Raw genomic sequence first — 115,343 nt, forward strand, 5'->3', positions numbered from 1 at the left:
CCCGAAGATTTACGTCTTTTCTTCGCCCTTTGTATGTTCATGATTGGCTGCATGCTCTATTTAGCCATTATCACCATGATCTTCTATCGACTGACTTTTCTGAAGCTCAACCCCGAGACCTTGAGCCCACCCTACTGGATTAATATGGGCGCTGTCGCAATTACAACGCTGGCCGGCTCCACCTTGATTTTACGCGGGCAAGAAGGCAGCCTTTTGGTCGATTTTTTGCCATTTATGCGAGGCTTTACGCTGTTTTTCTGGTCGATTGCCAGTTGGTGGATTCCATTACTTATCGGTTTGAGTTTTTGGCGCCACTTTATTCAACGACATAAACTAAAATATGAGCCACAGCTTTGGAGCTTAGTATTCCCACTGGCCATGTATACCACTGGCACCATTCGCTTAGCGGACGCCCTTAATACACCGTTTTTAATGACAATACCGGTATTTACTGTCTGGCTCGCGCTGGCAGCTTGGGTTATGACCAGCTTCGGTATGTGGCGACATCTTGCTAGGCTTGCGAAAGCAACTAGGAATACATAAGGTTTTGCTTAACAGTCTATCGGGTATTACAGTCAGCCGCTTCAGCGGTCATACACTATTCTTCTTGATTGTTTAATCCGGTTTATGTTCAAGCGACTGCCGGGCCTCAGCTATTACGGTTTTGGTTTTCATCTGCAGTGGGCGGTGTCGATTTACACACAGATATAGTGTTTCGCTGACCGAGTACTCGAGCCTATGAACGTTGATGTGATCAGGCTTCGCAAAAGCCGCAACAGCATGTGCAGGTAATACGGTAAAACCTAATCCCATACTGACCGGTTCTAGAATCAAACTGATCTGGTTTGAGAACCCTTTTTTGGGAAACATATTACTGTGATGGAACTCAGGGTAATTAGCGCTAAGCAACAAGCTTGCATGATGTTCTCCATCGGGATGATTAATAAACCCGAGGGTCATCAGAGTGTCCCAATCTGGCTCTTTGATAGTGGCGGGTGTTACGAGCAATAAAGGCTCTTGAGCAAGGGGTGTGCAACTGACATCGGCCAAGTTAGGTTTAGACGTCATTAATCCGATGTCGACCTTAGAGTCGACTATCGCGCGCTCCACATCCTGATTCGGCCCAAATCGGTAATCAATAATGAGCTTTGGATGTTCGCATTGTAAGGCCAACAAATGCGGATAGAGTTTTAGCCCGACACTGCCGGGAGACATAACACTGACATCGCCTTCAAAGGGCGGATCTTCCCCAACTTTAGATTCAAGGTTTGATAACGCTAAAAGGAGGCCCTGAGCTTCATCGTATAGCTTTACCCCGGCGCCTGAAAGCGAGAATTGTTTTCCGTGCCGCACCAGCAGCTCGGTTCCAAGTTGTTCTTCAAGCTTTCGTATATGCTGACTAACGCCCGACTGTGTTATGTGCAGTCGTTCGGCTGTTCGAGTGAAATGACCCACGTCAACTAGTGTACAAAAAGTGCGTAACCAAAGCGTATTAATCATAATATTTCGTAATCATATCAATTCAAAATCATAATTTTACATTATTTATTCAGCTAAGTAACCTGTTCTCAGTTTCATTAAAGAGGAAAGGTTATGAACAATGTATACCCAAGGAATTTTTCGCACATCGGCATCTCTGTCACCGATCTTGAGCAGGCGGTTAAGTTTTACACCGACGTGATGGGTTGGTATTTGATTATGGAACCCACCGAGATTCAGGAGGATGATAGCGCCATCGGAACAATGTGCAGCGATGTATTTGGTGCTGGCTGGGAAAGCTTTCGCATAGCACACTTATCAACGGGAGACCGAATTGGTGTCGAGTTGTTTCAGTTTAAAAACCAGACCAACCCAGAAGATAACTTTGAGTATTGGAAAACAGGTATATTTCACTTCTGTGTACAAGACCCGAACGTTGAGGAGCTTGCAGAACGGATTGTGGAAGCCGGTGGTAAACGGCGCATGGAAAAGCCTCGCTACTATTATCCGGGAGAGAAGCCTTACCGCATGATTTATATGGAAGACCCTTTTGGCAACATTGTAGAAATTTATAGCCATAGCTACGAATTAATCTACAGCGAAGGCGCCTACCAATAGTTAACAAGATAATTCAGGGGGTACTCTGCTTAGGCCCCCTGAATTTAGATTATTTATTGAGTGCTATTTTCTCTGAATTCATTAGATGCTCGAATGGCTGGGGCTTGTGCAAAAGAATGCCTGTAAGCCTTGTTCCTGCTGGTATAGAAAGAAAAAAGGGGATGTCGTGAGACATCCCCTTTTTAGGTATTGGTGGAGCTGGCGGGAGTTGAACCCGCGTCCGTAATACCTACATCCTCGGTCCTACATGCTTAGTCTATCTTTTAATTAATCACCAAGTCGCCGACAGACAGGCTACTTAAGGTGACGATCCCGATTGGTTTTAACGCTTTGGCTACGGGCGAAGCCTCCACGCGAGTCTGCTTTGGGGTGAACCGAGTGATCCTAGTCTCACAGACAAAGCGCTAGGGCTCGGGCGTAGCGGGTTATTAAGCCGCTAGTGCGTAGTTGTCGTCGTTTGCAACTATTAGTTTGAGGCTTTTTACGAGGCCAGCCTCACCTCGGCATGCACCTTGGGTTTCGTGTATCCCGTCGAATCCAAATCAGCCCCAGGTTTTCTTTCAAAAGCGTCCCTACTATACACTAGACACCAGTAAGACGCCATAAGTTCCTGCGCTAACTGGCGATTCATTGTGCCATCAAGCACTCATGTCTAGAACTTTCTCAACCAGTTTGCGAATGCCTTGTTCGGCATCGACCAGGTTCTCTGCGAGCATATACGCTGGCGTCGTCACCAAGCGATTGCTTTCGTCAACCACAATGTCTTGAACCGAGCATTCAACGTGCGTGCCACCCATCTGTTCAATGGCTGATGCCACATCTTTATCATTTCCAACGGTCACGCGCACGCCTTTGTCATACACATGCGGTAAGAGCACCGGTGCGATGCACATGTAGCCAGCCGGCTTACCTGCGGCAACAAATGCTTTGCCGACCGCCAAAACTTGTTCGTTTACGGTCATATCGGCGCCATTGACGGCAAAGTCACAAAGGTTCTTCGCCACGCCAAAACCACCTGGAAGAATCAACGCGTCGAACTCAGCTGCGTCGAGCTCACTCAATGGCTTCACCTCGCCTCGCGCAATCCGAGCCGACTCGGCCAGAACATTACGAGATTCACTCGCTGCCTCACCGGTTAAATGGTTCACCACGTGCATTTGTTTGATATCGGGAGCGAAGCATTGGTAGCTCGCTCCTTGCTTGTTGATGTGCAAAAGCGTGAGTACCGCTTCATTGACTTCAGCGCCATCAAAAACACCTGAACCTGAGAGTACTACTGCGACTTTTTTCATGCTGAATTTTTCCTTTTCTTGCTCGCTTGTCCTTTAATCTATGGGCGGCTGGCAAGGGTTTCAACCGGCGTGTTTCGGATTAAAAACAACTTCCCATAAGTGACCGTCGGGGTCCTTAAAGACGCCGCCATAACCACCCCAGAACAAGTCGCGAGCAGGTTTTACCACTGCTTCTTGCGGCAGTGAAAGCATAATTGCATCCACCTCATCGCGCCGTTCAACATTATGCGCTAGCATCAGCGCCGTCGGATCAGGTGTACCTTTAACCACATCACAGTCAGCGGCTATGCTAGTGCGTGGCCATAAGGCAAAGGTTAGGCCGCCCGCCATTTTAAAGAAAGCCACCGCGCCGTGCTCAAATTCCTTACCGATAATGCCCTCTGTGGTTAAGCCCAATACATCACGATAAAACGCAACGGAGCGCTCTAAATCATCAACGCCAAGGGTAATATAACTAATCCGCGGTTGCATGCGATTGCTCCTTTTGCGGTGCGCGCTCTCGCACCTTAATGTCTTTAATCAATGTCACGAGAACAAAACTCAACAGCATCAATAAGAACCATGAACTTAACTTCGCTAGAGGCACCATTTCCCAGCCGTCGCGTTGATTCGGATAGATCCAAATATTTGCAAAGGTGGCAATGTTTTCGGCAAACCAAATAAACATAGCAACAAGAAACCAACCAAGCAGCAAAGGCATGCTGCGGTGTTTCGAGATCACTCTAAAATAAATGGTCGTGCGATAGAACATGAGCAACGTCACAGCCAACAAAATCCAGCGAATGTCCCACGTAAAATGATGACTGAAAAAGTTAATGTACACCATTGTTACGAGCACCACCGAGGCCCACTTCGGCGGGTAATAGCGGTACTGAAAGTCAAAGAGTCGCCATACCCGGGCTAAATAGCTGCCAACCGCACTGTACATGAAGCCGGTAAACAAAGGCACATTGCCGATGCCGAATAAGTAAGCTTCGGGATAGACCCACGCGCCAATCGCATCAGAGGTCTTAAACAGCTCCATCACTGTTGCCACCACGTGAAAGATGATAATCACCAAAGCTTCACGCAGGGTTTCGAGCCTAAAACCAAGAAGAAAGAGTTGGAATGCGATCGCCGCTAAAAAAATAAAGTCGTAGCGATGGAGGCCTTCAATAGGATACCAGTAACGAGTAATGAGCATGACGGCGAGTAGGAACCCGCCGAACATGCATGCGTTGGCTTGTTTTAAGCCGAAACGCCAAAATTCAATAACAAAGGTTTTCACATGTCAGTCTTTATTTTCGGCGCGCCAGCGCATTTCGTTCTCAATATTGGCAATAGGTTGCAGCATAGCGAAATCTAATGCGTCTGGCTTATCGCCCTCTTTCACTTTATTAACAAATTGAGGGTCGGCTAAGGCCGCCTTGCCCAGTGCCAAAAGTGACTCTGGATAGTGCGCAGCGACTTTGGCGTAATTGGTGTCATCAATGCCGCCATTCACAATCAACGGAATACCCGCGTCTCTTACCACTTCTGCCAGTGAACGTACACCGCCTTTCAAGGCGGGGGTGTTGACCTCGGTATCAGTGGTATGAATATAGTCGATACCGGCATCGGCCAGCGCTTGTACCAACCAATTAAAGCTTTCTTCACCTTCCGGCCATTGATAGTCTTGATCGGTAATTGTAATTTGTGACAGCCGCATACCTAGTACGAACCCGTTGGGTACCATTTCGCGAGCCGCTTTCACTATCTCAAGCACAAACTGTGCGCGGCGCTGCATATCGCCGCCCCACTTGTCTTCACGGGTGTTAAAGTGTGTGCTCAGAATTTCGTTGAGCAAATAGCCATTCGCGCCATGTAACTCCACGCCATCAAACCCGGCTTCGACCGCACCGCGAATACCATGTAAAAAGCCATTGAGCACTCGTTCGAAATCGCTTTCGTCCATCGCTTTCACGTCGTGCCAAGATTCCTGCGTACCATAGAGACCAAGCGGCGCACCTTTCGGTTGCTGCTCAGTAACACCCAAGGGTTGCTGGTCAAAACTGTTGTATTGCACTTGCGCACCTGCGTGCATTAACTGCGCGATAATTTTAGCGCCGCTGTCGTGCACTGCACGAATAATCGGCAACCATGACTCGACCTGCAGGGCATCGGCGAGGCCTGGCTGATTTTCATAGCCTTGACTGGCAGCTTGATCGGGGTAAATACCCTCGGTAATCAGCAATGCAAACCCACCTTCAGCATAACGTTTGTAATGTTCAACCATTCGTGCGTTGGCACGTCCATTTGCTTCAGCGCTGACACGTGTCATTGGCGCTAGGGCGAAGCGATTGTGTAATTTCATGCCGGCAAATTCAGTACTAGAAAACTCTGAATTAAACATAGATTCCCCAAATTGTGAGAAGTGTCTCAGCTTTACGACGCTCTGTGAATGAAAGATCGTTTTGCTCCAGTTCAGCTTAAGGACTTACAGCTTTTGTTCAAGTCAAACGTGATAACACCAAAACTGCCTTCTGTTTGCGACGACCAAAACCAAATGCGCGACGAAAGGTTGCTAATGGGATAGGCAGATACTGTCTGCCCGCAGCTGATTGCCAGGGCAATGCGTCTTGATCAGGGTCGTTAATGTAGACATAGTTTTCGTCCACCGCGCAAATCACCACCCAATGTGGCGCTTTACTCGCATCAAATACGTAAGTGCTGATCAGTGCCACCACAATCTGCTCTGCCGCTAAGTCTGCGCGCAGTTGAGTCAAGCTATAATCGCCGACATAAGTCGTGACATCAGCTGCTTGCAATGCGGCAATATCGGCTTCTTGAATACGCGCCATTATTTGTTTTTTGTCATCACTGCGCACAGAGTCCATGAACAACGGCCCGTCGTGACTGACATGTAATACCACTTGTAGGCCCCGACGTAGTGCTGCTCGAGCAAGTCCATGAGGGCCACAACCGCCATGGCCCGAGGTCATAAAGATAGTTGTCGCCTCGCGCCAAATTTCTAACTCTTCATGCTCCGGATCGCTCGATGGGCATTCGAAATAGGCCATGGCCATCAGTAAGCTTGCCGGGCCACAGGTGAACTCCGTGGTTTGTGTGCGGTAAGGCACTAAGCGTTGCCCTTTTGCCGCCACTTCGTCAGCATCGAAACGTGGTAACAGTTTCTGCAGCACCACCGCATCACTGGCGTCCTCATAGTATTCAGGGCGAATTTCCATATCGTGGTAATTCGCACCGTGATACATGGCTAACGCCGCGTGATTGTCGGTTTTTACCTCTAAGCGCAAGAACAGGCAATGCTGCTCATCAGCCGCGTTTTCTGCGGCACGTAGCAGTTGGGTGCCCACCCCGCGTTGACGAAATTCCGGTAGCACTGCTAACGAATAGAGTCGCGCCAGCTGGGTCGCTTGACGATAAAGAACGATGCAGTAGCCAAGCACCTGTGCACCATGTAGCGCGACATAAAAGTCGCCTATACTCTGGTCAATGAAGCGTTTGAAGCTACGATGGCTGATACGATCGGTCGCGAAGCTTGTAAGTTCTATGAGATCGAGTTGGGCGAGATGTTCTCGTTTAGCGCGAACCAAGTCTAACGGCATCACCATGGTAGTAGCGTCCTAGCGCTGATGTGGGCAAAATCCATACGTATTATATCGCAGTATGTCGATGAAAGTGGTAAACTGTCGCGCAAATTTTTAGTACCAGCTGAGGACCCCTCTCGTGAGCGATCAAAAACCTTCTTTGAGTTACAAAGACGCCGGCGTTGATATTGATGCAGGCAATGCCCTAGTTGACCGTATTAAAGGTGTCACCAAACGTACGAAGCGGCCAGAAGTGATGGGCTCGATAGGTGGTTTTGGCGCTTTGTGTGAGCTTCCGAGCAACTATAAACAGCCGGTATTGGTCTCAGGTACCGATGGTGTCGGTACTAAGTTACGTTTAGCCATTGATCTTGGCAAGCACGATACTGTCGGTATTGATTTGGTCGCCATGTGTGTCAACGACCTGATTGTGCAAGGTGCCGAGCCGCTGTTCTTCCTCGATTACTATGCCACCGGCAAGCTCGACGTTGACGTTGCTGCGGATGTGGTCACCGGTATCGGTGAAGGCTGTGTGTTAGCAGGCTGCGCGTTAACCGGCGGCGAAACCGCGGAAATGCCGGGCATGTATCAGCAAGGTGATTACGATATTGCTGGCTTCTGTGTCGGTGTCGTCGAGAAAGCCAATATCATCGACGGTAGCAAAGTCGCACCGGGCGATGCATTGGTAGCGCTTGCGTCCAGCGGCCCTCACTCAAACGGTTATTCATTGATTCGGAAGATCATCGAAGTAAGTGGTGCCGACGTGGCAACAGAAGAGCTTGACGGTAAGCTACTGGCAGACCATTTACTCGCACCGACAACAATTTATGTGAAGCCGGTGCTTAAAGTACTTGAAAACTATAGTGTTCACGCAATTTCACACATCACAGGCGGTGGTTTCTGGGAAAATATTCCGCGCGTACTGCCTGCTGATGCCAAAGCGGTAATCGATGACAGTAGTTGGGAGTGGCCAGCTATCTTCAATTGGTTGCAACACCAAGGGAATGTCACAACTAAAGAAATGTATCGCACCTTTAACTGTGGCGTTGGCTTAATTTTGGCCTTGCCAAATTCTCAAGCAGAAGCCGTGGTCGAGTTACTTCGCGAACAAGGTGAAGACGCTTGGGTCATAGGTAAAGTGGCTGCCCGTGAAGCGCAAGAAGCACAGGTTGAAATCGTCTAATGAAGCGAATTGTAGTCCTTATCAGTGGTTCAGGAACCAACATGCAAGCCATCGTGGAGGCATGTCAGGCTGAACGTATCAATGGTGAAGTGGTTGCGGTAATAAGCAACAAAGCTGACGTTGGTGGCTTAGACAAAGCAGCACAGGCCGATATACCAACAGCCGTGCTGTCACACCGCGACTTCGACAGCCGTGAAGACTACGATGCCGAACTGCGCAAGCTTATCGATAGCTTTGCGCCCGATATTGTCTTACTCGCTGGCTTTATGCGTATTTTGACCGGTGACTTTACGCAGCATTACGAAGGCAGAATGCTCAACATTCACCCTTCTTTATTGCCGAAATATCGCGGTGTTAACACGCATCAACGTGCGTTAGATAACGGTGATACCGAGCATGGTGTGTCGGTTCATTTTGTCACCGAAGAGCTCGATGGTGGGCCGGTGGTGCTGCAAGCAGTCGTACCTGTATTTCCTGAAGACAGCGCGAGTGATCTGCAGCAGCGTGTGCACAGCCAGGAACACCGCATCTATCCTTTAGTCGTGCAGTGGCTTTGTACCGAGCGGCTGAAACTTACAGCCAAAGGTGCCGTATTAGACGGTAGTCTACTTGGGCCGCAAGGATACGCCACCGACTAATCGAGGGTTTCTAGCAATAACGTGGCAACCTCATCACCCTCTTTACGTTGCTGCATTTTTACCAGCACATAATCAAGCTCTGGTGCAAACCAATAGTCCGTTTCGCGAGAGCTTGATTTACGTACCCGCTCTACCTTCAGTGCGGTAATGTCACCATAGGGCAAGTTAAGTACTTCCGCCTCGCCACGACGAAATGTTTGCTGATCATTCTCGCCCTTATCGTCAACGATTTGATAACTAAACTCTTGTGCATCGCTGTGTTGTAAATCAAACCGCAGCTGTTCAAGCATACTGGCTTCGTCCATCATTGCCTCGTGCCAAGTAATGGGTAACGGCGTGCCTGAGTCGCGTTCAACAACCTGCTTCTGCTGATAGTCAAAGCTGACCGAGATCCCCTTGTTTCGCCCCGTTCCACTGCGCTTGAAGCGAAACTGCTGGGGCGTCACTTGTTCATCCACGAAACGAAAACTTGAATCGTAGCGGCGTACATCTGAGAGGAACAGAAAAGAAATCTCTGTTTCATTTTCCAACACGTAACTTCCGTCGTCTTGCTGACGTAGCTTGCGAAAGGCTTCGCCGTAGTTCGAACCACCTCGTTCAACTTCATAGCGGGCATCGTAAGTAGTTAATTTATTTGCTAACACCGGCGAACTAGTCGCTACTATTAGAGTGGCTGCTAGGCAATGAAATACTGCTTTCATTACGGCTCCTATGGTTCTTTATTTGTTTCTAAATCGGACAAAAAAATGATCGCTTCCGGTACTCTGACCTTATACCACTTAAAAAGTGCAATTACGCTTGAAAGTCACGGCTAAATTGTCTACTCTCAAGGGATAACTTTACTGGTCAGACCTCTAACCACAACGACGGAGTATCATTATGAGTGTCGCCTTATGGATCATTGCTACCTTACTCGTACTAGGTGGCCTATTGTATTACCGTACATCGCTGCTAGTTACCAGCCTTGGTTTAGTTGCCATGTTTGCCATCGGTAGTCTTGTCGACGTTGTTGGCCCTGTGCTTTGGGTGCTTCTAGCGCTTGTTCTCTTGCCGTTGAATATCACAGCATTTCGACGTGGCGTGTTGAGTAAGTCGTTACTCAACATGTACCGCAACGTGATGCCTGAAATTTCTGAAACTGAGAAAGATGCGATCGACGCGGGTACCACATGGTGGGAAGGCGAACTGTTTCGCGGCGCTCCAAATTGGGAAAACCTGCATAGCATTCAAAAAGCTGAGTTAAGCGCTGAAGAGCAAGCTTTCCTTGACGGCCCATGCGAAGAAGTTTGCAAAATGCTTGACGATTGGGAAGCTTCTCACGGGCTTGCCGATATGCCAGAAAACGTTTGGCAGTTCCTGAAGGATAATAAGTTCTTCGCCATGATCATCAAAAAGAAATATGGCGGTCTTGAATTCTCAGCCTATGCGCAATCTCGCGTGCTGCAGAAATTATCAGGGGTCAGCACCATTTTGGCCAGCACCGTCGGTGTTCCTAACTCGTTAGGTCCAGGCGAATTGCTGCAGCACTATGGTACTGAAGAACAAAAAGACTATTACTTACCACGTTTGGCGACCGGTGAAGAAGTGCCATGTTTTGCCCTAACCAGTCCAGAGGCAGGCTCAGATGCGGGCTCCATCCCTGATACTGGTGTGGTTTGCAAAGGTGAGTGGGAAGGCAAAGAAGTAGTCGGTATTCGACTTAACTTCAATAAGCGCTACATTACGTTAGCGCCTATCGCAACCGTACTTGGCTTAGCCTTTAAGATGTACGATCCCGATCACTTGTTGGGCGATAAAGAATCTCTAGGTATTACCGCAGCACTGATCCCACGCGACACTAAAGGTGTTGAAATTGGCCGTCGTCACTTCCCGTTAAACGTGCCGTTCCAAAACGGTCCGATTCGTGGTGAAGACGTATTTGTGCCGCTCGATTTCATTATTGGCGGTGCCGAAATGGCCGGTAAAGGCTGGCGTATGCTGGTCGAGTGCTTGTCTGTAGGCCGTGCGATTACGCTACCTTCAAACAGTGCCGGTGGCGTTAAGTCCATCGCATTGGCCACGGGTGCCTACGCTTACATTCGTCGCCAGTTCAAGTTACCTGTCGGCAAGATGGAAGGCGTGCAAGAAGCCATGGCGCGTATCGGCGGTAATGCTTACCTAATGGACGCAGTCACCACCCTATCGACCAAGGGTATCGATCTTGGCGAAAAGCCGTCGGTGATTTCAGCCATTTCAAAATACCACATGACCGAGAAGCTTCGTGCCTGCATGGACGACGCCATGGACATCCACGGTGGTAAAGGCATCTGTTTGGGGCCAAACAACTATTTAGGTCGCGGTTACCAAGGCGTTCCCGTTGCTATTACCGTTGAAGGTGCAAACATTCTAACGCGTAGCTTGATGATATACGGTCAAGGTGCGATCCGCTGCCATCCGTTTGTATTGGAAGAAATGTTAGCGTCAGCTGAACATAACGCTGAAGGCCTGAAGCGCTTCGATAAAGCTATTTTTGGGCACATCGGTTTTGCCATGAGCAATGCGGTACGTTCAATTGCCTTAGGCTTCGGCGGACACCACTTTAGTAGTGCACCGTTTAAAGACAGTACCAAGCAATACTACAAGCAGATGAACCGCTTCAGCGCTAACTTAGCTTTGTTATCAGACGTAGCCATGGGCGTGTTGGGTGGCTCATTGAAGCGTAAGCAGCGTATCTCGGCACGTTTAGGTGACATGCTTAGCTATTTGTATATCGGCTCTGCTACTCTGAAGCGCTTTGCTGACGAAGGCCGCCAGCATGACGATCTACCGTTGTTGCATTGGGCAATGCAAGATACCTTGTACAAGCTGCAAGAAGCGCAACTTGAGTTATTAGATAACTTTGGCTTTGTCGGTAAAACCATGCGCGTGATGATGTATCCGTTTGGTCGCTTTGTGAAGCGTCCTTCAGACCGTCTCGATAGCAAGGTTGCAAAAATCTTACTGAAACCAAACGCCAGTCGCGAACGTTTAGGCCGTGGCCAGTTCTTAGCTGTTGAAGGTCAGTATGGTTACCTTGAGCAGGCGCTCCGTGACATCATCGAAGCCGAGCCACTGCACGACCGCGTTCAACGCGCTGCAAACGAGCGTATGGCTTTTGTATTCCTTGATAAAGTTGCCGCAAAAGGCAAAGAGATGGGAGTGCTAAGTGATGAAGAGGTTGCTTTACTAGAACGAGCCGAAGAAGGTCGTCTACGCGTTATCAACGTTGACGATTTTGAGCACGAAGAGCTCATGGCCGGTAAAGCGGCGCATAACTGGGCGTTAGAAAACCTCGGTAAAAAATCAAGTGCTGCATAGCAGTGCTACATAGTAGTGCTACATAGTAGTGCAATGAACTACTTTTCATAAAAAACGGCGCCATTTGGCGCCGTTTTAGTTTAACCTATTTCCCTACTTGTCGTTCACACTGGTAAAGCGTAAGTAAGGCTTCACCGTTTTAAACCCTTGTGGGAATTTCTTCTCGGCCTCTTCCATTGAAACAGTTGGCGGTATAATCACATCCCCTCCTAACTCCCAGTCGGCCGGGCAGGCAACGCCATGTTTATCTGTGGTTTGCAAGGCATCAATGACCCGCAGAATTTCGGCAAAATTACGTCCGACGCTCATTGGATAAGTCATGGTTAAGCGAATTTTTTGGTTCGGATCGATAATAAAAACCGATCGCACTGCCGCTGTTTCACTTTCACCTGGATGAATCATTTCATAAAGCTCAGCCACTTTAGTGTCTTTATCAGCAACGATTGGGAAACCAACCTTGGTGTTTTGCGTTTCGTTAATATCGTTAATCCAGCCATTGTGCTCTTCGACACTATCGGTCGATAGCCCAAGAGGCTTCACGTTTCGTGCAGCGAACTGCTCCGCAAGCTGCGCTGTACGCCCCATTTCGGTGGTACATACCGGCGTATAGTCCGCTGGGTGGCTAAAAAAGAAAACCCAAGACCCTTGCGCCCAATCATGAAAGTTTATATTGCCGCTAGTGGTTTCAATCTCAAAGTTTGGTGCGGTATCACCTATACGTAGTCCCATTTTATTACCCCTTCTAGGTTCATTCATTCAAATCTGTTCGCTGGAATCTTAAAGTAACGATGTCCATCGGCTTCTGGTTCAGGCAACTTTCCAGCTCGCAAGTTCACTTGCAACGCATGCAACATGCGATCGGGTAACGACAATGTTTCATCTCGTTCTTGCCGTAATTTCCGATATTCGGCCTCACTTACATCACCAGCTAAGTGAATGTTGTTTTGCTTATGTTCGGCAACGGTTGCTTCCCACTGCGGTTCGCGACCGTCTTTGCCATAGTCGTGACCAATAAACAGACGCGTGGCGTCAGGTAAACTCAAAATACGTTGTAACGTGTTCCATAGATCTATGCTTGAACCGCCAGGAAAGTCAGCACGAGAAGTGCCACTGTCTGGATACATCAACGTATCATGTACAAATGCCGCATCACCAACAAGGTAAGTAATAGAGCCAAGGGTGTGGCCTGGCGATAACCATACATCGACCTGTAACTCGCCGATAGTAAACTGGTCGCCCTCTTCAAAAAGATAGTCGAAATCTGCGGTTGGCTTGAACGTATTTGGCAAGTGATAGTAATCACTCCATAACTCGGCAATTTCGTTCACCTTTGCACCAATCGCATTTGGGGCATTGGTTTGCTCTTTCAAATACCAGGATGCCATCAAATGATCAGCATGAGGATGCGTATCAAGCACCCAAGTGATGCGTAGGTCATGCTCTTTTGCTAATGCTAATAGTTGATCAGCACTGCCAAAGTGGGTCGACGCTGAGCGTGGATCAAAGTTCTGAACCCCGTCGATAATTGCAGCTTCACGGGTTTTGGGGTCCGCAACAAGGTATTGTACTGAGCCGGTATCGGCTTCGTAAACACCCCACACATCGGGGGACCCTGCTCCGTTCGAGGGGCTATGACGAATACAATTTTTCATACAACCTCCTTATTTCGCGCTTAGCTAAAATAACGAATTCACTGGTAACGATCAAGTCAGTTGCGCGGACTCATGAGCCTACGTTTATTTTCATGTACAATCACCGCATTCCAAATTAAAGCTATGAAACCAGGAGCAGCATGGCATGACTCAGGCCAATTCTTCGCCGCAAAAGCGTGGCGCCTTTACTCGATTTCTCGACACTGTCGAATGGTTAGGTAATTTACTCCCTCATCCGATTACATTGTTTGCCTTATTTGCACTTGCCGTGGTCATTGCCAGTGGTATCGCGAGCTATTTTGGGGTTAGTGCGCAGGACCCGCGTCCAGGCGGTGGTGTCATCGAGGTGGTAAGCTTACTCAACGCTGAAGGCTTACAACGTATTGTTACCGGCCTGGTTACGAATTTTACCGGCTTTACCCCACTCGGTACGGTGTTGGTAGCTTTGCTAGGGGTTGGCATTGCTGAGCGTTCAGGCTTGCTTTCTGCGGCCATGCGCGGCCTAGTTATGAATGCTCACCCTCGAGTGGTGACACTTGCTGTGGTACTTGCCGGCGTCATTTCCAACACTGCATCAGAGCTTGGCTATGTGGTATTAGTACCGCTGTCGGCAATGATATTTCACTCTCTGGGTCGTCATCCGTTAGCCGGGCTCGCGGCAGCTTTTTCTGGGGTTTCTGCTGGTTACAGCGCCAATCTATTGATTGGTACCGTTGATCCGCTTTTAGCTGGTATCACCACCAAAGCGGCCAACCTCATTGATCCCAATTACTACGTTGGCCCCGAAGCCAACTGGTACTTCATGATGATCTCAACCTTTCTGATCGCCGCCATGGGTACTTTTGTGACCGAAAAAATCGTTGAGCCCAAGCTTGGGAAATACGATACCAATGAAGCGAGCATTGACCTCAGTGAGCAGAAAATTGAGGCACTAAGTCCCATTGAAAAGCGTGGCTTAAAAGGTGCTGGCCTCAGCTTTTTGCTACTCGGCGCCATTCTTGCAATCACCATTGTGCCGGAATGGGGTATTCTTCGGCATCCAGAAACTGGAGCAGTTGCTGGCTCTCCTTTCTTACGCGGTATTGTTGCCTTTATTTTTATTACTTTCGCCATACCCGGGTACGTGTACGGCCGTATCACCAACGTCATGCGCAGCGACCGCGATGTCATTGATGCAATGTCTGAATCGATGAGCACACTCGGTATGTATATTGTTTTGGTCTTTTTTGCTGCTCAGTTCGTGGCGTTTTTCGGCTGGACAAACTTCGGTAGTATCTTTGCCATCAAGGGCGCGCAATTTTTACAGGAAGTCGGCTTAACCGGACCTTCAGTATTTATTTTGTTTATTCTAATGTGTGCGTTTGTCAACTTGATGCTGGGTTCAGCGTCCGCCCAATGGGCAATCACAGCACCTATTTTCGTACCTATGTTGATGCTCATTGGCTATGCACCGGAAGTCATTCAGGCGGCCTATCGCATTGGCGATTCGGTCACCAATATCATTACGCCGATGATGAGTTACTTTGGTTTAATTCTTGCGGTTGCCGCACGTTACAAGAAGGACATTGGTATTGGTACGCTCGTGGCCACCATGCTGCCATATAGCATCATGTTCTTACTAGGCTGGAGCATCCTCTTCTTTGTTTGGGTTTTCGCCTTAGGCATGCCAGTGGGTGTCGAAGCACCCACCTATTACACCCCTTAGGCTTCAGTTACTGATTCCGCGGTACGAAGTAATTTGTAGAGGAGCGTTGCGGTGAGTCCGCACGCTCCAATCACAAAGAGCATGCCTAGTGGATGACTATGACCCACAATATTTACCAACGCTGAAACAATCCCAGCAATCAAAAACTGCAAGCTACCAGTAACCGCCGAAGCAGAGCCCGCACGCTGTTGCTGTTCAGCTAATGCGCCCGCCATGGCGTTGGGGAAAACCATGCCTAAGGTACTCACATAAGCAAACACAATCGCCAGCACCATCCAAAAGTTGGCATTTATCGCGGCAAAAACAACCGTTGTTAAAGAAATAAGTGCGAGCACCGGCAGTGACTTGTTAAGAATTTTGCGCGCGTCGCGGCGTCGCAACAGCCACGCGTTCAACTGCGCCATACCAATAATGCCCACAGCATTCATGCCAAACAACCAGCTATAATGCGTTGGATCGAGACCAAAATGCTCGATAAAAACTAACGGTGAACCGGTAATATAAGCAAACATACCTGATTGAGCGATGCCCCCCGCTAATGAGTAACGCAGGAAGCCTCGATCTTTCAACACGTCCCAATAAATTGGCAAACTACGGCGCATACGCACCGCATTATCAAAGCCTCGTGTCTCTGGCAGACGCACGTGCACAATCGCCATACATGCGGCCGCTAGTGCAGCTACAATTATAAATATTGCTTGCCAACCGAACGCCTGCGTTACGTATGCACCCGCCAGTGGCGCCAAAATAGGTGCGATACCCATGATCAAGATTAGAAACGAAAAAACTTGAGCTGATGCCTGCGGGCTATAGAGATCGCGAACCATTGCTCGTGCAATCACTAAACCAGCACAAGAGCCCACGGCTTGAAAAAAACGTAATACAATTAGGCTTTCAAGATTGGGTGCATAGGCACAGGCAATCGAGGTTACGATATAAATAACCAAACCAAAGTACAGTGGCGGCTTGCGGCCCCACTTATCTGACGCTGTGCCATAGAGCAGTTGGCCAATAAAAAGCCCGAGGAAAAACGAGGTCAGCGATAACTCGACACGATTAGATACCGTACTATAAGTCTCGGCAATATCGCCAAACGCTGGCAAGTACATATCGATGGATAAAGGCCCAAACATGGTCAAAAGGGCCAGCACCACGACTGTTAAATCAAACCTAGCTTTATCTGAGACAGGTAGTTGGGTCATTCGTCGACTGCTTGATAGCTTTGCGTGCTATGTTCTGTTGGCCGTTGAATATGTTTTACTTTGCGAGCCCAATCAACGAACGATTGTGCATAGTTGACATAGGTATCATTCACTCGCCCATCGGCTTTAAGATCCGCTAATAAGCGCCAGCCATCTGAGCCATTAGCCAAGAAGCTATTCGTGATCATCGTATAGCGCTGATCGGCCATTAAGGCTTGCCAGCCATTTTCAGTATACACCTGCAAGTCACTGACCCGCATGCCGTCAGGCTGGCTCAAGTCGATATCAAATCGAATGCCTGCACCGTGCGGATAAGCGCCATCAGAGCCTGAATCGGAAAGTGCATAAGTAAGCGCCTGTTCAAGCATACGCTTCACCTCAGCACCGCTAATTTCGACTTCCACTAAGGTATTCGCAAAGGGTAGTAACCGGTACGCGTCGGCGACCGTCAATGGCCCGGCGTTGAGCTCGGTGCGAACCCCACCACCATTTTGTAAGGCAAAATCGGCCTGTGGCGCACTCGCTAGAAATGCCTGAGCCACCACTGCGTGGGCGTCAGACTGTCGACCTAGACCACACGACTGAATCGTTGTTGGCCCCATTCGTTTCATGCAAAGTCGCTGCTCAACAGTGGCAATTCTAGCTTTGGTCAAATCATCGAGGCTGGCTTCGAAGCTTTTCAGCAACTGTTGCGCCTGAGTATTCTCTGCGGTTGCACTAAACTGTGTTAAAGCGGTGACGTCTGATGATGTGTCGTCAGCCACTAACAGGTGGGGCTGCCCGCCACAGTTGGCCACTTCGTCGCCATCAAAACGAACTTTTAGCTCACCCACCACTTGGCTGTATTGCCACGCATGAGCCACACACACAGGCTTGCCATCTAAGTTTGTAACTTGGGTTGGATAGGGGCCATCAGAAGCTAAGCCGTAGTCATCAAAATCACCGAGCAAGGTGTGAGAATCACCGCCAATGATAAAGTCGATACTTGGCAACTGGCTCGCAATGCGCAAGTCATTTTTATATTGGATATGCGTCAACAGCCCAATTTTTTCAATACCTTGGCGTTGCAGTTCCGCAATATAAATTTTCGCAGTTTCGAGCTCGTCGGCAAACTCAGTGGTCGCATCAGGCTGCGACGAATTCTTTGTTTTTACTGCAATATCTAGACCAATAACACCCACTTTATGGCCATTTAACTGGAACACAGCGTAAGGCTTAAAGCTGTCCCATCGTGTTTTGGCTGTTAGCGGTGAAACGCCTACCTCAGGCTGAACATTCGCCGCTAAAACTTCCGTACGACAGTCAGGGGTTAAGGCCAATGCATCAAGAAAGTATTTAAGCCCTTCGTCGCCATTATCAAACTCATGATTTCCTAGGGCAAACGCATCAAAACAAACTTCGTTCATCAATGCGGCATCCGCTTCACCGTTAAACAAGGTATAAAACAGTGTTCCAGTAATTGCGTCTCCTGCATGCAGCGCTAGGACATTCTCGTTTGATTGACGAATCGACTGAATACGGCTGACTACCCGAGCGAACCCACCGGTTTCAATTTCGTAGGTATGGCCGTTCACTTGCACGCGGGTTTGCGGGTGAGCCAATAGGTTCGAATGATGGTCATTAATATGAGCAACGGTGAGCTCAAACTCTGCTGCCGGCTCTGGTGACTGAGTACAACCGAAGAGCGTTAGCAAACTTGCTAACGCGCCGGCACCTAAAAAGCTCCGTTGCCAATGCTTCATTTATTTCACCAATCCTATTTCGCGTAGGCGTTCCATCAGGTAATCGTCAGACGAGATGGCGTCCCAACGTTTTGGGTTTTGGTCACTGATACAGCTAGCCAATGGATCGATCACTACATCTGGGTTGAAGTGAAGGAAAAATGGAATCGAATAGCGCGACTTATGGCTATAGGGTGCTGGCGGGTTGACCACCCTATGCGTGGTGGACGGCAACACACCGTTGGTCATGCGTTGCAACATGTCTCCGACATTACAAATAATTGCACCTTCAATGATGCTCACTGGAATCCAGCTGCCATCTTTCGCTAACACTTCTAGGCCTGGCTCGCGTGAGCCAACAAGTAGCGTAAGCACATTAATATCTTCATGTGCACCGGCCCGCACTGATGGCGTTCCTTCATCGATAATGGGCGGGTAGTGTAATGGCCGTAGAATGGAGTTGCCTAAATTCACTTTATCGTTAAAGAAGTCTCGTGGCTGCTTCAGGTACACCGCCAGCGCTTCCAGAACTTGTAAACCGAGAGCATCTAACGCACGATACAAAGTGAGCAGTTTATCTTTAAATTCTGGCAATTCAGCGGGCCAAATATTAGGCGTCAACTGCGCAAATGGAGGCTCACCTTCGACCTCACGACCAACATGCCAGAACTCTTTTAAATCAACGTGTTTTGCATCCTTTGCGATTTCAGTGCCAAAGGGCGTATAGCCACGCGCTCCCCCACCGCCAGGTATATGGTATTGCTTTTTCACCTCTTCAGGGAGGGCAAACAAGTCTCGACAGGAATCAAGTGCCTCTTCGATAAGCTGCTGATCAACACCATGCTTGGTTAACGCCACAAAGCCATTGGCTTCATAACCTTCACCTACGTGCTGTGCAAATGCCTGAAAGTCTTGGTTATACAGGCTCATATCAATATGTGGAATGGATTTCATCGGTGCCCTTTAAAAACGGTGGAGAACAGCTGTTCATTTTAGTTTTTTTAACGCTTAAAAACAACGTAAAGCCGCTCAAGCACCAAGGTAAATCTTCCGTAAACTAGCTTTTAAAGCGAGTCATTAACTCTCAAACTAACCGTCACATTGTAATTAAACGAGGTGATTGACTATGAAAACCTTAAGCAAAGTAATGTCTCTTAGTTTGGTTCTGACCGGTATGATCGCGGTCACGCCAGCTATCGCCCAATCACAAGACAACACCCCATTTGAAGCACCGAAAACGCGACCAGCGTTTAACTTCCTTAGCGTCGGTGTCGCCGACCATGATGACAGTGGCGACAGCTTAGTGGTTGAAGGTAGCTATGAATTCAACTCGCCTTGGTTTATCAGTGGCTATTTGCGCGATGGCGACGACGGTCCGTTTGGCAATGGCCGCGATGCACAAGGTCTGAAGTTTGGCCGCTATGTTTGGCTTAATCACAATTTAGTCGCCGATTTCTCAGGGCGCTTCGGCCATGTTGACTTTGGTCAAGCGGATAGCGCTTATTGGGGAGTTGAGGGTAACCTTCGTACCCGTATCGACCGCTTTGAACTCTATGCTGGATTAGGCTGGGTCGATTACACTGATGCCGGTAGTGACAACCAATACCAACTCGGCGGGCGGTTTTATATCACCCCTGAATTCGCCGTTGGTGCACGCTATCAAGATAGTGAATTTGGTGACGGACTTCGACTCGAAGCTAGTTATCACTTCTAAGAAATTACGGTATGCTGTGACATAGACGACCAACTTGGAGTTTTTATGTCACAGCTACCGGCCTTCCTTACCCTTTATCGCGAACTTATCGCCATCCCTAGCGTGTCATGCCTTGACTCACATTGGGATACCAGCAATAAGCCCGTTATCGATAAATTAGCTGGATGGCTTACCACCCTTGGCTTCTCCGTCACCATCAACGAATTAACTCGACAGCAAGGTAAGTACAACTTGCTGGCAAAGTTTGTGCCACCAACCAGCGACGGCAATGGTGGTTTGCTGCTGGCAGGACACACCGATACGGTGCCCTGGGATGAAGGTCGCTGGACTCGCGACCCTTTCCAGCTGACCGAGGCCGACGGCAAACTATACGGGCTTGGTAGTGCCGACATGAAAGGTTTTTTCGCCTTCGTATTAGAAGCCCTACGCGGGCTTGACCTCAATAGCTTTAACAAACCACTTTATATTCTCGCAACCGCCGACGAAGAAACAACCATGGCAGGCGCACGTGAGCTGTCGGCGTTTGAAGGCCTGAGTCCAGACTTTGCGATTATCGGTGAACCAACGTCCATGACCCCGGTAACCATGCACAAAGGTCATTTAACTGAAGGTATTCGGGTAACAGGCAAGAGTGGCCATAGCTCGAATCCGACCGGTGGTTTAAACGCCATCGAAGTGATGCACGATGTGATCACCGGTTTACGCGAGCTACAAGGTGAGTTCCAACAAAAATTCCACGATGCTAATTTCGCGGTTCCCTACCCGACACTTAACTTCGGTAATATACACGGCGGCGACGCCGCGAATCGAATCTGTGCCTGTTGCGAGATGCATATTGATCTACGACCACTGCCAGGCATGTCGATGGATGAACTTTATGGGCTTATCGATAGCAAACTTCAGCCGCTGCAACAGCAATTCCCTGGAGCGGTGTGTTTAGAACACCTTCATGAAGCAATTCCCGGCTATCGCTGTGCGCCTGATGCGGCTATTGTTCAATTGGTGCAACAGGTTACCGGGAATCACGCTCAGCCAGCAAATTACTGTACCGAGGCTCCCTTCGTGCAAGACCTCGGCTGCCAAACTATCGTTATGGGTCCTGGCTCTATTGCCCAAGCACATCAACCTGATGAGTTTATCCGAATCGATGAGATTACACCCGCACAGCAACAGTTACGAACTATCGTCACACAAGTGTGCCAAGCAAATAACTAGTCGACTAAGCCCAGTACGCGTGCCACCGGCTTAAAGCTCCGTCGGTGGATCGGGCATATGCCGTGCTGCTGTATCGCTGCTAGGTGAGCCGGCGTCGGATATGCTTTATGTTTGGCAAAGTCGTACTGGGGATAATGCTCATGCCACGCTAGCATTTGTCGGTCGCGCTCTACCTTCGCCAAAATCGACGCGGCACTGATACATGGATGTATTGCATCGCCACCCACCACGGCTTCAGCCGGGACCTTAAGCTCTGGCAGCTTATTACCATCAACAAGTACTTTTTCCAACGCTACAGGCAACGCTTCAATGGCTCGTTTCATAGCTAAAAGTGATGCTTGCAAGATATTAATTGCATCAATTTCGTCTGCATCGCATTGTGCAATAGACCAGTACAGTGCCTTTTCTTTGATTTCCTGACTCAACGCCGCACGTTTTTTTTCAGATAATTTTTTCGAGTCATTCAACCCCGCAATGGGCTGGTTCGGATCTAGAACGACGGCCGCCGCAACCACTGGGCCCGCGATAGGACCGCGCCCTGCTTCATCTGTTCCACAAATCATAGTGTCTCTTGTGCTTCTACGTTGATGGGGTATGATACTTTTGTCTGACAAATAATAACAATAGTTCAAGAGGCTTCCCATGTCTGAATCATCCTCGTTACTCAACCGTATGCTCGACAAAGTCGAAAAAGTGGGTAACAAACTTCCTGATCCTGCGGTCATGTTTTTCGGTTTATTAGTCATCGTATGGGTCTTCAGTTTTCTACTCTCAGGTGTGCAATTTGACGCTGTTCATCCCCTTACAGGTGAAGATGTTGAAGTAAACAACCTGCTGAGTGGCGCTGCCATGGCCGACTTCTTGGCCAATATGGTCAATACCTTCATGAGTTTTGCACCACTAGGGGTAGTACTCGTGGCCATGTTGGGGGTCGGCGTGGCAGAGCGTAGCGGCTTTATCAACGTTGCTATCAAGTTAATGCTCAACGTAACGCCGAAGCTAATGCTAACCCCAGTACTTATTCTGATTGCGATTGTCAGCCATACGGCGGTCGATGCTGGCTATGTATTGGTGATTCCATTAGGCGGGGTCATTTTCTACGCGGCCGGACGCCATCCGTTGGCCGGTATTGCCGCGGCCTTTGCTGGTGTCTCAGGTGGCTTTAGCGCAAACTTTGTGCCTTCGGCAATCGACCCATTGATTCAAGGATTTACCGAATCATCGGCGCAAATTCTGGACCCTTCAATTCAGTTAAACCCGCTCAATAACTACTACTTCACGGCGATGTCGTCAGTGATTGTCGTCTTGGTTGGCTGGTATTTAACCGACCGCGTCATTGAGCCTCGCCTTAGCAACACCCCTATCGACGGCGATCAAGAAGACATGCCCGCCTTAGATGATGTGACACCTCGTGATCGCAAAGCCTTTTATTTAGGCGTGTTAACTATGGTTTTAGGGCTGGTTGCCTTGTTTTTTGCCGCAAATGCGGAAAACACTCCGCTGGCAGACTCAACCGGTGAGTTAGCCTCGTTTAGTGCGCCACTGATGCAAATGATTGTGCCTCTCATATTCTTGCTATTTATTTTGCCCGGCATCGTACATGGTTATGTTTCTGGTAATTTTGCTAGCTCACAAGATGTCATTGGTGCCATGACTAAATCCATGGAAGACATGGCTTACTATATGGTCATGGCATTTTTCTGCGCCTTATTTATCAAAGCCTTCGGCGACTCCAATTTAGGTATCCTATTGTCAGTTAAAGGCGCGACTTTCCTAAGTTCATTGCAGCTCTCCGGTGGCGTCACTATGGTAGGTATTATTCTACTCGTGGCATTTATAAACCTTTTTGTCGGCTCTGCCTCGGCAAAGTGGGCTCTTATCTCACCTATCTTTGTGCCGATGCTGATGCAACTAGGCTACTCGCCCGACTTAACCCAAGCAGCTTACCGAGTCGGTGACTCAACCAGTAATATTATTACGCCATTACTACCCTACTTCCCACTTGTTGTGCTGTATTGCCAACGCTATGTGAAAGGCACGGGTATCGGCTCACTCGTTGCCTTAATGCTGCCATTTACCGTGAGTCTTCTGGTGTTATGGTCAGCGTTCCTAGTGATCTACTGGATGCTTGGTATCCCACTAGGTATTCAAGCCAACTATATGTACCCAGCAGGTTAAACTGATGAATTATTTCCAAGGTAAATCCGTATGGCTTACCGGTGCTTCTTCAGGCATCGGTCTGGCCATGGCGCAACAACTCGCGGAAGCGGGTGCCCATCTCATTTTAACCTCACGCCGTGCGGATACATTGGAGCAGGTAAGGCTTTCCTTGCAGCATCCGGAGCGCCATCAAGTACTAGCGTTAGACTTAAGCCAACCGGAAACGGCTGTCACGCATGCGCAGAGCGAGTTAGGTGACCAAGTTATCGATCTCTTAATAAACAATGCCGGTGTTTCGCAACGGTCGCGTATCCTTGATACCGATTTAAGCGTGTACCGCCAGCTTATGGAAATTGACTACTTCGGGGTCGTGGCACTCACCAAGTTCGTTCTACCGCGCATGATTGAGCGCCATAACGGGCACATCGTAACCGTTTCGTCAGTTGCTGGTAAGGTTGGTACTAAGCTTCGCAGCGGTTACAACGGTGCGAAATTCGGTGTTATTGGTTTTATGGACTCATTACGTGCTGAAACAGCTGAGCATGGCATCGCTGTGACCTCGATCTTACCTGGTTTTATCAACACTCAAGTCGCTCACAATTCACTCACTGGAGACGGTTCTGCGCTTGGCAAGCCTGATCCCGATAACGCTGGTGGAATTAGTGCGGAAGAATGTGCACGGCTCTCACTGAAGGCAATCGCCGCGCAAAAAGCAGAGGTTGTGGTGGGCTCTGGCGTGTCGAAACTAGCACCGTTCCTGCAACGCTTTGCCCCTGGTATAGTGCGACGTATGGTCGCCAAGCGCTAATTTCCTTGAAGGTTGAAGTCCAACTGGACTTCAACATTTTTCCGCTCGGTTACTTCGCCATTGTCATCATAAGCGGGCACGTAAAGCCACGCTGATACAGATTCACGAGCCGCTGCAGCGAAGGCGTCATTGGTCGCTGAATCCACTCGAATATTTTTGGTGCGACCGTCCGTACCAATATCATAAATCAACTGAACCGTACCACTGCGACCGGCTGTTGCCTCTTCGGCAGGAAACTCTGGCGAGACTCGGTACAAGGCTTCCTCCACCATCTGCCCGCTTAATTGATGATTCATTTCACCCACGCGCCGTAACGCCACATCAACCTTTGCGGTTTGGTTGAGACGCTGGTAAAAGTTGATTAATCGATAATATGCAGCCAATTGCAGCTGTAAGGTCGCGGCATTATCACGTGCATCAACCGCGACAACATATTCAAGCTTGTTGACTGCTGCAGCGAAATCCTCCGCGCCGGCATTTTCCATTGCTGCGTAAAACGCGGTTTTGACCGTCGTGGCGTGGTCTGCTCCGTAGAGCTCTTCACTCTCGTTATAAAGCGAGGTCCATAGTTCAGGACGACGTTGATTAAGCCGCATCAACTGTTCCGCCATAGCTATTTTGATTGCCACAACAAATTGCGGATTCTTCGTACGATGGGCGCTAAACACTTGTGCAAACTGCATTTCATAATTCGAAATCTGTTTCTCATTAGGCGCCGGCATGGTTTCTAGGGCTAACAGTAACGGATCTAACAGCTCGATCGCTTGTGGCCCATATTCACCCTGATAAACACGCACCACTAGTGCCGCTAAAGCATGAGATTGTTGACTGATACGTTGCTTAGGTTCTAACAAAAACAAATGATTAAGGGCTAAGTTTGCGGTATTAATATGCTCGGCACCGAAATGGTCTCGACCACTCATATAGGCGGTAAATGCCAACTGTTGTAATCTTAGCTTCGGGGTACTTTCATCGGCCTTTGCTTGTTGGAAGGCTTGATAAGCCTGCTCGAACTGCTGTTGTTCACTGGCTTGTATCAGCAAAGGGGTCGCATTTACCGACCCACTTAATCCGGTTAGGCCAAAGAGCGAACCTATAACCAATGGGCATAGACGGCGACGAAAACTCAAAGCGCTAAAGCAGTTAGGCATTATTATTAATCCATTAAATTTGTCGTTATAGTGCCTTCGATACTACCTCAAAGGGCTCTTTATAAGCAAAAAAACCCGCCAAAACGGCGGGCTTTAATCTTGCCAAGGGCATCGCTTCAAGCTAAACCATGTGCACCAGCATTGACGTAGGATCTTCTAAGAATTCCTGCCAACGTTTATTGAAACGCGCAATGGTGCCACCATCAATGATTCGATGATCGCCAGACCAACTTACGGTCATCATTTTGCGTGCCACTACATTGCCGTCGGCATCGAAGCGCGGCAATTCTTGCACCTTACCAAGCGCGACAATTGCTGCTTCTGGCTTATTAATAATTGGCGTGGCTACCGTACCGCCAATGACCCCAATATTCGAGATGGAAATAGTTCCACCTTTCATATCCTCTTGGGCCACGCGACCTTCTCGAGCAGACTGAGTAAGGCGGGTTACTTCGTTGGCAACATCAATCAGGCTCTTATTTTGTACCTGTTTAACATTAGGCACTAACAGACCGATCTTAGTATCTACTGCCATACCAATATTATGGTCGTCAAAATAAGTGATCTCTGTGCAATCGTCGTTCACTTGCGCATTCATCACCGGGAACTCTTTCAAGGCTAACGACAGCGCCTTGATAAAGAATGGCATCATGGTAATGCGCACACCTTCGTCTTTGTAACGCTCTTTTAGCTGCTTCTGTAAGGCCATCACTGCGGTCAAATCAAACTCATCGGCGTACGTGAAATGCGGAATTGTTTGTACCGAGTTGGTCATTGCCTTAGCCATCGCGGCTTTCACACCACGAATCGCTTCAGTGCGCTTACCGCCACTGCTGACGGTTGGCTGACTGGACGCCGAAGCGCTTGGCGCGGCAGATTGTGCCTCAGCTTTGCTCGACGTTCCCGCAATAAATTGCTCAATATCTTCCTTCATGACGCGGCCTTTCGCGCCAGAGCCAGTCACTTGGCTAATATCGACGTCTAACTCACGGGCACGACGGCGTACGGCTGGACTAGCAATCGCCTTACCTTGACGTGCAGCTTTTGGCGCCGCAGCCGAGCCTGGCTGCGCAGCGCTATTGGCACTAGTTTCATCCGCCGCTGCCGGTTGTGCCGCGCTGGTTGCTGATGACGTTTGCGGCGCATTATCGGTCGCATTGTCAGTAGCGCTACGCACCGCGAACAAAGGCTCGTGAACTTGCGCGATATCACCCTGCTTATAATAAAGTTTTTCCACAACACCATGATCTTTCGCCGGAATTTGTACCAGCGCTTTGTCAGTCATTACGTCAACAACTGGCTGATCTTCTTCAATGGTGTCGCCTTCTTGAACTTGCCATTCAACAATTTCACATTCAACGATGCCTTCGCCAATATCAGGCAAGATAAAATCAGTGACTGAGGTGTCTCCAGTCGCTGGCTTACTGTCGCTCACCGTTGCCGGCTCTGCCGCAGGTTCCGCTGCAGGCTCGCTGGCGGCATTGGTGTCCGCTTCATCATCGTTGCCTTGAATAGCAAACAAAGGTTCATGAACTTTGGCAATATCGCCTTGTTGATAATAAAGCTTCGCCACCACGCCATCGTCTTTCGCCGGAATTTGTACCAAGGCTTTGTCGGTCATTACATCAACCACGGGCTGATCTTCTTTGATGCTATCGCCTTCTTGGACCAACCATTCGACGATTTCACACTCAACGATACCCTCGCCGATATCCGGTAAGATAAAATCTTTACTCATAGGTCTCGGCCCTCTTAATAGGTCATCGAAGCTTTAATTGCTTCGTACACTTTCAGGTGGTCAACAAAATATTCTTTTTCATGACACAGTGGGTAAGGTGTATCCAAACCACAAACCCGTGCAATCGGCGACTCAAGATACAAGAAACATTTATCTTGAATGGTTGCCGCTACTTCACTGGCGAAGCCGCTCGTCAATGGTGCTTCTTGAGTTACCACCATACGACCGGTTTTCATCACCGACTCAGCCACAGTTTCAGCGTCCCACGGTAACAGGCTAACAAGGTCAATAACTTCACAGTCAATGCCCTCTTCTGCGGCCTTATCGGCAGCTTTCTCAGCCATTTCAACTTGTGCACCCCAAGCAACGATGGTGACATCTTTACCTTCGCGCACAACATCAGCCTTACCAAGCTCTAGGGTGTACTCTTCTTCAGGCACTTCACCGGTAGAGGCACGATACAAACGCTTAGGTTCCATAAACAGAACTGGGTTTGGATCAAAGATTGCGCTCAGTAATAAACCTTTCGCCATATAAGGGTTACGTGGCATCACAATTTTTAAGCCAGGCGTATGAGCGAAGTAAGCTTCTGGAGACTGCGAATGGTAATGCCCACCTGCAATACCGCCACCATAAGGTGTACGAATCGTTAAGCCACCAACATCAAACTCGTTCCCTGAGCGATACCGGAATTTAGCCGACTCGTTAACGATTTGGTCAAATGCTGGAAAGATATAATCACCGAACTGGATCTCAGCAATCGCATAACTGCCTTGCGATGCTAAACCATTGGCAAAACCTAATATTCCCTGCTCAACCAGTGGTGTATTAAAGTTACGGTGACGACCGTATTTTTCAGTTAAGCCTGACGTGGCACGAAATACGCCACCAAACGAGCCGGTGTCTTCACCAAAGCTATAAACTTTTTGGCTCTTCGCCATCGCGATATCAAGCGCATTATTGATGGCTTGTAGTAAATTCATCTTCGCCATTACTTTTCTCCCCCATCAATACGTGACGCTGTTTTCGGGTACGCTTCTGGGTACTTACGAATATGCGCTTTTAGTTCTTCAAGCTGCTCTTTAAGCTGCTGCGGAGGAGTGTCATAAACATCATTGATCAATTCATCAATATGCGGTGCTGGTACTTTCTCGGCTTTCTTCAATGCCGCAAGTACCGCCGCTTTTTTCTCTGCGAAGATCTCGTCTGCATCGGCTTCTGTTAACCATTTCTTGTTGATCAAGTAGGTTTGGAAGCGTGCTAACGGATCTTTCGCGCGCCAAGCATCTTCTTCTTCGCGGGTACGGTAACCCGTCGGGTCGTCAGAAGTTGAATGCCCCGCCATGCGATAAGACATGCCTTCAATCAACACTGGCTCATTTTCTTCAACGGCCAGTTTTCGTGCTAATTGGGTCGCTTGATAAACCGCTAAAATGTCATTCCCGTCGACGCGAATGGTTTTCATGCCATAGGCTACCCCGCGCGGCGCGATGCCGTCGCCGGCGTACTGTTCGCCTTGTGATGGTGTCGAAATCGCATAGCCGTTGTTACGGCAGAAGAATATCGCTGGAACTTTATAGACCGCAGCCATATTCAATGCGGCATGAAAGTCGCCTTCTGAAGCGGCACCTTCACCAAAATAGCAAATGGTACACTTCCCATTGCCATCCATTTTCTGACCATAGGCATAACCTGACGCTTGCGGAATTTGCGTCGCAAGAGGTGACGCAATAGTCATAAAGTTCAAGTCGGCAGAGCCATAGTGAACCGGCATCTGACGGCCTTTGCCAAGATCGCGCTCGTTCGAGAACAGCTGATCCATAAACTGTTCAACAGTAAAGCCGCGATAAGCCAAAGCGCCCTGTTCACGGTATTGCCCCATGATCATATCGCCACTATCGAGTGCCGCGGCCGAGCCAATGCTTGCCGCCTCTTCACCTAACGATGAAAGATAGAAGCTGATTCGACCTTGGCGCTGTGCAGCGATCATGCGCTCATCCAAAATACGGATAAATTGCATGGTATCGAACATCTTTAATGCTAATTCTTGGTCAAGTTCAGGAGCCGTTGCATTTTTTTGCAAGGTACCGTCTTCTTTGAGGATCTGAAGCATTGGAATCGTTAACGCAGAACCGTCTAAAAAGTTCGGTTCGGTCACGATTTCAAGCTGGTGTTGTTTATCCTTTGCCATAACTTTCTCGTTCTCGGAAAAATTGCGCTCACTTTACCTTTACGTCAACTGACATGCAAATGAGCAAGGTTACTAATAATTAAAAATCAGACCAGTTGCAGGCCTGTGATAGGTACATCAATCACCGTCAATAATGCCCGTTGGTCCAAGGCAACTTTTGCGTTTGGAAAAATGATGCGCTCGCCGGCCTGCTCTACTCGGTACTCTGTGTCGCCATCGGTTGCAAGCAAGTCGCCTTCTGCAAACGCGGTAAAGTTGGCGACATCGTCAGGAAAGTGTAAAACGAATTTTTCGTTTGTACGGTTTATTGTACGGCAGACATCGAAGATTTTTGTTCGATCCGGATCAAAGTTCGGTAGTGCTAGATCATGTTCGCAAATAAGTCGCGTAAACATGGTCTCTGCCGCAGCGAAATCGTGTCGATTGTTTTCCCCAAACGGGCGTACCTTGCCAAGCTCAACCGTAAAAGCATCGGCCTGATGAGTACGTACGCTGTAATAGCTAAAGGTGGTCGTAGGTGCTTGATTCAACAAAATTGTGGTGACACCACATTCAGCCAAGAAAGTAAGTTGTTCTTTCTTATACGGACCGCCATGGGTGAAAGGGTACACGGCGAACTTCTCATACTTAGAGTCGCGAATGGCGGTGTGAAGGTCGTAATGCAAGCGACGCCGCTCGCCATTTGGCGCACTATTGAAGAATTCCGTTACATAGCCTTCAATGGCTGCCGCACGATGATGCTCAGGGCTGTCACCTTGACGATGCGCACCACTAAACAGACGGTTCATGTTCATTTCAACAAAGCGTTTGTTTATTGCAATGGCTGCTGGGTTGGCGATTAAAAATAACGTCCGCTGAACCGGTTTGATTTGTCCTTGCATGATGCCATGAATCATATCCCGAACAATTTCGATAGGAGCTGTTTCATCGCCATGCACCGCACAAGAATACACGACGTCTTTATCGCCGGGGCTCGTTGGCTCAACGGTGACCACGCCATAGTCATTAAAAATGATCTGCCCGCCCGCATAATCGAGACGCTTATTGAGCAACTGCTGGTCAGCTGACAGCTGCTGTCCGGTCGCTCCGGCGAGGGTCCATTGCAACACATCTACTTCATTCAGTTTCACTTTTCGACTCCTGTTGTTTAATACGCCCTGGCTCTAAACCTTTGGTTGCCAGTAACGCCCGCAACACCCGCGAGCGGTATTCACGACGATACAGTACCGACACCACTACTAAGGTTGAAATGACAAATAGCAGCGGATGCAGAAACCAGCAAAGATAGGCAAGAGCGAAATAATAGGCGCGTAAACCGTTATTATACTCATGGCCGGCTTGGTCAAAAACCTTAGCGGCTTGATGTGCAAAAATCTCGCGTTGCTCGTCCGTAAAGTCAGTACTACGGTACTGAGGTGCAGCACCTAACAACACCGAAACAAAACCAAATTGCCGTATCGCCCAGGTGAACTTAAAGAAGGCAAAAACGAAGATAAGCGACAACCCGGCCAGCTTAAACTGCACCTTATCCGGCGCGGTATTCGCAGTAAACGGCAATGACTCGAGTACGCTAACAACTTGCTCTGCAGAGGCTAATAATGTGAGCACACCCGCCAGCACCAACACCGTGGATGAGGCAAAGAAGGTCACCACCCGCTCGACATTACCTAACAGCGCCGCATCGGCAATCTGATGTTCCTTGCGGGTTAATGTGGTCATCCAGTCGATGCGTAGTTGACGCAAAATATAGGAAAGACTGTAGGACGTACGTGCACGAATTCGGGCAAACTGGATGTAAGACATCCAAACCGAAACGAAAAATGCCAGAGTAACAATATCGAGTGTGGTTAAACTCATTCAATTGACCTTGCGCTGACAGAATAGAGCGAAGTCGCATGATGCTTCACGCTTCATGCGACTTCGTTAATCGTAGTTAGGCTGTTAGTTTACCACTAGTTAAAAGATTTGTCCGACTCGGTTTTAGGTGCCGGCGGCTCTGTTAGCCCATACCAAGACAACATGGTTTTCATGCCCCGTTTGGTATCTTCTAAAATCAGGTACAAACAAGGAATCAGCAACAATGTAATCACGGTCGCAAACAAGATACCGAAGGCCAAGGAAATCGCCATCGGGATAACCATTTTTGCTTGTAAGCTTTTTTCCAGCACAATCGGTAGCAAACCAAAGAAGGTGGTTAAACTCGTTAAAATAATCGCACGAAAACGAGCCGAACCAGCATCTTGTACCGCGGTACGAAGCTTCACTCCACTCTTGCGAGCTTGGTTTACATAGTCAACCATCACCAAGGAGTCGTTCACGACCACCCCAGCCAGTGCGATAATACCAAACAAACTAAGGATGGAAATCGGCATGCCGATCATCCAGTGGCCTATCACCGCGCCAATCATACCAAATGGAATAACCGACATAATGATTAACGGCTGGCTGTACGACTTCAGCGGTATTGCCATAAGCGCGTAAATAGCGAACAGCGCCAATACAAAACCAATGGCTAATGAACTTGTCGCTTCGGCTTCGTCCTGTGAAGCTCCTTCGAGCTTAAAGCTCACCGATGGATACTTGTCCAAAATAGCTTGAATGTGATCTTGGCGAACTTGCCGCACCACTTCGAACGGTTCGACGCGATCTTTATCGACTCGCGCGCGCACGTTAACACTACGTTCACGGTTGATACGACGGATGGTGTTGTAGCCCTCGGCAAAGCGGATCTCAGCCAGTTCCGTAAATGGAATTAAGTCGCCGTTGGCAGTTCGTAGCTTCATGTCTTCTAAGTTACCAACCGATTGCCGCTCTTCAAGCGGATAACGCACCATCACCCGTACTTCTTCGTCACCACGCTGAATCCGTTGCGCCTCTGCACCATAAAACGCATAACGCACTTGGTTCGCAAGCTCACTTAAAGTGATTCCCATAGCTGTAGCGAGCGGTTTTAACTCCAATATAATTTCTTCGTTACCATCGCCGAAGGTGTCTTCGATATCAAACACACCGTCAAACTCACCCAGTACTTCTTTGATTTCTTTCGCCGCAGCGGCCAGTTGATCCAGGTCGTCACCAGCTAACTGGAACTCAACGTCCGATCCACCACCACCGCCAATACTACCTTGGAAGTTAATTGACTTAACACCGGCGATTTCCGGGGTTGCCTCACGCCAACGATTGATAATTGCGAAACCGTCAATGTTACGATCTTCGCCTTTTGCCAGCTCACTCATGACCATGCCGTTGGTGGTGCCATTTAACCAAGTGTTGGTATGCCGAACGACGCCCTCGCCCTGCTCTTGTTTCACTTCTTCATCCACTTGCATCAGCGATGCAGTTAACTCCTCAAGAGCTCGAATGGTCGCCTCTTCTGACGAACCAGGCTGCATTTCGAGACTAGTTTGAATAAAGTCGCTCGGAATATTCGGGAAAAATACCCAACGCACAACCCCGCCACTAATTAAACCTATCATCACAATGAACATCGCGATAAAGGTTGCGAATGTGGTGTACCGATAATGTAAGCATTTTTTCAAAAATGGACGGTAATAACGCGTTACAAACACCTGCAAACTTGAGGAAATTTTATTACGTGTTCGCTGGAAAGCGTTTTGCTTAGTGGTATTCGACTTACTGAATTTCATCGCCGCAATGTGCGCTGGCAAAATGAGTTTTGACTCAACCAGCGAGAAGGCTAAACAAAGTATGACGACCCAAGCGATCGACTCCCAGATAGCTCCCATTCCGCCATCAACCATCAGCATCGGGATAAATGCCACCATGGTCGTCAATACGCCAAAGGTGGCCGGTATGGCTACTTTTTTCGCACCGCGAACCACGTTATCAGTGCTTTTTCCATGTTTCTCAATTTCGGAATAGGCACTTTCGCCGATCACTATGGCATCGTCCACCACTATCCCTAGTACCAATATGAAGCCGAACAGGCTAATCATATTGATCGAGATGTCGAACATAGGTAGCGGCATTAACGCAATGGTACCAAGGAAGCAGATAGGAATTCCCATCATGACCCAAAACGCTAGACGCAGTTGTAAAAACAGCGATAGCATGAGGAACACCAGCAGACCACCAGTGACCATATTGTCGGTCATCAGATCAAGTCGGCCCTGCAAGTAATACGATGAATCCCCCCAGTAGGCTACTTTCACTTCCGGCGGTAACTCTTTGGACCGTCGATCGATGTAATTTTTCACCACTTCAGCAACCGCGAGATCGTTTTGGTCACCTACCGAGTCGACGCGCACAAAAGTTGCTGGCTTGTCGTCAAAGCGTGTAAAGCGTCGACGTTCAATAAACTCATCTTTAACGGTCGCAATATCACCTAAGGTTAAGCGGGTACCGTCAGGCCGATTAATCAGCACAATGCGTTCGTATTCATCACCGAAATAAGCCTGGTTATTTGCCCGTAACAAAATATCGCCGTTCGGTGTGCGAATAGAGCCACCCGCAACATCAATCGAGGTTCCGCGCACGGCATTCACAACTTGCTGGAAAGTGAGGTTATAGCGCTGAAGGTCTTGCTCTGAAATTTCTACTGAAATTTCATAATCGCGCGCACCAACCACTTCCACTTTGGTCACCCCACCGATCGACTTCAAATCGTCGCGGATCGACTTTGCGAGTTCCTTTTGGTTACGTTCCGTCATATCACCGTAGACGCTTACCCAAAGCACTTGTCGTTGTGGTCGGATTCGGTAGATATTCGGACTTTCAATTTGCTGCGGGAAGTTAGGGATGGCATCGATAAGCATTTTCACTTCATCCATGACCACCTGTGTGTCGTAGCCACTCTCAACTTCCACTGAGACCGAACCACCTCCTTCACTTGCGGTTGAAACGATGCGTTCGACACCGTTTACATCTTCCAGAGCATCTTCAATGAGAATCAATACGCCCTGCTCTACTTCTTGCGGGGCGGCACCAGGAAATGGCACCTGAATGCTAATGTTGTTGAGCTCAATTTCAGGAAACATCTGCTTGCGTACTTGGAACACCATAAAGATACCGGTGATAATAATCAGCAGCATCAGTAAGTTTGCAGCAACAGTATTATTTGCCCACCAGGCAATGAGGCCACGTTCTTGATTCGAGTTTGGATCTTGATTTGGCGTTTGCATTGTCAGGTTCCCTTACTCGTCAGCTGAATTATCGGCAGACTGACTGCCAACATTTGTTGCATCATCCGTGCTTTCAGGACCTTCCATTTGCTGCGGTAAAGGGTCGCCTGGTAAACGTACTTTCATACTAGGTAAAGCATTGGCTAACTGCGTTAACACCACCTTATCGCCAGCTTCAAGTCCGCCATCGATAATGACATGATTTTCTTCGGTGCGAAGCACTTCAACATGACGACGTTGCAGTCGACGTTCATCGTCAACCAACCAAAGGTTACCATCTGTGGTAAGCGCGTAACGTGGCATACGGAAGACGTTGTCGACAAAGATCCCTTCAATTTCTAACGCAACAAAGCGTCCGAATCGCAGCACCTTTTCATGTTGCTTGGCAGCTCTGTTATACGGGTCTTGAACCTCAACCACACCATAGATAACTCGGCTGTCGGTGTTCAAAACACCTTCGCTACGAACTAAGCGGCCCTGCCATTCATAGGTTTGCCCAGCTACTTGCGAAGTAAGTCGAACTTGGGGAAAGTCTGATTTCTGCTCAGCTTCAGGAAGGTTAAGATACGCAAGGTCGCGGTCGCTCAACGGTACTCGTATTTCAGCCGTCTTGGTTCCCATGATCTCAGCGATTTGACTCGCGCTATTAATATATTGGCCTAAATCAACATTCTTGTTTTGTAACACGCCAGCAAAAGGCGCTCGCACGGTGGTACGGTCGAGATCGCGCTCGGCTTTCGCTACCGCGGCTTGAGCCGACTGCATCGCTGCTACAGCACTAGCCACTTGGGGCTTGCGTAAACCTAGCTCTGGAATTTCACCTAGTTGTAATGATTCCCACTCTTCGCGCGCAACTTCAGCGCGAGCACTTTCTTCCGCTAGCGCAGCCTTTGCCTGAGCAAGATTCGCTTTCGCGCTTTGCAATGCAACTTCATAGTCGCGACTATCGATTTTGAGAACCATATCACCCTCTTCAAAAAAGCCGCCGTTTTGGAAGTTCGGCGCGATTTCGGTGATTTGGCCACTAACTTGAGCAATAAGAAAGGTCGTATGTTTAGGCATTACATTGCCTTGCCCGCTAACCACGAGGTTTAGATTTTCAGGCATCGCCTCTTGCACTTCAACTAACACCGCGGGACGCTCATTTGAGCGCATCGGTAATTGAGGTCGCATCATTCCCAAACCGATAACGATGACAATTGCGAAAATAATAATAAGAGGAGGTAGCAGCGCACGCTTTTTAAATGCCATGTAGATAGTTCCAGTTAAACATGAAGACGGCTATAGTATGCGCTATGTTTTGATTATATTTAAGCCAGATTATGTTGCGAGTTGTAACAACAGAAACATTAGCCATTCAATAAGAAGCTTTCACCTGCCTCAACAGCCCTGGGGCCTCCCGCAATAAGCAGTACATCGCCCTGTTGTAACTTAAAATCACCCGCAACTTCACTATGTTCCTGACCGTCGCGGCGCACCGATTTCACCTGTAAGCCGAGGTCATCCAAACCCAGTTGTGCTAACTCTTTACCACACGCATAGGCGTTGTCGGTCAGCTGTACAGCATGCAGAAATTGTAAGCGATCAATTTTTTCGGGATCCATGTCCGTGGTTTCACCGGGATAAAAGCCATGCATGTCGCCGTAATGAGAACGCCGCGCTTGGTCTAAGCGTGCGAGTATTTTTCGAATCGGCACGCCGGTTCGGCTCAATATCTGCGATACCAGCATCAAACTTGCCTCTAAAGTATCCGGCACCACTTGGGTAGCTCCGGCTTGCATCATTGCTTCGAGCCTTAAATCATCGCGCGAACGCACAATCACTTCGGCGTGGTCGTTCATTTCACGCACCGACTTGAGTACTTCAAGTGCTTTCAGGTCATCGGCAAAAGTGATGATAATGAGTTCGACTTGGTCCGCATGAACGGTCTTGAGGATATCGCGGCGAGCACCGTCGCCGAAGAAAACGTTGGCGCCACCCGCGGTCGCTTCTTGCACGCGCTTGCTGTCATGGTCAATCGCCAGGTGCTCAATGTTTTCATTGGTTAAAAACCGGCTGACAGTTTGCCCAACTCGGCCAAACCCTAGCACCAGCACACGTTTTGGTTTAGAGGTGTCCGGTTGCACAATTTCGGTTTTCAGCTCTAGGGTATTCGCTCTTAATAATGGTTTTACAAGCTGGTGGCTACGTTGAATAACAACTGGCGTCACCGCCATTCCCAGCACACCGACACCGACTAATAACGAGGCAATATCTGTTGGCAATAATGCATAGGAAAACGCGAGTGAGACCAGTACAAAACCAAACTCTCCCATTTGAAACAACATCAAGCCTGCGCTCCAAGCATCTTCTTCACGCTCTTTCATTAACCCTGCGACTAACCGCACAACCAGCATTTTTAATAAGCCAATAACGAGCACGGCGAGGATAATCCAGTGCAAGTGCCGCAAAAATATCGACAAATCTAGCTGCATACCAACGGTAATGAAAAAGAGGCCCATTAGAATATCGCGAAACGGCCGTATATCCGCTTCGAGTTGATGCTTGTACTTGCTTTCGCCGAGCATCATGCCGGCTAAGAAGGCTCCTAGGGCCATCGAAAGGCCAAACAAATGGGTAAGACCGCCTGCCACTAGAGCGACGAGAAGCGTAGCCAGAACAAAAAGCTCATCGGTTCTTAAGCGCGCGATTTCACGAAACACATGGGGCAGAACCCATTTACCGATGGTCATCAGCAATATGACGACGCCCGCTCCTTTCACCAGTGCAATACCTAAACTTTCCCAGATACTGGTGTCGGCTGAGGCACTCGCTAGTAACGGAATAACGATCAACATCGGCACTACGGCAATGTCTTGGAACAGTAACACCGCAACCGTTGCTTGGCCTTTACGAGTGGTTAATTGTGATGACTCACCTAATTGCTTGATCACTACCGCGGTCGAGCTTAACGCGAGGGTACCACCGATGACCATGGCCGCATTCCAATCACCGAGCCAAAGGTAGGCTAGCCCGGCAAAAAGCACCGAACAAATCACCACTTGCCCGGCACCAAGCCCAAACACTAAGCGCCGCATGGCAATCATTTTAGGAAGAGAGAACTCGAGCCCAAGGGAAAAAAGTAACAGAACCACACCAAGTTCAGCGATAAAATGATATTCATCAGGGTCTTCGACCCACGCAGCGACATCCGGACCGGCAATAAGTCCAGTCACTAGGTAAGCTAAAATGGCCGGCAGCTTAACTCGTCGAAAGCTCCAAACGAGACCAACCGCTATCGCTAAAAGTGCAAGTACATCAAGAAACGTTCCATTCACTTGGATTTCCTTTGCAGGTATAGACCAAAACAAATTAAGCTTAAGCCTATAAGGGTCGTCACTTCAATCACTTCTCCAAGAAGAAAGTAAATTAATACCAAACTTACGAACGGACTCAAGAAAATAAGCATCGATAGTTGCGATGTTTTCTCTGCAGTGCGCATCGCCGTTAACCACAGTAGGAAGGTGACTCCCATTTCAAACATTCCGACATAGGCTGCGGCAGCCCAGGCGCGCCATTCGAACCAAGGCACCGGAGTCGGGTCGAGTCCCACAGCGACCGCCAGGAAAGCGGTACCGAATGCAAAACACCAAAACATCGCTGGAATTGGCGCATCTCTATTTCTCGTATTAATTAACCAATACCCGGCCCACAACACTGTACTTAACAACGCCAAACCAATACCAACCCAGTTCGTCTGTTGGAAGTCCCACTGTCCGCCGGTGGCAATGAAAACGACGCCGCCATAAGCAATTAACATGGCACAAAGCTCACGTAGCGTTAAGCGTTGCTTTAAGATCGGCACCGCCAATAGCGCCATAGTGATGGCCCATGTGTAGTTAATCGCTTGTGCCTGTTGCGCCGGCAATTGATCGTAGGCGGCAAATAATACCCAGTAATAGGTGAATGGATTAATTGCGCCTTGAATACTGTAAAACAGCCAACGCTTGCGTCCCAGCTTCAAGGTTTCTAACAAGCGACCTTGCCATGTCAGTAAGCCAAGGAAAACGAGCATGCTAGTGAGCGTCGCAAATAACAGTAGATGCAATGGCGACAAGTATTCCAAGGCGATTTTAAAGGCGGTGGCAACCGTTGACCAAAGCCCAACAGCGGCAATGCCAAAAACCAACGCGCGGCGTTGATTTTTCTCAACCGGAGGTACAGCTACGGACATTTTTTAACTCCAAGAGAACGACTTAATCGGCGTTTCGTGAACCCAAAATAAGGTGGCGTGAAGATGTTCGCTTCACGGTATGGCGACCCCAGGATACTTCTGGTTGTCGGTCATTTTTGGTATGAATCATTTGCCTTCGAATTTGTTCTAATTGCGCATAGGAAGGCATGCTTGCGTTTTGTTGCTGCAACCAAGTACGCAGCAGTGCTCGCTGACTGGCCGGCGAGTGGCTTGCCAACGGCTCAACCTTAAGTTCACCCGCGGCGTTTTGATACGTCATGAGTTGCTCGCTGAGCAGTTCTTCAAGCACCTGTTGTTGCTCTGCGCACAATTGTGCACTTCGCAATACCGCGTCACCAAAATGTGGCCAGCGCTGCTCTAACTCAGGTACTATTTTATGCCGTAAAAAATTACGCTCAATGCGAGTGTCATAGTTGGTATCGTCTTCAATCCAGAACAGCTGGTGCTGCTTGGCATAAGCATAAATTTCTGCTTTGCTAACCCCTAACAAGGGCCGCACGATGGTTTGCCGAGGTTGCAGTTGGCGTTGACTTTCGCTTTGCTGCGCCATTGCCGCCAAGCCCTTCGGCCCCGCACCGCGTTTCAACTGCAATAAAAAGGTCTCAATTTGATCGTTACGATGCTGACCAACGAGTAGTATTGCGTTGTCCGTTGCGATTTCGCCAAGCCGTTGATAACGCGCCTCTCTACCCGCGGCCTCCTTGCTTGTTCGACGCCCCTGTGGCACCGCTAATACCTCACAGTACATTGGAAATTGTCGCTGCTGACAGTCGTCGACTAAGCCTTCCGCCCAATGTCCCGAGTCGGGGTGAAACTGGTGATCTAGATGAATCGCAAGGTAGTTAAACTGCGGATGGTCTTGGCGCCAACGGTCAAGCAGATCGAGCACGGTTTGAGAATCAGCGCCGCCGCCTAAGCAAGCAACAAGCTGTTGCTCAGGCCGCAGCTCAACATTTTCTAGGGCCGTGCAAAAGTCTGGGTAGAGGTCGCGATAACTAACGTCCACGTTGATCTAGCAATAACCGAATGACATCAATTTTTGATAACGTTGCTCGAGTAACGCAGTACGATCAAGGTCTTTCAAACTATTAAGATCGTCCAGTAAACGTTGCTTGAGTCGCTGTGCCATCACTTCAACATCGCGATGCGCACCACCTAGCGGCTCTTCGACGATGGCATCAATCAAACCTAATTCAAGACTACGTTGGGCAGTCACGCCCATAGCTTCGGCGGCAGTGGATGCTTTGTCAGCACTTTTCCAAAGAATCGACGCACAACCCTCAGGCGAAATCACCGAGTAGGTCGAGTACTGCAACATGTTGACCCGATCGCCCACACCAATAGCCAAGGCACCACCAGAGCCACCTTCACCAATAACTGTACAAACAATAGGAACATTTAAACGCGCCATAACCTTAAGGTTGCGGGCGATGGCTTCGGACTGTCCACGTTCTTCGGCACCAATGCCCGGATAAGCGCCGGGCGTATCAATAAAGGTGATAATGGGCATCTTGAACCGTTCGGCCATTTCCATCAAACGCATCGCTTTACGATACCCTTCAGGTTTTGGCATACCAAAGTTACGACGAATCTTTTCTTTGGTTTCACGACCTTTCTGATGACCAATTATGACCACTGGCTGACCGTCTAAACGTGCAGTACCACCGACGATCGCACGGTCATCGGCAAACGCACGATCGCCGGCAAGTTCGTCGAAATCAGTGAAAATAGCTGAGATGTAGTCAAGAGTGTAAGGGCGCATCGGATGGCGCGCCATCTGCGCAACTTGCCAAGCACCAAGATCACCAAAGATTTTCTCGATCAGTTGCTCACGCTTTTCTTGTAACTTAGCAATCTCTTCTTCAATCGAAATATCAAAATCACCCTTGGCACCAACGGCTTTCAGCTCGTCGATTTGTGCTTGCAGCTCTGCAATGGGTTTTTCGAGCTCTAAAAATTGCAAATTCATTTGGACTCCCTTAGACAACATCGCCTTAGTACGTGTTGCAAATCAAAATTCTAGCGCGAGATGTTGGGCACCGATTTGTTGCTCTAGCTCATAAAGCAGATCATCTTCAGGCGTTACATACCAGTCTGTCGCCGCCTGGTAGCTGGCACTCACATCAGGGCGTTGATAATCAAATAGTAGTGGACATGTGCCACCACGATACGCTTCTAAGGTCTTTACTAGACGCTTGAAGCCGGCACCCTCGAGGTGCTCTGGACGCAGTCGCAGCCGCAACCCTTTCGCATACTGCTCACGCATACCGGTAATTGTCATCACTTCTCGAGCGGTCATTGTATTGCCCCCCGAGTAATCATCAAAGCTGACCTCTCCTTTTATGACCAAAATTCTGTCTTTGGCTAAAAGTTCTTCATATCTTTCGTAATCTTGGGCGAAAAAGCGTACATCAAAACGGGCTGATTTGTCATCCATGGTGACGATGGCCCATCGAGCCCCCTTTTTGTTCACCATAACGCGCATATCAATCACCAAACCGGCAATCGTGGTCATCTGATCTCGACCCGTTGGCCGCACGTCAGCTAAATTACATGGCACATAGTTACGCAGCTCTTTACGATAACGGTTGATAGGGTGACCTGTTAAGTATAGTCCAAGGGTTTCCCGTTCGCCGTCAAGCCAAATAGCCTCAGGCCACTCAGCCACTTGCTCGAACTCGTGCTCAATGGTATCCGTGTCGGCGGCGGTTGTTAACACACCGAATAAGTCAGACTGACCAATGGCTTCAGCACGTGCGTGCTGCTCGGCTTGGCGCATGGCTTTTTGTAAGGTTGCCATCAACGACGCACGGTGCGGACCAAGCGAATCCATGGCGCCAGCACGAATGAGCTTTTCAATAACCCGTCGATTTAATCGCTTTAGATCGACACGACAGCAAAAATCAAATAGATCAGTAAATGCCCCACCTTCACTACGAGCACTTAGAATTGCCTCAATAGGCGCCTCGCCGACCCCTTTGATCGCACCGATACCATAGACGACATCGCCTTGCCCATCGACGGTGAATTTATACTGACCGACGTTGACGTCTGGCGGGAGTAGTTTCAAACCTAACTGGTCGCACTCATCAACAAGGGTGACAATTTTATCGGTATTGTCCATATCAGCCGACATAACCGCCGCCATAAACTCTGCGGGGTAGTGGGTTTTCATCCACAATGTTTGGTACGACACCAGTGCATAGGCCGCCGAGTGTGATTTGTTGAACCCATAACCGGCAAACTTCTCTACCAAGTCGAAGATTTTCATGGCTAAGTCTGGGTCGATACCCGTTTGCTTTGCACCATCAGCGAAAACCGCCCGCTGCTTGGCCATTTCTTCTGGTTTTTTCTTACCCATTGCACGGCGCAACAAGTCAGCGCCGCCCAGTGAATAGCCTGCCAATACCTGAGCAATTTGCATCACCTGCTCTTGGTAGAGAATAACGCCATAGGTGGGCTCAAGAATGGGTTTCAACCATTCGTGTTGGTAGCTCTTATCAGGGTAGGAGATCGGCTCACGCCCATGCTTTCGATCAATAAAGTTATCGACCATCCCCGATTGCAGAGGGCCTGGCCGGAACAATGCAACCAAGGCAATAATATCTTCGAAGCTGTCTGGTAAAAGCTTTTTAATTAGCTGCTTCATGCCACTCGATTCAAGCTGGAACACCGCGGTGGTCTGCGCTTTTTTCAGCAACTTAAAGCAGGCTGGATCCGCAAGTGGAATCTTTTCGATATTGATCGCCGATTCGCCGCGTGTCTCGCGCTTAGCATTCACCATGTCGAGCGCCCACTGAATAATAGTGAGCGTGCGTAAACCCAAGAAATCGAACTTAACGAGACCCGCAGCTTCGACATCATTTTTATCAAACTGCGTGACCGGCTGCTTACCTTCTTCATCACAATAAAGCGGCGAAAAGTCAGTGATTTTCTCGGGCGCAATGACCACCCCGCCCGCATGCTTACCGGCATTACGGGTAACGCCTTCTAATATACGTGCCATGTCAATAAGGTCACGTACGTCTTCGTCTTGCTCGTAAACCTCAACCAGTCTCGGTTCAACCTCAAACGCTTTGGCCAAGGTCATACCTGGATCACCTGGAACTAACTTAGTGATTTTATCGACAAAGCCGTAAGGGTGACCTAACACGCGACCCACATCTCGTATCGACGCTTTTGCAGCCATGGTGCCAAAAGTAATGATTTGCGATACCGCTTCACGACCATAAAGCTCGGCCACGTGATCAATAACTTCATCACGGCGATCCATACAGAAGTCGATGTCAAAGTCGGGCATCGACACCCGCTCGGGGTTAAGAAATCGTTCGAAAAGTAAATCTAACTCGAGCGGGTCTAGATCAGTGATTTTTAATGCGTAGGCAACTAAAGAGCCCGCACCAGAACCTCGCCCCGGCCCCACCGGAATACCGTTATCCTTCGACCATTGAATAAATTCCATAACGATCAAGAAGTAACCTGGGAAGCCCATTTGGTTAATCACTTGAAGTTCAATGGCAAGGCGTTCGTCATACTCCTTGCGCTTTTCAGCACGCTCTTGGGGATCCGCAAATAACTGCGCTAACCGCTCTTCCAGACCCTCTTCAGATTTTTTCACCAAGAAATCGCCGGGTGTCATGCCTCCGGTCGGAAACTCTGGCAATACATATTCATCAAGGGTTATTGTGACATTGCAACGCTTGGCAATTTCAACCGTATTGGCCAAAGCCTCGGGGATATCGGCAAACAACTCAGCCATTTCTTCTGGGCTTTTTAAATATTGCTCTGCACTGTACTTTTTCGGCCGACGTTTATCGTCAAGCGTGTAACTATCGGCGACCGCGACGCGCACTTCATGCGCGTGAAAGTTCTCTTGCTTTAGGAACACGACTTCGTTGGTAGCGACCACCGGCACATTTTCTGCCGCAGCTAAGGCCACCGCGGCATGAAGATAATCGTCTTCTTGCGGCCGCCCGGTACGAAGTAATTCTAGATAAAAACGATCAGGAAAATGCTGCTGATAAAACGCCAGCAATTGCCGCGCTTCTGCCTCACGGTTTTGCAGTAACTTTCGCCCGACATCACCTTCACGGCCACCACTCAACAATAATAAACCTTCCGCATGCTCTGCTAACCATTCTTTATTCACACAAGGCCGGCCTGCGCGATGTCCCGCTAAATAACCTCGGCTGATGAGTTGCGTGAGTTGCTGGTAGCCATCATTTGTCATGGCTAACGCAGTCAAACGAAACGGCATTTCTTGGCTATCGCTTGCCCAGCCTTCAGGAAGCACCCACAGGTCACAGCCAACAATCGGCTTCAAGCCTTTTGCATGAGTGGTGCGATAAAACCTTACTAACCCACACATATTCATTTGATCGGTGACCGCAATGGCGGGCATGCCTTTAGCAGCGGTGGTTTCACAAATCGGACCCACTTTCGCCAAGCCATCGATCATGGAGAAATCGCTATGAACACGTAAGTGAATAAACTGTGGTGCTGAATTCTGGACTGATTCTGTCATGCGTCTGCTGTCATTATCCCATGGTATTCCAATCAGCATCTATTGTGCCGTAAGCGTGGCGTTATGTCATGCCTGATTGTGGGCGAGCATAAAATACTGCCCGTGTATTCAAGCGCTCGTTTTTACGTCGAACGCAAGCTTAGTTGAGACCGACGCAGTGGTTCTTTACGTGACCCATTTAAGTTAGTGTGCTTAAAATAAAACTAACAACTAACCATTGATTGGAGTTTTGTATGCTTAAGTCAGCGTGTTTCTACCCACTTGCCGCGCTACCATTGCTCATGGCAAGCAACCTAAGCCTTGCCGCTGAGGAAACTGATACCACGCTAGCAGCCTATGCCGCTGGCTACGTCGCTGGCTTTACCTGCAGTGCGACATTTAATGGTAACAAAGATGCAGCAGCGATACGCGAGTATGAATTAGGTGGCATCTATCCACTCATTGCCGAACGTGTCGCACAACTTGAAGCTGAGGTGAATTCTGAACAACGATGGGTACGGGTGAACTACGATAACGGTAAGCGTTCACGCTATTCGGTTTGGCGACCAAAGCTCGGCTGCGTCGACTTACCCGTCGGTGCCTCGCTTGATAACTTTCCCCACGTGGCCAACCCTTTTGCTGGAGACAAGGCCGCGCAGCAAGACCATGGTGGACCTTGGCAGGAGCAGCCAACGCCACTCAAACCAAGTCAGCAAAGCGCTCTCGCTAACGTTGTCGATCGCGCTTTTAGTAAACATTATGGTCGTGGTGCTCGTACCTCAGCAGTACTCATTGCAACCCCTGAACACCTACTAGCCGAACGTTACTTAGAAGGCATGACGCCCGCAACAGCACAACGCACTTGGTCTGTTGCCAAAAGTATTGGGGCAAGTGTGATCGGTGCTGCTGTACAACAGTTGCTGATTGAAGTCGACGAACCGGCAGCATTAGAGAACTGGTCTCACCCTGCTGACCCACGTGCTGCCATAAGCCTCGAAAATCTGTTACATATGGCGTCAGGCCTCGACAGCAACGCTGCGGGAAATCGTACCGACCGAGTCTATATGGGCGGCGGTTTGGTCAGTGACACAGCAACCGAAAGCGCACTTGAAGTGGCGCCAGGAACCCGCTGGAAGTATGCCAATAACGATACTTTACTAGCGCTACGTACATTGCGGGAACGCTTTGCAACACTTGATGCGTACTTGCGCTTTCCCTTTGAGTCCCTACTCGACAAGCTTGGAATGCAGCACACCTATTTGGAAACCGATTGGCAAGGCGACTTTATTCTATCGTCACAGGTATGGACTACCGCACGTGATTTGGCTCGGCTCGGCGTACTGCACCTGAATAATGGTCGTTGGCAGGGCGAGCAACTCTTACCAACCAATTGGCTCAACTACATTAGCACACCAGCAGCAGCCCAACCGCCAGAGGGCGCTCCTGGCTACGGTGCCCAATGGTGGCTTTACAATGAACGTTTTCCTGAGCTGCCCAATGACACCATCGCTGCTCGCGGCAACCGTGGTCAATTTTTAGTTATTATCCCTAGCCGTAACTTAGTTATCGTTCGTCGCGGCTATGATCTAGCGGGTGAGCCCGGTTTTAATGAGCATGACTTCACGCGCGATATACTCAAAGCGCTCGACAGTGCTTCTCAACTTTAATCACAAGGACGTCAAAATGACACAAGACTCAGCTTTAAAGGAACTTAAACATGACATGCTTAAATCCTTCCAACGCAAGCAGCGCGATACTTGGTCGACCGGTTTGTCTCTACGTGTACACCGTGCGTTAAGCTGGCTCTATAGAGCCGAACAAGAGCGTGACCAAGATGATCTCGATGCCGAGTTTCTGTTTCTCTGGATTGGCTTCAACGCAGCTTATGCAAGTGAATACACCCATGAGTCTCGAGTCTCGCAACGTGACGCTTACGCCGCTTTTTTCGAGCGCATCGTTGACTACGACGAACACCAGCACTTGTACAATCTGATCTGGCAGCACTATCCTAATAAAATTCGTACCCTAATGAATAATCCATACGTCTACCAACCATTTTGGGACAGTGCCTCTGGCCGAATTGAAGCCGATGCTTGGAAAGAGTCATTCGAATCCGCCAAGCGAGCAGCTCATCGTGCGTTGGCCGAGCGAGATGTGGTCACGAGTTTAAGTATCATCATGGATCGTCTTTACACATTGCGAAACCAACTCGTGCATGGCGGTGCCACCTGGAATGGTCAACTCAACCGTGAACAACTACGTGATGCCACTGGTCTTCTTGGTCACTTACTGCCGTTAATTATTCAACTGATGATGTTCCATGGCAGTGAGCATTGGGGGGATGCCGCTTATTTCACCGAGGAACAACGATGAGAAAACCACTCGTTATTTTTATTCATGGCTTTGGCTCAAATGGCTTTGGTAGTAAAGCTCAAGCGACGCGAGACTACTGCCACGCCCATGATATCCGCTTTATCGCACCCTCATTGTCACACATACCGGCGCTTGCGCTGCAGACTTTAGAGGAATTGATCGAGCAACTACAACTCGCTGCCAATAGTTACCAAGTGTGCCTAATGGGGTCGTCACTAGGTGGCTTTTATGCACAAACGATGGCCCTCAAGTACCGGTTGCCGCTGGTGTTAATCAATCCGTCGATGCATGCGGGAGCGTCGCTAAAACGTGCCCTTGGAACCGCTATTAACTATTTCGACGAGAGCCCTTACGAGTGGCGCGAAAGTTATGTTGCAACACTCCAGGCGATCGAGCCTAGCTACCCATTAGACCTTGATAACAGTCGATGCTGGTTAATGGTACAAACCGGCGATGAGTTACTCGACTATAGGGAAGCCGTTGCTGCCCTGCCGAACGCCAAACACACTATCGAGCAGGGTGGCGACCATGGCTTTCAAGGCTTTGGCAATCATCTCAGCGCTATTATGGCGTTCTTTCAGGCAGCCACGAATAGATAATCGCCCATAAAAAAACCGCGAGCTGTTCACTCGCGGTTTTTGTCTTTCCTGCGTTTAACCTCATTGATTATAGGTTTTGCAACGCTTCATTCAATGTCGCTGACGGACGCATCGCGTTTGAAACTAACTCGCCATTTGGCTGATAGTAACCACCGATTTCGACGCTATTACCTTGCACGCCATTCAATTCATCGACAATCTTGGCTTCATTTTCGCTCATGAAGCTCGCCAATTTCGTCATCCGTGCCGCCAAGTCGGTATCGTCAGTTTGCGCTGCGAGCGCTTCAGCCCAATAGAAACCAAGGTAGAAATGACTTCCTCGGTTATCAATCTGTCCTAGCTTACGGGCTGGTGACTTGTCATTTTCCAAGAACTTAGCTGTCGCTTTATCAAGCGCGTCAGCCAGAATCTGTGCACGCTGATTATCCGTGCGCTGTGACAAGTGCTCCAACGACGCTGCTAAGGCAAGGAATTCACCAAGTGAGTCCCAGCGCAGATAGTTTTCCGCTACGAACTGTTGCACATGTTTCGGTGCTGAGCCGCCAGCGCCCGTTTCGAATAAACCACCACCGTTCATCAATGGCACAATTGAGAGCATTTTTGCTGACGTGCCAAGCTCAAGAATCGGGAACAAGTCGGTTAGGTAGTCACGTAATACGTTACCGGTTACCGAGATAGTATCTTGGCCCGCTTTCATACGTTGCAAGGTATGACGCGTTGCTTCCACTGGTGCCATGATTTGAATATCGAGACCATCAGTGTCGTGGTCTTCAAGGTAGCTGGTCACTTTCTTGATCAGTTCGGCATCATGCGCACGATTCGCGTCCAACCAGAACACCGCAGGCATGCCACTTAAACGTGAACGGTTTACAGCAAGCTTCACCCAATCGCGAATAGGCGCGTCTTTAACTTGGCACATACGCCAAATGTCACCTTTTGCTACGTCGTGTGAGAACACTTCTTCGCCTGCTTGGTTTAACACTTTGATGGTTCCGTCAGCTGGAGCTTCAAAGGTTTTATCATGCGAACCGTATTCTTCCGCTTTTTGCGCCATTAAACCAACGTTCGGGCATGTACCCATGGTTGCTGGGTCAAACGCACCATTTTCACGGCAGAAAGTAATTGTTTCTTCGTAAACACCTGCATAGCAGCGATCTGGAATCATCGCGCGGGTATCTTGACGCTCATCATTCAGATTCCACATTTTTCCTGAATCACGAATCATCGCTGGCATCGAGGCATCGATAATAACGTCGCTCGGTACATGCAGGTTGGTAATACCTTTGTGTGAGTTGACCATCGCTAAGTCAGGTTGCTCGTCGTAAACAGCCTGGATATCTGCTTCAACCGCAGCTCGTTGGTCGGCAGGTAGTTCAGCAATTTTAGCTAGCACATCGCCAAAGCCATTGGTCGCGTCAACACCTAACTGGTTGAACAGGTCAGCATGCTTATCAAAGACAGACTTAAAGAAGACTCTTACCGCGTGACCGAACATAATAGGGTCAGAAACCTTCATCATGGTCGCTTTTAGGTGTAGCGACAGTAATACGCCCTCTTCCTTCGCTTTGGCTGTTTCGCGCGCGAAGAACGCTTGCAGCTTCGCCACATCCATGCGTGCAGCATCGACGACTTCGCCCGCTAACACTTTAACTGATTCTTTTAATACGGTTTGACCCGCTGGCGTGTTCAATACAATCTTTAGATCATCTGCATTCGCGAAGGTCGTTGATTGTTCGCTTCCATAGAAGTCACCTTCGTCCATATGGGCTACACGGGTCTTTGAGTCTTTGCTCCAAGCACCCATGCGATGTGGGTGTTTTTTCGCATAGTTCTTAACGGAGGCTGGTGCACGGCGGTCCGAGTTACCTTCGCGCAGTACAGGGTTTACCGCAGAACCTTTCACCTTGTCATAGCGCGATTTGATGTCACGCTCTTCATCGGTTGCTGGGTCAAACGGGTAATCTGGTAATTTGTAACCTTGCTCTTGCAACTCTTTGATGCAAGCAATCAACTGCGGGATTGAGGCACTAATATTTGGCAACTTGATGATATTTGCTTCTGGCGTTTTAGCCAACTCACCAAGCTCTGCAAGTGCATCATTGATACGCTGCTCTTCTGTCAAATACTCCGGGAACAGTGCAATAACACGACCAGCCAAAGAAATGTCACGCGTTTCCACCGACACTCCTGCAGCTTCTGTGAATGCACGAATAATCGGTAACAATGAATAGGTTGCCAAGCGCGGCGCTTCATCCGTTTCGGTATAAATAATCTTTGAGCTATCAATCGCCATAGTCGTTCCTTACTAGGTTCTGAAAGGATTGTAAAAGTGGCGCGAAGTATAGCAAGTATGGGCAATATAGACCAGTAAGCGAAACTTAAATTTGATTATTCACAATGTTTATTATGGCTACCTAAATTGACATCAAGCCTGCGACTATCTATTAGTTATACCGGTCAAAAAAACAACAACAAGGAAACTATCATGCTCTTACGTTGGTTAAAAATACTCTTAGTTTTTAGCATGGGGTTGATGTGCCTTTTCTATGCGCTACAAAATTTGGTCAACCTCGATTCCGCTTACGCAGTTGTAAGCACGGTCACCAGAATGGAAAATCATTCCTATTATCCATCAACCTTTGGCTTTGCACTGACTAGCGAACCTCTTATTTGGTTGGCCACGGCATTCATCGTTTGTTTCGAGCTGCTCGCCGGAATAGTCTTTGTATTTGCCGCATGGCATTTACTAAAAAAGCGAAAAGCGCCACAGAAAGAGTTTCAAAGTGCCAAATACCTTACACATGTAGGTACAGCGATCGCTTTATTAATTTGGTTTGGTTTATTTCAAACACTTGGTGGTGCATTTTTTCAAATGTGGCAAACCGAGCTAGGCGATGCATCTTTCGATGGCTCCTTTGCCTATTTAGCCTCGATTGCACTGGTAACCTTGTTCGTAAACCTTGTCGAGCCGACTAACTAGAACGCTGCAGCAGCTATTAAAAAACCCGCTATGGCAACTAAACCATAGCGGGTTTTCTCATGGTCTATCAAACTTAGTCGATAGTCGGTGCAGTTAAACCACGACGTTCTAGTAGTGCTTCAACGGTCGGTTTTTGACCACGGAAGTCGATGTACTGTTGCATCGGATCTTTACTGTTACCTTTTGACAAAATTGCATCACGGAACGCTTGACCGTTTTCGAGCGTCAAACCGCCATTTTGCTGTACGTATTTAAAGGCGTCAGCAGCCAGAACTTCAGACCACATGTAGGCGTAATAACCTGCAGAATAACCACCGGCAAACACGTGTGCGAAGAACGTCGAACGGTAACGAGGTGGAACCGCTTCAACGTCGACGCCATTGCGTACCAGCGCAGCTTGTTCGAATTGCGAAACATCTTCGATATTAGCTGCTGCTTCAGGGGTCAGGGTATGGTACTCAAGATCAAGTAATGCTGCCGCAATGTACTCAAGTGTGTCATAGCCCATGTTGAAGTTTTTAGCGGCCATCACTTTATCGAGTAGCTGTTGTGGAATCTGTTCACCGGTTTCGTGATGTTTAGCCATGTTGGCGATCACTTTCGGGTTTAGCGTCCAGTCTTCTTGGAACGTTGAAGGGAACTCAACATAGTCACGTGAAACTGAAGTACCAGCCAGTGACGGGTACATTACGTCTGAAAACATACCGTGTAGCGCATGGCCCATTTCATGGAACATTGTGCTTACTTCGTCGAAGCTTAGCAGTGTTGGTTCGCCGTCAGCAGCTTTGCTGATGTTCATGTTATTCAGAATAACTGGCTTTTTGTCCATCAGGTGCGACTGAGAAACAAACGAGCTCATCCAAGCCCCTCCGCGCTTACCGTCACGCGTAAACCAGTCACCGTAGAACAAGCCAAGGCTTTCGCCATCAACATCTTTCACTTCGTAGACATTGATATCATCAGCGTACGTTGGAATATCGTCACGCTTCTCAAAAGTAATACCGAACAATTGATTCATTGCGAAGAACACACCGTCTTCAACAACGCGGTTGAATTCGAAGTATTGCTTTACTTCGTTTGAATCGAGGGCATACTTCTCGGCGCGTACTTTTTCTGCATAAAACGCCCAATCCCATGGCTTAACTTCGAAGTCACCGCCTTCAGCATCAATAACTTTTTGAATTTCAGCCATTTCACCTTCAACGTTACTGACTACTGCCGGAACAAGATCTCGTAACATTTGCTGAGCAGCATCAGGCGCTGATGCCATGCTTTGCTCGAGTACATAAGCACCCCAGCTTTCATAACCTAATAACTGTGCTTTTTCGGCACGTAATTCGGTTAGCTTTTGTACGAGTGGGCGGTTATCAGTTGCTGTATTGCCAGTTCCACGAAGTGCTGATGCCTTCCAAACTTGCTCACGTAGCTCACGATTTTCAAGTGATGATAAAATTGGCTGACGGGTGGTGTTCGTTACCGTAATAACATATTTTCCAGCCATATCTTTCGCTTCAGCAGTTTGTGCTAAGCGGGCAATTTGCGACTCACTTAATCCAGCGAGCTCTGCTTTATCGTCGACAACGACCATATTTTCATCAACGAGTGCCATCAGGTTGTTACGAAATTCAGTCGTAACAGAAGACATTTCTGAGTTGATTTCACGGATCCGTGACTTTTCGTCTTCGGTGAGTTCAGCACCAGCGCGAACGAATCCTTTATAGGTGTCTTCAACTAAACGCAATGCTTCGCCTTCAAGCTGATCACGGCTATCGTAGACCGCTTTAACGCGTGCAAATAAGTCCGCATTTAGGTTGATGTTGTCGCTGTGTGCGGCAAACTTAGGTGCCATTTTCACTTGTAAAGCGCGGAAATCGTCGTTACCAGCAGAACCGGCGACATTACCAAATACCGAGCCAACACGGCTCAATAGTTGACCCGATTTTTCCATCGCCACGATGGTATTTTCAAATGTCGCAGGCTCTGGGTTCGTCGCAATTTCTTTAATCTCTTTAGCATGGGCTTCCATACCAGCAAGCAACGCCGGCTCGTAATGAGCGAACTCTATCTTCGTAAAGTCTGGCGCGAAGTAAGGCAAGGTGCTAGCGGCATAAAATGGGTTACTTTGATTAAACTCATTGGCAGTCGCTTTTTCTGTTGTGCTCTGTTGCGTCTGTTCTGCCGCTTGTTCTGTCGTTTGTTGTGCTGCTTCTTTATCCGCACACCCGGCAACAGCTAATGTTGCACCGATAGCTACGGCGATGATGCTTTTACGCATTGAAAGTTCTCCCTGGTGATTCGTCGAACTGCTACCTTAGCAGAACGAGCTTATAATGAACGCTCATTAATGTACCGCTTGGGAACACAGCACTCAAGAGCTTTTCATAGCGGGAAATAGACAACTCAGCGGATTCAGGCAGATTCAGACAAGGGCAAGCAGAAATTTAGTCAAACGAATGCACACAACGGCGCTAGGGCGTACCATTACGTTAGGGCTTATACCAAGGGATAACTTCAACGGAAACTACTGGGGAGTAGCAATGAAATGGCGGAGCGGACGGGACTCGAACCCGCGACCTCCGGCGTGACAGGCCGGCATTCTAACCAACTGAACTACCGCTCCGCAGCGGTTTCAAAACTAAGGGAAGTGGCGGAGCGGACGGGACTCGAACCCGCGACCTCCGGCGTGACAGGCCGGCATTCTAACCAACTGAACTACCGCTCCAACTTCCTGCTTCAGGCTTTCCCGATTGGGTCCCCCTGAATGCGGAGCGAATATTACGAGGGCGGTCGTCAGTCGTCAACCTTTTTTTTGAAGTTTTGTCTCGTTTGCCTGAAAAACAATCAAATCCACCTATTTAGGCATATTTAGCTGTTCACCTGAGGATCGCAATTGCACTCAACTTCAGGTAATCTTCTGGCAGCATATGTTCATCAACAAAGGTAAGACTGCGCCATGCGCCAAATCGTATTAGATACTGAAACCACAGGTCTAGACCCCGCCCGCGGACACCGAATTATTGAAATTGGTGCGGTCGAGCTCATTGGCCGCAAGCTAACCGGCAATACCTTTCATGTTTACATTAATCCGCAGCGCGTGGTCGAGCAAGAAGCCATTGAAGTACACGGAATTACCAATGAGTTTTTACAAGACAAACCGGTATTTGCGCAAATTGCGGATGAGTTCTTAGACTTCATTAAAGGCGGTGAATTAGTGATTCATAACGCCCCCTTTGATGTTGGCTTTATGGATCATGAGTTTTCCCTGCTACGCGGTAACTTTGGCCGTACTCGCGACTACTGTAGCGTGCTTGATACGCTATTGCTGGCCCGAGAAATGCGCCCTGGACAAAAAAATAACCTTGATGCCTTATGTCGAGCCTTTGGCATCGATAACTCCAACCGAACCTTTCACGGCGCATTGTTAGATGCTGAACTTTTGGCTGACGTTTACCTAGGCATGACAGGTGGGCAAACCAAGCTTGAATTAGCGAGCCAAAAACAAAGCAACCAACACAATGGCCAACGGGTCGACTGGAATCGAGTGGAAAACAAGCCACAATTGAAGATTATTCGTGCCTCGGCCGATGAAGAAGCAGCCCACCAACAGCGCCTCGAAATGATTGAGGCTCCACTTTGGCAGCAATCATGAAACATGTTCATATTTATACCGATGGCTCGTGTTTAGGCAACCCCGGTCCTGGGGGCTACGGAGCCGTTATTGAATACGGCGAGCACCACAAAGAAATGGCGGCGGGATACCAGCTCACCACCAACAATAGAATGGAAATGCTTGCTGCAATTAAAGCGCTAGAGGCTTTAAAACAGCCCTGCAAAGTGACGCTCACTTCCGATAGCCAATACCTAAAACAAGGCATCCAAAGCTGGATTCATAACTGGAAACGCAATGGTTGGCGTACGTCAAATCGCAAGCAAGTTAAAAACGCAGACTTATGGCAGGCGCTCGATAGTGTTGCGCAGCGCCATGAGATTCAATGGGAATGGGTGAAAGGCCATGCTGGACACCCTCAAAACGAACGCTGTGACGAATTAGCTCGGCAAGCAGCCAGTGGCTCGAAGTTGCATCAAGACACCGGCTACCAAGCAGACTAGCAGTTACTCTCCCGTAACCTGCGGGTATTTACGCTCTTCCCATGCTTGCATACCGCCATCAACTGAGACAACCTTGTTGAAGCCCATGCGTTGTAGCGACTCAGCAGACAACGCTGAGCGGCCGCCAGTACGGCAAATTAAGTACAGCGGCTGTTCCGCGATGCGTTCAAGCGCATCGTCGTAGCCAGCAACATCAGGATGTTGATTAAGTTGCATTTCTAACACACCCCGCGGCATGTTCACTGCTTGACGAATGTGACCGGCAGCATATTCACCAGGTTCCCGGACATCGATCACCCGAGCTCCCTCTGCAACCTTTTGATGTAGCGTATCAATATCGATTTCTTCAACGTTTGCTTTTGCTTTCGCACATAATTGTTGTGGTGTTAACATTAGTACTCCTTTGTTCGCGTTTGGTTCGCCAAGGGGGCCGCTTGCAAATTTGGCCGTAATTGACGCTGCTTTTGGCGTCCAGTTACTAACGTTAACGGAAACTCCCGCTTTTTAGCAACTACTAAATAAAGTGAACCACATTGCGGAACACGTTTATAAACCGACTCTATCCCTTTTTGCAAAAGCCCCCACTTGCGCGTCAGTAAAGTCGGCGCAAAGTACTCTTCAACCGTAATTTCGAAATTCAACAATGTTAGCCAGTCGAGTACCCTCGCCTTACTAAAATAACGGCCTGACCATGGATAACAGTTGAGGTTTGCGGGCCAGGCTCCAGTAAGAATACTCGGGCTATACGGGTTAAAGCCTACATAAATAAGTTTGCCGTCGGCAATTAAGCTATGACTCAACTCTCGTAATACTTGGTGGGGATCTTGCTCAAATTCAAGTTGTCCGGCCATTAAAATGGCGTCTAAACTTGCCTCGGCAAATGGCCACTGAGTGCTTAATGCATGTACTTGGACCTGTGCATGGTGATGCTCGGCAACTGCGAATTGATGGGAAATCGCAAAGTTTGGCAAATTAAGTTCAGCCGAAAGTGCGCCCACCCGAGCAAAATGATAGCCATAGAGCCGCTCGCAATAACCTTCAATACGAGTCTCGACTTGGTGTTTTAACCACTCGCCACAAGCAATTTGATGCCAATGCTTAGGAGCTTTTACTTGTTTTTCACGAAATGCAGGTTTTAACATGAGCGCTGCTCACCTGTATACTGTTCGCATAGCAATGCAAAATGAATAGGTCAATGATGCTTATAACTCCGATCAGTGCTTTTGATGATAACTATATTTGGGCCATACAGCCAGTCGCTGGTGCACCAGCGGTTATCGTTGATCCCGGCGATCACCGGCCGGTGCTTGCGTGGCTTGAGCAACAGGACATCGAATTAGCAAGCATTTTAATTACCCACCACCACTGGGACCACACCGATGGGGTTTTACCATTACTCGAACACTTTAAGGTTCCTGTTTATGGCCCTCGTAACCCCGTCATTAAGGGGCTATCGACACAACTGGCCGATGGCGATAGCTTTATTCCAGAAGGGCTTGAACAAAGGTTTACAGTGATTGAAACTCCCGGCCACACACTCGATCATATTAGCTTTTACACACCTGGCTTGTTATTTTGTGGCGATACGTTGTTTAGTGCAGGCTGTGGGCGCATGTTTGAAGGTACGGCACCACAATTTTTGGCTTCTTTACGTAAGCTAGCCGAACTTCCAGCGTCAACCGCCGTCTACTGTACTCATGAATATACCGCCGCTAACTTGCGTTTTGCGGCTGCCGCTGAACCTGATAACCCGTCGATTCAAAAGGCTCAGCAGGAAGTTTCGAATTGGCGACGGGACCATAAACCCTCACTTCCATCAAGCATTGCACGTGAGTTGAGCATTAATCCATTTTTACATGCCCGCAATGCAGAAGAATTTGCCCAATTAAGGCAGTGGAAAGATAAATTTTAAACTCGTACACTGCTTTCTCTAAGAAGTATTGGTGACGAAAGAAAAGGAAAAAGGCTTAATGAAACATTGGCTAGTGCTGACTATCGGCGCTGTCGTTTTAACTGGGTGTCAATCAACCCCGACAGAGCGTCAGACAACAAAAACAATAACTCAGCAACCAGAACCAGCTAAAAGCACCAAAGAAGACACGACCAGCACCTCACCGGAGCTTATCGAAACGCCGGTTTTGCTTGCCAAGGAAACTGCAGTAGAGCAGCTACCGCCGCAGCAAGAAACCGACCTTTGGCAACGTGTCCGTCGTCAGCTTCAGTTTGAGATTCCTGATAATCCGCGACTGATTGCACAACGTAATTATTACTTGAAGCACCCGGCTTATATGGATCGCGTGGCAAAACGCGCTGCGCCTTTTATGCATTTGATTGTTGATGAAATCGAACGCCGTGGGCTGCCACTAGAGCTTGCGTTGCTGCCGATCGTCGAAAGTGCCTTTGACCCCTTTGCCTATTCCCACGGCCAAGCTGCTGGCGTCTGGCAGTTTATTCCAGGTACGGCACGACAATACGGGCTTGACATTAACTGGTGGTACGACGGTCGAAGAGATGTTTATGCTGCAACCCACGCGGCCCTTGATTACCTTACTGATCTCAATAGCCGTTTTGACAACTGGCTGCATGCATTGGCGGCATATAATTCAGGCGGTGGCCGAGTTTCATCTGCTATTCGAAAGAATAAGCGGGCCGGAAAACCAACTGATTTTTGGTCCCTCGACTTGCCACGAGAAACACGCGCTTATGTGCCAAAACTATTGGCCCTCGCTGATATTTTGAAACAACAAGACCACTATCAAGTCAGCTGGTTGCCGATAGCAAATGAATCCTACTTGGAAATGGTGGAAACTGACTCACAAATTGATCTCGCCCTTGCAGCTGAGAAGTCCGGACTCGAGCTTGATCAGTTACACCACTACAACTCTGGTTATAATCGTTGGGCGACGGATCCTGAGGGGCCTCACCGCCTATGGCTACCCGTTGAGCATGCCCAGCAATTAAAGCAATGGCTTAGCGCAGCACAGAGCGACGACTTGGTACGCTGGACACGACATCAAGTAAAGTCAGGAGAAAGCTTGAGCGTGATCGCTAAAAACTATCACACCTCAACTCAGGCGATCCAACAAGCAAACTCGCTTCGTGGCCACCTAATTCGTGCGGGCGACTATCTGTTGATCCCCACAGCTTCACAGGCGTTGGATGATTATAATTTATCAGCAGGTCAACGCTTGACGACAACTCAATCGCAACAACGTGGAACTTATAAAATTAGTCATGAAATTGTGCGTGGCGATACATTTTGGGACTTAAGCCGTAAGTACAATGTGAATTTACGTCAATTAGCAAAATGGAATGGTATGGCACCAACCGACCCGTTACGGCCTGGCAAAGAGTTAGTGGTGTGGTTAAAGGACGATGCACAGGCAGCCCGAGGTATCACTCGCAGTATTCACTATCGTGTGCGCAGCGGCGATTCTCTGGCACGTATTTCGCAAAAGTTTAATGTCTCAATTCAGGACATCGAGAAGTGGAACCAGATCCGCCGTAGTTCTTATCTGCAACCTGGTCAACGCCTAAAATTGCTCGTCGACGTGACCAGATTGGGATCTGAATCTTAAGCTTCAATCAGCTGTAAAAGCTCATCTTCGCTGAGCACTGTGACCCCCAGTTGCTCAGCTTTAGTGAGTTTTGAGCCGGCATTATCGCCGGCAATTACCGCAGTTGTCTTCTTCGAAACACTGCCACTGACTTTAGCACCTCGTGCTTGCAACGCTTGTTTCGCTTCATCGCGCGTCATTTTTGTGAGGGTTCCCGTCAGCACATAGGTATGTCCATCTAAGGTCGCTTCGCTGACACTCAACGCTTCTACATCAGGCCAGTTCACGCCGAGCTCAAGCAGTTGCTCAACCACCTCTTGGTTATGTTGCTCACGGAAAAACTGGTAAATGTGACTTGCAACCACCGTGCCAACATCGTTGACTTGCTCAAGAGCCTCTTTACTTGCATTTTGAATAGCCGTTAGCGAAGTAAAATGATTGGCAAGGTTGGCCGCCGTTGCCTCACCGACCTCACGAATACCCAACGCATAAAGAAAACGCGCTAAGGTTGTCTGACGACTGGCAGCAATGGCCGCAACAATATTCTCCGCTGACTTTTCACCCATGCGCGGTAACATAGCAAGCTCTCGTGCCTGCAATCGATAAAGGTCAGCGGGCGACTTAAGCCACTCGCGTTCCACCAATAGTTCCACCAACTTATCGCCCAGCCCGTCGATGTCCATCGCTTTTCGTGACGCGAAGTGCTTTAACGCTTCTTTGCGCTGAGCGGCGCAGATAAGGCCCCCCGTACAGCGCGCAACAGCTTCATCTTCCACCCGTTCGACATGTGAGCCACAAATCGGACAACTCGCTGGGAAAGTGATATTAACGGCCTCCGCGGGCCGTCTGTCTGTTACGACACTGACCACTTGGGGAATCACGTCACCCGCACGACGAATGACCACGGTATCGCCGATTTTTATATCCAAGCGCGCAATTTCATCGGCGTTGTGTAAGGTCGCATTGGAAACTGTAACGCCGGCAACTGCCACTGGCTCAAGTCGTGCAACCGGGGTAATCGCACCTGTTCTTCCCACTTGAAAATCAACGCCATTGATCACCGTCATTTCTTCTTGTGCTGGAAACTTCCAAGCAATAGCCCAACGCGGTGCCCGCGACACAAACCCGAGATCTTGCTGTTGCTTGATTGCATCAACTTTCAGCACAATACCATCAATTTCGTAGCGTAATTCAGCACGCCTTTGCATAATGTCCTGGTAGTAATCGACACAACCTTGTGCGTCATTTACCAGTTTTACTTCGGCGCTAATCGGCAGGCCCCATTGTTGTAGTTGGTGCAAGCGTTGATAATGAGAATTTGCCAGTTCAACATCATCGCTCACCACGCCCATGCTGTAGGCATAAAAATGTAAGGGCCGTTGGGCGGTCACTCGAGAGTCTAACTGACGCAGGCTTCCTGCCGCAGCATTGCGCGGGTTGGCAAACGTTTTTTCACCTCGCGCCAGCGCTTTCGCATTGTAATCATCAAATGCCTGCACCGGCATAAATACTTCACCACGAACTTCCACCCGCTGCGGGTAATCGCCTTGTAATTGCAGCGGTACATTACGAATGGTACGGGCGTTTGCGGTAATTCCCTCGCCGGTCTGGCCATCGCCTCGAGTTGCCGCTTGCACCAGTTGGCCGTTCTCATAAAGTAAACTTACCGCCGCACCGTCAAGCTTTGGCTCACAGCAAAACGCCACCGCGGATGCCGTATCTAAGCGCTCACGAAGTCGCGTAGCAAAAGCTTCAAACTCGCTCTGTTCAAAGGCGTTGTCGAGCGACAACATAGGCATTTCATGAGCCACAGGTTGAAACGCCGATACCGGCCGGCTGCCAACTTTTTGCGTTGGTGAATACGGCGATTGAAGTTCAGGGTTGTCGTTTTCAAGCTGCTGTAACTGCCGAAACAAGCGGTCATATTCCGCATCTGGAACCGATGGTTCATCTAATTCGTAATATTCTTGGTTATAACGAGTGATAAGCGCGCGTAGCTGTTCTACGCGCTGTTGAGGATCTGTTTTGGACATAGCGTTTATTACTGCCGAATGAGTCGTTTACGTTCGTATTCGCGAATACTTTGATGAATATGCTGCACCGCTTGACGCGTAAGTGGGTTACGATTTTCATCAAGTACTTGCCCACCATCGACCGCTGCAGCCAGCTTCTCAGCTGCATTATGCATCATGGTAAAGGCTTGAGTTGAATTACTTTTTATTGGTAATGCGAGGAACAATGCCACGCCTTTTGATTCAAATTGATCCATTTCTTCAATCGCGAAAGTTCCCGGGTTAAACATATTCGCTAAACTAAAGAGTACTGGCCCTTGTCCGGCTGTATCTACATGCCGATGAAAAATATCAAACTCGCCATATTTAAAGCCTAGTTCTGTCATTTGTTGCAGCAACACTGGCCCGGTGATCGTTCCCATCACATGTAACGCAATAACGAGATCAGGAGCTTGGCTTAAGACCGGCTCTTCATCCTCGTCTAATGGCAAATCCATGCTTTGCTGCGCCGGCTCAGTCTGTGTCTCTTTGCCTTGAGGCTTGCTACGCGGCTGTGGCTTGGCTTTTACTTTTGCTTTCACTTCTTCTTGCTGTGCTTGTTTTAGCTCATCAGGTTCTGCGGCAACCGACGGTAAATCAAGCTCTTCCTCGTCAATAGATGCTCTTATTGGGCGCGATGTCTCAGGCTCGGCTACGCCATTACCGTCATCAGCCTTGGCTGACGCTTGTTTCGATGCGGATTCAACAGCCGCTGAAGGTTTTTGGTAGCTCTCAGAAGCAGGTTTGTCGACACGTTGAGAAGCGCGTTGAATCACTCGAACTTCACCAATACCGTCATCATCAAAGCCTGCACTTGGCTGCGCTTGTTCGCGTTTGCGATCAAGCTCTTCCTGTTGCAATCGCGCGCGCCGTTCACTACGACGAATATTCCACATGCCGTGACCAATGATGAGGCCAATAAGCAGTAGCCCAATAACACTAAAAACAATTTGCATGGTACTCATAGCAGGCTTTCCATGATCTGTTTTGACCCTATAGTTCTTGTTTTTAAGAGGCTTCGGTGAGTGCAACGGCCTCGTCAACATCCACCGCGACTAAGCGTGAAACACCCGGTTCTTGCATTGTCACACCCGCTAGGTGTGAGGCCATTTCCATCGCCACTTTATTATGACTGATGTAAATGAACTGTACTGTCTGTGACATTTCTTCGACTAAACGACAAAAACGCCCAACGTTTGCATCGTCTAAGGGCGCATCCACCTCGTCCAACAAACAAAACGGTGCTGGATTAAGTCTGAATATAGCGAACACCAATGATAAAGCCGTCAGGGCTTTTTCACCACCCGATAACAGGTGAATTGTACTATTTTTCTTGCCCGGTGGCCGCGCCATGATCGCCACACCTGTTTCGAGTAGATCATCTTCGGTAAGTTCCAAGTAAGCACTACCGCCACCAAAAACTTTGGGAAACAGTTCTTGAAGCCCGGTATTGACAGCGTCAAAGGTACTTTTGAAACGCTGTCGAGTCTCCCGTTCAATCTTACGAATAGCATTATCAAGCGTCTCTAAACTTGAGCTTAAATCATCATGTTGCTGATCTAAATAGGCTTTACGTTCTGCTAAAGTTTCCGCCTCTTCGATCGCCGCGAGGTTAATGGCGCCCAGTCGCCCAATCGCACTTTGTAGACGATCAACTTCGGCCTGCCACTTTGCTTCATCGGCTTGCTCGGGCAATTGCTCTAATACTGGCTTCAACGGCTGTTGCATCTCTTCCAGCACCGCTAACACATTACGGCTTCGCTCTTGAAGCGCAGCGAGCTCCATTTGGCTACTTTGCAATTGCTGGCGAGCTTTCTCAATTTGTGTCTCTACGCCTTTCGCACCGCTACTAACCTCATTAAGCTGTTGCTCAATATCTGCCAGCTGATTACTCCACGCACGACGTGCTTCATCAACATCTTCACGCTGTGCTAACAGTTCTTCTAATTGTAATGCTTGAACTTCCAATTGCTGTTGCTGATCGAGATCAGGATCGGTAAGTAAGTTCAGTTGTTCCTGTGCTTGGCTCTGCTGCAACTGCGAGCGCTGCAACAAGGTTTGTAGGTGATGTAATTCACTCTTTATTTGTTCAAGCTGTAACTTCTTGTCTTGTTGTTCTTGTTGTCGCTGCTGCTGCATCGCGCGTAGCTGGCTGCGCTGATGCTGCAGCTGTTCACGTTTCTCTTGCCACTTTTCATCGCTGTCAGATGGTTGCTCTTGCTGCTCAAATTGATGCATCTGTGAAGCAAGTTCTTGCTCTTGCAGCTTTAACATTTCAGCCTGCTCGGTCAACTCCAAGCGGCGCTCGTCGACAGTACTGAGCTTAGTTTCCAACACTTGCTGTTGTTGCGTCTGCCATTGGCTTTTCTCACGCCAAGTGGCTACTTCAGCCTGATATTGGCTATGCAATTCACGCTGCTGCTGAAGGTCTAGTTCATGCTGGCGTCGCTGCTCTTGAAGTTGCTTTAATGATTGCTCAAGCTCAACACTTTGGTGTGCTACGTCTTCTAGTTCAGTTTTTAACGCAACTAACTCTTGCTGCTGCAACAGCTGGCTATCTTCCAGCGCAACCTGTGCCGCTTGATATCCTGCGGCTGACCAGATCTCACCTTGTTGGTTAACGGCATAATGCCACTGCTGTGTTTGCAGTTTCTGCTGAGCTTCATTGGCATCGGCAACTAAGGCGACCTGCTGCGCCCACTGCCAGTTTTTTAATGGCGCTGAAAGCTCAGCTGCTAAACTCCCGGTTTTCGGCTGTTCGGCGTCACTGCCAATAGTCACCAGCCGCATACCAAGTTGTTGCGGCCAGCTAGCTAACACGTCATTCACTACGTAGGCATCGAGCCAAGGCTCTAACAACTGCTCAACCGCAAACTGCCACTGTTCACTCACCTCTACTGCATCGCGCAGCTGACCTTGGTGTTGAATACCCTGTTCATTCAACCACTCGCAAAGTTGTTGCGGCCAAGAGCTCGCCTGCGAGGCTTCGAGTAATGTTTCTAATGAGCTTTGCCGACCTAGCAACTGTTGTTCACGTTGACGTGACTGACCTAATTGCTGTTCACAGTGTTCACGTTGTTCACGCAATTGCTGCTGTTTAAGTTGCGACTTTTGCAGTTCCTCGTCACTGTTCGAAAGCTGTTGCTCAGCCTGCGTTAGCTTGGTGTTCGCCTGCTCTTGCTGCACCACTGCAAGATCACTTTGTAATTGCTGCTGTTGCTGGTCAAGTTCCTGTAACTGTTGGACGATACGTTGCAGTTGATCTTGATTACGCTCCTGTTGCAACTTCAACGTCTGCGCTCGCTCGCGTTGCGCTTGTTGCGCGTCTAAATGCGCCTGATAGTCGTTTTGTAGCTGTAACCATTGTTCTTCGTGCGCATGAAAGGCTTGCTCGGCCTCTTGGGTTCGCAGCTCAGCCTCTTCAACTTCAGGGGTTAACTGCTCGAGCTGTAACTGCAACTCCTGCTGTTGCTCAAAATCGCGGGCATAAGTGTCATTCAGCTGCGCCAGCTCGGCACTTAACTGTTGCTGTCGCTGCTCACGTTGTTGCAATTGCTGTCGCGCACTCTGCAATTGCTGCTCGATGCGGGTTATTTCATTACCAAGCTGATAAAACTGTTGCTGAACTTCATCTAATTTTAGCTTTGTTTCTGAAGCTTGTTCGCGCAACTCGATGGTACCGCGCTCGCTCCCCCTTTGCTCAGCCACCCAGCGTTCAAGTTCAGCTTCATGTTCACGAATGGTTTGCCTAATGCGTTCCGCCTGTTGCTCTTGCGTGAGCCATTTCAACGCCTGCAGTTCAGCCTTAAACTTACGCTCTTGTTGCTTTAAGTCTTTGTAGCGCCGAGCTGCTGCTGCTTGGCGCTGAAGTTTATCTAGTTGGCTTCCTAGTTCATCACGAACGTCACTTAACCGCTCAAGATTATCCCGCGTATGCTGCATGCGGTTTTCTGTTTCTCGGCGCCGCTCTTTATACTTTGAAATACCCGCGGCCTCTTCGATAAATACCCGAAGCTCTTGTGGCTTCGACTCTATTAGCCGAGAAATCATGCCTTGTTCAATGATCGCGTAACTGCGTGGCCCAAGGCCGGTTCCCAAAAATAGATCGGTAATATCGCGACGCCGACACTTGCTCGAATTTAGAAAATAGTCTGAGCGCCCTTCTCGGGTCACTAAGCGTTTGACCGATATTTCTGCGTAATTTGCATACTCGCCTTGAATTCGTCCATCGGAATTATCAAATACTAACTCGACACTGGCTTGCGAAACGGGCTTACGTGCGCCGGAACCATTGAAAATAACATCGGTCATAGCATCGCCGCGCAGGTTTTTAGCTGAGCTTTCGCCCAGCACCCAGCGTACCGCATCGATGACGTTCGACTTGCCACAGCCATTCGGCCCAACGACGCAAGTCATTTGGTGCGGAAAAGGTACTTTGGTCGCATCGACAAAGGATTTAAAACCAACCAGTTTGATGTGTTTTAGACGCATTCAATTTGCAGCTGCATAATTATTGTTGTCCGTTCATAATGCTAGATTTTGTAACATTTTCAAGGGTAGGTTACCGAGTAAAAGTTCGTATACTGGGTAAAATTTTCACGACTATCAGTTTAGTTAGCTTTTTAAGGAGTAATGAATGCCCCAAGCCGCTTCCAGTGATTTTGGCGCAAGCTACGTTGCCCGTGGCTTTGAGCTCGCTTTCCAAAAAGGCGTGCGGCGCTACGCATTAATTCCCTTAAGCATCAATATTGTGCTGTTTAGCATTGCTATTTATTTTACCTTTCATTACACCACATTATGGGTGGCTGATCTTATTGCTTGGTTACCGTCATGGTTACAGTGGCTTGAGCTCGTGCTTTGGCCACTTATCATTATCGGTGTTCTCTTACTTTTTGCGTTAACTTTCACCAGCGTTGCGAACATTATTGCTTCGCCTTTTAATAGCTTATTGGCTGAAAAAGTTGAAGAACGCCTGACCGGTGTGCCCGCTCCCAACGGCGGCGTGGCTGGAATGTTAAAGGATATACCACGAACCTTAGGCCGCGAGCTACAAAAGCTTGTCTACTTTGTTCCTCGCACGCTGGGCTTTTTGCTGCTACTGCTATTTATTCCCGTGATAGGACAACTTTTATGGTTGCTGTGGGGCGGCTGGATGATGACGATTCAATATGCCGATTATGCATTTGATAACCATAAAGTACCCTTTCGCAATATGCGTCGCAGTTTACATCAGCATCAGGGTAAAAGTTTAACCTTTGGGGTGGTGGTGGCGTTTCTCGCCTCTATTCCGCTGGTGAATTTGATCATGATCCCAATTGCAGTCTGTGGCTCAACCGCGATGTGGGTCGATCATATGCGTGCTCAAAATTTACCCTAGCAGAACATCGTTGCAATGGTTATGATAGTTAAATAACTGTTAGCTATCAGGAAGCAAATCGTGCACTTGGTACGTCATCTTACATTAAGCTTATTGCTGTTCGTTGGACTACTGCCAAACCTGCAGGCCAACGAGGATGAGATTGTTTGGGGCGTTAACCATGCCCCTCCGTTCCATATTGCAGACGGATACCTCGCTGATCAGGGTGTCTGTGACCTTATGATTGATGCGTTTGCTCGAGCCCTTCCAGAAACCAGCCAAAGTGTTCTACGCTATCCGCAAAGTCGCATCGCAGCCCTTATTCGGCAGGGTAAAAACTTGTGCTTCCCCTGCTTAATAAAGCGCGCGCAAGACACCGACTTTGTCTATTTCTCTAACGCAACTCTTGAATATCCGGCGCACGGCATCATTACCCGTCCGGAGCTCGCAAAAGAGTTCGAACGGCGGTTTGGTAATCCGGTTGATCTTGTTGAGTTATTAAAAACTGGTGATTATCGATTTGGCCAGCCGTTGGGGCGCGCCTATGGCAGCTTGCAACCCTACATTGATAGGTTTCTGCACAACACCTCACGTTTTAGCGAAATATCAGGCCGTAATGCGAACGCCAATATGCTTGCGATGGTGAATGCCGAACGCCTTGATTTTGCGATCGATTACCCAATTTTGTTGAACTACCACAACGATATCTTGCCGATCGACTTGGTTTTTATGCCTATCAAACAAAACTATGAACAGCCAGTAGAGGGGGCTGTCGGCTGTGCGGCGACACCGTGGGGAAGAAAGGCTATTGATAAAATTAATAGTGCGATTCCGCAAGTCATTGAAGACCTCAAGTTCCGTACCGCAAAAGATCGTTGGCTTATGCCACGGAACCCGTAAAATAGCCCCTACAAATCTTCTATCACTTTGTTCATCAACCATGGCTTTTTTACTATGAAAGTTTCTTCTTTGTCATTAGCAACCTCTGTCGCTATCGTATTGGCCTGCTCTAGCACTTTCTACTCTACCGATGCACAAGCATGGGGAAAAACCGGACATCGTATCACTGGTAAAATTGCCAGTGCTTACCTTAGTGATGCTGCACGTGCCGCTATTCGTGACCTGCTTGGGCCCGAATCATTGGCGGAAGCATCAACTTACGCAGATGAAATGCGCTCAAACCCAAGTGATTTTTGGCAGCAAACGGCTGGGCCATTTCACTACGTAACGCTCAATCAACCGCATACCTATGATGCCGAAGATTGCCCGCCACAAGGTGATGCCATGAGCGCATTGAAAGATTTTACGGCCACCTTAAAAGATACGTCTGCTCGTCACGAAGACAAGCAACTTGCGCTACGCTTTATCGTGCATATTATTGGTGACTTACATCAACCCTTGCATGTAGGTTCTGCCGCGTTAAACGATCGTGGTGGAAATGACGTCAAAGTGACCTTTTTCGGTGAGCAGAGCAACTTACACCGGGTCTGGGATTCAGGTTTAGTCGAGCACCAGAAGCTTTCTTACTCCGAGTTTTCGCATTGGCTGCAGCGCAAAATAACGCCGCAGCAAGCACAACAGTGGGCCACTCCTGATCCTTATCAGTGGATTAATGAAAGTTCAAAGCTGCGCGATGAGATCTATCCGCAAACAGATGAGCCTTACTTAGCTTGGGATTATGTTTACAGCTACACACCGACGATGAAACAACGTTTGCAACAGGGCGGAGTTCGTATTGCGGCGTATTTAAATCAAGTATTTGCTGAGTCGCAAAGTTAAGTTGGCGAGGCGAAACGATAGCGAGTTAAGCCTCGCTATCGTCATCCAATAATTTAGTATCCAACTTCTTCGAAGTCTGTACTCCCATCTCCTTAAACTTCTCAACGCGCCCGACCAAGTTGCCGCGACCACTTGAGAGTTTATTCATTGCACCATCGTAGTTCTTACGCGCTGCATCTAGGCTGTTACCGATTTTTTGCATGTCTTCAGTAAAGCCGACAAACTTGTCGTAAAGCTTACCCGCATCGGTCGCAATTTGCTGCGCATTACGGTTCTGATATTCATACTGCCAAATATTATTCACAGTTCTTAGCGCAACCAACAAGTTGGTCGGGCTTACCAGCATAATATTATTATCTAGCGCCAGACGAATGAGCTCTGGATCACGATCAACAGCAAGCAAAAACGCCGGCTCAATTGGAATAAACATCAACACGTAATCAAGTGTTCGAACACCTTCAAGCTGCTGATAATTCTTCTTTCCGAGGCCTTTGATGTGCGCACGTAATGAATTCACATGCTCGGTTAAAGCCGCTTCACGTAATTGCTCATCGTCGCTATTAAAGTAGCGCTCATAGGCAACCAAAGAGACTTTAGAGTCGATGACGACGTCTTTGTCGTTCGGCAAATGCACCACAACATCGGGCTTAAACGATTTGCCATCTTCATCACGATGATGACTTTGCGTTTCGTATTCATTACCTTCACGTAACCCCGATTGATTAAGGATACGCTCGAGTACGACCTCACCCCAATTCCCTTGAGCTTTGGTATCACCTTTCAATGCTTTGGTTAACGCTTCGGCTTCCGATGCCATTTGTTTGTTTAGATCCTGCAATGAAGTGATTTGCTGAGTTAACGAAGCCCGTTGTTTTAGCTCTTCCGTATACTGTGATTCCACTTGTTTCTTGAACGCATCAAGTTGTTGCTTAAAAGGGGCTAAAGTGGTTTCAAGTGTGGTTTTACTATGTTGCTGCAAGCGCTCAGACTTTTGCTCGAAAATCTGTTGAGCCAAGCGCTCGAACTCTTTTTTCATACGTTCTTCGCTGGCTTCTAACAGTTTTTGCTTTTCTTCTGCATGCTTGAGCGTACTTTCCAATTTACTTTGCGATGCAGCAAGGTCCGCCTGCAACTGGCTGCGTTGCTGTTGCACCTGCACCAGCTGTTGCTCGGTCTGTTGCAAGCGCTGCTCAGAGCGTTCGAGCTCTTGCTCTAATTGCTGCTCGCGTTGCCCGGCCACCGTTTGTTGGTGGCCCATCTGTTGCTGTAGCTGGGCAAGCTTAGGACGTTGCAACGCCCAGCCAATCAACAGCCCCAGAATGCACGCGCCAGCCCCGGCCACCAGCCATTGCCAAATTAGCAGATTAAGCATCGGTAGCTTCCAGCTTCACACGCCAAATCGCAGGGCCGGTTTCATGAGCATTCTCGCCGCTACTGTCCACCGCTACTGTCACGGGCATGTCTTCAACATCGAATTCGTAAATAGCTTCCATGCCTAAGTCTTCAAAGGCAACCACCTTGGCCTGTTTAATGGCTTTCGCAACTAAATAAGCCGCACCTCCTACCGCCATCAAATAGACTGCTTTATGTTGTTTGATACTTTCGACCGTTGCAGGCCCGCGCTCGGCTTTGCCTATCATGCCTAAAATACCGGTTTTATCGAGCATCAAATCAGTAAATTTATCCATCCGTGTAGCTGTAGTTGGCCCGGCAGGCCCAACCACTTCGTCGCCAACAGGATCAACCGGTCCGACGTAATAAATGAATTTATTTTTAAAGTCGACTGGTAAGGTCTCGCCTTTATCTAGCATATCTTTAATACGCTTATGAGCGGCATCACGACCGGTAAGCATCTTGCCTGACAACAATACGGTTTCACCGGTTTTCCAGGTTTCAATATCGGCTTGTGTAATTTCATCGAGGTTAACGCGACGCGCATCATCGCCCAGCTCAAAGGTAATATCAGGCCAGTCTTCTACTTTCGGCGGTTGCAGATCCGCGGCTCCTGAGCCGTCTAAAGTAAAGTGTGCATGCCGGGTCGCCGCACAGTTGGGAATTAAGGTAACAGGCTTTGAGGCCGCATGGGTTGCCGCTGTTTTGATCTTCACATCCATGACGGTAGTGACACCGCCAAGCCCCTGTGCGCCAATGCCTAATTTATTGACGCGATGATAAATCTCTAGACGCAGCTCTTCTTCGGCATTTTGTGGCCCACGATCAAGCAACTCTTGAATGTCTACCGGGTCCATCAACGCTTCTTTTGCCAGCACCGCAGATTTTTCTGCCGTACCACCGATACCGAGACCAATCATACCCGGTGGACACCAACCGGCACCGAGTTTTGGCATGGTTTCCACCACCCAGTCGGCAATCGAATCACTTGGGTTCAGCATCACCATCTTCGATTTATTTTCCGAGCCTCCGCCCTTGGCTGCGATCATCACTTCGATTTTATCGCCTGGTACCATATCGATATGAACCACCGCAGGGGTGTTATCTCCGGTGTTTGTCCGTTTCCCAGCGGGATCGGCAACAATAGAGGCGCGTAGCGGATTTTCTGGGTTCGTATATGCTTGACGCGTGCCTTCATCGACCATCTGTTGCACCGTCATATCGGTTTTGTCCCATTGCACTGCCATACCTACTTTAACGAAGCAGGTGACAATACCGGTGTCTTGGCAAATCGGTCGATGTCCTTGGGCCGCCATACGTGAGTTCGTCAACACCTGCGCAATTGCGTTTTTCGCCGCGTCACTTTGCTCTTTGTGATACGCCTTTTCCAATGCTTGAACAAAATCTAAGGGGTGATAATAGGAAATATATTGCAATGCATCTGCGATGCTTTCGATGAAATCCGCTTGCCGAATGATGGCCATGACTACCTCTATGTCCTCGGGTTACAATTGCCGGTTATGATAGCGTTTTCATCGCACGCTGACCAGTTTTCAGATGGCTTATGTTAAGCTAACGGAAAACTAGTTTGGAGTTATCTAGCCGTGTCGATTACCGCCGTCGTTGTTGATTTAAAATCTGATTTTAATACGCTGTTTTCAGCGGTTGCCGACGAGCCTTGGGCGTTATTCCTCGATAGCTGTGATCACCCTAACAGTCGTTATGACTTTATCTTCCGCCAGCCGGAACAGGTGCTCACGGACATCACCGATTGGCCACAAGCTTTACAGTCGTTGCTGGCACAATTGCCCGATTACCAAGGCCCCAGCAAGGTGCCCTTTCAAGGAGGCCTGGCAGGGGCTTTTAGCTATGACGCTGGGCGCGCCCTCGAACAACTACCCAACCATGCCGATAGCGATATAGCGCTACCGGATATCGCAATAGGTTTATACTCACAAGCTTTAGTCCGCTGTCGGCAAACCCATACCACCTGGTTAGTCGCGCCCGCGCAGCAACTGGCAGAGTTAGAACAATTCTGGCACGCACAGCAGCAAAACGACGCCGCAACTTATAACTTTCAACTGACGTCAGCATGGCAAAGTAATATGACCGCCGCTGACTACCAAGCAAAATTTAACCAAGTTCAGGACTATCTACACAGCGGCGATTGCTATCAAATTAACCTCGCACAGCGTTTTAAAGCGTCGTTTAATGGCGATGCTTGGGCTGCCTATCAGTACCTAAGAGAAGCCAATAAAGCACCTTTTTCGGCGTTTATGCGACTACCGCAAGGCGCATTGTTAAGCCATTCTCCAGAGCGTTTTTTGCACGTCAGCCCGGCGGGGAGTGTGCAAACTAAGCCTATTAAAGGTACTCGACCACGTGGCGATAGCGAAGCGAGTGACCAAGCACTCGCTGATGAGTTACGTTCGGCAACAAAAGATCGTGCAGAAAATGTCATGATTGTAGACTTATTACGTAACGACCTCAGTAAAGTGTGCTTGCCTAGCAGCGTCAACGTGCCGAAATTGTTTGCCATTGAAAGCTATCCGGCAGTTCACCATTTGGTCAGCACGGTCGAAGGCCAGTTGCAGGCAAACGCTACTGCGCTTGACCTTATCGCTGCTTGCTTTCCCGGCGGATCGATAACCGGAGCGCCAAAAATTCGGGCGATGGAAATCATTGATGAGCTTGAGCCGCAACGGCGCAGCTTTTATTGCGGTAGCTTCGGCTACATATCGCAACATGGCGAAAGCGATACCAATATCGCCATTCGTACTTTGGTGGCCAGCTCCGAGCACATCTACTGCTGGGCTGGCGGTGGTTTAGTCGTTGATTCCAACGGTGAAGAAGAATACCAAGAAACCTTAGATAAGGTAGCCAAAATTGTACCGGTGCTGGCCGCCACACAAGAGTCCAGCGAATCATGACCCGCGATGAGTTCCTCCACCGTTTTCAGCTACATGCGCCGCGCCAACAGCCTCGTGTGACGCAAAAACGGTTGCGCCCCGCAGCGGTGCTCATCGGTTTATGGCAACGCGATGACGAGCTCCACGTGGTGCTTACCCAGCGAGCTGCTAACTTACGGCATCATGCCGGACAAATTAGCTTCCCAGGGGGACGTCAGGAACATAGTGATCGCTCACTCTATGAAACCGCATTGCGAGAAGCCCACGAAGAAATAGACCTAGACCCAAGTGCCGTAACATTGGTTGGGCAACTGCAAGACTACCCGGTGATTAGTAATTTCCTGATACGCCCCTATGTTGCATTCATTGAGCCGCAACAACCTTTTCGTGCCGATCCACATGAAGTCGCCGAGATTTTCACCGTCCCGCTGCAACACGTTTTACATCAACGTGAGCACTTTGCTTACCGTTTGCAGCGTTTTTTGTACGATCAGATATACTTTATTCCATATCAGCATAGAAATATCTGGGGTGCTACGGCTGGAATTTTGCGTGAACTGGCCGATCACGTGTATCCTGAGCGACATTCGCTTTTTCGTTCTCTCAACTAATAGGTTAACGATACGACTTATGATCAGTGTTTTTGATATCTACAAAGTGGGCATTGGCCCATCAAGTTCGCATACCGTAGGTCCAATGCGTGCAGCGCTAGAGTTTTTGAAAGCAGCAGACCAAGCCGGACACCTTAAGCAAGCCACCACAGTGCAAGTGGAACTATTTGGCTCGTTAGGTCAAACCGGTAAGGGGCACGGTACCGGTAAAGCAGTTATTTTAGGTCTTGCCGGCGAAGATCCTGAAACCGTGGATACCACCACTGTCGATGACTTTCTTGCCAACACCGAACAAACCCAAAAGCTTAAATTACTCGGTGAACACGAAGTCGACTTTCCAAAGTCCGGAGCCATTACTTTCCACCGCCGTAAAACCATGCCGCGTCACGCCAATGCGATGGAGCTGCGTCTTCTGGCAGGCGATGAAGTCATCTACAAAGACCTGTATTACTCGATCGGCGGTGGCTTTATTGTGCGTGATGCCGATTTTGATGAAACCTTAGAAGAAGCTATTGAACAATCAAGTAAGCCAATTCCCTATCCTTTCGATTCTGCCGCTGAGTTGCTAAGCCAGTGTAGTGAAAATGGGTTACGGATTAGCTCACTGATGCTCGCCAATGAAAAAGTTTTCCGAAGTGAGGCTGAGATCCGTAAAGGATTAATGCATATCTGGAATACGATGGATGACTGCATCGACCGCGGCACCAAAACCGAAGGTATTTTACCCGGCGGACTCAAGGTTCGTCGTCGCGCACCAGATCTTTATCAGCGGCTACGCAACGAAAAGTCCACAGACCCTATGTTAACGATGGACTGGGTCGATTTGTTCGCCTTAGCAGTGAATGAGGAAAACGCAGCCGGGGGCCGCGTAGTTACTGCGCCAACCAATGGTGCTGCGGGAATTATTCCAGCGGTTATGAAGTACGCGGATCGATTCATCGCCCCGCTCGATGAAGAGACGGTAGTTAGGTTCCTTCTCACCTCGGCTGCGATCGGTATTCTTTACAAGAAAAACGCCTCAATCTCAGGTGCCGAAGTAGGCTGTCAAGGTGAAGTTGGCGTCGCCTGCTCAATGGCAGCCGGAGCGCTCGCCGAGCTTATGGGCGGTAGTGTCAGCAATGTCGAAAACGCTGCCGAGATAGGTATGGAGCATAACTTAGGCTTAACTTGTGATCCTGTGGGTGGACTCGTACAGGTGCCGTGCATTGAACGTAATGCGATGGGCTCCGTTAAAGCCATTAATGCGGCACGCTTAGCCCTTCGCGGCAGCGGTGATCATAAGGTTTCACTGGATAAAGTAATCAAAACCATGTGGGACACCGGTAATGATATGAAAACCAAGTATAAAGAAACCGCCCGCGGTGGCTTGGCAGTAAACATTATCGAATGTTAATCAACTCATAAAGTTGGTAGTTTAATATCAGCAAATAGGCGATCAACAGCTTCTTGAGTGCGCTGTTGCATCGCCTCTTCTACCACCGTCTTACTTAAATGTGGCGCAAAGGTTTCAATAAACTCAAACATGTAACTTCGTAAAAAAGTGCCCTTGCGAAAACCAATTTTCGTGGTGCTTGGCGCAAACAAATGAGCCGCTGGTATAGCAACTAACCCTTTGTCCGCTTCTGCATCAAACGCCATAGAAGCAACCACGCCAACCCCTAAGCCAGACCGAACATAGGTTTTGATAACGTCAGAATCGGTGGCTGTAAATACCACATTCGCCTCTAGGCCGCTTTCCTTGAAGGCACGGTCAAGCTCTGAACGACCCGTGAAGCCATGTACATAGGTGACAATCGGCTGAGCGCTCAACTGTTCGATGCTTACCTTTCCGACCTTAGTCAGTGGATGCCCTTGTGGGACAATTATCGAGCGGTTCCAGTGGTAGCAAGGTAGCATTACCAACTCTTGATACAGATGCATGGCCTCAGTGGCAATGGCAAAGTCAGCTTTACCCTTTGCCGCAGCCGTACTTATCTGCTCAGGCGAACCCTGGTGCATGTGCAATGAAACTTTTGGGTAACGCTCCATGAACTGCTTAATTTTTTTCGGTAGCGCGTAACGTGCTTGGGTATGTGTGGTAGCGATGCTTAGCCGCCCCTGATCTGGCATGGTATGCTCGCTGGCAACGGCCTTAATATTATCGACTTGATCAAGTATTGAGCGCGCTATCGTAATCACCTGCTCGCCGGCAGTGGTGACATGCGTCAGGTGTTTGCCACTGCGCTCAAATATTTGTATCCCTAGTTCGTCTTCAAGCATCCTTACTTGCTTACTAATACCGGGTTGTGAAGTAAATAGACTTTCAGCGGTCGCTGAAACATTCAGGTTATGATTTAATACTTCAACAATATAACGCAGCTGCTGCAATTTCATGGCGGTTTCCGAATAAGTTACTTATTCGAAAAATATATAACAATATCGCTATTTATTCCAATATCAAAACAAGAGGTTTTTGTGTCGAGCTTATCTGATCAACTAAAAAACTTAGGTTTCGAGGCTTCTGAACAGGCACCAGAAGACGCCTCAGTCGCCGACACAGCTATCGATAAGAGCACGGCCGTTCGTATTCAGCGTCAGACCAAAGGGCGAAAAGGCAAAGGTGTCACCGTGATTTTTGATCTACCCACTGAAGCTGAGCTACTCGCTGACTACGCGAAACAACTGCGAAAACAATGTGGCGTCGGTGGCAGTGTTAAAAATAACACGATTGAACTACAAGGCGACCAACGCGAAGCGAGTAAAGCATTTCTCGAGCAGCAGGGCTTTAAAGTGAAATTAGCCGGCGGTTAACTGATAACCAAAAGAAACTTCACGCCCTTGGTTTTGCCAGCGTAAGTCGTGCGCAAGTTTTTGTAATAAATCGAGTCCACGTCCGTAGGGCTTATGCGTCGTATCTATTGCTGGCAATGCCGGAGCCTCCCATTTACGCCCTGAATTTCGTACGGTGAAATGCAGGTAGTTTTGCGCGTGATCATAACGTACTGCAATACTAATCGAACCCGATTCCAGCTCTTGCAAACGCTCAATGCGTAGTTGGTAGTAATACGCAAAGCCCTCGGGATCGTTTTTCATGCGTGAGTCTAACCCCAGTAACCCGTGTTCTAAGGCATTGTTAAAAACTTCAGCAAGCAGCAAGTAGATAGTTGTACGGTGGCCATGTAACGTTGGTAGTCGCCCGATAATGCCAAGTACCGCGGTAATTACATCGATACGCTTGAGTTCATCCGCCTGCAGCTCGGTAGTGAAAGTGAAAGGTAAGGCCTCCACTTCACCGTCATGCTGTTGGCGCACCAGCCCGGTCGGACGGCACTCTAAAATAGCCAAAGAAAGATCGTCGTGCAGCGGCTGATTTCCGCGAAAGTTTTCGAGCTCTGATATTAGAGTGTTAAAGTCGTCGCGCTTTGGGTAAGTCTGAATTAAATCTTCCAAAGCGTCCATCCCCAGAAACTCGCGCTTCTGGCTTAACATTTCAATGACTCCATCGGTAAACAATGCAATAGCGTCATCTTTGGTGGTTCTTATCGTCGCGACCTGACTATCAAACTCTTCCACCGTAAGCACGCCCAGCGCCATATGTTGCGCAGTTAAGCGGTGTTTCACAATACCATCAGAACCGAATACTAAAGCCGGCGGCATACCACCATTCCAGTACGTTAACCATTCACCATTGGCGGACAGCTCAAGCAAGAAGCAGGCACAAAACATATCGCTAGGCAGCAGGCGATTTAACCGATAGTTGAACTCAATCACCATTTCAGCAACGGATACGCTGCGGTCTGCCATGGCGAAAAATGCTTGCGAAAGCGGCAAAGCACCCGTCGCAGGAGCCAAGCCATGCCCCGTAAAGTCAGCCATTAGTACGTACAGATTTCCGAGGTGCCCTGGCGCGATCAAACATAAGTCACCATTGAACTTTGAGGCGGGCGTTAGCAGTGTGCGGATATGCTTATAATGGGTGAAGTTTCGGCTCAGCGCATTGCGAAAGATATGCTCAACCAATTCATGTTCACGCTCGACTCTTTGGGTATGCCAAATGAGACTATCGCGAACTGCGTTTAACTGCCGAGCCGTATTAAAACCATGTGCCATAAGCTGCAGACGTTTGAACAAAACCTCAACGGATTCAGGCCAAGCAATGGTATCCCCCTGCCAGCGCTGCCAGATACCATTGGCAAGCGCCTTTGGAACAATCAGTAACTGTTGCGGGAAACGTAACGACTTGTGCAGCTCTGCCACGTCTGTAGCAGAAATAACGATGGTTGGATGAACCAGCGCTTTATTCGCTCGCCATGCTGTAAAAGGTTTGACCTTAATTCGTCGGGCAATTTCCAGACGCTTAAGTTCAGCGAGCACCGTGCGGGAAAATTCCGATTCGTCCGCATAAATGTCGACTACAATTTGCTGGGCTGGCTGCAGCATGGCTTTGCCTCTGCGAGGTGAGCGCTATTCGATGGTAAATAACTTGTCGAAGCGGGAAATATCGAGAATGTTTTTAACTTCAGGCCGACTATTTATAATATGAATGCCCTTTACATTGTCACATACGGCTTTGCGCATGTTTAATAGCATCCCCAATGCTGAGCTGTCCAAATATTCCGTCTCGCGCAAATCAATATAGATTGTCGGCTTTTCATCACCAATAGAACTGTATGCGCGTCGAAATTCGTGAACTAGTCCGAAGTCAAACTTTCCATGTACGGCTATGATTAGTTCTTTACCATCGCTTGAAACATGACGAGTAATCGACATTGTTCACCTACTTGCTTGTTATTATTTGATTAGACAGTTGTAAATAGTGCCAACTGACGCCTGTAAACACAAGCACTGAAACAAAAAATATAAAGACACAGACAAAAAAGCCGGTCAATTATTGACCGGCTTTTAATGTCTCAAAATTTAAACCTGAAACCAGAAAATTAAGGTTTCTGCTGATATTTATTGTAAAGCTGCAGGTGACGGTTATTCAGATCAACCATGCGTCCTTCAATAAACAGCATTTCGACGTTCTGTCCTATTGGGTCCAATAAGTCGCCGGCGGAGATAACCACCGTCGCCTGTTTGCCCACTTCTAGCGAGCCAACACGATCAGCCACGCCCATAAACTCTGCTGGGGTTAGTGTAATCGCACGCAAAGCAGCGTCTTTATCTAACCCATACGCAACAGCGTTGCCCGCGGCAAATGGCAAGTTACGGACATCCCAATAACCAGGGTAACTAATCGCGAAGTCGACACCTGCGTCGGCAAGCGCCGCTGGCGTTGAGAATGCCTGATCAAAGGCTTCATCATGGCGTGATGGCAAACCAAAGGGAGCGCCATAGACCACTCGCACATCGGCCTCGGCAAGGGTATCAGCCATGCGCCAAGCGTCACGCGCACCCATTAACACCCAGTCGAAACCGAACTCTTTGGTTAACGTCATCGCTTCTTGGATTTGGCGTTGATCATTGGCATGAACATAAAGTGTGCCGCTGCCATCAAACAGACCCAGCATGGCTTCCCAACGTAAATCGGTGCCATTTAACTCACCGGCTTGTTTTGCATCGTAATAGGCTTTTGCTTCAATGAAAGCACGCTTTAAATTCTTACGAGCTTCCGCGTTGGCTTTACGTTGTTCTGCAGGTGAACGTGTCTCCCACCATGAACTACTTACACCAACCCGCGGCCAGTTTACGTGAACCCCGACATTGAGGCGCTCACCGGCGTCTTCGTAGGTCCAGCCGTCTAACTGCAACAGGCTCGAACGACCCGCTATAAGGTCGCCTTGTGGCACTACTTGTGCGTGAGAAATACCATTATACCGAATCGTCGGAATGACTTCTGAGTCAGGGTTATAGGCAACATGACCACTCACTTCCGGAGTAATCGCGCCTGTTTCCTCTGAGTCTTCCGTCGCTCGCACGGCTTCGATTTCCTTCAAACCCAAGGTGGTATCCATCGCAATGACACCTGGATACAAATGCTTACCCGATACATCAACAACTTGAGCGCCTTCTGGGGTTGCTAAGTCTTTACCAATGGCACTAATTTTGCCATCCACCAAAAGTAAGTCGGTATCTTCCTTAACGCCATTTACAACGGTGTAAACCGTACCACCTTGTAGCAGGATAGGCTGTTGTTGTGGCTCACCCGGAACAATGTCATGCGCTGCAGCACTTAGGGTAAGGCTTGCAGCAGCAACTGCTGTCATTAATTTTTTCATTATTAGTGTCCTCCGTGGCTATGCGCAGTAAAGGTTTGTAACCATGTGTCATGCTCAGTATCGCAATGCCAGCTTGGTTGTTCACGCTTGTAGCCATTTTCTGCACCTTTGCTAGCCGACGGGTCAGCCAGAACTTGTTGCATTAACGCTTGCTTCTCTTCTTGCAACGCGACACGTAACTCTTGATCACGCTCACGATTGAAATAATTGCGCGCATTAATCCAAGTTTGTTCTACACGTGCATAGGAACTTAGTGGATGGTTATTCCAAATCACGAAGTCAGCATGCTTACCTTCGGTAATACTACCGACATACTGGTCAACTTTTAGCTGCTTCGCTGGATTCAACGTGACCATTTTCAGTGCTTCATGCTCAGACATGCCACAATAAGTGACTGACTTCGCAGCTTCTGTATTCAGGCGACGCTGTAAATCGTTACTATCCGAGTTAATACTGGTCAGAACGCCTTTTTCAGACATCAAGCAAGCATTTTGCGGAATCGCATCATAAACCTCGAACTTGTAGGCCCACCAGTCTGCGAACGACGAGCCACCCGCACCATGTTTGGCCATCTCTGAAGCCACTTTGTAGCCTTCTAAGATGTGCGTGAACGTGGTCAAAGTGAAGTTAAAGTCTTCGGCTAACCGTAACAACATCAAAATTTCTGACTGTACATAGCTGTGCGCATGAACGAAGCGCTCACGCTCCAAAATTTCGAGTAACGTTTGTAACCGGTAGTCAGGACGCGGCGCCGCTGTCTTAGCGCGCTCACTGCGACTCAGTTTCTCGTACGCCTGCATGCGCTCACGGTATTCAAGGGCTGCGGTGAACCCGTCACGCATCAGTGTTTCAACACCCATCCGTGTTTGCGGATAGCGAGTGCTCAACCAAGAAGGGTAACGGCTCTGTTTAACGTTTTCACCTAAGGCAAACTTGATCGACGGCGGCGCTGCATCAAACTTCATTTGATCTGCAGTTGCACCCCAACGCAATTTAATCACCTGCGCTTGCCCACCAATCGGGTTTGCTGAGCCGTGCAACAACTGCGCCATGGTCGTGCCGCCCGCGAGCGAGCGATAGATATGAATATCATCGGGATTAACCACATCGCCAATGCGAACTTCGGCGGTAATAGCTTCTGATGATTCGTTGACGCCACGGTCGATAGCAATATGTGAGTGCTCATCGATGATTCCTGGCGTCACATGCATACCTGTGGCATCGATGACGGTATAGCCAGAAGGTGTACGTAAGTCTTGCCCGACGCGGTAAAATTTACCGTCACGAACTAATACGTCGGCATCTTCAAGAATACCTTGCTCGTCGGCGGTCCAAACGGTGGCATTTTTAATGTGCAGGTTTTGACGCTCAGGAAGGCCATCAAGACCATAAGCGACATTTGGATAGGTTAAACGACTGACATAATCAGTGGCGGCAACATTTGCACCTTCACCGTTATTAGTCTGCTCAGCAGCCGCCTCTCGACGTCCTTCAAAGCTCAATTCTCGTCCGTCAGGGCCAATCGCAACACCGGCATAGGTACGCTCGGCGGTTTGCTCTAACTCGACGCGCCACGCCCCCTCAACACCGGCAAAGTCGGAGTCGACCACAAACGATAGGCTGCTTTCATCACGACGACTTGCACGTAACTTCGAGCGCGCGTCGCCAATCACCAACGCACCACCTACTTTATCGTCGCCTTGCAACTCAAACACTACCTCTTGGTTAGCGATGGTAGCATTGATTGAGCCGTTAAAATCGGCTTTGCGTAGCGGAGCGAGTTCTTTTTCAGTGCCCTGTAGCCAAACTGATTTAATACTACCGTCAGTAAACAAGTCACCTTCAGCAACTACTAAGTCAGCCATATAACCAGGCGCAATTTTACCTGCTTTATCGGCAACCCCAGCGATACGAGCTGGAACTGTGGTAAGCGCTGCTAAAGCTCGCTCTTTACTTAAGCCGTGCTGTACAGCTTTACGTAAGTTGGGCCAAAAGTCGCTGGCGCTTTTCAATTGATGCAAGGTAAATGAAAAGTCGATGTTAGCAGCCGATAGTGCCGCCGCATTACCCGGCGCACGCTCCCAGTGGCGTAAATCAGCAAGCTCTACATCTAGATGGTCATTAACGCCTGACACTTCTGGTGCCGCGGGAAAGTTCAGAGGCAGAATCAGTGTTGAGTTCGTCTCTTTAATCGCATCAAGGCGCGCATATTCGTAGTTTGAACCAACAAAGGTTACCGGCACATCAAACTCACTAAATACACTGTGTGCGCGCAGCAATGACTTGTCATCAGAAACAGTGAAAACCATACCCTCTTGCTCAATCGGGCCTAGCTCTGCCAATGCGGCGTTGTACTCTACGGGACCGTTGTAGGCATTTTTCCCTTGCGCTTCTTCGTACCAATTGGCATCAGACAAAGTCTGGCGAATCAGTGCGATTGAGCCCATTAATGAACTCGGATATTGCTGTTGCGACGAACCTTTATCAAACGAGCCAAAGTGACGGCCTTGGGCAAGGTAAACCACATTGTTGGCAATCTTGTCGGCGAGCGACAGCGTCACCGCCTGTCCTTGGAAAATACCGTCTAGGCGAGCACTTTGCACTGCGGTAAAGCCTTGCTCAATGTAGTCATTGGCAGCCTTGGCATCACTCGCCGCTTCGTTCACCCATTCTAACTGTGAGTGAATAGCGTCGTTTGCCGCGTTCCCACCTTCGCGCTTGTTACTATATTCAGGGCGAGTTGAGAACCATGGCCCACGCTGCTCTTTTTTCGGCTCAGGTACACCATAATTACTGTAAGCATCGATAAAGCCTGGGTACACCGTATGGCCTGATAAGTCGATGACACGAGCCCCTTCGGGTGCGCGGTTGTTTTGGTTAATGCGCTCAATTTTACCGTTACGGATCACCAGCGTAGCATTCTCGATGGTTTTTCCGGGCTCGGTGATAATCGTGGCATTTTGCAATGCAACGTAGCTTGACGAGTTGTCGTGCAACCCTTGCACAGTGGTGGTTTGCGATGCTGAAACTAGCGCTGGTAGCGCTGCACACATCGCAACCGCCAGCTTGCTGAGGCGGTTACTGCTAATCATCGGCGTCCCCTTAATAAGGTTGGTCTGTTGTGAAATTCTGGTTTTATACTTTTGTCGTTAGCTTACATTAACGGCTGCGATGAGTTGAATGCAATCCAATAAGGGATAAACAGCTTAGATATGTCGGTAAAGCGTTGTAGTATTTAAATAGACGTCAATTCAATCACTCACAAAGAAGGTAAAGCGCTTATGTTTTCGAAAGCCTTACGCACATCTTTAATTCTTGCCGCAACCGTAGCCAGCGCAACCGTTGTTGCCCAGCACGCTTTTAATGACGCTGACAAAGCCGTTGAGTATCGCCAAAAAGCGTTATCTGTAATGCAAAATAATTTCGCCTACATGGGCGATATGATTAAAGGCGATATGCCTTTTGACCTCGCTATTTTTACTGAGCGTGCAGAGAACTTCAGCAAATTAGCTTCCGTTCCTTGGGTTGGTTTTGCTCAAGAAGGGGCCATGCCGGGTAACAATACCGATGCCCTGCCGGCTATTTGGGACAATTGGGACGACTTCCAAGAGCGCGCGGCGCAATTGCAAACTGATGCTGATACCTTGATGGCAGCGGCCCAGTCAGGTGATCAAGGGCAGATACGCCAAGCTTTTATGGCCGCGGCTAAAAACTGTAAAGGCTGTCACGACCAGTACAAAGATTAAACTAACCCCAAAAGTACCATGCGCTGGCAGCAATCACCGCTGCCAGTAGCCATGCCCACCAGGCCGCTGAGACATTTGGCTGATGCTGCACGTTACGCTTACCATGAATCATTGCTTTAACTAAATTCACTCCACGTAACTGATACACCAGAATCGCCAGGATATGCACCGCAATAAGCGCTAACAGAACATTAAAATTGATTTCATGAACATCTGTTATCAGGCCTTGAAGATCACTATCGATCAAGCTCGCCAGAGGTCCAGAGTAGAAAATATCATCGGTGGCAAACAGCCCAGTACTAAGCTGTATGGCCAACACCAACCAGAGCGCGAGTACCGCCCAACCGCCTGCTGCATTATGGGTCGCGCCGGGTTGATACGAGCGAGAACGAAGTTCTTGTACATGTCGCACGACCGCCTTTGGGCTTTTTACAAAAGCACTAAAACGAGCGTTAGAGCTCCCAAACACTGCCCATACGAGCCGACTTATCAGTAGCGCCCCCACCACAAAAGCCGTGCGAAAGTGCCATTCCATGAAACCATATTCAGCCGTCCACCATAAGGAAACCACACCGATGACCAACAGCCAATGATAGCCTCGCACGAAACTGTCCCAAACTTTAACCATGATAAACTCCACCCATGCATACTCTTTCAAGCGATACTTTGTTAATGTTAAGTGACGCATCAAAAAGGAGGCCTACATGACAACTGAATCCGTAAATGTAGTGATCGTCGATGACGATGTTATTTCACTCGAAGTCATGAAAGCAATGCTCGCGCACTTTCCCGAAGCAAAGATTCATACTGCTCTGACCGGGCAGGAAGCTTTTGATTTAATTGTGGCGCAGCAACCCGATCTCGTGCTACTTGACCATCAGCTCCCCGATTTTAACGGTGTCGAACTGTACTGTAAGGTTCGTGATAAACTTGGCGCGGCAACACCCACCACTGCAATGATTTCCGGCAATAAGCCGGAAAGTTTTGCCACTGAGTGTGACGCGGTCGGTATCAACACCTTACTGCAAAAACCACTAGCTCCCAGTGACTTGACTGAGCTGATGCGCATCGCCGGCGCTAGCAAGTAAGCGCTGGCTATCTTCGAGAAATTTCTGGGAAAATTCGCCAAAGTAGTCACTTACTTCCCTGAACTTACTCACAAACTTTGTTTTATCACCGGCTTCAATTGCCGTTAGCACTTCGTCAAACGTTGCGAGGTAACGTCGCAACATGGCGAAGTTTTCGGGGTGAGCCAAAATAATGTCTGCGTACAAGTCAGGGTCTTGGGCAAACAACCTGCCCACCATCATCAACTCGAGACGATAGATCGGCGAACTTAAATCGAGTAGTTGCTGCAGATCCGCTTGTTCCTCGGCTAAATGTGTACCATAAACAAAGGTCGATAAATGCCGCATCACTTGGATAAAGCCCATTGCTTCGTCATGCTGCGATGCAGTCGTATGATAAAGCTGTGTGCCCCAACGGGCCAACGTTTCCAGCAACCATTGGTACGCCTCGGAGTGACGCCCTTCAGTTACCACGATCAGCTGTTTGGCGAGGGTCGCTAACTGGGGGCCAAACATCGGGTGTAACCCTACCACGGGGCCGCGATGTTGTTGCAACATAGCCGCCACCGGTTGCTGTTTAACACTGGTGACATCCGCGAGGATGCAATGCTCAGGTAATCGCGGAAGTTTCGCGATAACGGCCTCAGTCGCAGCTATCGGTACACTAATTAGAACTAAATCAGCTTCATTACAGTAATCCTCGGCCAATGCCCAATCGTCTTTATCTAAACTATGAACCGCCGCGCCCGCCTCGCGGAAGCGCTCAACAAATAGCCCACCGAGCGCACCTTCCCCCCCGACAACCACGATTTTTTTATGCTCTAGGTGAACATCGGCAGCTTGTTGTTGCTGGTAAGACTCGCGGATGATACGGCGTAAAACATCTTCTATGAGATCTGGTGAAAGTCCTTTGGCTTGTGCATCTTCTCGCCTTGCACTGAGCAATTTGGCTTCACGTTCAGGCACATACAAAGGCTGCCCCAGCGAGCGTTTAACAACGCCCACCTCGGCGGCAAGTTGTTTGCGCTGATGTAGCAGATTCAGCAAAGCACTATCCGTTTCGTCAATGGCGTTACGAAGCTGCTGTAGCCTCTCCTCTGGAGATGGAACGGACGATTCAGACATGAAGACTCCTAAATTAAGCGGCTTGGTTTCATTGTGCCTTATTTTGGCCATAAAAAAACCCGCCATTGGCGGGTTTTTCGATGCTTTCTTTGAGCTTACGCTTATTACAGCTTTTCGCGGATACGTGCAGATTTACCTGAACGCTCACGTAGGTAGTAAAGCTTAGCACGACGAACCGCACCTTTACGCTTCACAACAATGCTGTCGATGATTGGGCTGTGCGCTTGGAATGTACGCTCAACACCTTCACCATTTGACACTTTGCGAACTGTGAATGCAGAGTGCAATCCACGGTTACGCTTGGCGATAACCACGCCTTCAAATGCCTGAACACGTTCACGGTTACCTTCAACAACCTTAACATTAACGACCACTGTATCACCCGGAGCATAGTCCGGAAGGTCTTTTTTCATTTGCTCGTCTTCGATCGCTTTGATCAAATTCTGACTTACTTTTGCCATGTTAGCCTCACTTGCCTAGATTAACTACCCGAGTCAGTTTTCGCACCATGATGAACAATAAAGTCATCTAATAACGTCTGCTGCTCGTCAGTCAGAGCTAGATTATTTAACAGTTCTGGCCGCCGCAACCAAGTTCTACCAAGAGCTTGCTGCATGCGCCAGCGTCTAATTTTTTCGTGGTTACCACTCAATAGTATCGGTGGTACCGCCTCACCATCTAAAACTTCTGGTCGTGTGTAATGCGGACAGTCGAGTAACCCAGCTGCAAAAGAATCTTCTGTTGCTGAATCTTGATGCCCCAAGACCCCGGGAATCAAGCGCGCCACACTGTCAATTAAGACCATTGCGGGCAACTCACCACCGCTTAACACGTAATCGCCTATCGACCATTCTTCATCCACATGTCGCGCTATTACACGCTCGTCGATGCCTTCATAACGACCGGCGATTAGGATCAACTTGTCATTTGCAGCGAGCTCTCGCACACCTTCATGATCAAGCTTGCGACCCTGAGGTGACAAATAAATCACCTTAGTACTGGCACCTAGTTGTTGCTTGACCTCGGCAATCGCATCTGTGAGCGGTTGCACCATCATCAACATTCCTGGACCACCGCCATAAGGTCGGTCGTCTACGGTACGGTGTTTGTCTTGGGTAAAATCTCGTGGGTTGGTCAACGTGATGTTGAGTACCCCATCGCGAACTGCTCTACCCGTTACACCGTTGTCAGAAATTGCCTGAAACATTTCAGGAAAGAGCGTAATAACGCCTACCTGTAATTTCGCAGCCATTAAAAGTCCGACGGCCAGTCCACAATGATACGCTTGTTTTGAGTATCGACCTGCTGCACATATTGACTCTGAATAAACGGAATCAAGCGCTCAGACCGACCAAATGCATCATTGCTATTCGCTTTCACCACCATTACATCATTCGATGCTGTGGCCATTAACTGGTCAACGATTCCCATGTTATAGCCGTCGGTATTAACGACAGTCATACCAATCAAATCGCGCCAGTAAAACTCATCTTCTGGCAATTCAGGTAATTGCTCAGCGCTGATCACAATATCGGCACCTGTTAACAAGTGCGCGGCATCACGATCTTCTACGCCAGCTAATTTTGCAATCAGTCCTTTATTATGTCGACGCCATTCATCGACTGTAACGTCCTGCAACTTACCCTGTTGACGAATTTGCCAAGAGTGATAATTAAATATGGCAGCAACGTCATCCGTGTAACTTTGAACTTTAATCCAACCTTTAACGCCGTACACCGCGCCTAATTGGCCAACGACAACGTGTTCAGTAGGCGTAGTCATAGTTACCCTTCAAATCGTTACTTAAGCTGCGCTACGCGCATCTTTTAAAAGCTTAGCTACGCGCTCAGATACAGTCGCGCCGTGACCAACCCAGTGGTCAACACGCTCTAAATCAACACGTAATTTTTCTTCTTGACCACGCGCTAGCGGGTTAAAGAAGCCTAGATTTTCAATGAAACGACCGTCGCGGGCATTGCGACTGTCGGTTACTACCATCTGGTAGAATGGGCGCTTTTTGGCGCCGCCGCGTTGTAAACGAATGGTTACCATTACGTTCCTCGATACAGTTTTATAATGTTAAGTAAATAGAAAAATCTCCGACCTGGGTCGAAGAGCCCGGCAATTCTACCGATTTTTCTGTCGAATGCAAGTATTCTCTAGCGTTTAGGGAACATGCCTGGAGGCATTTTACCACCCATTCCGCCCATACTGCGCATCATTTTTGCCATGCCGCCGCCTTTCATTTTCTTCATCATTTTTTGCATCTGCATAAACTGTTTAAGAAGTTTATTCACATCCTGCACTTGAGTTCCCGAGCCGGCGGCAATACGGCGCTTACGGGAACCCTTGATCAAGTCTGGAAATTGTCGTTCTTTGGGTGTCATAGAGCTAATAATCGCTTCCATTCGCACCGTCATCTTGTCATCGAGCTGACCTTTAACTTGGTCGCCCATTTTTCCCATACCAGGCATTTTATCGAGTAGCCCCATCATGCCGCCCATATCACGCATTTGCGCTAGCTGGTCGCGGAAGTCCTCAAGTGAGAACTTGCCTTCTTTCATGACTTTTTTAGCAACTTTCTCGGCTTTACTGCGATCGACTTTCTGCTCTAGCTCGTCGATCAATGAAAGCATGTCGCCCATGCCTAGTATGCGTGACGCAACACGCTCTGGGTGAAAAGGTTCTAGCGCGGTGTTCTTCTCACCAACCCCTAAGAACTTAATCGGTTTACCGGTAATATGGCGAATAGAAAGCGCTGCACCACCACGCGCATCACCGTCGGTTTTGGTCAATACAACACCGGTCAACGGTAAGGCTTCATTGAAGGCTTTAGCGGTATTCGCCGCATCTTGGCCGGTCATTGCATCTACGACAAACAAGGTTTCAATCGGCTTGATGGCTGCATGCAGCTGCTTAATTTCAGCCATCATTGCATCGTCGATCGCGGTTCGACCCGCGGTATCGACGAGTACCACATCAATAAACTTTTTCCGAGCATGCGCTATCGCAGCTTCGGCAATCGCCACCGGCTTTTGGTCCGTAGATGACGGGAAAAATTCGACGTCAACTTCAGCGGCTAGAGTTTCTAGCTGCTTGATGGCCGCGGGGCGATAAACGTCCGCAGAAACCACTAAAACTTTTTTCTTCTCGCGCTCGCGTAGGTAACGCCCAAGCTTACCCACACTGGTAGTTTTACCCGCACCTTGCAAACCGGCCATCAGGATCACAGCAGGCGGCTGCGTGGCTAAGTTCAGGGGAACATTGCCTTCACCCATAGCGTGTTCAAGTTCTTGTTGCACAATTTTCAAGAACACTTGGCCCGGCGTTAGGCTTTTATTGACTTCGGTACCTACCGCACGTTCTTTCACACGCTTTATAAACTCGCGCACCACCGGTAACGCAACATCAGCCTCAAGCAGTGCCATACGCACTTCTCGGAGGGTGTCTTTTATATTGTCATCGGTAAGTCGGCCACGGCCGGTGATATTTTTTAATGACTGCGACAAACGGTCGCTTAAATTCTCAAACATGGGATACTGTCCATCTACTGCTAGCTGACAATGATATTGCGTCAAGTATATCGTAAATCAAGGGAAGTTTCTCAACCCTATTGGGTTTCGCCGCAACAATGCATATACTTGAGCCTTAACGTCGAAAAGCTACACAACTTAATCTGTGGGAACCAACATGCTGAGCCTTCTTGTCCTGACTCTGCTTCTTTACCTCGCCAGCGCCGGTGCCATGTGGCGTCAACTTGCTACTGAAGGAAGCTCGAATCGATTAAGTTGGGGACTTACCTTAGCGGCAGTCGTCAGCCACGGCGTATTGCTTTGGAATTATTTAGCGCGCGATCACTTTGATCATTTGAATGTCGCCAGCAGTTTGAATGTTGTCGCCTTTTTACTGGCGCTGTTTTCGCTGATTCGTGTGCAACGCAATAGCGGCTTAATTTTACGCCCTGTTATTTATTTATTTGCCGCTATTAGCTGCCTTATTCTATGGTTTAGCCCCGCCGACTGGGGGGCTAGCATCGCCGATACCCACGGCTTGGCCATTCATATCGTTTTGAGCTTACTGGCATACGCCATTTTAATGTTAGCAACGCTTTACGCGATACAATTATTGTACCTCACCTACGTGTTAAAGAATCACCGTAAGAACGCACTGTCCGGTTACTTACCGCCATTAATGGTTGTCGAACGTTACTTTTTCCGCTTATTAAGCTCGGGCACACTGCTACTATTTATTGCCATTGCCAGTGGTTTTGTCTTCCTCAATGACATGTTTGCGCAGAACCAAGCCCATAAAACTATTTTGAGCTTGATGGCACTCGTCATTTACCTAGCCGTAGTGTTATTGCATCGACTACGTCAACTGCGCGGCAGAAGCCTAGTGCTTACCAGTGTTATTGCCAGTGTTTTACTTAGTCTCGGGTACTTTGGTAGCCGTTTCGTTCGTGATGTTTTATTGAGCTAGTCGCAGCTAACCTGCGAAAACTAAGGCGCCGAACTTGACTTGTCGGGCCAGCTCATTAAATTAGGCACTCACGCATTAATTAAAGGTAACTTTTTTGGACGAAATAGCCACGTCGACCCTGCTCATCATTCTGGGTCTCTTACTGTTTCTTTCGGCGTACTTTTCTGGCTCGGAAACCGGCATGATGTCGGTCAACCGTTACCGTTTACGCCACCTTTCGCAACAAGATCATGCCGGAGCGAAACGCGTCCAATACCTTTTGGATCGCCCAGATCGGCTCATTGGCTTGATTCTCATCGGCAATAACTTGGTGAATATTGCTGCCTCGGCCATCGCCACGGTTATTTGTATCCGTTGGTTTGGCGACGCAGGTATCGTCGTTGCGACCTTTGGGTTAACAATGTTGGTACTGATATTTGCCGAAGTGACACCGAAGACCATTGCCGCACTGCATCCGGAGCGCGTGGCCTTTCCTAGTTCAGTCATTCTTAAGCCGCTATTAACCTTAATGTACCCTTTCGTTGCCGTGGTGAATTTTATTACCAATGGCTTTATGCGCTTACTCGGGGTCAATCCTAATACGACATTAGGGCAAGACGCCTTAAGTTCGGAAGAGTTACGAACAGTCGTAAACGAAGCTCAGTCAATGATTCCGAGTAGTCACCAAGATATGCTCATCAGTATTCTCGACCTTGAGAAGGTCACGGTCGAAGACGTTATGATTCCGCGTTCTGATATCAGCGGTATTGACGTGCAAGACGATATTAAGGTGATTATTAAACAGTTATCACAAGCACAATACACCCGTTTACTGCTCTATCGGGGCGAAATCGACGACGCTATCGGTTTTCTGCACGCACGCGACATTATGCAAATTGTCACCAAGTCGAACAACGATACCGACAAAGCAGAGTTAGTGCGTAGCGCCCGTGAAATCTACTACATTCCCGAAGGTACGACGCTGAATGTGCAATTGCTTAAGTTCCAACACAACAAAGAGCGCATTGGCTTGGTGGTCGACGAATATGGCGATATTCAAGGGTTGGTAACACTCGAAGATATTCTCGAAGAGATCGTCGGTGACTTCACTACAAATATCACGCCAACACCTAGCGAGTCAGTGACGCCGCAAGAAGATGGCTCCATTGTTGTTGAAGGAACCGCAAACATTCGTGATCTCAACAAAGAATTGAACTGGGAGCTACCGACTGACGGCCCAAAAACCGTCAGTGGCTTAATCGTTGAGTTACTAGGCGATATTCCACAAAACCCGCTATGCATGCGGATTGATGGTTATGCGTTGGAAATTTTAGAGTGCAGTGAAAGCATGGTAAAACAAATCCGCTTTATGCCCCTTGAGTCTCGGCATTTAGAGCAGCAGAACCTTTTTAACTAGCGCGCGATGGCTCATTTAGGCGGGAACTCAGCCAAACAACCAACGTGACAACCAGCCGCGTTTCAGATCATCTTCACAGCGCCGCAGCTGCGCACCATAGGTGCCCGCCCGTTGCTTTACCCGCTCAGCCGTACGCATCAACCAGGCTTTTGAACGATAGGTCTGACGTTTGTAACCGCCCCACCCCTCGTGATAGTTAAGGTATTGCCCGTAAGCATCCCATTTCGACACACCATTCACCCGGTGGCTTTTGTCAATAAACCAACCCATGAAATCAATGGCATCTTCAAATGAGTCGCGCGAGGCCCAGCCATTTCCGGTTTCTCGTTCGTAGTCATCCCAAGTTGGTGTTTTCGCTTGCGAGTACCCATAAGCACTGCTCACTCGGCCCCATGGAATAATCCATAACAAGTAGTCGCGAGGTGGCACTGCATCGTGCTTGAATGAACTCTCTTGGTACATGATCGCCATCGGGATTTGAATCGGTACACCCCATCGATCACGCATATCCGCGGCAGCGTCGTACCAGTCACGTTTCTCATAGAAGATTTCACATAAGTCTTCCGGCTGCTTAGGTGGTGCCGACGCACAGCCGACCACAGACGCCACCAAACAGCCGGTAATCAAAGCCTTCAGCTTGAACGTCATGACTGGCCGCATTCCTCTGCCGTTAGCGCTGCTTTGGCAAAGTAATCACTCAGAAATTCATCAAATGATGTGTTTGCATCCATTGTTTCGCGAGACTTTTGTTCAGCCAATGAGGCATCGCGCCAGTCGCTGAAATCAGCTTCGGAAAAATAACTCAAGGGCTGAGTCAGCTCAGCTTTATACTGCTCGGCTAACCGTAAGCCTAAACAACCATTCTCAATGGTTTCGTCTCGCATAATAGCGAGCATTTGCCCCGATAGCGTGAGCTCCGGATTTAACACCATCTGATAATGCTCCGCTAGTGTGTCTTGGTAGCTGGTATCATCGTCTGTATCCAAAAACTTGGCGACACTTTGCAAGTCAGCAAAAAGTTCTTCTAGCCAGTCTGAAATTGGTCGGTCATAGCCATTATCGTTAAGGGTTAAACGAGGGTTTCGACCATCGAGTACCACTTTGGTAAAATTTTGCTCCGTGACTTGCTGTTCGTCCCAGTTTAGTTCGGGGCTATCGCTCAACAAGCATTGCAATAACAGCAAATCTAACATGCGAATTTGTGCTTCGGTAATGCCTATCGGGCTAAAGGGATTAACGTCGAGTGCGCGCACTTCAATATACTCGACACCGGCTCGTTCGAGCGCTTGAGTTGGTGTTTCACCACCTTCGGTAACACGCTTAGGTCGAATCGGTGAGTAAAACTCGTTCTCGATCTGTAAAATATTGGCATTCAGTTGACGGTAATCAGCTTCACCGTTTGCTGTCGTTTCTTTAACGCCAATTTTAGCGAACTTTTGTGATGGCGTCGTAATAGCCCGGCGCAGGCGCGTTACGTAGTCCGATAACGAGTTATAGGTGATCTGTAAATCAGCCTGCTCTTTATTGGTGTAGCCTAAGTCGCTCATCCGCAACGAGGTTCCATATTCGCGATACACGGTACCCTTACCTAGCTTTTTAAGCTCCATCGCGCCATCGGTATGGTCTAAAAAAGACTCGCAAATAGCCGGTGAAGCACCAAACAAATAAGGGATCACCCAACACAGTCGCTTATAGTTGCGAATTAAGCCAAAATAGCGGGCCGATATGTAGGTCGCGTCCAAACGTTTACTTTCTTGCTCTGCCAGCGCTTGCCACATCGCCTGTGGTATCGAAAAGTTAAAATGCACCCCAGAGATAATCTGCATGCCGCCGCCATACCTATAGGTTAAGCCTTGGCGATAAAGATTTTTCATGCGGCCACTATGTGAGTCACCATAACGTGCAATATGGATATCTTCAGCTTTGCCAACGAAGCATGGCATGCTTAGCGGCCACATCAACTCATCGCCCATGTAGCGATAGGTATAGCTATGTATGTCGGTCAACTGAGCAAGGGTCACTTGAATATCACTTGCCACCGGCGTGATGAACTCCAGTAGCATTTCAGCATAATCTGTCGTGATATGCGGATGGGTGAGCGTTTTACCTAAAGCAATTGGATGCGTGGTCGACGCAAGTTTTGCGTCCTCCGTAATGCGCAAACATTCGCGCTCAATACCGCGCTGAATACGGCGCATCTCTGCTTTGTTAGAAAGCGAACTCAAGTGGTTCAGGGTGTCTAATAACGTTGTCTGCAAACTCGTTCCTGCCTATCGCTAGGTTCTGTCTCGAATGAGGTAAAGCTTACTGTTTCTCGGGCGCTACGTCCATGATCTCTGTCGCATTTGGGACAGTTTGATTACTTGGCGAATGATCCATTGCATGGCATCATGCAGCTTATCTCTATTTGGTATCCGGTGTGACAACATTATGGCGGCAGACGATATGGCGACCGATAACAATAAGCCAGACGAACAACAGCTGCGTACACTTGCAGACATGCAGGAAGCGATCGCTGCAGCGAAAGCCGCTAATCAGGCCAAGAGCGAGTTCTTGGCCAACATGAGCCACGAAATTCGTACACCGATCAACGCCATCTTAGGAATGACACAGTTATGCCTAAAAACCGAACTTAGCGATAAACAGCATGGGTACCTGACCTCGATTGAAAGCTCATCGAAGATCCTGCTTGGAATTATCAATGACCTACTCGACTTCTCAAAACTGGAAGCCGACAAATTAACAATTGAAAAAATTCCGTTTGATTTAGAAGAAGTACTCAGCAATTTGGCGGATTTATTTGCCTATCGTGCGCATGACAAAAACCTCGAATTTATCATTCAACTACCGGCAAACTTGCCGACGCGACTGATCGGTGACCCGTTACGTTTGAATCAAGTTCTCGTGAACCTTGTCAGTAATGCCATTAAGTTCACCGAGCAAGGTGAAGTGGTCGTTGCGGTGACGAAACTAGAGCAAACATCCAGCCAGTTGTACCTTAGATTATCGGTGACCGATACCGGTATCGGAATGGATGAAGAGCAACGACATCGCTTGTTTCACGCATTTACGCAGGCCGACACCTCAACCACACGAAAATATGGCGGTACCGGGCTTGGTTTGGCGATTAGTCAGCGCATCGTAAAACTCATGAACGAACATGGGATCGGTGTAACCAGCAGTAAAGGCCAAGGCACAACGTTTTTTATCGAACTCAAGTTGCCATTGCAACAGCCTCAACAGCCCCGTATTTCACCCGAGGTACTTGCTGGTTTAGCAGGTAAACATGTATTGATTGTAGAAGATAATTTAACCACCCGAGAAATGCTTAGCGATATGCTTCGCAGTATCCAAATGCGGGTTAGCAGCTTTCGTACTGCAGAGGACGCGCAGCAGGCTCTTGAGCAAGAGTCTTTTGCGGCCTGTATCATTGATTGGCAACTGCCAGGCATTTCAGGGGTTGAGTTCTGTGCCACACTACTACAACAACATGAGCCGCCGGCATGCATTCTTGCAACCAGTTACCATGCCACAGAGCTAATTGAGTACGCGCGAGGCTTAGGGGTCAAAGAGCACTTACTGAAGCCTTATACCAGCCATTCGGTGATTCGTGCTTTAGCATCGGTACTTAACTTGCAACCGCCTGAACCAACGCGTGAATCAGCCCCACACTTAGCTGGCCTAGCTGGTACTCGGGTACTGCTAGTCGAAGACAACGATATCAATCTACGTATCGCCAAAGAAATGCTCGAACACCTTGGCCTTGTTGTGGATATCGCTACCCACGGTAAAGAAGCGGTGGAGGCGGTGCAAGAGCATGACTACGGCCTAGTATTAATGGATATTCAGATGCCTGTTATGGATGGTTATAGCGCCACACGCGCTATTCGTCATCAGTTTTCTTATGAACGATTACCCGTTATCGCCATGACAGCAAACAATGCCGTAGAAGACGTGGAGCAATCGCTTGCAGCTGGTATGCAAGATCATTTAGACAAACCCATTGATGAAAAGAAACTGCGCAAAGCAATTGAGAAATGGTGTCGCAAAGACTGTGCAAAAAGCGCTGTCACATCGCAAGTAGACCAAACAAACGCCGAGCGCCGCTATCCCAACCATCATGATATTGATTTTCAAGGGGCAATGGAGCGGCTCAATCATAACTTAGAGCTCTATTCGGATCTGATTAACCATTTGCAACAAAGCTATCAAGAAGCCCCTCTAAAAGTGGTAGACTTCATTACCAAAGGACAACATCAAGACGCTCAGCGTTACTTTCATACACTGAAGGGGTCTGCTGCTAATTTAGGTTTATTAGGTATTGAGCGTCTTGCGAGTCAGCTTGAGCAAGCCATGAAAAACGCCGAGTTTGACCAGGTTGCCGACTATATTACACGGCTCTCGCCATTACTTGAGCAAGCATCTCTGGCGGCATCCGATTTAAAATTATGGGTTGAACGACAAAATCAAGGCAAATAGGTGACCACAATGATCCGCTTCTTATTCCTAATTCCGCTCGTTTTATGTCTGCTTTGGTGGGTGTATCTGAATGTCAACGGCTACACTTTTAAACAGGGCCGTAAAGGCTATGTCACCATTTTAATCGTGAGCGCCTTTATTGCCATTGTCTACAGCCTACTGCTGTGGTTAACCGGGCGACAGTTTTAAAGCTATCGCCCGCCAAACACTTAACCCACCAAGGCTAACAAGATACCTGCGGCCACCGCCGAGCCTAGAACACCGGCAACGTTAGGGCCCATTGCATGCATCAGTAAGAAGTTGCTCTGGTTCGCTTCTAACCCAACTTTATTAACCACCCTAGCGGCCATCGGTACCGCCGACACACCGGCTGCACCAATCAGAGGGTTGATAGGCGTCTTACTAAACTTCGCCATTAGTTTGGCCATCAATACGCCAGACGCCGTACCGATACTGAACGCCACCGCGCCGAGTGCTAAAATACCTAAGGTTTGCAAACTCAAAAACTCTCCCGCTGAGAGCTTTGAGCCGACGGCGAGCCCTAAGAAAATCGTGACAATATTAATTAGCTCGTTTTGCGCTGTCTTACTCAAGCGTTCAACAACCCCAGCTTCACGCATAAGGTTACCGAGGCAAAACATTCCTACCAACGGCGTTGCGGCGGGAAGGAACAGCAGCGTCAAAAACAACACCGCTAACGGAAACAGTATTTTTTCACGTCGTCCAACTTGACGCAGCTGCTCCATTTTTATCGAACGCTCTGCTTTACTCGTTAACAAGCGCATAATAGGAGGCTGGATAATAGGTACCAATGCCATATAAGAATAGGCGGCGACAGCAATTGCACCGAGTAAATCGGGGCTTAGCTTAGATGCCAAGAAAATTGCCGTTGGCCCGTCTGCACCACCAATAATGGCGATGGCTCCCGCGTCTTGCATAGAAAAGTTAAAACCGGGAAGGCCATTGAGTGCTATCGCACCAAATAAGGTTGCGAATATACCAAACTGGGCCGCCGCTCCGAGCAATAGTGTTCGCGGATTTGCCAACAGCGGACCAAAATCTGTCATAGCACCTACGCCCATAAAGATAATGAGCGGAAATACCCCAGTATCGATGCCGACCGCATAAATGTAGTACAACAAACCACCGGGTTCGGTAAAACCTGCCATCGGTATATTGGCCAAAATAGCACCAAAGCCGATCGGCAACAGCAATAAAGGTTCAAATTTTTTCTTGATCGCTAGATAGAGTAGCAAGGCACCCACCAGCATCATGGTTGCCTCGCCCCAAGTGAACGCGGACAGCGCGGTACTGTTCCATAAAGTTATTAAACGGTCCATTGCGCAATTACTCCAAGCTTAACAGCGTATCACCAACGGCAACACTATCGCCTTCACGCGCATGCACTTCAGCTACTTTACCGCCACGATCAGCCTTAATGTCGGTTTCCATTTTCATCGCTTCAAGCACAATTAAAACGTCACCTTCAGCGACCTCTTGCCCAGGGCTTACTTGAACTTTGAAAACATTGCCGGCCAGCGGCGCTGTAACTGACTCTTGGGCGCTTGACGTTGCCGTAGACTCAGTCGTTTCAGACGCTTCTTCTTCAACACTATCAACGGCACCACTTGGGCCCACTTCGACGGTATAGGTTTTACCATCAACTTTGACGTTATAACTCGCTTTACCGCCTTGCTTGGTTGTCGATGGTGCGGCCGAAGACTCGTTCGCCTTAGGTGTCGCTGTATCGGCTTCTGGCACCGGCTCAAACGCATCGGGATTGTCCCGATTGGCAAGAAACTTCAGGCCTATTTGTGGAAACAACGCATAGGTTAAAACATCATCGACTTCATTATCGGCAAGGCGCAGAGACTTTTCTTTAGCGTGCTGACGTAACTCACTGGTGAGCTTATCCATTTCATCGTCAATCATGTCTGCCGGGCGAACGGTTAGCGGTTCATCGCCTTCCAATACACGTTCTTGTAGCTCTTTGTTGACCGGAGCTGCTGTAGCGCCATACTCGCCGCGAAGCACCCCTTTGGTTTCTTTCGAAATAGACTTATAACGCTCGCCAGTCAACACATTCAACACGGCTTGAGTACCGACAATTTGTGAGGTCGGCGTCACCAATGGAATAAAGCCTAAGTCTTCGCGCACTCGTGGGATTTCCGCCAAAACTTCCTCAAACTTATCTGCTGCTCCCTGCTCTCGCAGCTGATTTTCCATGTTGGTCAACATGCCACCAGGAACCTGCGCCAGCAAAATACGTGCATCAACGCCTTTTAATGAGCCTTCAAACTGTGCATATTTTTTGCGTACTTCGCGGAAGTAGCTGGCGATATCCTCTAACTGAGCCAGATCTAAACCGGTATCGCGTTCCGTGTTTTCGGTCATCGCCACTATAGTTTCAGTGGCCGAGTGACCATAGGTCATGCTCATGGATGAAATCGCCGTATCGAGCATATCAATACCGGCATCAATCGCCTTCTGATAGGTCGCTGTACTTAGCCCTGTGGTCGCATGGCATTGCATGGCAATCGGTAACCCAGTGGCTTCCTTAAGCGCGGTAATGAGGTCGTAAGCGGCTTGAGGGCGAAGTAACCCAGCCATATCTTTAATACAAAGTGAGTCACACCCAAGGTCGGCCAGCTCACTGCCCATCGCCACCCACTTATCAAGGGTATGCACTTCACTTACGGTATAGGCCATGGTGCCTTGCGCGTGCCCTTCAACTTCCTTAGCTGCTTTGATCGCGGTTTCAAGGTTACGTACATCATTCATTGCGTCAAAGATACGAAATACATCGACGCCATTTTCTTTCGCCCGCTCAACAAAGCGACGTACAACATCATCTGCATAATGGCGATAGCCAAGAAGATTCTGACCACGTAAAAGCATTTGCTGTGGCGTTTTCGGCATGACCTTCTTTAATTCTCGAATGCGCTCCCAGGGATCTTCACCAAGGTAACGAATACAGGAATCGAACGTTGCCCCACCCCAAGACTCCATCGACCAATAGCCGACGTTATCGAGCTGTTCTGCAATCGGTAACATATCGTCCAATCGCATGCGCGTCGCTAACAGCGATTGATGTGCATCGCGCAAGACTAATTCTGTTAACTTCAGTGGTTTTGTCATCCTTGGGCTCCTTTTAAAAGCGTTTTACTCGTGCTCACGCCGATAGGTGTGCACAGCTGCTGTGATAGCTGCGACCCGTTGCGCATTTTGTTGTTGGTTTTGGGCACGAGAGACTGGCCGCGTTGATGGTTCAGGTTGACGGTCTTCGGTGCCAATAAAACGGCGTAAAAGCGCCATGGCAACCAGAAGAAGTATGAGGAATACGAACACAGTGATCATGCCCGTAAGCATTATCGTTAAAGCTTCTGAGAGTTGCTGCTGCATCGTCGTTAACCTGCCTTTTTAAGCTGTACAAATAAGCGTAACTTAAAAGCAGAATAACACAACTTTCTGATGCGTAAGTGTTAGTTGGGAATATAGGAGGTATAAATCTAGGAAATGGCGCGCTCGGGAGGACTCGAACCTCCAACCGCCTGGTTCGTAGCCAGGTACTCTATCCAGTTGAGCTACGAGCGCGTCGTATAGTCTTCGATTGTTTGCAAATGGCGCGCTCGGGAGGACTCGAACCTCCAACCGCCTGGTTCGTAGCCAGGTACTCTATCCAGTTGAGCTACGAGCGCGTTGCAAACAAATGGCGGTGAGGGAGGGATTCGAACCCTCGATAGGGCTACAAACCCTATACTCCCTTAGCAGGGGAGCGCCTTCAGCCTCTCGGCCACCTCACCGCTTACTTGTGGCGATGAATTCTAGCGACACTGAAAATAATGTCAAACGATTTTTTCCAATTAAGCGTTCGTTTGTGGGATTTTTAGACATCTCGCATAAAATTCCCACAGAACTCGTCATTTTGACAGCTTATAGATCAAAAAAGCTGATGACACCGCATCAGCTTTTTGTCGCAATTTAGTCGTCAGACGACTCAGGTTTGTCTTCATTCTCCGCCTGAATTCGCATATAAATTTCTTCGCGGTGTACTGAGACATCTTTGGGCGCATTAACACCTATGCGCACTTGATTCCCTTTGACACCCAATACCGTGACCGTGACCTCATCTCCAATCATTAAGGTCTCACCCACGCGACGGGTTAAGATCAACATTATACCTGCTCCTTCCCTACTATTTGTTTGTGCGGGCATCCATGAGAAAACACCACACGACCAGCCTGAATTATTCTCATCAGATTGCACGAATCCTCACCGGATGTCATGCAACTTTCATTCTAGCAAGGAATTTAGAACCATGACAGTTTGATTCATTAAACCGACGTCATCTAATCAACAACTTATCGCAATAATTCCTCAATGCGCTGCTGCGCAGCCGTCAAAGCTTGGCTCATTTTACTGCTATCCGAGCCACCCGCTTGCGCCATGTCGGGACGACCACCGCCCTTACCGCCAACTTCAACGGCTGCAACATTGACCACATCACCGGCCTTTACCTTGCTGGTTAAATCTTTGGTTACGCCAACAATCAGACTTACCTTGCTATCACTCGCAACCGCTAGCACCACGATACCACTGCCTAGTTGATTCTTAAGGTCGTCAACCATGCCTCGCAATGCTTTACTTTCTACGTTATCGAGCTGCGCCAAGATCACTTTATGTCCGGCAATATCGACCGCTTGTTCGATCAAACTGCCGCCTGCTTGCGCCGCCAGTTGCTGCTGCAAGTCATTGATAGTCCGTTCCATGCCTTTGCTTTTCTCTAAGAACTGCTGCAAACGCTGTGGTAATTGGCTTACCTCGGACTTCAACAGCCCTGCAGCGTCGCGCAGCAGTTGTTGCTGTTGTTGGGTATAGCTTACCGCCGCAGCGCCGCTCACGGCTTCGATACGGCGAACGCCTGAGGCAATACCGGCTTCACTCACTAGACGAAACGAGCCGATATCTCCGGTACGTTGCACATGGGTACCACCGCACAATTCCATCGAGTAGTCGCCCATACGCACCACCCGCACATCATCATCATACTTTTCACCAAACAGAGCCATAGCGCCAGCTTTCTTTGCTTCGTCTATGGGCATAACGCCGGTGGTAAGTTCGTGGTTCGCAGCAATCTGTTGATTGACTTCACGTTCTATCGCATCCATTTCAGCTGCGCTTACTGCAGCGAAGTGCGAGAAATCAAAACGTAGTCGCTCAGCGGTCACCAAGCTTCCCTTTTGCGTTACATGCTCGCCCAAAACATTACGCAAGGCGGCATGTAAAAGGTGGGTCGAAGAGTGATTACGCTTTATCTCTGCGCGGCGCTGATCATCGATTTCGACCTTCACTTCATCGCCGACCGAAAGTTGGCCTTCAGTGCGGCCATGATGGGCAATCGCTTTACCTATATATTGCGTATCTTCAACCGCAAACAGCGAAGCGCCGTCGGCAGTCACAAACCTGCCACTATCCCCTATTTGACCACCGCTTTCGGCATAAAAAGGTGTGTGGGAAAGTACCACGACGCCGTGCTGCCCTGCCGCCAGTTGGGTTACTTGCTCACCGTTACTGAATAGCTCGACCACCTTGCTGGTACCTGACACATCGGTATAGCCGGTGAACTCACTTTGCTGGGCTGATTTCAAACCCTGGTTATAGTCGACACCAAACTGCGACGCCTGCTGAGCACGTTTACGCTGAGCTTCCATCGCCTGTTCGAAGCCTTCTGCATCAACAGTTAAAGCTTTTTCACGAGCAATATCTGCGGTTAGGTCTAATGGGAAACCGTAGGTGTCATACAGCTTAAACACCACTTCGCCTGGAATCACGTCACCTTTAAGCTCGTCTAGCGCGTCGTTCAGAATCGCTAAGCCCCGCTCGAGTGTCTTGCCAAACTGTTCTTCTTCACGCAACAGTGCATCGCTAATAACTTTTTCTTTTGCTTTAAGCTCGGGGTAGGCTGTTCCCATTTGACGAATCAGCTCCGCCACTAGTTTATGGAAAAACGGCCCTTTCGCACCAAGCATATTGCCGTGTCTCACCGCGCGGCGAATGATTCGACGCAACACATAACCACGCCCCTCGTTCGACGGTTGAACACCGTCGACCACCAAAAAGCTACACGAGCGAATATGATCAGCAATGACGCGTAGCGACTTGCTTTCTAAGTCGTCGGTTTGGACCAGCTCCGCTGCTGCTTTGATCAACGCTTGGAATAGGTCAATGTCATAGTTGCTATGTACGTTTTGCAAAATGGCCGCAATACGCTCTAAGCCCATACCGGTATCTACCGATGGTTTAGGCAACGGCTCTAATGTTCCATCGGCTTGGCGGTTGTATTGCATGAAGACCAAATTCCAGATCTCAATGTAACGATCGCCGTCTTCTTCTGGGGTTCCCGGTGGGCCGCCCCACACATCAGCGCCATGGTCGTAGAACACTTCAGAACATGGACCACAAGGACCGGTGTCGCCCATCGCCCAGAAATTATCTTTTTCGCCGATACGCGAAATGCGGTCTTCCGGCACGCCTATTTCATTTGCCCAAATCGCGTAGGCTTCATCATCCTCGGTGAACACTGTCACCCAAAGCTTTTCTTTAGGTAGCTTCAGCTCTTCTGTAAGAAAGTTCCAAGCGTACTGAATCGCCTCGCGCTTAAAGTAATCGCCAAAACTAAAATTGCCCAGCATTTCAAAAAAAGTATGGTGGCGAGCGGTGTAGCCGACGTTTTCCAAGTCGTTATGTTTACCACCGGCTCGTAAGCAGCGCTGCGCCGACGTCGCGCGTTGATAACCGCGCTGCTCGTCGCCAAGAAAAACGTCCTTGAACGGCACCATTCCCGCATTGGTAAATAACAAGGTAGGGTCGTTACCGGGAATCAATGATGCCGACGCCACACGTTGGTGGCCACGGTCGGCAAAATAAGACAAAAACGCTTCACGGATTTCCGCGCTGGTCATACTCATGAACACTTTCCTACTGCTGCTTATTCGGATGAAATTAAATGCTTATTTAGCGCGAAAGACTACCATGAATGCAGCCCCTCGACTAGTCTGCATGATGGAAGCCACGACTTTGTTTCCATTGTTGACAAATCTTTAAAACAAGGTAGTTTTGCCAACTCTGCTGGAACTTTTATCTATCTAAAAAAGGACTTTCCTGTGCGCTCAGTACTTTATTTTATTTTAATTCTCATGTCTTTCACCGCTACCGCCGGTGTTTCCGATTGGATTCCCTTCGAACATCGTAACGGGCAAGTTCTCGTCGAAGTAAAGGTCAATGGCATCGATAGTTACGCCATTATGGACTCAGGCGCCTCGGTTAACCTTATTAACCAAAACTTCATTGATCATCATCAGCTCAACTTAGAAAAGCTCCGTGGCACCATTTTAGTCCAAGGTGTCCATGAAAAGAGTGAGCGCGATATGTTCCGTGATGTGCCGACCGAAATGTTTGGTCAGAACCTAGAATTGGACTACGTTGCCGGTGATTTCGCCGAGCACCAAATTGCGCTTATTATTGGCGCGCCAGTGCTAGATAAGTTTGTATTCCAGTTTGATTATCCGAATAGCCAGTTACGGCTGATCGATCATGACTCTATCGATTTGTTGGAAGTTAAAAACATTCCCATGCGTTCGCGTCGCGATTACGGCCAACCTATTGTCAATGTGAACCTGAACGATGAAGTTGAAGCTTGGATGATTCTTGATACTGGCGCCTCAACTGGGCTTTACTTGCAACGTGAAATTGCGGAAGAGCATGGCTGGCTGGAGAGCTTTACAACAGAAAAGGGGCGCTCACGCGGCGTCAATACTATCGCAGAAGTTGAATCTTTTATCTTGCCGTTATTTGAGTTTGGCCCCTACTTGTTGGAAGACATACGCGTTACGGTACCCAAAGCTGGCGTACGCGCTGACTTTGGCAAAAACCGCTCGCAACTTAACTCACGTGTCCGTGGCGTTAAAGTCGACGGCCTCATTGGCTACGACGTGCTTAAGCACTTCATCCTCACCATTGACTATAAAAATGGCCGCGGTCACATCCACGCGCCATAATCTAAATCGACTCGTCAGGCTGCTGTTGGCGATCCAACGCAGCCTTGATTTCACCGAATCGAAAACCACGGTTTTGTAAGTGGCGCATTATTTTATCGCGTTCTTGACGCGTCGCCGGTGGCTGCTGACCAAATTTACGTTGTAGCTTGTCGTAACAAAGCTCAACCCAATCGGGGTCAGCACGCTCTACCAATTCAATTAACAGCTCGGCATTAATACCTTTAACCCCGGCAGCCGCTTTTATTTTCATCCAACCGTTACCACTAGCAAGTTGTTGCCGCAACCAGATCTCGGCAAAACGTTCATCTGACTGCCAGCCATGCTCTTGAGCCGTAGCTAACGCTTGCTTGATGACTGCGTCGCTAAACCCTCGTTGACACAACTTTTGCTTCAGTTCATGGGCACTATGCTCACGGCGCCCTAACAGACGAACACAGACTTCGTCAGCTTGTTGTTGATCATCCTCACTCATAAACTACTCCAGCAATGGAATTTTTTCGCCAGTTTACACTCTCAGCTTGTATCTGTTGAGAAAAAAGGACTTAATTATGCGACGTCTAATCCCTGTAATTGTTGTACTTAGTACACTAACGCTAGTTGGTTGTCAGCGCTCGGCTGGGCCTCCAACATCTACCCAGCAGCCAGCTACAATAGCGGTCAGCGGCAGTGCTTCGGTCACCGCAGTACCCGACCGCCTGCAACTTAGCTTGACCGTAGAGCGAATGGGAATGGACATTCCTTCGTTGAAAACCAAAGTTGATTCGATTACCACGAAACTTATCGACTACCTACGCAAACAAGGCGTCGACGATAGCAAAATTCAATCTTATGCGTTACGCGTGTACCCGCAAAATCGCTATGACAACGGTGAGCAAAAGCTCATAGGTTATCAAGTATCACGCCGATTGATCATCGACTTTGTCGATCCAGAGCAACATAGTCCGTTTATACAGTTTGCCCTAGCTAATGGTGTACAGCGCGTGGACCCACCGCAACTAAGCCTCAGTAACGCCAAACAACTTTATCAGCAGGCCCTACAAAAAGCGCTGACCGTGGCGCGCTCAAAGGCCGAGCAAATGGCCGCCACCGCAGCAACGGAGATTATCGCAGTGCAATCGATCCATGAGGGCTCAAATCAAGCTCCTACCGTACGCTACCGTGTGCCACAAGCAGCGATGGACAGTGGTGCCGAGAGTTTACCTGGTGAGCAAGCGGTTGAGGCTCACGTTAACGTGGTATATCAATTAAAACCGTCAAATTAAGGCTAGTCTTCGGTCAATGATTTCGGTGGTGAGGCAGTGAGGCCCGCCACCTCCGCGTACAAACTCCCGACCGTCGACAGGTACCACCGTGCGCGTTGGTACACCTTGCTGTAACACCCTTAATGCATCTAAATCACTGGCTTGGGAGAATTGCGGTAACACCAGCACATTGGGCAAAGAGATCAGATTCACGTAGCTACGCAGCACGGGACGCTGCCCTCGCGTTAAAGCGCCAGCATGTTGACGGATATCGTGATAAAGCGCGGGGTCTTCTTTGTAGGTCGTGGTTGGCGGTAACATAAGCCAGCGATACTCTGCTGCCCACGGTTGCTGCTGTAAGGCTTCGAGCTCTTGGTTCCAAGCGTTATCGTGCACACTCGCGGCGGCAACAATAGTGTCTTGACCAATAAATTGAATTTGGTTATCAACATGGCCGCCAGTTTCATCTGCGGCTAACGGTGAGTGGATCCAGATAATTCGTTGCAGTTGCAACCGCTCTTGCAAGAGTCGCTGCAGTTGCATCAGCCTCATCGTTGGATTACGTTTTTTTAAGCTGTGGGCATGCACCAAGGCCGTTCCATTGCCATCATGACTCAGCATTCCGCCCTCAAACACCACCGGTAAGGCACTAAACGGACTATTCATTCGCGCTGCCAACGACGCCGCGAAGCGCTGATCTCGTGCGTAGCTTTGGTGTACCCCCTGCCAGCCATCAAACCTTGCACCAACCGCTGAATAAGCTTTGCTGTCGTGCACTATTAAGGGCGCGATATCTCGTGCCCATGCATCATCATAGGCGATTGGAAACCATTCCAAGGCCTTAGGAATCATGCGCAGAGCCGTATTAATCTGTGGTGGGTGAATACCTAGCTTAACGGGGTGAAAAGGGGTGATTGCGGCCAACATTTGTAGCAAACGTTGCTGAACAAAAAACGCATTTGCGCGCCATACATCGTTACGATAGGGCCACAACGCAAGTAGTGGCCCCTGATGTTGCCAACCGGCAAGAAGTTTCATTTTCGCGTACGTTGTTTCGCTTCTTGTAGACGTTTTGCCTGGCTCCGACGCGCCCGCGCGTAGCGTTTCTGCCGTGTTTCCTTCCGTCGAGGATCAATAAAGCTACGATCTTCGGGGGTTAGGCCTACCAATTCGCGCAAATAATTGATTTGCTCAAGTGGTAATTCGCCCCAACCGCTTTGGGGTAAACCTTGTTCAAGCTTAATGTTGCCATAACGCACGCGCATTAAACGACTTACAGTAACACCTTGCGACTCCCACAAACGGCGCACTTCGCGATTACGGCCCTCGGTAAGCACGACGCGATACCATTGATTCATGCCTTCGCCACCACCACGCTTAATCTCTTTAAAAGATGCTGGACCGTCTTCCAACTGCACACCCTTTTTCAATTTTCGTAGCATCGCATCATCGACTTCGCCAAACACACGCACCGCATACTCACGCTCAATTTGATGCCCGGGGTGCATTAGCCGATTGGCTAACTCGCCATCGGTAGTGAATAGCAATAAGCCCGAGGTGTTCACGTCGAGACGACCTACCGCGACCCAACGCGAGCCCTGTACCCGTGGTAAACGATCATAAACCGTGGGCCGACCTTCTGGATCTTTGCGCGTACACATTTCGCCTTCGGGCTTGTGGTACATCAGCACTCGGCAAACAACATCTTCTGGGGGCTTAATTAATACTTCATGGCCGTCTATTCGAACTTTTACATCGGCATCAATACGTTCGCCTAAGGTGGCGATTTTACCATTGATACTGACTCGCCCGGCGGCAATTTTGGCTTCTAACTCACGGCGTGAACCGTGTCCAGAACGGGCTAATACTTTTTGTAACTTTTCACTCATGGGGCGCTTTCACTCTCATCGGTCGCTGTCTCAGCGTTCTGTTCTTGAGTAACCGGCCCTGTATTCGATGCCTTTGGCGGTGGCTCTGGAATAGCAGGTAACTCAGCTAGGTCTTTCAGGTTAAAATAATCTAAGAACTCGTTTGTGGTGGCATACAATTGTGGACGCCCAGGAACTTCTCTATGCCCAACAACTTTTACCCAACCGCGCTCTTGTAAGTTCTTCATAATTTGCGAGCTAACACTGACCCCGCGGATCTCTTCGATATCACCACGGGTAATCGGTTGCCGATACGCAATCAAGGCAAGGGTTTCCAGCAATGCCTGGGAATATCGCGGTGGCTTCTCTTGCCATAAGTTGGCGATTATACCACCTAATTCAGCTCGCGTCTGAAATCTGTAGCCCGATGCAACCTGCTGTAATTGCACACCACGCTCTTGATAATCCTGTGCAAGTTCATCAACGACTTCACGCACGGTTTTTCGGGTTGCGTCGATACCATGCTCCAATAAGTAGTCCGTTAGTTGAGCCACCGACAACGGCGTCTCAGCGACGAAGAGTAAGGCTTCAATAAGCTGCTTAATCTGTTGATTCTGCATAAACCTGTTCACGATTAGTTATATGTATTTCGGAAAACGCATCAACCTGAACCACATCGACCAATGCTTCTTTCACCAGCTCTAAAATTGCCAAGAAACTAACGACCACACCCTGCTTGCCTTCTGCTGGCTCAAACAACTCGGCGAATCGCAGTCGCTGAGTTGTTTGCAGTAAGTCTAGAATACGACTCATGCGTTCACGCGTCGACAAACGTTCACGTTGTACTTGGTGGTGATGCTGTAATTCAGCTTGCGCCATTGCTTGGCTGAACGCCACCGCCAGCTCAGCCAAGGCAATTTCCGGCAGCTGATGTTGCACCAAACTTTTGGCGTCGGTATCAGCGTGCACCACCACTAAGTCTCGCTCAGCTTGAGGCATTTCATCAAGGTGGCTTGCGCCGGCCCTAATCGCCTCATACTCTTGTAGCCGCCGCACTAATTCGGCACGAGGGTCTACTTCATCGTCGTCTTCTTGGGGGGGCTTGGGTAATAACATACGACTCTTTATTTCAGCCAACATCGCCGCCATTACTAAGTAATCAGCGGCCAGCTCGAGCTTCATTTCTTTCATCATTTCGACGTACTCCATATACTGTTTGGTGATCGGCAATATGGGTAAATCGACAATGTCGAGCTTTTGCCGGCGGATCAGGTAAAGCAGCAGATCCATTGGCCCGGAAAAGCTTTCTAAAATAAGCTCCAGTGCATCAGGTGGAATATAAAGGTCTTCCGGCTTATCGATAACTGGCTCGCCACGCACAAAGCCCAAAGGTAGTGACTGTTGCTCAGGTGGTGAACTGGAAGTTGCCATCGTTAGCCAAGTTGCTCAAAAGGTGTGGGGTCCCCTGCTCCGACCCGCATAAGTTTCACTACGTCGTCGGCTAAATCAACGATAGTTGTCGGTGCTTCGCCACGATGTTCGCCATCAATAATCACATCGACTTGACGCTCTAACTGCTCACGCACTTCATAGGGATCAGACTCCGCAAACTCGTTATCGCCAAGAATTAAACTGGTCGACATGAGTGGCTCACCTAAAACTTCGAGTAACGCCATCGTTATTGGATCGTCAGAAACCCGTATGCCGATTGTTTTGCGCTTAGGGTTTAGCAGGCGTTTAGGAACTTCTTTCGTCGCCTTCAAAATAAAGGTGTACTGGCCTGGGGTATTATTTTTTAACAAGCGAAACGCGGTATTATCGACTCGCGCATAAACTGAAAGCTCCGATAAATCGCGACACATAAGCGTAAAGTGATGATCTTTATCGATTTCTCTGATACGACAAATACGCTCCATCGCATTTTTATCACCTATGCGACAGCCAATGGCATACCCTGAGTCCGTTGGATAAACCAGCACTCCACCTTGCATAACATGCTGCACCGCTTGCTGAATAAGCCGTGGCTGCGGATTCTCTGGATGGATCGTGAAATACTGACTCATAGTTACTCGACTACCTTAATTAGTTATGTTGCTTGCCAATTTTGCCATATTGGCACAGTGTCGGGAGGTAAACAAAGATTTTTGCCCAGTTCACGCCACGGTCGCGGACCATGAAAATCCGACCCTACCGAGGCGGCCAAACCTAGCTCTTTAGCCATCGTAGCTAACGCCAAACGTTGTCCGGGGCTCTGCTGACTAATGGCGACTTCAACACCGTCAAGGCCGTCACTTTTGGCTTCTCGAAGTAATTTCCGCAACCACTTATTACTCAATTGGTAGGCATGTGGATGGGCCAATACAGCAGAGCCTCCCGCGGCGTGAACGGCATCAATCGCCTGTGCAAAATCACACCATTCGGTCGCACAGTATGCCTGTTGTCCCTTGCCTAGATAACGCTTGAAAGCACTATCAAAGTCTTTCACCCACCCTTGTTCAACAAGCGCTTCTGCTAGATGTTTCCGGGTTGGCATGGTGAGATCTGCCGATAGCGGCGGTGTTACTTCAATACCCGCCTTGTGTAACTTACTTAACATATACTGGTAACGCTCATGACGAAGTTGCTGTTGGCTCGCTAGTAACTCCAGCAAAGCTGGATGATGTGGATCGACGTTTAAGCCGACCAAGTGAATTTCGAAATTCTGCCAGCTACAGGTGATTTCTACGCCATTAATCAGCTCAATATCAAGTTCATGGGTAGTGATCGCAGCTTCCGCATCAGCCAACCCGGCAACGGTATCATGGTCGGTCAACGCTAAGTGAGTCACGCCATGCGCAGCGGCGCGTTGTACCAGTTCCTCGGGCGCCAGCTCGCCATCGGAAAAGTGGCTATGGCAATGCAAATCGTAAAGTGTGCTCATAGTTCTGCCGCCAGTTCAGCGCCTTGCCGAATCGCGCGCTTGGCATCTAACTCTGCGGCGACATCAGCACCACCGATTAAGTGCACCGACTGGCCGGCAGATTCTAGTTCATCGTGCAACTCGCGCAACGGCAATTGCCCTGCACAGGTCACAATGGTGTCGACTTCGAGTAACTTCTGTTCACCATCGACCTCGATCCATAAGCCCTCATCGGTAATACGCTGATAGGTGACGCCGGCAACCATATGCACACCTTTCTTCTTCAACGTCGCGCGGTGAACCCAGCCCGACGTCTTACCTAAACCTTTCCCCACTTTGCTGGTTTTACGTTGCAATAACCACACCTCGCGTGACGTCGTTTCGGGCTTACCCTGCATCAAACCACCGCGCTCATGATAGTCTTTATCAACTCCCCAAATCTCCGCCCACTCATCGGCATTAAGGGTCGGTGATGCTTCAGTCGTAAGGTATTCTGCGACGTCGAAACCGATACCTCCTGCACCAATCAGCGCAACCTTATTGCCCACGGCTTTATGGTCTCGCAATACATCGATATAGCCCATCACTTTAGGGTGATCAATGCCCTCAATATCAACTTTGCGCGGTACCACGCCGGTCGCCAAAACCACTTCGTCAAACTGCTCAGCTAACAAGCTGGCGGCCGTTTGCTGTTGCCCTAGGTGTAAGGTCACACCGGTAGCCTTGAGTTGGTTGTTAAAATAGCGCAGGGTTTCATAAAACTCTTCTTTGCCTGGTATTTGCTTCGCATAGTTGAATTGCCCGCCTATTTCGTTTTTGGCATCAAATAAATGTACTTCATGTCCGCGCTCTGCCGCATAGCTACTAAAAGCTAAGCCAGCAGGGCCGGCACCCACCACCGCGATGCGTTTTTTCTGGCGGGTCGGCTGCATTACAAGCTCGGTTTCATAGCACGCTTGCGGGTTCACCAAACAACTGGCGCGTTTGTTCTCAAATACGTGATCAAGACAGGCTTGGTTACAAGCGATACAGGTATTAATTCGATCGGCTTGTTGCGCTTCGGCTTTCACTACAAAGTTTGCATCAGCAAGTAAAGGGCGTGCCATGGAAACCATATCAGCTTCGTCTTTGGCAAGTATTTGCTCAGCAATTTCCGGGGTGTTTATGCGATTCACCGCGACAATCGGTATCGATAGTTCTTGTTTCACTCGTGCAGTGATCCAGCTAAACGCCCCACGCGGAACTGAGGTAACAATGGTTGGTACGCGTGCCTCGTGCCAGCCAATACCGCTATTAATTAAGGTTGCCCCCGCTTGTTCGATGCCCTTGGCCAACTCGATGACTTCATCGTACTCATGTCCCTCAGGTACAAGGTCCAGCATTGATAGGCGGTAAATAATAATAAAGTCAGGGCCAACGGCCTCGCGAACGGCCCGCATAATGGCAAGAGCAAAGCGCGAACGGTTTTCGAACGAACCGCCCCAGCGGTCGGTGCGCTTGTTTGTTCTCGGGCATAAAAACTGGTTGATTAAATAGCCTTCTGAGCCCATCACCTCAACGCCATCGTAGCCTGCTTTTTGCGCTAACGTTGCACACCGGGCAAAGTGCTTGATGGTGGTGAGAATTTGTCGTTCAGACATAGCTTTCGGCGTAAAAGGAGAAATAGGCGCTTTGAGTTTACTCGGCGCCACCGAAAAGGGGTGATAGGCATAACGACCGGTATGCAAAATCTGCAAACAAATCTTGGTATCATGGCGATGCACCGCCGAGGTGATTTTTTTATGCTTGGCGACATGCCATGGGCGGCTTAATTCAGAACCGAATGGCTGTACGCGACCTCGAAAGTTAGGGCTAATACCACCCGTAACAATCAGTCCAACCCCACCTTTTGCGCGGGCTTCATAGAATGCAGCTAGTTTTTCGAAGCCCTGCTTCTCTTCTTCTAAGCCAGTGTGCATAGAGCCCATGAGGACTCGGTTTTTAAGCTTGGTAAAACCTAAATCTAAAGGTTCTAAAAGATACGGGTAGGAATGTGCCACAGTGACCTCAACTTAAACGGTTGTTTGAATTATATCACTGTACTTATTTCACCGCTTGGCGGCAAGTACCAAGGTCGCCAAGCGGTGAATTCTTTAAGCGCGTATCTCGTCGACTATTAGCTAGAAGTAATAGCCAATATTAATGTTGAAACGCGTATTATAGTCCGTTGCATTACCTGCCATCGTACCGCCAATGAAAGGTTGGTTTTTCGCCGTAACCAAATCAAAGTAGGTATAGAGTCCGCCGGCAGAGACAGCAACACCAAGTACGTTCATCACCGTATCTTCTCCGCCGCCACGCTTATCAGTCATTAAACTGTAATCGTTGTAGAACGTAAGATTAGATACCGGCCCAAATTGTACTGGCATACTATAAGCAATGTTTGCCGTATACAGCGTCGCTTTGCTAGGAATCGTGTCATAAAAGGCATAGGCCCCCACCACGATACCGTTGTTCGCCATATCCATGTCATAGTCGTATTGACTAACTTGTCCCATAAAGGTCCAGCGATCGACTGAATAGACACCATGCACCGCAACCGCGCTGCGATCGCCAACATCATCGGTGCCGTCATTCATTTTGCCGAACTGACCCGACAAGCCCCACTCAAAGCTTTGTCCGTCGTCCAACGCATATTTGCGTGCGACACGCGCGGCAAAACTATTTGACTCACCTACTGCTACGTTAGGTGTATCGTAAATGCCTTCACCAGCTAACCTAACTCCCAACGGGTCATAGGCATAGCGGTCTTCGCGATTACTGACAAAACCATCAACACCACCTTGCTCATCATTTTTGAAGAAGGCGATATCAAAGTCCCACTCGGGATCACGATAACGAAGCTTAACTCCGGCATCATGGTCGTCTTCTAAGCCAACATAGAAGTTCGAGCTAAAGAAGTAGCTGTTGGAATTGTAGGGCGTTATACCAAAGGGGACTTTAGTAATCCCCACTTGGCCCTGCCAGTTTTCATTAAAGTTATAACCGACCCACGCATGCTGAACCGACTCCATGTATTGGAACCAACGATACTGCGCCGACAAAATAACATCGCCGATTGAACCGCTGTAGTCTAACCGAAGCAGGTCGAAATCAAAGTCGCCAACACGGTCTTTGTTACCGTCGTTGTAGTCTTCCCATACATATTGAGCTCGCACCGCACCACCGATTGAAATCGGCGCATTTTCGGCGCTCTCAACATCCTCTTCTAAGCGCTCGACGCGTGCCGCTAACGCAGTATTGCTGTTGATTCTTTTCCGCGGTGCAACCGCTTCAGCACGAGGGCCATCACTTTGCTCTTGCTGCTCAGCGTTCGCCACAACTTCGACTTCTTCTTCAACTTCTTTCTCAACTTGCTGTTGGCCCGCAAGCCGGGCTTCTAACTCTTCCACACGGTCTTGCAGTCGTTGCATTTGTTGCAACACTTCTTGCATTTGCGCCGCGGATACTTCGCCCCCTTGCTGCACCTGCGCTAAGGCAGGTGCAGCTAAGACAGCGCTTACACACATAGCTACTATCTGTTTTTTCATTAGAGTTCTCCTTACCGTAAAACATGCAAGAAATGCATGTGCTTATGGTAATGGTCAATGACATCACCGATCACTGCATCACGCGACCACCCAAGAATGTCGTAATCTTGGCCGCCTTCACGTAGGTGCACCTCGGCGCGATAGTATTTCTGTTCTTCAGCGACACTGCTTGGATCCGCATCAGCGTGGATAAACGCCGGTTGAATATGGCTGACCAAGTTAACTTGGTAGACAAAGTCTATCTCGTCACCATGCACCACTCTAAACACCGCTTGTTCGCCATGGTCAGTGTCGATTTTCACCGTTAAACCGCTTTCGCCCATTTCTTTCGAAACCTCGTCGAACGCGGGCTGCACAACCTGTTGTAAGAATCGTTGACCCACTTGCTTACTTGGGAAATCGATAATGTTGTGCAAGCGTTCACGCCAGCTCTTATTACTCATCGCGGTATTGGTCAAGTAATTATTCTGTAACGCTTCGCGCTTATGAATATCAACCCTGAGCGCCTTAATCAGCCCGTAGGTTGCTATCATCAGAATAATGGTAAACGGCAAGGCACTAGCGATTGTCATGGTTTGCAGTGCACCTAAACCACCCGCTAACAGCAATACGATTGCCACTGCGCCTTCACCGCTGGCCCAGAAAATTCTCTGCCATACCGGTGTATCATCACGACCGTTTGAACACAGCATATCAACGACCATGGAACCGGAGTCGGACGAGGTAACGAAGAATACGATCACCATAACCGTAGCTAAGCCAGACAAAAATGAACTGAAGGGGAATTGTTCTAAGAAGGCAAACAGTGCCACCGAAACGTCCTCTTGTACGATTTCGGCTAACTCTGTGGCTCCTTCGTTCAGAATCATATCAATGGCTGAGTTACCAAAGAACGTCATCCACATGAGGGTGAAACCTGCGGGTACTAATAGCACACCGGCAACAAACTCACGGATGGTACGACCACGCGAAACACGTGCGATGAAAAGGCCAACAAAAGGTGCCCAACTTAACCACCAGCCCCAATAGAAAACTGTCCAACCACCAATCCAGTCGGTCTTCTCGTAGGCAAATAAGTTAAAGGTATTGCTGACTAACTCCGAAACGTAAGAGCCGGTATTTTGTACAAACGCTTGTAACAAGAACACCGTCGGCCCAGCCAATAACACAAACAACAATAACAGTACGGCCAGCCCCATATTTAATTCTGATAAGCGGCGGATGCCTTTATCCAAGCCGGTAGTCACCGATATAATTGCCAGCAAGGTTACACCCACGATAAGCATAACTTGCACTAAGTTACTTACCGGAATATCGAACAAATAGCCAAGCCCGGAGTTAATTTGTGCTACCCCGTAACCTAGCGAAGTTGCCACACCGAACACGGTACCAATGACCGCAAACACGTCTACCACATGCCCTATCGGCCCATAAATACGGTCACCGATCATCGGGTAAAGCGCAGAACGCAGCGTCAGTGGTAGCCCATGTCGATAGGCAAAGAAAGCTAAAATCAGTGCAACGATGGCGTAAATAGCCCAAGCATGAAGGCCCCAATGGAAGAAGGTAATCTTCATCGCCTCTCGTGCGGCTTCGGTAGTGCCCGACTCAATCACCGGTGGTGCCATGAAGTGCATCACGGGTTCTGCAACACCGAAGAACATCAAGCCGATGCCCATACCGGCAGAGAACAACATTGAAAACCAGGTGAGCTTGGAATAGTCCGGCGACGCATGGTCGGGACCTAACTTTATGGTGCCAAACTGCGAGAATCCAAGATAAACAACGGACAGCAGGATGATGGCGACGGCCATCACATAGAACCAACTTAGGTTGGTGAGAATTGACGATTGAACAGATTGAAAAAGACTGTTGGCTCCCTCGGGAAATATCGCCGTGAAAAGAAGAATGATAAAGATCAACCCAGCTGCACTATAAAACACAGGCGGATTGAGACGCGCTTTATCGGAAGATGCCATACGTCTTACTCCTTTTGGTTTTTTTATTTCCATTAATTATAGAGAGTTATGCGCAAGATGCGAATTTGGATCAAAAAAAAGGCTTCCTAAGTGGAAGCCTTTTATAATCACATCAATTATCTAACGATTAGATAACTTCTGCACGCTCTACAATTTCAACAAGTGCCCAAGACTTAGTCTTAGATACTGGACGAGTTTCGCGAATAATCACGGTATCGCCAGTTTTGCACGAGTTGTCTTCGTCGTGTGCATGTAATTTAGTAGTACGAGAAATGTACTTACCGTATACAGGGTGTTTAACCCGACGCTCAATAGCAACAGTGATAGACTTGTCCATCTTATCGCTAATTACACGACCCTGCAGAGTACGAACACGTTTTTCTTCAGCCATTACGCACCTGCCTTCTGATTCAGAATAGTCTTCACACGTGCGATATCACGACGCACTTGCTTCAACATGTGAGTTTGATTCAGCTGACCAGTCGCTGATTGCATACGCAGATTAAACTGCTCGCGACGCAAACCCAGCAATTCTTCTTGCAGCTGCTCAACGGTTTTATCATTAAGTTCGTTAGCTTTCATCACATCACCGTCCGAGATACAAAGATGGTTTTGAATGGCAGCTTACGTGCCGCAAGAGTGAACGCTTCACGCGCCAGCTCTTCCGAAACACCGTCGATTTCATACAGGACACGTCCTGGCTGAATTTGAGCTACCCAGTATTCCACGTTACCTTTACCTTTACCCATCCGCACTTCAAGAGGTTTCTGAGTAATTGGCTTATCAGGGAATACGCGAATCCAAATTTTACCCTGACGTTTAACGTGGCGTGTCATGGCACGACGAGCCGCTTCGATTTGACGCGCAGTCATACGACCACGGTCAACAGCTTTCAAACCGAAAGTACCGAAGCTAACTTTGTTACCTGCTTGCGCCATACCACGGTTGCGGCCCTTGTGGACCTTACGGAATTTAGTACGCTTTGGTTGTAACATTTAGTATCTCCTTACTTACGGCCTTTAGGGCGCTTGGTTGGAGCTTGTGGCTTCTCTTCGACTGGCATACCGCCCAGTACTTCACCACGGAAAACCCAAACTTTCACACCGATGATGCCGTAAGTGGTATTTGCTTCAGCAGTTGCGTAATCGATATCTGCACGCAGTGTGTGCAACGGTACGCGACCTTCACGGTACCATTCAGTACGGGCAATTTCTGCACCGCCTAAACGACCGCTTACTTCCACTTTGATACCCTTGGCGCCAAGACGCATT

The 115,343-nt window shown here is 48.8% G+C and carries 101 protein-coding genes, 5 tRNA genes and 1 other RNA gene (2 of these 107 cut by a window edge); 33 read left to right on the plus strand and 74 right to left on the minus strand.

The features are described 5' to 3' along the window. Positions 1 to 543, plus strand: partial view of a tellurite resistance/C4-dicarboxylate transporter family protein gene (locus tag PSI9734_RS04235; protein ID WP_173919843.1) — the 3' portion only. The gene continues 528 nt to the left of window position 1, outside the view; 543 of the gene's 1,071 nt are visible here — the last part of the coding sequence; its start codon lies off the left edge, out of view; its stop codon occupies positions 541 to 543. Between the two features lie 72 nt (positions 544 to 615). On the opposite strand, the gene PSI9734_RS04240 is transcribed toward PSI9734_RS04235, so the two are convergent. Continuing rightward, the gene (locus PSI9734_RS04240; protein ID WP_173919844.1) at positions 616 to 1,500 is read right to left on the minus strand and encodes a LysR family transcriptional regulator; all 885 of its coding nucleotides are present in this window, start codon (positions 1,498 to 1,500) and stop codon (positions 616 to 618) included. 93 nt (positions 1,501 to 1,593) lie between these two features. On the opposite strand from PSI9734_RS04240, the gene PSI9734_RS04245 reads away from it, so the two are divergent. Further along, on the plus strand, positions 1,594 to 2,097 hold the full coding sequence (locus PSI9734_RS04245) for a lactoylglutathione lyase family protein (RefSeq protein WP_173919845.1): 504 nt from the start codon (positions 1,594 to 1,596) through the stop codon (positions 2,095 to 2,097). A 190-nt stretch (positions 2,098 to 2,287) separates the two neighbouring features. Here PSI9734_RS04245 and ssrA read toward each other — a convergent pair. From ssrA to PSI9734_RS04275, 6 genes are all read right to left on the minus strand, one after another. Further along, positions 2,288 to 2,647: a transfer-messenger RNA gene (gene ssrA / locus PSI9734_RS04250) on the minus strand. An 88-nt stretch (positions 2,648 to 2,735) separates the two neighbouring features. Beyond that, a complete protein-coding gene (gene elbB / locus PSI9734_RS04255) occupies positions 2,736 to 3,389 on the minus strand; it encodes an isoprenoid biosynthesis glyoxalase ElbB (protein WP_173919846.1) in 654 nt (217 codons plus the stop codon). Positions 3,390 to 3,449: 60 nt separating this feature from the next. Then, a complete protein-coding gene (locus PSI9734_RS04260) occupies positions 3,450 to 3,860 on the minus strand; it encodes a VOC family protein (protein ID WP_173919847.1) in 411 nt (136 codons plus the stop codon). After that, entirely contained in the window at positions 3,844 to 4,656 is an 813-nt protein-coding gene (locus tag PSI9734_RS04265; protein ID WP_173919848.1) for a DUF817 domain-containing protein, read from the minus strand. Before PSI9734_RS04265 ends, PSI9734_RS04260 begins: the two co-directional genes overlap by 17 nt. Before the next feature lie 3 nt (positions 4,657 to 4,659). Next, entirely contained in the window at positions 4,660 to 5,760 is a 1,101-nt protein-coding gene (locus PSI9734_RS04270; RefSeq protein WP_173919849.1) for an oxidoreductase, read from the minus strand. A 97-nt stretch (positions 5,761 to 5,857) separates the two neighbouring features. Next, a complete protein-coding gene (locus tag PSI9734_RS04275) occupies positions 5,858 to 6,982 on the minus strand; it encodes a GNAT family N-acetyltransferase/peptidase C39 family protein (protein WP_246194716.1) in 1,125 nt (374 codons plus the stop codon). A 115-nt stretch (positions 6,983 to 7,097) separates the two neighbouring features. Here PSI9734_RS04275 and purM point away from each other — a divergent pair, with 115 nt between their 5' ends. Further along, positions 7,098 to 8,141, plus strand: a complete 1,044-nt coding sequence (purM, locus tag PSI9734_RS04280; protein WP_173919850.1) for a phosphoribosylformylglycinamidine cyclo-ligase — start codon at positions 7,098 to 7,100, stop codon at positions 8,139 to 8,141. After that, a complete protein-coding gene (purN, locus tag PSI9734_RS04285; protein ID WP_173919851.1) occupies positions 8,141 to 8,779 on the plus strand; it encodes a phosphoribosylglycinamide formyltransferase in 639 nt (212 codons plus the stop codon). Before purM ends, purN begins: the two co-directional genes overlap by 1 nt. Here the strand turns inward: purN and PSI9734_RS04290 are convergent. Continuing rightward, positions 8,776 to 9,480: a DUF3108 domain-containing protein gene (locus PSI9734_RS04290; RefSeq protein WP_173919852.1), complete on the minus strand. Its 705-nt coding sequence runs from the start codon at positions 9,478 to 9,480 to the stop codon at positions 8,776 to 8,778. The genes purN and PSI9734_RS04290 overlap by 4 nt on opposite strands. A 178-nt stretch (positions 9,481 to 9,658) precedes the next feature. On the opposite strand from PSI9734_RS04290, the gene fadE reads away from it, so the two are divergent. Continuing rightward, complete coding sequence (gene fadE / locus PSI9734_RS04295) at positions 9,659 to 12,115, plus strand: acyl-CoA dehydrogenase FadE (protein ID WP_173919853.1); 2,457 nt, start codon at positions 9,659 to 9,661, stop codon at positions 12,113 to 12,115. A gap of 93 nt (positions 12,116 to 12,208) precedes the next feature. Here fadE and PSI9734_RS04300 read toward each other — a convergent pair whose 3' ends face one another. Together PSI9734_RS04300 and PSI9734_RS04305 are read right to left on the minus strand one after the other, a co-directional pair. After that, complete coding sequence (locus tag PSI9734_RS04300) at positions 12,209 to 12,844, minus strand: peroxiredoxin (protein WP_173919854.1); 636 nt, start codon at positions 12,842 to 12,844, stop codon at positions 12,209 to 12,211. 23 nt (positions 12,845 to 12,867) lie between these two features. Next, the gene (locus tag PSI9734_RS04305) at positions 12,868 to 13,767 is read right to left on the minus strand and encodes an MBL fold metallo-hydrolase (RefSeq protein WP_173919855.1); all 900 of its coding nucleotides are present in this window, start codon (positions 13,765 to 13,767) and stop codon (positions 12,868 to 12,870) included. Positions 13,768 to 13,912: 145 nt separating this feature from the next. Here PSI9734_RS04305 and PSI9734_RS04310 point away from each other — a divergent pair, with 145 nt between their 5' ends. After that, complete coding sequence (locus PSI9734_RS04310) at positions 13,913 to 15,472, plus strand: AbgT family transporter (RefSeq protein ID WP_173919856.1); 1,560 nt, start codon at positions 13,913 to 13,915, stop codon at positions 15,470 to 15,472. On the opposite strand, the gene PSI9734_RS04315 is transcribed toward PSI9734_RS04310, so the two are convergent. From PSI9734_RS04315 to PSI9734_RS04325, 3 genes are read right to left on the minus strand one after another with little or no spacing between them, the layout of a single operon-like run. Continuing rightward, the gene (locus tag PSI9734_RS04315; protein WP_173919857.1) at positions 15,469 to 16,674 is read right to left on the minus strand and encodes a multidrug effflux MFS transporter; all 1,206 of its coding nucleotides are present in this window, start codon (positions 16,672 to 16,674) and stop codon (positions 15,469 to 15,471) included. The two genes, PSI9734_RS04310 and PSI9734_RS04315, sit on opposite strands and share 4 nt — an antisense overlap. Beyond that, positions 16,671 to 18,416, minus strand: a complete 1,746-nt coding sequence (locus PSI9734_RS04320; RefSeq protein WP_173919858.1) for a bifunctional metallophosphatase/5'-nucleotidase — start codon at positions 18,414 to 18,416, stop codon at positions 16,671 to 16,673. The genes PSI9734_RS04315 and PSI9734_RS04320 overlap by 4 nt, the downstream gene beginning before the upstream one ends. Beyond that, a complete protein-coding gene (locus PSI9734_RS04325; protein WP_173919859.1) occupies positions 18,417 to 19,349 on the minus strand; it encodes an isopenicillin N synthase family dioxygenase in 933 nt (310 codons plus the stop codon). Positions 19,350 to 19,521: 172 nt separating this feature from the next. Between PSI9734_RS04325 and PSI9734_RS04330 the strand changes: the two genes are divergently transcribed. Both PSI9734_RS04330 and argE read left to right on the plus strand, forming a co-directional pair. Continuing rightward, positions 19,522 to 20,109: a hypothetical protein gene (locus PSI9734_RS04330; RefSeq protein WP_173919860.1), complete on the plus strand. Its 588-nt coding sequence runs from the start codon at positions 19,522 to 19,524 to the stop codon at positions 20,107 to 20,109. A 45-nt stretch (positions 20,110 to 20,154) separates the two neighbouring features. Continuing rightward, a complete protein-coding gene (gene argE, locus PSI9734_RS04335; RefSeq protein ID WP_173919861.1) occupies positions 20,155 to 21,324 on the plus strand; it encodes an acetylornithine deacetylase in 1,170 nt (389 codons plus the stop codon). Here the strand turns inward: argE and rnhB are convergent. After that, the gene (gene rnhB / locus PSI9734_RS04340; protein WP_173919862.1) at positions 21,321 to 21,887 is read right to left on the minus strand and encodes a ribonuclease HII; all 567 of its coding nucleotides are present in this window, start codon (positions 21,885 to 21,887) and stop codon (positions 21,321 to 21,323) included. The genes argE and rnhB overlap by 4 nt on opposite strands. A 79-nt stretch (positions 21,888 to 21,966) precedes the next feature. On the opposite strand from rnhB, the gene PSI9734_RS04345 reads away from it, so the two are divergent. Both PSI9734_RS04345 and PSI9734_RS04350 read left to right on the plus strand, forming a co-directional pair. After that, positions 21,967 to 23,502, plus strand: coding sequence for an AbgT family transporter (locus tag PSI9734_RS04345; protein WP_173919863.1), 1,536 nt, complete (start codon positions 21,967 to 21,969; stop codon positions 23,500 to 23,502). A gap of 4 nt (positions 23,503 to 23,506) precedes the next feature. After that, positions 23,507 to 24,292, plus strand: a complete 786-nt coding sequence (locus PSI9734_RS04350) for an SDR family oxidoreductase (protein WP_173919864.1) — start codon at positions 23,507 to 23,509, stop codon at positions 24,290 to 24,292. Here PSI9734_RS04350 and PSI9734_RS04355 read toward each other — a convergent pair. The 13 genes from PSI9734_RS04355 to dnaE form a co-directional block, all read right to left on the minus strand. After that, positions 24,289 to 25,443, minus strand: a complete 1,155-nt coding sequence (locus PSI9734_RS04355) for a TonB family protein (RefSeq protein ID WP_173919865.1) — start codon at positions 25,441 to 25,443, stop codon at positions 24,289 to 24,291. The genes PSI9734_RS04350 and PSI9734_RS04355 overlap by 4 nt on opposite strands. Before the next feature lie 121 nt (positions 25,444 to 25,564). Further along, a complete protein-coding gene (locus PSI9734_RS04360) occupies positions 25,565 to 27,181 on the minus strand; it encodes a dihydrolipoyllysine-residue acetyltransferase (RefSeq protein WP_173919866.1) in 1,617 nt (538 codons plus the stop codon). Positions 27,182 to 27,195: 14 nt separating this feature from the next. Further along, positions 27,196 to 28,173, minus strand: a complete 978-nt coding sequence (locus PSI9734_RS04365) for an alpha-ketoacid dehydrogenase subunit beta (protein ID WP_173919867.1) — start codon at positions 28,171 to 28,173, stop codon at positions 27,196 to 27,198. Next, entirely contained in the window at positions 28,173 to 29,372 is a 1,200-nt protein-coding gene (locus PSI9734_RS04370; protein WP_173919868.1) for a thiamine pyrophosphate-dependent dehydrogenase E1 component subunit alpha, read from the minus strand. Before PSI9734_RS04370 ends, PSI9734_RS04365 begins: the two co-directional genes overlap by 1 nt. An 86-nt stretch (positions 29,373 to 29,458) precedes the next feature. Then, positions 29,459 to 30,496 carry a succinylglutamate desuccinylase gene (gene astE, locus PSI9734_RS04375; protein ID WP_425500049.1) on the minus strand — a complete coding sequence of 346 codons (1,038 nt, stop codon included), beginning with the start codon at positions 30,494 to 30,496 and terminating at the stop codon, positions 29,459 to 29,461. Further along, positions 30,489 to 31,229, minus strand: coding sequence for a DUF599 domain-containing protein (locus PSI9734_RS04380; protein WP_173919869.1), 741 nt, complete (start codon positions 31,227 to 31,229; stop codon positions 30,489 to 30,491). Before PSI9734_RS04380 ends, astE begins: the two co-directional genes overlap by 8 nt. Before the next feature lie 95 nt (positions 31,230 to 31,324). Continuing rightward, positions 31,325 to 34,513 carry an efflux RND transporter permease subunit gene (locus PSI9734_RS04385; RefSeq protein WP_173919870.1) on the minus strand — a complete coding sequence of 1,063 codons (3,189 nt, stop codon included), beginning with the start codon at positions 34,511 to 34,513 and terminating at the stop codon, positions 31,325 to 31,327. Positions 34,514 to 34,525: 12 nt separating this feature from the next. Beyond that, the gene (locus PSI9734_RS04390; protein WP_173919871.1) at positions 34,526 to 35,764 is read right to left on the minus strand and encodes an efflux RND transporter periplasmic adaptor subunit; all 1,239 of its coding nucleotides are present in this window, start codon (positions 35,762 to 35,764) and stop codon (positions 34,526 to 34,528) included. 98 nt (positions 35,765 to 35,862) lie between these two features. After that, on the minus strand, positions 35,863 to 37,830 hold the full coding sequence (locus PSI9734_RS04395) for a monovalent cation:proton antiporter family protein (RefSeq protein WP_173919872.1): 1,968 nt from the start codon (positions 37,828 to 37,830) through the stop codon (positions 35,863 to 35,865). Further along, positions 37,827 to 38,726 (minus strand): DMT family transporter, encoded by a 900-nt coding sequence (locus PSI9734_RS04400; protein WP_173919873.1) that lies wholly within the window; start codon positions 38,724 to 38,726, stop codon positions 37,827 to 37,829. The genes PSI9734_RS04395 and PSI9734_RS04400 overlap by 4 nt, the downstream gene beginning before the upstream one ends. 22 nt (positions 38,727 to 38,748) lie before the next feature. After that, the gene (tilS, locus tag PSI9734_RS04405; RefSeq protein ID WP_173919874.1) at positions 38,749 to 39,753 is read right to left on the minus strand and encodes a tRNA lysidine(34) synthetase TilS; all 1,005 of its coding nucleotides are present in this window, start codon (positions 39,751 to 39,753) and stop codon (positions 38,749 to 38,751) included. Between the two features lie 6 nt (positions 39,754 to 39,759). Then, positions 39,760 to 40,716, minus strand: coding sequence for an acetyl-CoA carboxylase carboxyl transferase subunit alpha (gene accA, locus PSI9734_RS04410; RefSeq protein WP_173919875.1), 957 nt, complete (start codon positions 40,714 to 40,716; stop codon positions 39,760 to 39,762). Between the two features lie 42 nt (positions 40,717 to 40,758). Then, entirely contained in the window at positions 40,759 to 44,271 is a 3,513-nt protein-coding gene (dnaE, locus tag PSI9734_RS04415; RefSeq protein ID WP_173919876.1) for a DNA polymerase III subunit alpha, read from the minus strand. Between the two features lie 233 nt (positions 44,272 to 44,504). Between dnaE and PSI9734_RS04420 the strand changes: the two genes are divergently transcribed. The 3 genes from PSI9734_RS04420 to PSI9734_RS04430 are packed head-to-tail and all read left to right on the plus strand — an operon-like array spanning position 44,505 to position 47,222. Then, positions 44,505 to 45,917, plus strand: a complete 1,413-nt coding sequence (locus tag PSI9734_RS04420; protein ID WP_173919877.1) for a serine hydrolase domain-containing protein — start codon at positions 44,505 to 44,507, stop codon at positions 45,915 to 45,917. Positions 45,918 to 45,933: 16 nt separating this feature from the next. Beyond that, positions 45,934 to 46,623, plus strand: a complete 690-nt coding sequence (locus PSI9734_RS04425) for a HEPN domain-containing protein (RefSeq protein WP_173919878.1) — start codon at positions 45,934 to 45,936, stop codon at positions 46,621 to 46,623. Continuing rightward, positions 46,620 to 47,222 (plus strand): YqiA/YcfP family alpha/beta fold hydrolase, encoded by a 603-nt coding sequence (locus tag PSI9734_RS04430; RefSeq protein ID WP_173919879.1) that lies wholly within the window; start codon positions 46,620 to 46,622, stop codon positions 47,220 to 47,222. The genes PSI9734_RS04425 and PSI9734_RS04430 overlap by 4 nt, the downstream gene beginning before the upstream one ends. A 67-nt stretch (positions 47,223 to 47,289) precedes the next feature. Here the strand turns inward: PSI9734_RS04430 and PSI9734_RS04435 are convergent, their stop codons facing one another. Further along, on the minus strand, positions 47,290 to 49,515 hold the full coding sequence (locus tag PSI9734_RS04435) for an NADP-dependent isocitrate dehydrogenase (RefSeq protein ID WP_173919880.1): 2,226 nt from the start codon (positions 49,513 to 49,515) through the stop codon (positions 47,290 to 47,292). A gap of 192 nt (positions 49,516 to 49,707) precedes the next feature. Here PSI9734_RS04435 and PSI9734_RS04440 point away from each other — a divergent pair, with 192 nt between their 5' ends. After that, positions 49,708 to 50,202 carry a DUF2165 family protein gene (locus tag PSI9734_RS04440; RefSeq protein WP_173919881.1) on the plus strand — a complete coding sequence of 165 codons (495 nt, stop codon included), beginning with the start codon at positions 49,708 to 49,710 and terminating at the stop codon, positions 50,200 to 50,202. Positions 50,203 to 50,275: 73 nt separating this feature from the next. On the opposite strand, the gene PSI9734_RS04445 is transcribed toward PSI9734_RS04440, so the two are convergent. From PSI9734_RS04445 to PSI9734_RS04455, 3 genes are all read right to left on the minus strand, one after another. Further along, entirely contained in the window at positions 50,276 to 52,477 is a 2,202-nt protein-coding gene (locus PSI9734_RS04445) for a M3 family metallopeptidase (RefSeq protein ID WP_173919882.1), read from the minus strand. Between the two features lie 268 nt (positions 52,478 to 52,745). Continuing rightward, positions 52,746 to 52,822 (minus strand) — tRNA-Asp (locus PSI9734_RS04450). A gap of 25 nt (positions 52,823 to 52,847) precedes the next feature. Continuing rightward, positions 52,848 to 52,924: transfer RNA gene (locus PSI9734_RS04455), tRNA-Asp, on the minus strand. A gap of 231 nt (positions 52,925 to 53,155) precedes the next feature. Between PSI9734_RS04455 and dnaQ the strand changes: the two genes are divergently transcribed. Both dnaQ and rnhA read left to right on the plus strand, forming a co-directional pair. Beyond that, the gene (dnaQ, locus tag PSI9734_RS04460) at positions 53,156 to 53,851 is read left to right on the plus strand and encodes a DNA polymerase III subunit epsilon (RefSeq protein WP_173919883.1); all 696 of its coding nucleotides are present in this window, start codon (positions 53,156 to 53,158) and stop codon (positions 53,849 to 53,851) included. Further along, positions 53,848 to 54,312 carry a ribonuclease HI gene (rnhA, locus tag PSI9734_RS04465; protein WP_173919884.1) on the plus strand — a complete coding sequence of 155 codons (465 nt, stop codon included), beginning with the start codon at positions 53,848 to 53,850 and terminating at the stop codon, positions 54,310 to 54,312. The genes dnaQ and rnhA overlap by 4 nt, the downstream gene beginning before the upstream one ends. Positions 54,313 to 54,315: 3 nt before the next feature. On the opposite strand, the gene PSI9734_RS04470 is transcribed toward rnhA, so the two are convergent. Together PSI9734_RS04470 and PSI9734_RS04475 are read right to left on the minus strand one after the other, a co-directional pair. Beyond that, the gene (locus PSI9734_RS04470; RefSeq protein WP_173919885.1) at positions 54,316 to 54,705 is read right to left on the minus strand and encodes a rhodanese-like domain-containing protein; all 390 of its coding nucleotides are present in this window, start codon (positions 54,703 to 54,705) and stop codon (positions 54,316 to 54,318) included. Then, on the minus strand, positions 54,705 to 55,454 hold the full coding sequence (locus PSI9734_RS04475; RefSeq protein WP_173919886.1) for a methyltransferase domain-containing protein: 750 nt from the start codon (positions 55,452 to 55,454) through the stop codon (positions 54,705 to 54,707). Before PSI9734_RS04475 ends, PSI9734_RS04470 begins: the two co-directional genes overlap by 1 nt. Positions 55,455 to 55,510: 56 nt before the next feature. Between PSI9734_RS04475 and gloB the strand changes: the two genes are divergently transcribed. Continuing rightward, a complete protein-coding gene (gene gloB, locus PSI9734_RS04480) occupies positions 55,511 to 56,224 on the plus strand; it encodes a hydroxyacylglutathione hydrolase (RefSeq protein WP_173919989.1) in 714 nt (237 codons plus the stop codon). A 58-nt stretch (positions 56,225 to 56,282) separates the two neighbouring features. Beyond that, positions 56,283 to 57,890, plus strand: coding sequence for a lytic transglycosylase (locus PSI9734_RS04485; protein ID WP_173919887.1), 1,608 nt, complete (start codon positions 56,283 to 56,285; stop codon positions 57,888 to 57,890). Here the strand turns inward: PSI9734_RS04485 and ligA are convergent. The 3 genes from ligA to smc are packed head-to-tail and all read right to left on the minus strand — an operon-like array spanning position 57,887 to position 64,411. Then, positions 57,887 to 59,902 carry an NAD-dependent DNA ligase LigA gene (ligA, locus tag PSI9734_RS04490; protein ID WP_173919888.1) on the minus strand — a complete coding sequence of 672 codons (2,016 nt, stop codon included), beginning with the start codon at positions 59,900 to 59,902 and terminating at the stop codon, positions 57,887 to 57,889. The two genes, PSI9734_RS04485 and ligA, sit on opposite strands and share 4 nt — an antisense overlap. A gap of 8 nt (positions 59,903 to 59,910) precedes the next feature. Beyond that, positions 59,911 to 60,885, minus strand: coding sequence for a cell division protein ZipA (zipA, locus tag PSI9734_RS04495; RefSeq protein WP_173919889.1), 975 nt, complete (start codon positions 60,883 to 60,885; stop codon positions 59,911 to 59,913). Positions 60,886 to 60,928: 43 nt separating this feature from the next. Then, on the minus strand, positions 60,929 to 64,411 hold the full coding sequence (smc, locus tag PSI9734_RS04500) for a chromosome segregation protein SMC (protein WP_173919890.1): 3,483 nt from the start codon (positions 64,409 to 64,411) through the stop codon (positions 60,929 to 60,931). A gap of 145 nt (positions 64,412 to 64,556) precedes the next feature. On the opposite strand from smc, the gene cysZ reads away from it, so the two are divergent. From cysZ to PSI9734_RS04515, 3 genes are read left to right on the plus strand one after another with little or no spacing between them, the layout of a single operon-like run. After that, entirely contained in the window at positions 64,557 to 65,297 is a 741-nt protein-coding gene (cysZ, locus tag PSI9734_RS04505; RefSeq protein ID WP_173919891.1) for a sulfate transporter CysZ, read from the plus strand. 60 nt (positions 65,298 to 65,357) lie between these two features. Then, a complete protein-coding gene (locus tag PSI9734_RS04510) occupies positions 65,358 to 66,176 on the plus strand; it encodes a hypothetical protein (RefSeq protein WP_173919892.1) in 819 nt (272 codons plus the stop codon). A 54-nt stretch (positions 66,177 to 66,230) separates the two neighbouring features. Further along, entirely contained in the window at positions 66,231 to 67,055 is an 825-nt protein-coding gene (locus tag PSI9734_RS04515) for a S1/P1 nuclease (protein WP_173919893.1), read from the plus strand. Between the two features lie 25 nt (positions 67,056 to 67,080). Here the strand turns inward: PSI9734_RS04515 and rmuC are convergent, their stop codons facing one another. Together rmuC and PSI9734_RS04525 are read right to left on the minus strand one after the other, a co-directional pair. Beyond that, positions 67,081 to 68,427 (minus strand): DNA recombination protein RmuC, encoded by a 1,347-nt coding sequence (gene rmuC / locus PSI9734_RS04520; RefSeq protein ID WP_173919894.1) that lies wholly within the window; start codon positions 68,425 to 68,427, stop codon positions 67,081 to 67,083. Further along, positions 68,420 to 69,931 carry a fumarate hydratase gene (locus tag PSI9734_RS04525; protein ID WP_173919895.1) on the minus strand — a complete coding sequence of 504 codons (1,512 nt, stop codon included), beginning with the start codon at positions 69,929 to 69,931 and terminating at the stop codon, positions 68,420 to 68,422. Before PSI9734_RS04525 ends, rmuC begins: the two co-directional genes overlap by 8 nt. A 120-nt stretch (positions 69,932 to 70,051) precedes the next feature. Here PSI9734_RS04525 and pabB point away from each other — a divergent pair, with 120 nt between their 5' ends. The 3 genes from pabB to PSI9734_RS04540 are packed head-to-tail and all read left to right on the plus strand — an operon-like array spanning position 70,052 to position 73,360. Next, on the plus strand, positions 70,052 to 71,377 hold the full coding sequence (gene pabB / locus PSI9734_RS04530) for an aminodeoxychorismate synthase component I (protein WP_246194724.1): 1,326 nt from the start codon (positions 70,052 to 70,054) through the stop codon (positions 71,375 to 71,377). After that, entirely contained in the window at positions 71,374 to 71,967 is a 594-nt protein-coding gene (locus PSI9734_RS04535) for a CoA pyrophosphatase (RefSeq protein WP_173919896.1), read from the plus strand. Before pabB ends, PSI9734_RS04535 begins: the two co-directional genes overlap by 4 nt. 19 nt (positions 71,968 to 71,986) lie before the next feature. Beyond that, a complete protein-coding gene (locus PSI9734_RS04540) occupies positions 71,987 to 73,360 on the plus strand; it encodes an L-serine ammonia-lyase (RefSeq protein ID WP_173919897.1) in 1,374 nt (457 codons plus the stop codon). A 5-nt stretch (positions 73,361 to 73,365) separates the two neighbouring features. Here the strand turns inward: PSI9734_RS04540 and cysB are convergent, their stop codons facing one another. Further along, positions 73,366 to 74,340 carry an HTH-type transcriptional regulator CysB gene (gene cysB / locus PSI9734_RS04545; RefSeq protein WP_173919898.1) on the minus strand — a complete coding sequence of 325 codons (975 nt, stop codon included), beginning with the start codon at positions 74,338 to 74,340 and terminating at the stop codon, positions 73,366 to 73,368. Positions 74,341 to 74,421: 81 nt separating this feature from the next. Here cysB and PSI9734_RS04550 point away from each other — a divergent pair, with 81 nt between their 5' ends. Then, positions 74,422 to 74,757 carry a translation initiation factor gene (locus PSI9734_RS04550; RefSeq protein WP_217420748.1) on the plus strand — a complete coding sequence of 112 codons (336 nt, stop codon included), beginning with the start codon at positions 74,422 to 74,424 and terminating at the stop codon, positions 74,755 to 74,757. On the opposite strand, the gene PSI9734_RS04555 is transcribed toward PSI9734_RS04550, so the two are convergent. From PSI9734_RS04555 to PSI9734_RS04570, 4 genes are all read right to left on the minus strand, one after another. Continuing rightward, positions 74,743 to 76,386, minus strand: a complete 1,644-nt coding sequence (locus PSI9734_RS04555; protein WP_173919899.1) for an ATP-binding SpoIIE family protein phosphatase — start codon at positions 76,384 to 76,386, stop codon at positions 74,743 to 74,745. The genes PSI9734_RS04550 and PSI9734_RS04555 overlap by 15 nt on opposite strands. Before the next feature lie 24 nt (positions 76,387 to 76,410). Then, entirely contained in the window at positions 76,411 to 76,716 is a 306-nt protein-coding gene (locus PSI9734_RS04560; RefSeq protein WP_173919900.1) for an STAS domain-containing protein, read from the minus strand. Positions 76,717 to 76,883: 167 nt separating this feature from the next. Then, complete coding sequence (locus PSI9734_RS04565) at positions 76,884 to 78,167, minus strand: amidohydrolase family protein (RefSeq protein WP_173919901.1); 1,284 nt, start codon at positions 78,165 to 78,167, stop codon at positions 76,884 to 76,886. Between the two features lie 2 nt (positions 78,168 to 78,169). Next, entirely contained in the window at positions 78,170 to 81,259 is a 3,090-nt protein-coding gene (locus PSI9734_RS04570) for an amidohydrolase family protein (protein WP_173919902.1), read from the minus strand. 189 nt (positions 81,260 to 81,448) lie between these two features. On the opposite strand from PSI9734_RS04570, the gene PSI9734_RS04575 reads away from it, so the two are divergent. Continuing rightward, entirely contained in the window at positions 81,449 to 81,913 is a 465-nt protein-coding gene (locus tag PSI9734_RS04575; protein ID WP_173919903.1) for a c-type cytochrome, read from the plus strand. Position 81,914: 1 nt separating this feature from the next. On the opposite strand, the gene PSI9734_RS04580 is transcribed toward PSI9734_RS04575, so the two are convergent. Then, complete coding sequence (locus PSI9734_RS04580; RefSeq protein ID WP_173919904.1) at positions 81,915 to 82,541, minus strand: cytochrome b/b6 domain-containing protein; 627 nt, start codon at positions 82,539 to 82,541, stop codon at positions 81,915 to 81,917. Positions 82,542 to 82,617: 76 nt separating this feature from the next. Between PSI9734_RS04580 and PSI9734_RS04585 the strand changes: the two genes are divergently transcribed. After that, complete coding sequence (locus PSI9734_RS04585; protein WP_173919905.1) at positions 82,618 to 83,001, plus strand: response regulator; 384 nt, start codon at positions 82,618 to 82,620, stop codon at positions 82,999 to 83,001. On the opposite strand, the gene tyrA is transcribed toward PSI9734_RS04585, so the two are convergent. The 6 genes from tyrA to ffh all read right to left on the minus strand — a co-directional run bounded on the left by tyrA (position 82,948) and on the right by ffh (position 87,638). After that, a complete protein-coding gene (gene tyrA, locus PSI9734_RS04590) occupies positions 82,948 to 84,105 on the minus strand; it encodes a bifunctional chorismate mutase/prephenate dehydrogenase (RefSeq protein ID WP_173919906.1) in 1,158 nt (385 codons plus the stop codon). The two genes, PSI9734_RS04585 and tyrA, sit on opposite strands and share 54 nt — an antisense overlap. Before the next feature lie 104 nt (positions 84,106 to 84,209). Continuing rightward, positions 84,210 to 84,566 carry a 50S ribosomal protein L19 gene (gene rplS, locus PSI9734_RS04595; protein WP_173919907.1) on the minus strand — a complete coding sequence of 119 codons (357 nt, stop codon included), beginning with the start codon at positions 84,564 to 84,566 and terminating at the stop codon, positions 84,210 to 84,212. A 20-nt stretch (positions 84,567 to 84,586) separates the two neighbouring features. Next, a complete protein-coding gene (trmD, locus tag PSI9734_RS04600; protein ID WP_173919908.1) occupies positions 84,587 to 85,357 on the minus strand; it encodes a tRNA (guanosine(37)-N1)-methyltransferase TrmD in 771 nt (256 codons plus the stop codon). Continuing rightward, a complete protein-coding gene (gene rimM, locus PSI9734_RS04605) occupies positions 85,357 to 85,887 on the minus strand; it encodes a ribosome maturation factor RimM (RefSeq protein WP_173919909.1) in 531 nt (176 codons plus the stop codon). Before rimM ends, trmD begins: the two co-directional genes overlap by 1 nt. 21 nt (positions 85,888 to 85,908) lie before the next feature. Next, positions 85,909 to 86,157: a 30S ribosomal protein S16 gene (gene rpsP, locus PSI9734_RS04610; protein WP_173919910.1), complete on the minus strand. Its 249-nt coding sequence runs from the start codon at positions 86,155 to 86,157 to the stop codon at positions 85,909 to 85,911. A 107-nt stretch (positions 86,158 to 86,264) separates the two neighbouring features. Beyond that, positions 86,265 to 87,638 (minus strand): signal recognition particle protein, encoded by a 1,374-nt coding sequence (gene ffh, locus PSI9734_RS04615; protein WP_173919911.1) that lies wholly within the window; start codon positions 87,636 to 87,638, stop codon positions 86,265 to 86,267. 157 nt (positions 87,639 to 87,795) lie between these two features. Here ffh and PSI9734_RS04620 point away from each other — a divergent pair, with 157 nt between their 5' ends. Further along, entirely contained in the window at positions 87,796 to 88,584 is a 789-nt protein-coding gene (locus PSI9734_RS04620) for a cytochrome C assembly family protein (protein ID WP_173919912.1), read from the plus strand. Positions 88,585 to 88,678: 94 nt separating this feature from the next. Continuing rightward, the gene (locus tag PSI9734_RS04625) at positions 88,679 to 89,980 is read left to right on the plus strand and encodes an HlyC/CorC family transporter (RefSeq protein ID WP_173919913.1); all 1,302 of its coding nucleotides are present in this window, start codon (positions 88,679 to 88,681) and stop codon (positions 89,978 to 89,980) included. A gap of 27 nt (positions 89,981 to 90,007) precedes the next feature. Here the strand turns inward: PSI9734_RS04625 and PSI9734_RS04630 are convergent, their stop codons facing one another. Continuing rightward, a complete protein-coding gene (locus tag PSI9734_RS04630) occupies positions 90,008 to 90,628 on the minus strand; it encodes a transglycosylase SLT domain-containing protein (RefSeq protein ID WP_173919914.1) in 621 nt (206 codons plus the stop codon). Continuing rightward, entirely contained in the window at positions 90,625 to 92,238 is a 1,614-nt protein-coding gene (gshA, locus tag PSI9734_RS04635; RefSeq protein WP_281351424.1) for a glutamate--cysteine ligase, read from the minus strand. The genes PSI9734_RS04630 and gshA overlap by 4 nt, the downstream gene beginning before the upstream one ends. Positions 92,239 to 92,362: 124 nt before the next feature. Between gshA and PSI9734_RS04640 the strand changes: the two genes are divergently transcribed. Continuing rightward, complete coding sequence (locus PSI9734_RS04640) at positions 92,363 to 94,459, plus strand: response regulator (protein WP_173919915.1); 2,097 nt, start codon at positions 92,363 to 92,365, stop codon at positions 94,457 to 94,459. Positions 94,460 to 94,468: 9 nt separating this feature from the next. Continuing rightward, a complete protein-coding gene (locus tag PSI9734_RS04645; protein ID WP_173919993.1) occupies positions 94,469 to 94,648 on the plus strand; it encodes a hypothetical protein in 180 nt (59 codons plus the stop codon). A 20-nt stretch (positions 94,649 to 94,668) separates the two neighbouring features. Here the strand turns inward: PSI9734_RS04645 and PSI9734_RS04650 are convergent, their stop codons facing one another. From PSI9734_RS04650 to alaS, 8 genes are all read right to left on the minus strand, one after another. Beyond that, positions 94,669 to 95,799 carry a sodium ion-translocating decarboxylase subunit beta gene (locus PSI9734_RS04650; RefSeq protein WP_173919916.1) on the minus strand — a complete coding sequence of 377 codons (1,131 nt, stop codon included), beginning with the start codon at positions 95,797 to 95,799 and terminating at the stop codon, positions 94,669 to 94,671. A 7-nt stretch (positions 95,800 to 95,806) separates the two neighbouring features. After that, positions 95,807 to 97,597 carry a sodium-extruding oxaloacetate decarboxylase subunit alpha gene (gene oadA, locus PSI9734_RS04655; protein ID WP_173919917.1) on the minus strand — a complete coding sequence of 597 codons (1,791 nt, stop codon included), beginning with the start codon at positions 97,595 to 97,597 and terminating at the stop codon, positions 95,807 to 95,809. A gap of 24 nt (positions 97,598 to 97,621) precedes the next feature. After that, complete coding sequence (locus PSI9734_RS04660) at positions 97,622 to 97,861, minus strand: OadG family protein (protein WP_173919918.1); 240 nt, start codon at positions 97,859 to 97,861, stop codon at positions 97,622 to 97,624. Between the two features lie 115 nt (positions 97,862 to 97,976). Then, a tRNA-Arg gene (locus PSI9734_RS04665) sits at positions 97,977 to 98,053 on the minus strand. A 27-nt stretch (positions 98,054 to 98,080) separates the two neighbouring features. Beyond that, positions 98,081 to 98,157 (minus strand) — tRNA-Arg (locus tag PSI9734_RS04670). Positions 98,158 to 98,169: 12 nt separating this feature from the next. Beyond that, positions 98,170 to 98,262, minus strand: a tRNA-Ser gene (locus tag PSI9734_RS04675). A gap of 178 nt (positions 98,263 to 98,440) precedes the next feature. Continuing rightward, positions 98,441 to 98,635 (minus strand): carbon storage regulator CsrA, encoded by a 195-nt coding sequence (gene csrA, locus PSI9734_RS04680; protein WP_173919919.1) that lies wholly within the window; start codon positions 98,633 to 98,635, stop codon positions 98,441 to 98,443. A gap of 185 nt (positions 98,636 to 98,820) precedes the next feature. After that, entirely contained in the window at positions 98,821 to 101,427 is a 2,607-nt protein-coding gene (gene alaS / locus PSI9734_RS04685) for an alanine--tRNA ligase (RefSeq protein WP_173919920.1), read from the minus strand. A gap of 195 nt (positions 101,428 to 101,622) precedes the next feature. Here alaS and PSI9734_RS04690 point away from each other — a divergent pair, with 195 nt between their 5' ends. Then, complete coding sequence (locus tag PSI9734_RS04690) at positions 101,623 to 102,516, plus strand: pepsin/retropepsin-like aspartic protease family protein (RefSeq protein ID WP_173919921.1); 894 nt, start codon at positions 101,623 to 101,625, stop codon at positions 102,514 to 102,516. A gap of 1 nt (position 102,517) precedes the next feature. Here the strand turns inward: PSI9734_RS04690 and PSI9734_RS04695 are convergent, their stop codons facing one another. Continuing rightward, positions 102,518 to 102,988: a regulatory protein RecX gene (locus tag PSI9734_RS04695; protein WP_173919922.1), complete on the minus strand. Its 471-nt coding sequence runs from the start codon at positions 102,986 to 102,988 to the stop codon at positions 102,518 to 102,520. Between the two features lie 76 nt (positions 102,989 to 103,064). Between PSI9734_RS04695 and PSI9734_RS04700 the strand changes: the two genes are divergently transcribed. Then, positions 103,065 to 103,778, plus strand: a complete 714-nt coding sequence (locus PSI9734_RS04700) for an SIMPL domain-containing protein (RefSeq protein WP_173919923.1) — start codon at positions 103,065 to 103,067, stop codon at positions 103,776 to 103,778. On the opposite strand, the gene PSI9734_RS04705 is transcribed toward PSI9734_RS04700, so the two are convergent. From PSI9734_RS04705 to rpsC, 13 genes are all read right to left on the minus strand, one after another. Then, positions 103,770 to 104,795 carry an agmatine deiminase family protein gene (locus tag PSI9734_RS04705; RefSeq protein ID WP_173919924.1) on the minus strand — a complete coding sequence of 342 codons (1,026 nt, stop codon included), beginning with the start codon at positions 104,793 to 104,795 and terminating at the stop codon, positions 103,770 to 103,772. The genes PSI9734_RS04700 and PSI9734_RS04705 overlap by 9 nt on opposite strands. Beyond that, a complete protein-coding gene (gene rluB / locus PSI9734_RS04710) occupies positions 104,792 to 105,646 on the minus strand; it encodes a 23S rRNA pseudouridine(2605) synthase RluB (protein WP_173919925.1) in 855 nt (284 codons plus the stop codon). The genes PSI9734_RS04705 and rluB overlap by 4 nt, the downstream gene beginning before the upstream one ends. Then, positions 105,643 to 106,245 carry an SMC-Scp complex subunit ScpB gene (scpB, locus tag PSI9734_RS04715; protein ID WP_173919926.1) on the minus strand — a complete coding sequence of 201 codons (603 nt, stop codon included), beginning with the start codon at positions 106,243 to 106,245 and terminating at the stop codon, positions 105,643 to 105,645. The genes rluB and scpB overlap by 4 nt, the downstream gene beginning before the upstream one ends. Beyond that, complete coding sequence (locus PSI9734_RS04720; RefSeq protein WP_173919927.1) at positions 106,226 to 107,056, minus strand: segregation and condensation protein A; 831 nt, start codon at positions 107,054 to 107,056, stop codon at positions 106,226 to 106,228. Before PSI9734_RS04720 ends, scpB begins: the two co-directional genes overlap by 20 nt. Positions 107,057 to 107,058: 2 nt before the next feature. Then, a complete protein-coding gene (locus PSI9734_RS04725; protein ID WP_173919928.1) occupies positions 107,059 to 107,688 on the minus strand; it encodes an L-threonylcarbamoyladenylate synthase in 630 nt (209 codons plus the stop codon). A gap of 23 nt (positions 107,689 to 107,711) precedes the next feature. Next, positions 107,712 to 108,545, minus strand: coding sequence for a PHP domain-containing protein (locus PSI9734_RS04730; RefSeq protein WP_173919929.1), 834 nt, complete (start codon positions 108,543 to 108,545; stop codon positions 107,712 to 107,714). After that, the gene (locus tag PSI9734_RS04735) at positions 108,542 to 110,563 is read right to left on the minus strand and encodes an NADPH-dependent 2,4-dienoyl-CoA reductase (RefSeq protein ID WP_173919930.1); all 2,022 of its coding nucleotides are present in this window, start codon (positions 110,561 to 110,563) and stop codon (positions 108,542 to 108,544) included. Before PSI9734_RS04735 ends, PSI9734_RS04730 begins: the two co-directional genes overlap by 4 nt. Positions 110,564 to 110,683: 120 nt before the next feature. Continuing rightward, positions 110,684 to 112,093 (minus strand): porin, encoded by a 1,410-nt coding sequence (locus PSI9734_RS04740; protein WP_246194726.1) that lies wholly within the window; start codon positions 112,091 to 112,093, stop codon positions 110,684 to 110,686. An 11-nt stretch (positions 112,094 to 112,104) separates the two neighbouring features. Further along, entirely contained in the window at positions 112,105 to 114,072 is a 1,968-nt protein-coding gene (locus tag PSI9734_RS04745) for a BCCT family transporter (protein ID WP_173919931.1), read from the minus strand. Positions 114,073 to 114,199: 127 nt separating this feature from the next. Then, positions 114,200 to 114,463 carry a 30S ribosomal protein S17 gene (gene rpsQ / locus PSI9734_RS04750; protein WP_126762619.1) on the minus strand — a complete coding sequence of 88 codons (264 nt, stop codon included), beginning with the start codon at positions 114,461 to 114,463 and terminating at the stop codon, positions 114,200 to 114,202. Next, positions 114,463 to 114,654 (minus strand): 50S ribosomal protein L29, encoded by a 192-nt coding sequence (gene rpmC, locus PSI9734_RS04755; RefSeq protein ID WP_173919932.1) that lies wholly within the window; start codon positions 114,652 to 114,654, stop codon positions 114,463 to 114,465. The genes rpsQ and rpmC overlap by 1 nt, the downstream gene beginning before the upstream one ends. After that, positions 114,654 to 115,067 (minus strand): 50S ribosomal protein L16, encoded by a 414-nt coding sequence (gene rplP / locus PSI9734_RS04760; protein WP_126762622.1) that lies wholly within the window; start codon positions 115,065 to 115,067, stop codon positions 114,654 to 114,656. Before rplP ends, rpmC begins: the two co-directional genes overlap by 1 nt. A gap of 11 nt (positions 115,068 to 115,078) precedes the next feature. Beyond that, positions 115,079 to 115,343, minus strand: partial view of a 30S ribosomal protein S3 gene (rpsC, locus tag PSI9734_RS04765; protein WP_173919933.1) — the end only. It continues 422 nt past the right edge of the window; only the last 265 of its 687 coding nucleotides appear in the window; its start codon lies beyond the right edge, outside the window; its stop codon occupies positions 115,079 to 115,081.

Origin of the sequence: Pseudidiomarina piscicola (assembly GCF_902806985.1) — a bacterium.
GTDB classification, from domain to species: Bacteria; Pseudomonadota; Gammaproteobacteria; order Enterobacterales; family Alteromonadaceae; genus Pseudidiomarina; species Pseudidiomarina piscicola.

Excerpts from the sequence above, each read along its gene's own strand:
- PSI9734_RS04240 (WP_173919844.1), bottom strand. The coding sequence starts at position 1,500 with ATGATTAATACGCTTTGGTTACGCACTTTTTGTACACTAGTTGACGTG.
- PSI9734_RS04245 (WP_173919845.1), top strand. The coding sequence starts at position 1,594 with ATGAACAATGTATACCCAAGGAATTTTTCGCACATCGGCATCTCTGTC.
- elbB (WP_173919846.1), bottom strand. The coding sequence starts at position 3,389 with ATGAAAAAAGTCGCAGTAGTACTCTCAGGTTCAGGTGTTTTTGATGGC.
- PSI9734_RS04260 (WP_173919847.1), bottom strand. The coding sequence starts at position 3,860 with ATGCAACCGCGGATTAGTTATATTACCCTTGGCGTTGATGATTTAGAG.
- PSI9734_RS04270 (WP_173919849.1), bottom strand. The coding sequence starts at position 5,760 with ATGTTTAATTCAGAGTTTTCTAGTACTGAATTTGCCGGCATGAAATTA.
- PSI9734_RS04275 (WP_246194716.1), bottom strand. The coding sequence starts at position 6,982 with ATGGTGATGCCGTTAGACTTGGTTCGCGCTAAACGAGAACATCTCGCC.
- purN (WP_173919851.1), top strand. The coding sequence starts at position 8,141 with ATGAAGCGAATTGTAGTCCTTATCAGTGGTTCAGGAACCAACATGCAA.
- PSI9734_RS04290 (WP_173919852.1), bottom strand. The coding sequence starts at position 9,480 with ATGAAAGCAGTATTTCATTGCCTAGCAGCCACTCTAATAGTAGCGACT.
- fadE (WP_173919853.1), top strand. The coding sequence starts at position 9,659 with ATGAGTGTCGCCTTATGGATCATTGCTACCTTACTCGTACTAGGTGGC.
- PSI9734_RS04300 (WP_173919854.1), bottom strand. The coding sequence starts at position 12,844 with ATGGGACTACGTATAGGTGATACCGCACCAAACTTTGAGATTGAAACC.
- PSI9734_RS04305 (WP_173919855.1), bottom strand. The coding sequence starts at position 13,767 with ATGAAAAATTGTATTCGTCATAGCCCCTCGAACGGAGCAGGGTCCCCC.
- PSI9734_RS04310 (WP_173919856.1), top strand. The coding sequence starts at position 13,913 with ATGACTCAGGCCAATTCTTCGCCGCAAAAGCGTGGCGCCTTTACTCGA.
- PSI9734_RS04315 (WP_173919857.1), bottom strand. The coding sequence starts at position 16,674 with ATGACCCAACTACCTGTCTCAGATAAAGCTAGGTTTGATTTAACAGTC.
- PSI9734_RS04320 (WP_173919858.1), bottom strand. The coding sequence starts at position 18,416 with ATGAAGCATTGGCAACGGAGCTTTTTAGGTGCCGGCGCGTTAGCAAGT.
- PSI9734_RS04325 (WP_173919859.1), bottom strand. The coding sequence starts at position 19,349 with ATGAAATCCATTCCACATATTGATATGAGCCTGTATAACCAAGACTTT.
- PSI9734_RS04330 (WP_173919860.1), top strand. The coding sequence starts at position 19,522 with ATGAAAACCTTAAGCAAAGTAATGTCTCTTAGTTTGGTTCTGACCGGT.
- argE (WP_173919861.1), top strand. The coding sequence starts at position 20,155 with ATGTCACAGCTACCGGCCTTCCTTACCCTTTATCGCGAACTTATCGCC.
- rnhB (WP_173919862.1), bottom strand. The coding sequence starts at position 21,887 with ATGATTTGTGGAACAGATGAAGCAGGGCGCGGTCCTATCGCGGGCCCA.
- PSI9734_RS04345 (WP_173919863.1), top strand. The coding sequence starts at position 21,967 with ATGTCTGAATCATCCTCGTTACTCAACCGTATGCTCGACAAAGTCGAA.
- PSI9734_RS04350 (WP_173919864.1), top strand. The coding sequence starts at position 23,507 with ATGAATTATTTCCAAGGTAAATCCGTATGGCTTACCGGTGCTTCTTCA.
- PSI9734_RS04355 (WP_173919865.1), bottom strand. The coding sequence starts at position 25,443 with ATGCCTAACTGCTTTAGCGCTTTGAGTTTTCGTCGCCGTCTATGCCCA.
- PSI9734_RS04360 (WP_173919866.1), bottom strand. The coding sequence starts at position 27,181 with ATGAGTAAAGATTTTATCTTACCGGATATCGGCGAGGGTATCGTTGAG.
- PSI9734_RS04365 (WP_173919867.1), bottom strand. The coding sequence starts at position 28,173 with ATGGCGAAGATGAATTTACTACAAGCCATCAATAATGCGCTTGATATC.
- PSI9734_RS04370 (WP_173919868.1), bottom strand. The coding sequence starts at position 29,372 with ATGGCAAAGGATAAACAACACCAGCTTGAAATCGTGACCGAACCGAAC.
- PSI9734_RS04380 (WP_173919869.1), bottom strand. The coding sequence starts at position 31,229 with ATGAGTTTAACCACACTCGATATTGTTACTCTGGCATTTTTCGTTTCG.
- PSI9734_RS04385 (WP_173919870.1), bottom strand. The coding sequence starts at position 34,513 with ATGCAAACGCCAAATCAAGATCCAAACTCGAATCAAGAACGTGGCCTC.
- PSI9734_RS04390 (WP_173919871.1), bottom strand. The coding sequence starts at position 35,764 with ATGGCATTTAAAAAGCGTGCGCTGCTACCTCCTCTTATTATTATTTTC.
- PSI9734_RS04400 (WP_173919873.1), bottom strand. The coding sequence starts at position 38,726 with ATGTCCGTAGCTGTACCTCCGGTTGAGAAAAATCAACGCCGCGCGTTG.
- accA (WP_173919875.1), bottom strand. The coding sequence starts at position 40,716 with ATGAATTTGCAATTTTTAGAGCTCGAAAAACCCATTGCAGAGCTGCAA.
- dnaE (WP_173919876.1), bottom strand. The coding sequence starts at position 44,271 with ATGACAGAATCAGTCCAGAATTCAGCACCACAGTTTATTCACTTACGT.
- PSI9734_RS04420 (WP_173919877.1), top strand. The coding sequence starts at position 44,505 with ATGCTTAAGTCAGCGTGTTTCTACCCACTTGCCGCGCTACCATTGCTC.
- PSI9734_RS04425 (WP_173919878.1), top strand. The coding sequence starts at position 45,934 with ATGACACAAGACTCAGCTTTAAAGGAACTTAAACATGACATGCTTAAA.
- PSI9734_RS04430 (WP_173919879.1), top strand. The coding sequence starts at position 46,620 with ATGAGAAAACCACTCGTTATTTTTATTCATGGCTTTGGCTCAAATGGC.
- PSI9734_RS04435 (WP_173919880.1), bottom strand. The coding sequence starts at position 49,515 with ATGGCGATTGATAGCTCAAAGATTATTTATACCGAAACGGATGAAGCG.
- PSI9734_RS04440 (WP_173919881.1), top strand. The coding sequence starts at position 49,708 with ATGCTCTTACGTTGGTTAAAAATACTCTTAGTTTTTAGCATGGGGTTG.
- PSI9734_RS04445 (WP_173919882.1), bottom strand. The coding sequence starts at position 52,477 with ATGCGTAAAAGCATCATCGCCGTAGCTATCGGTGCAACATTAGCTGTT.
- dnaQ (WP_173919883.1), top strand. The coding sequence starts at position 53,156 with ATGCGCCAAATCGTATTAGATACTGAAACCACAGGTCTAGACCCCGCC.
- rnhA (WP_173919884.1), top strand. The coding sequence starts at position 53,848 with ATGAAACATGTTCATATTTATACCGATGGCTCGTGTTTAGGCAACCCC.
- PSI9734_RS04470 (WP_173919885.1), bottom strand. The coding sequence starts at position 54,705 with ATGTTAACACCACAACAATTATGTGCGAAAGCAAAAGCAAACGTTGAA.
- PSI9734_RS04475 (WP_173919886.1), bottom strand. The coding sequence starts at position 55,454 with ATGTTAAAACCTGCATTTCGTGAAAAACAAGTAAAAGCTCCTAAGCAT.
- gloB (WP_173919989.1), top strand. The coding sequence starts at position 55,511 with ATGCTTATAACTCCGATCAGTGCTTTTGATGATAACTATATTTGGGCC.
- PSI9734_RS04485 (WP_173919887.1), top strand. The coding sequence starts at position 56,283 with ATGAAACATTGGCTAGTGCTGACTATCGGCGCTGTCGTTTTAACTGGG.
- ligA (WP_173919888.1), bottom strand. The coding sequence starts at position 59,902 with ATGTCCAAAACAGATCCTCAACAGCGCGTAGAACAGCTACGCGCGCTT.
- zipA (WP_173919889.1), bottom strand. The coding sequence starts at position 60,885 with ATGAGTACCATGCAAATTGTTTTTAGTGTTATTGGGCTACTGCTTATT.
- smc (WP_173919890.1), bottom strand. The coding sequence starts at position 64,411 with ATGCGTCTAAAACACATCAAACTGGTTGGTTTTAAATCCTTTGTCGAT.
- cysZ (WP_173919891.1), top strand. The coding sequence starts at position 64,557 with ATGCCCCAAGCCGCTTCCAGTGATTTTGGCGCAAGCTACGTTGCCCGT.
- PSI9734_RS04515 (WP_173919893.1), top strand. The coding sequence starts at position 66,231 with ATGAAAGTTTCTTCTTTGTCATTAGCAACCTCTGTCGCTATCGTATTG.
- rmuC (WP_173919894.1), bottom strand. The coding sequence starts at position 68,427 with ATGCTTAATCTGCTAATTTGGCAATGGCTGGTGGCCGGGGCTGGCGCG.
- PSI9734_RS04525 (WP_173919895.1), bottom strand. The coding sequence starts at position 69,931 with ATGGCCATCATTCGGCAAGCGGATTTCATCGAAAGCATCGCAGATGCA.
- PSI9734_RS04535 (WP_173919896.1), top strand. The coding sequence starts at position 71,374 with ATGACCCGCGATGAGTTCCTCCACCGTTTTCAGCTACATGCGCCGCGC.
- PSI9734_RS04540 (WP_173919897.1), top strand. The coding sequence starts at position 71,987 with ATGATCAGTGTTTTTGATATCTACAAAGTGGGCATTGGCCCATCAAGT.
- cysB (WP_173919898.1), bottom strand. The coding sequence starts at position 74,340 with ATGAAATTGCAGCAGCTGCGTTATATTGTTGAAGTATTAAATCATAAC.
- PSI9734_RS04555 (WP_173919899.1), bottom strand. The coding sequence starts at position 76,386 with ATGCTGCAGCCAGCCCAGCAAATTGTAGTCGACATTTATGCGGACGAA.
- PSI9734_RS04560 (WP_173919900.1), bottom strand. The coding sequence starts at position 76,716 with ATGTCGATTACTCGTCATGTTTCAAGCGATGGTAAAGAACTAATCATA.
- PSI9734_RS04565 (WP_173919901.1), bottom strand. The coding sequence starts at position 78,167 with ATGAAAAAATTAATGACAGCAGTTGCTGCTGCAAGCCTTACCCTAAGT.
- PSI9734_RS04570 (WP_173919902.1), bottom strand. The coding sequence starts at position 81,259 with ATGATTAGCAGTAACCGCCTCAGCAAGCTGGCGGTTGCGATGTGTGCA.
- PSI9734_RS04575 (WP_173919903.1), top strand. The coding sequence starts at position 81,449 with ATGTTTTCGAAAGCCTTACGCACATCTTTAATTCTTGCCGCAACCGTA.
- PSI9734_RS04580 (WP_173919904.1), bottom strand. The coding sequence starts at position 82,541 with ATGGTTAAAGTTTGGGACAGTTTCGTGCGAGGCTATCATTGGCTGTTG.
- PSI9734_RS04585 (WP_173919905.1), top strand. The coding sequence starts at position 82,618 with ATGACAACTGAATCCGTAAATGTAGTGATCGTCGATGACGATGTTATT.
- tyrA (WP_173919906.1), bottom strand. The coding sequence starts at position 84,105 with ATGTCTGAATCGTCCGTTCCATCTCCAGAGGAGAGGCTACAGCAGCTT.
- rplS (WP_173919907.1), bottom strand. The coding sequence starts at position 84,566 with ATGGCAAAAGTAAGTCAGAATTTGATCAAAGCGATCGAAGACGAGCAA.
- trmD (WP_173919908.1), bottom strand. The coding sequence starts at position 85,357 with ATGGCTGCGAAATTACAGGTAGGCGTTATTACGCTCTTTCCTGAAATG.
- rimM (WP_173919909.1), bottom strand. The coding sequence starts at position 85,887 with ATGACTACGCCTACTGAACACGTTGTCGTTGGCCAATTAGGCGCGGTG.
- rpsP (WP_173919910.1), bottom strand. The coding sequence starts at position 86,157 with ATGGTAACCATTCGTTTACAACGCGGCGGCGCCAAAAAGCGCCCATTC.
- ffh (WP_173919911.1), bottom strand. The coding sequence starts at position 87,638 with ATGTTTGAGAATTTAAGCGACCGTTTGTCGCAGTCATTAAAAAATATC.
- PSI9734_RS04620 (WP_173919912.1), top strand. The coding sequence starts at position 87,796 with ATGCTGAGCCTTCTTGTCCTGACTCTGCTTCTTTACCTCGCCAGCGCC.
- PSI9734_RS04630 (WP_173919914.1), bottom strand. The coding sequence starts at position 90,628 with ATGACGTTCAAGCTGAAGGCTTTGATTACCGGCTGTTTGGTGGCGTCT.
- PSI9734_RS04640 (WP_173919915.1), top strand. The coding sequence starts at position 92,363 with ATGGCATCATGCAGCTTATCTCTATTTGGTATCCGGTGTGACAACATT.
- PSI9734_RS04645 (WP_173919993.1), top strand. The coding sequence starts at position 94,469 with ATGATCCGCTTCTTATTCCTAATTCCGCTCGTTTTATGTCTGCTTTGG.
- PSI9734_RS04650 (WP_173919916.1), bottom strand. The coding sequence starts at position 95,799 with ATGGACCGTTTAATAACTTTATGGAACAGTACCGCGCTGTCCGCGTTC.
- oadA (WP_173919917.1), bottom strand. The coding sequence starts at position 97,597 with ATGACAAAACCACTGAAGTTAACAGAATTAGTCTTGCGCGATGCACAT.
- PSI9734_RS04660 (WP_173919918.1), bottom strand. The coding sequence starts at position 97,861 with ATGCAGCAGCAACTCTCAGAAGCTTTAACGATAATGCTTACGGGCATG.
- csrA (WP_173919919.1), bottom strand. The coding sequence starts at position 98,635 with ATGTTGATCTTAACCCGTCGCGTGGGTGAGACCTTAATGATTGGAGAT.
- alaS (WP_173919920.1), bottom strand. The coding sequence starts at position 101,427 with ATGAGTATGACCAGCGCGGAAATCCGTGAAGCGTTTTTGTCTTATTTT.
- PSI9734_RS04695 (WP_173919922.1), bottom strand. The coding sequence starts at position 102,988 with ATGAGTGAGGATGATCAACAACAAGCTGACGAAGTCTGTGTTCGTCTG.
- PSI9734_RS04700 (WP_173919923.1), top strand. The coding sequence starts at position 103,065 with ATGCGACGTCTAATCCCTGTAATTGTTGTACTTAGTACACTAACGCTA.
- PSI9734_RS04705 (WP_173919924.1), bottom strand. The coding sequence starts at position 104,795 with ATGAAACTTCTTGCCGGTTGGCAACATCAGGGGCCACTACTTGCGTTG.
- rluB (WP_173919925.1), bottom strand. The coding sequence starts at position 105,646 with ATGAGTGAAAAGTTACAAAAAGTATTAGCCCGTTCTGGACACGGTTCA.
- scpB (WP_173919926.1), bottom strand. The coding sequence starts at position 106,245 with ATGCAGAATCAACAGATTAAGCAGCTTATTGAAGCCTTACTCTTCGTC.
- PSI9734_RS04720 (WP_173919927.1), bottom strand. The coding sequence starts at position 107,056 with ATGGCAACTTCCAGTTCACCACCTGAGCAACAGTCACTACCTTTGGGC.
- PSI9734_RS04725 (WP_173919928.1), bottom strand. The coding sequence starts at position 107,688 with ATGAGTCAGTATTTCACGATCCATCCAGAGAATCCGCAGCCACGGCTT.
- PSI9734_RS04730 (WP_173919929.1), bottom strand. The coding sequence starts at position 108,545 with ATGAGCACACTTTACGATTTGCATTGCCATAGCCACTTTTCCGATGGC.
- PSI9734_RS04740 (WP_246194726.1), bottom strand. The coding sequence starts at position 112,093 with ATGAAAAAACAGATAGTAGCTATGTGTGTAAGCGCTGTCTTAGCTGCA.
- PSI9734_RS04745 (WP_173919931.1), bottom strand. The coding sequence starts at position 114,072 with ATGGCATCTTCCGATAAAGCGCGTCTCAATCCGCCTGTGTTTTATAGT.
- rpsQ (WP_126762619.1), bottom strand. The coding sequence starts at position 114,463 with ATGGCTGAAGAAAAACGTGTTCGTACTCTGCAGGGTCGTGTAATTAGC.
- rpmC (WP_173919932.1), bottom strand. The coding sequence starts at position 114,654 with ATGAAAGCTAACGAACTTAATGATAAAACCGTTGAGCAGCTGCAAGAA.
- rplP (WP_126762622.1), bottom strand. The coding sequence starts at position 115,067 with ATGTTACAACCAAAGCGTACTAAATTCCGTAAGGTCCACAAGGGCCGC.